Raw genomic sequence first — 115,343 nt, 5'->3', positions numbered from 1 at the left:
AGAGGTGAAATAAAATGGATCAATCGTTAGAAAAACAAGGCTTTTGGATGTCTGAATGGGCTTTTCCTATCTTTGTTGCTTGCTTATGCTCTGGAATATTTGCTGGTACACATATGTATTATGTGCATCATGTAGGGGCGTTTAATGATATTGCTATCGTAGCTATGCTAGAGGCAGGTATGAAAGGCGGAAGCTATGGTGCTGCTGCTGCATTTGGAGCTAGCTTTTTGTTTGCCCGAGTTTTAGAAGGTCCGTTAGTTGGGATTTTGGACATCGGTGGTGCCCTGCAAACGGGAATTGGTATTGGAGTACCTGCGATGTTGCTCGGAGCAGGGATCGTTGCTCCAATAGAATCATTTCCGTTAGCGTTGGTAGTAGGTGCCGGTCTAGGTTTATTGATCGGGGTAATTATTATCTTAATTCGGCGCTATACAGTAGCTGGTTCCACCTCAACCTTTGGGGCAGATGTCATGATGGGTGCGGGTAATGCCGCCGGTCGTTATTTGGGACCTTTGATTGTTATCACAGCGATTATGGCATCTATACCAGTTGGAATTGGTGCAACAATTGGCGCCGCCTTGTTCTATGCGTTTAAAAAACCGATTGCAGGTGGAGCAATCATTGGTGCCATGATTATGGGAGGTATTTTTCCGATTCCAATGTAAAAAAGGAAGCTTTTGAATTTGCCTAACGAAAACTCCCACTACTCTAGTTTTTTCAAGTACGCTAGAAACAGAAAGGCTGAAGAAATTATGTCAATCTATCAACAGCTAGGTCTTCAAGCCGTCATTAATGCGAGTGGAAAGATGACGGCGCTAGGTGCAAGTGCTGTCCACCCCGAGGTGGCGCGTGCTATTTCAGATGCCTCGATGGATTATGTGGATATGCAGGAGCTGTTAACTGCGGTCGGGAAACGTATCGCACAAGCAACAGGTGCAGAAGGAGGCTGCCCAACGCTCGGGGCCTCGGCAGGTATAGCAATTGCTACAGCGGCTATTATTGCGGGAAGCAATCTGGCAAAGCTAGAGAAAATTCCATTTTTACAAGGTGTTCCAAATGAAGTGATTATACAGAAGGGGCATTCTGTTCATTTTGGTGGAGCTGTCCCACAAATGATGGCTTTAGGGGGAGCTCAAGTGATTGAGGTAGGCCATGCCAATTTGGTAGAGGCTGAACATATTGAAGGTGCTATTAGCGAGAAAACGGCCGCGCTCTTTTACATCAAATCTCACCATGCCGTACAGAAAGGGATGCAATCTCTACAGTCCATGCTAGAGATCGGGCGTCGACATCAGCTCCCAGTGATTGTGGATGCAGCTGCTGAAGAAGATTTGCACAAGTATGTTCAAATGGGGGTGGATTTGGTCATTTACAGTGGTGGTAAAGCCATAGAGGGACCAACCTCTGGTTTTATCTGTGGCAGACAGCACTTAATTGATGCGTGCCATGCACAATACAAGGGCGTAGGGCGTGCGATGAAGGTTGGTAAAGAGGCGTTGATTGGTTTAGTAGTGGCACTAGAACGTTACGCCAATAAGCGAGATACGGGTAAGGAGCAGAAGGAGCGAATGCAATCATTTTTGGAACAAATAAAAGACTTGCCAGGAGTCAAAGGGCGTATTGTTCAAGATGAAGCAGGTCGCGAAATCTATCGGGCACAACTAACCATTGATCCAGCCATAGCTGGTATGACGGCTATTGAGCTTACACAAAAATTGAAGGAAGGGAATCCCTCTATTTATACCAGGGATCATTATGCCAATGTAGGAATCATCAATATCGATCCGAGACCCTTGCTTCCCCAACAAGAAAATCAGATTGCTCTACGTCTACGTGAGATTTGGCAAGCATAAAAGGAGGACAATGATGGGTAGCAATGTAAAAGTACGCGTCAATTTATTAGCAAGAGATCCTGAGAATGCAAAAGATATCATGGAGATACTAAACGGACAGGTATTAGTTGGCATTATGGTAAAATCATTTCCAAGTGTCGAACTGGCGGTCGAAAAGGTAGAGGAGTATCAAAGAGCAGGTATTCCCGTATCAGTAGGCTTAGGGGCGGCTGACCCCACCCAGTGGAAAAAAGTAGCTGACGTGGCCAAGCTCACCATCCCACCGCATGTGAATCAAGTATTTCCAGCAGCTGGTTATACAATTGGACTATTGGAGGGGGAAGGTGCGACAAATACAGTCGTCAATGCGGTTATTACCCCAAGCGGTACCATAGGCAAGGTATATGTGACGACAGGACCTGAGAGTCAGAAGTATGAAGAAGCTATCTCATGTGAAGCAGCGGCAGCATTAATTGCGGACATGGGCATACCTTCCGTGAAATTTTATCCGTTAAATAATCGATTAGATGAACTGGCTGCCATGGTGAAGGCTGCTGTAGAAGCAGGTATTACGATTTTTGAGCCGACAGGTGGAATCACCGTCGAAAATATGGCTGAAACGGTGCGCGTTTGTATCGCAAATGGAGCTAGAGAAGTGATCCCACATATCTATACGTCCATAGTGGATAAAGCGACTGGTTTGACAAAAGTAGAAGATGTGCAAGCCTTAAAGATTTCATTGGCAGAGTGGTTGTAGGGTGTATTTGATTTCAATTTAGAAACGTAATTTCCAAATCATCCCCTTTGAGTAGACAGTGTGAAATCCCAATTCATGTTGGGAATAAACACTCTATTTGGAGGGGAATTTTTTATGGGAAATTTTAGATTATGGAAACAAAATGAAATGCCCAAGCGGATAGACGATCTGGAACCTGCTATTATTGCAGTAATGTTAACTTTATTTAGAGGTGGATACAATGAAGCGTATCACTATTTTAATAGCTGATGATGAGACAGAGATTGCAGAATTGATTGCGTTACATGTAAAAAAAGAGGGATACCATTATATTAAAGTGTCTGATGGGCAAGGAGCTATTCATGCAGTCCAAAATCATTCTATTGATCTAGCGATTTTAGATATTATGATGCCAAGGATGAATGGTTATGAAGTAACTAGGCTAATTCGAGAACAGTCTAACGACCATTGCTTTTACCAAGTCTCAGCGTTTAGAAAAGCTGATTGATGAATTATTCGAAATAACTAGAATGAACTACGGAATGCTTACAATTGAAAAAAACCAATCGATCTAAGTGAACTGCTCATACAATTAACAGAAGAACTATACCCTGCTTTTGAGAGAAAACAACTGACAGCTAGATTGAATGTAACTCCGCATCTGAATATCCGCATCTGAATATTTTTGGGGACGGAGAACTGCTGGCGCGAGTGTTTGAAAATCTTTTGACCAATGCAATTCGTTATGGAAGTGATGGTCAGTTTGTAGATATTACCTGTTATCTGGATGTAGAAGATGTGGTAGTGGAGGTTGTCAATTATGGAGATTGCATTCCTTTAGAAGAGCTGCCGCATATATTTGAAATGTTTTATACAGGTGACCAAGCACGAACCCATCAGGGAGGAAGCACAGGTCTGGGATTATTCATTGCGAAAAATATTGTGGAGCAGCATAGATGTGGATGAAAAAGTGGGGTTTTTTACTTGTCATCTTATTTTTGTTGTTGGGATATAAAACGATCCTACAGGATGCGGATTACACAAAAAAAGTAATATCGATCGTGAAAAATATGAGGTCACTTAGTGTCCTAATTCCTAAACTGTAATGAAACTGACAAGAAAATGGAGATGAAGAATCATTCGATGAATAAAAAAGGGAAGAGGTATAAATGACCACAAGAAACAAGTAGGGAGGTATATGATATGCGAAAAAAATGGTGGGCATTGCTACTTACAGGGGCACTTGTGATTGGAATAGGGAGCTAAGCGGTCTTTTCTGGTGAAAAGCAACAGGGCGTTTCCAGCACAATGGCAAAAGCTGAAAAAGGGGATTTGGAAAGTAAGATTCTAACTTCAGGGATCGTCAAAGTCAGAGATGAGTTCACGAAGTGGAGCGATTGGACGTAGGAGTGCGGATTGAAACGGGAATGGATGCTTGCGTCTTTGACAACAACATAGTGGTCGCTCTTACAAATAAGCCTTCTAAAAATAGGGAAAGGCTTATTTGGCTTGGCCAACTGAAAAATCCCATGGAATTATCTAATCAGGATGATGATGAAACATTAAAGATCATAGCTGTAAGGAGGGGAGCCGAACGACGTGCTCAAGATTGTAAAGATGCAGGGGGAGTTCCAGAAGTAAAAAATACTTTTCCTGGTATTGGATTTGATGTAAAATGTAAAATTCCACAATAATCAGTAAGAGGAAAAAAATGTTCTACCCTCTGTTGATTATAATCTTAGTTATTGGTTGCTTTGTTTTCTTGAGCCTTCTACATGTTAGAAACTACAAGTTTGCAGAAGTGCAATCACAAGATTGTAAAGAAGCTGGAGGCATTCCAGAAGTAAGAAATACTTGGGGTGGATTAGGATTTGTAATTACATGTAAAACAAAAGATTTAACATAAATACCATTTACCATAAAACGCGAATTTACAACGCTAAGGAGCTTTGGCCATAAAGTTAGCCGGTTTTCACCACTCTAAGGTGTAACCGGCTTTATTGCTATCTATTCTTGGTTCAATGGCCTCAATGATTCTAAGGTGGTAACTCCTTTTGAGTCAAAACGGTACTCGTCAAGAAAGTTGATATGTTCCCATCCTAATGGAGACATATTCTTTAATAAATCCTCTCGTAACGCGCTTTTACTTCGGGGTAGGTCCGTAGCTTTGCCTAAATAAACCGTATTCCAAACACTAATTGCATTAATCAGGATGTTCAAAGCACTTGCTCGCTGCAACTGATCCTGCAAAGCACGTTCTCTGAGTTCCCTATGTTTCCCAAAGAAAATGGCTCGTGCCAGTGCATTCATTGCTTCTTCTTTGTTTAACCCCCGTTGGATACGGCGCCGCATCGATTCGCTTGAGATGTAATATAGGATAAAGATTGTCTTTTCAATTCGTCCCATCTCTCGAAGTGCTTTGGCAACTTTGTTCTGGCGAGCATAGGAGCCAAGCTTACCCATAATGAGCGCACAGGGCACTTTACCCTCCCGAATAGAATGTCATTGGGGGTGCAATAGTGTCTGGAGAGCGAAATGCACAGATAAATGCCGTAGACCCTCCTAAGATCAGGGACCGGATGAGTTATTCCGGTCCTTTTTTCGTTCACTCAGTATGGGGGGGGATGTTTTCGTCAAAATGTTGTTGGCGGTACCTCTATAGGTAATGTAGAAAAATTCAACAGGTGGTAGGGACGAAAAACGTGTACACCGTTAATCAAAATACAAATCGAAGGCAAACTGTCGGCGTCTTGGACGTTGGCACGATCAACGCATTGCTTGGCACCAACCTCCCATCCACGGAAGTTTGGATGTATTCTGGCTTTATCAAGCATGTGAAGAAAAAGCATAAGGGGAACTTTGAGGCCTACCATCACCTGATCCCGGACATCATTGCTAACCCGGATTATGTTGGCCAGAATCCCACAGAGCCGGACAGCGTAGAGTTAAATCAAATGCGTTACGCCGGATCTGTTGCTGGCAATTAAGCTCGATCCTACTGGATACCTGTATCTTTCCAGCTTTTACGACTTGAAAAACGGCCCGTACAAGATTCAACAACAGCCATAGAAAAGGCAAAAGACCCTCAAAACGAGGGTCCCTTTTTCGTTGGGTAAATGGCAGGGCGGCGTATCCTGCATCTCTTTTAACCCAGAGGGCGCATGAGAAACCTTTCCCACCTCACCGCTTCAGGAGGGATTTCTAGGAGTCCTTTCAGTTCATCAGCAAGTCTTTTTTTGTATTCCTTTTTCTTGCTTTGCAATAAATTTCACCGCGGATTTATGGTAAATCAATTTGTAGTCCGAATTCTCGTTTTGCATCCTCTCCTGATACATACCTTCTTCACTATTTAACTGTTCTAATTCTTGTGTAGACAATGGTTCATGATCCGGATACACCATATCAATTTTTTCTCAATCTTTAGGTTTCTTTTTTGAGCGTTGAACAAGAAATTCTAAAAAATCAAATGCTGCTTTTTCATCTTGTTGATCAAGATGGTCTATCAATCTTATACAATTCTTCTTTACGAATAGCCATGTGTTAACCTACCTTCAGTATTGTTTCAAATGTCCGCTAACATATTGCTGGTTCTCTTACACTAAATAAAGTCAATGCAACTCATCTTATCCAAGCATTACAACAAAATGGAAAACCTACCATGTTAGGGCGAGCAATTGGGGAATCTGGACGAATTTTTAAGACACGTTATTTGCTTTTATACTTAAAAGATGAGAACTATCGTCGAAAAATTCTAACTCAGTTAAATAGAGGTGAAGCAAGACATAGTTTGGCCAGAGCTATATTCTATGGAAAGCGAGGCGAGCTTCATCATTCTTACCGAGCAGGCCAACCTAGTTTAATAGCTAGCTGTTTCAATTTTTAAAATATCTATAAATGAATTGTATGTACAACTATATAAAGTTTTTATATTACAACCTCTTTTATAGCCCGTCCCATATAAAATACCTAACATCGAAAAATTCTATTTTAATTTTTTATACTTGATTATATATTTTAAAAGTGTAACATATAATCAATGGATAATTTACCTATAAATGGAAGGTGGTATACAATGTTAACCGAATTACAAAAAAATTTTTTCTCCCGGTTACAGATATCTCCAAAAGAAGATGTAACCTTTGAAGATTTACATGGAATTCTTCTGCAAATGGGATATGTACTACCCTATGAAAATTTAGACGTTATGGACAAGAATATCCGAAAAATTTCTAGAGAGAATGTCCAAGAAAAATTACTATTAACCCATTGCGGAGGACTATGTTACGAGCTTAATTCCTTATTATATTATTTTTTAATTGATTGTGGATTTGATGTCTATCGAGTATCTGGTACGGTCTACGATTTAGGGGATGGTAAGTGGAAACCTGATGATGGGCATGTGATTATTATTTTAAATTATAATAATCAGAAATATATTATAGACGGGGGGTTTGCCTCACATCTTCCTTTATATCCAGTCCCATTTAGTGGGGAAGTCATCTCATCTCAAACAGGAAAATACCGTATTCGTAAACAAAATACTGAAAAAGGAACCTACCTACTAGAAATGAAAAAAGGAGAAAATGGGGAGAGCGCTCAATTCCTTGATTCTGAACCTACAAATACATGGCGCACTGGATATGCATTTACATTAGATGAAATAGATACAAATAAAGTAAATGTCATACAAAATATTATTGTAGAGCACCCAGAATCTCCTTTTAACAAAGGATGTATTATCTGTAAATTAATTGAAGATGGGCATGTTTCACTTACTAAACGAAGTTTTACAGAAACCAAAAAAGGCCAAAAAAGAAAACGAACCATAAATGAAGAAGAGTATCATCAGATTCTTACAGAAGTATTTAATATTGTTCCGAATAAATACCTCGATAAAACTTTAAAAAGAGGCTAGCTTAATCAAACTAACTCATATAAAATTTCTCTACCACTCTTATGCAGTATCACAAAAAACCAGGCTGTGGAGAAAACTTTCTCCACAGCCTCTTTTTATGTGTCAACACTGATAAAAAAGAGGAAAAGGAGAGATTTATTATGATAGGGGCATGAAAAAATCCTCGTGATAAACGTGTATCAGTTTCTGTAGAAGAGTTAGTTCCACCAGAACATTTTCTTCGTGCCGCATACTTTTTGTTTGTCCGTTCGCTCCTTTTTTAGCATGTTTTAAGAAGTTTCTATTTTTAATAATAAGTTTCTTAGTAGCCCCCCTGACGGGGGACCTATCGGTGGGCTGGTATTGAAGGGAATGTGGTTATGAACTGTATGGAAAAAAACTTTTGGAATGCAAATACGAGGGGGAAACAACTGCGGATAAAATGTTAGCTGATGAGCTTATTTTGATTTTGATATTGAAAACACAATGGAAAGTTAGTGATGCAATGGGGATGAATCAAAATAAAGAAATGTCCGAATATAGGGGATTCGGACGGTCGCTCTGATAATAACTAGCGTCCTTTCATATATAGGAGGGTGAAGAGGAAAATACATTACCTCTTTCCCTCCTATAATTAATTTTTATTTATAACTAACTCTATCAGCTTCATAGTATTGCACATCTAAAATTTTTTACATGTGTTGGCTTTATAGCGTACAACGGTCACATAATAAATATCCACTTTATCAGCAGAATCCCGAACCTTCCAATCCCATTACTAAAGGCCACCCTATCATGCTTTGTTAGCAATCGCTTCAAAGGTAATCATTTTTGTTGTTTTTGTTGGATATACACCAAACTGATAATCAGCAGAAATGATAATTTGATCAAATCCAATTTTCTCAAGAATCAATCTAAATTCTTCTACACCATACCAACGTAGGGGAAAACGTTCTAGCTCTGTTTCTATCAGAGTACCTTTTCGCCATTTCTCATACCTGCCATAAGAAATGCTATATTGATTAATATGATCTACTTCAACTAAGGTATCTTGATACGTGATTACATCAGCATTGTCACATGTCCACGCCCTTGTTGAGGTTGTACCAAAGGTAAACTCTGTTTGTAAAAATAGATCTACGATGAATTTCCCGCCGTTCTCCAAATTGTGATAGAAATTCTGTAAGGCTCTGATGGAGGATTCTCTTTCATAAAGCAATAAAAATGTGCCAGTAGGTACGATAATCGTTTCATACGAAGTAGGTGATAAATAGGTTTCCATATTTGCTTCAAAAAGGGTAGGAGATAAGCCTCTTTTTTGACAGTGATCCTGGCAGATTCGAAGCATTTCTGGTGAGCTATCGTAACCATCTACGTGTAGGCCACTTTCCAATAGTGGAATAAGTATCCGACCTGTACCTACAGCTGGTTCAAGGATTTTTCCTTTATTTGAGAGTAACCTTTCCTTATAAAATTCTACATCACCAAATGAACGACCAATTGGTTTATCCAAATCATATACTTCTGAAGATAAATGATTATAAAAACCCAGCATAGTAGTACCTCCTTACTTATCAGAATATTATATCACTTTCTTAGCTGAATGAAAAAGTCCGCTTGCCACATGAATTTTCATGTACAAACGGACCTCTTATTTTGAAAGGATAGCTAGTAAAAAAACCTATCCTTCTTTTGAAAATGTAAAGTTTCGTGCTATATATAAAATCGGTGTAGAAGCTGCCGAAACCACAAATTTAATCAGATAAGTCGTGATTAAAATGTGAAACCAAATATTCATAGGCAGTTCCCCTAGGAAAGCAATGGTGCAGAAGATTACGGTATCAACTAATTGGCTAATTAAAGTACTTCCGTTATTTCGAATCCACAATTGATTTCGTTTCGGACATATCTTCTTTAAAAAAGTATAAATACGCACATCTAAAAACTGGCTAATAAAGTATGATGTTAAACTAGCGATTGCCAGACGTGGTAAGAGACCAAAGATCATAGCTAACGCATCTTGTTTCGCCAGTTCGTCTGGATGGGGCACAAATTTCAAAGCCATCTGCATGATAATTGTTGTGGTGATTAGCGTAAAGAAGCCAAACCAGACGGCTTTTTTTGCCTGCTCTTGCCCATATTTCTCATTGAGTAGGTCACTACATAGATAAATGGTAGCATACATCGTATTTCCAAGCGTCATGGCAAAACCAAACAGCTCGACGATCTTCACCACTTGAATGTTGGCGAGCACGGTGGCAAATCCAATCCAAGCATACAAGCCTACTTTGCCAAAAAAACGATAGCATACTAAGAATAATATAAAATTGACCAGCACAAAGCCAATCCCAAACCATAAATTAAACATGTATCCTCCTAGTTTTGATAACGCGGGAGATCTCGAACCGCGAAGAGTGTATGAAGTTGTCACAACGATTCATTGTAACAAGCTTCACCCTGTGGTTCAATGCTTTTTTCCACATCAGTAGTTATTCTTTGATTGAGGGGTATCGTTTAACCAGCTTTCAAAGAAATTTTTTAGAGAAAAACAAACGAATACAAAAAGCGCTCTTCCTACCAAAACAAAGAAGAGCAGCAAATGGCTACCCCCTATATTTGAAATTGCTATAGAATCATATCAAAAACTCCATCGACCCATTCAGGATTCTCAGCTATATGATATTCTCGGCATAGATTATTGTGAACCTTCTTATATTCTACGATGATGCAATGTAACACATGGAGGATTTTAACTGAATCTCTACTACAGTCCCAGTTTGCAAGAAGAGTTAGTTGCCAGTTTTGCAAGTTACTCCTGCTTCCTTCCATTTTTGCCCAATCATCAAGAGTATTCGGCTGTGTTCCTGCCTCCATAAGCCATGCTGCCGCCACTAAGAAACGCAAGGTGTCGACGCATTGTAGGGCATAGTACATTTCTTCTCTCATTACCCTGCGGTAAGTTTCGTGAACATAAGCAAAAACTTGGATCGCGATATTTCAATGTCTTCGGTGGTCGGTGTATATAATAATTGCATGGACTGCTCCAGAATGTTCGTCATCATTCCATCCGTATCATGGATAATCCGTATATTTTGTAACCAGATGGAGGGCTGCATTTCTTCTGTTTGATAATAAAAGGAGTCCACCATTATAAAAGAACAAAAATGTGCAACACTGTAATTTGCTAACGGGTCATCCTCATAAAATAAAACGTTCCCCCAGTTTTTCGCTCGTTGCTTCTTGTTTGCCCGATACTCTTCAAAAAACTCATCTTTGACGATAATGGAAGATCAATGTCGGAATACAGATCGGTATTTTGGTTTCCAATTGAACCTCCATAAAATACGGACAGTATATTTGGATCGTTTAACAAATCCAGCTCTATTTTTTTCATGATGCTTTGACGGTGCTTGGGAAGCAGTAAGTCTCTTTGTTTATGCTTAGTTTCAAATCCCACACATAATGAAATCAGTCCTTTTTTAGTTTTGTGCTACCAATTAGGCTTTGTATTTCAGCCATATGTCAAGCGGAGACCATCCAAATCCGGTACAAGAAACATCCTTCCATTAGCCCCCAATCATGCTCACTTATAGGGAGCTCCTTTTTTCTTTTACCCATAAGTTTTTCCTATATGTAGATAGAGACCCCTGAAAGACGCTTGCCAACAGGTTCTTAGCAAAACAACCAATGTCGACCCATAATGTGTTCAAGCTGAACCGGAATTCCGAAAAAACGGGATAAAAGCTCGGGAACAAGCATGTCATTAGTCCGACCAGAATCAAAAATGCTCCCATCTTTGAGCAAGAGCGTATGCGTGAAACAAGGTAAGATCTCTTCAATATGATGGGTAACGTAGATAATGGTAGGGGCATTAGGTTGTTTAGTAAGTGTATCAACGTATTGTAATAATTGTTCGCAAGCTATGAAATCAAGACCTGTTGTAGGTTCATCTAAAATCAACAACCGCGGGGATGCCATTAGGGCACGAGCTAATAAAATGCGTTGTCGTTCACCCTGTGACAAAACCTGATAGGTACGGTGCTGTAAATGAGTACAACCAAATTGTTCTAATAAGGCCTTTGCCTGCTCTACTTCACCTTGAATCGTCGGTTCGTATAGGCTTAGAGAAGCGTGTTTACCAGATAATACAATATCTATGGCGGTATCACTTCCTCGTAGCTGTTGTTGCAGAGAACTACTAACAAGACCAATTTCTTTACGTAACTGCCGCAAGTCATAGGTACCAAATTTTTTTCCAAGAACCTCAATTTCTCCAGACGTAGGCCAAAGATAGCCGTTTAGGAGTTGTAGGATGGTAGATTTACCTGATCCATTTAAACCTAGTAGACACCAATGCTCTCCAGAATGAATGTCCCAGCTTATCTCTTTGAGAATAGGTGTATCGCCACGTTTCCAGCAGATCTTGTATAAGGTAAGGATTTGTTCAGCTTGCACGAACAGGCTCTCTCCTTTTTCGTCATTTTAAACATTGTACTAATTTTCTGTCTCATTTATTAATCTAGAAATGAAAGGACATGAGTGGAAAATCGTTTAATCATGCGTTTTGCAAAGAAGGATGCAAGGCAATAACACGAATAAAAATCATGTTTATATAAAAAATGTTCGGGTTTAATCTTGATTATTCAAAAAGTGATGTTATAATCAATAGGGTTTGTAATTTCCTAACATTTTCAAGGGGGCAACTTCTATGAATTATGATGTTATCATTGTCGGAGCTGGTCCAGCAGGAATTTTTACGGCTTATGAATTGATTCATAAAAAACCGGATTTACAGATCCTGTTGATTGAAAAAGGGCACAATATTTACTCGCGTCGCTGTCCCATCCTTGAGAAAAAAATCAGTAAATGTCCGCCTCCAGCAGGTCGAAAGGATTATAGTGGGTGTTTGCCAGCTTGCTCTATTACCAATGGATTTGGGGGAGCAGGGGCTTATTCAGATGGAAAATTCAACATCACGACAGAATTTGGCGGCTGGATGACTGATTATTTAGCACCTTCTGAAGTACTCGAACTGATAAAATATGTAGATGAAATAAACTTAAAACTCGGAGCAACACCCCATATTACTGATCCAACTACGGATGCGGTCCGTGATATAGAACGTAAGGGGCAAGCAGTTGGACTTAAACTATTACGTGCTAATGTTCGTCATTTAGGCACAGAGCAAAATTTAGAAATTTTGAAGAGGATCTACGAAGAGCTAGAACCACAAATGAAGATGATCTTCAAACAGGAAGTGGAAGATATCATTGTTGAGAAAACAGACAATGGGAAAGAAATTCGCGGGATTACCTGTAAAAAGGGTCAGGAGTATCGGGCAAATAAAATAGTTATTACTCCTGGCCGAGACGGTTCACAATGGTTCGGTGAGATATTGAAAAAGCAGGGCTTACGGTTGATTAACAATCAAGTAGATGTGGGAGTTCGCGTAGAAACCACCAACGTGGTGATGGAGGAAATCAATAAGCATCTATATGAAGGGAAATTTTTATTTAAGTCTTCTACGGATCAAATTGTGCGTAGTTTTTGTTCCAATCCAAGCGGTCATGTTGTCGTAGAGAATCACAGCGGGGTTATGGCGGCTAATGGTCACGCATATAAAGATGAGAAGCTTGGTTCGCCTAACACGAACTTTGCCTTGCTTGTGTCTCATGTATTTACTGAGCCATTTGATAAGCCGAACGAATACGCTAAAGAGGTATCACGACGTGCTAATGATCTATCCAACGGTTCGGTGATTGTACAACGCTTTGGTGATATAAAACGCGGTCGTCGTTCCACAGATAAGCGACTGAAAGAGGGATTTATTGAACCAACGTTAAAAGAAGCTGTTCCAGGTGATCTCGGATTAGTATTACCTTATAATACGATGAAAAGCCTAATTGAAATGGTGGAGGCACTTGATCATGTTACGCCAGGTATTGCCAGCGAACACACCCTGTTTTATGGAGTAGAAGCGAAATTCTATTCAGCACGCCCACATTTGAACCTCCACTTTGAAACGGAAATTATTGGTTTATACGCTGGTGGTGATGGAGCAGGTTTAACACGTGGACTCGCGCAGGCAGGGGCATGTGGAGTTCATATCGCTCGGGGAATTTTACGTCAGCTATCTTAAAATATGGAAGAATACAACTACATTTTGTCACAACAGTATGATTGTCAAGTCCATTTCTTGTGCTATAATGTTTTCAAATGGGTCACACCTCATTTACTTAATTAAATTTATAGTTTTAGGTGATGGAAGTTTGGTGTAAATCCAACGCGGTCCCGCCACTGTGATAGACTGTTTTTTAGTCTTAAGTCAGGTCTTTTACCTAAAAACTATTGAAAGGCTAACCATTTCGAGGCGAAGGTGGTTAGTCCATGTCTAGTGATGTTTCCCGCCTCGCTAGACTTTTTTAATGGAGAAAGGAGCGAATATGTTAAAAAAGGTTTGTCAAATCGCCTTACTTGTTGCACTTGCAATGGTAAGTGTAATAGGTTGTTCAAAAAATGAAGTAGCACAAAACACAGCAGCAGAAGAAAAGGTTGAAAACAAGGTCGTTGTACAGGGTTCAACTGATCAGGGTAAAACAAAAGATGCTGAAAAAACGATTCAATTCAAAGGGGATCAAACCTTGTATGAGTTGATGAAAACCAAATTTAAAGTGGAAGACGATAATGGATTTATTACGTCAATTGAAATTGAAAAACAAAATGGAGCAGAGAAAAAGTATAGGCTGTACGAAGTGAACGGAGCACCCACGGTGTTTTTAATTTCGGACTAGCACCACTTTTACTCCTTTGTTACACAAATTGACAAATCAACATTTTGATAAGTCTTGACAAACAGAACAGGCACAATGTAGTGCTTGACGAATCTTATCAAACCTTTGATGCAAAAGGTTTTTATACACAAAGACGTGTATAGTGTTTTTAAAAATAACAACCAATACATAGTTGACTATATGATAAATATAGTAGTACAGTATTGATAGAAAACAGAATACAGGTTACACAAAGACGTGTTACTTATGTAGATAGCAAAGAGGCTTTTAAAGGGAATATTCCCTTCTAAAAAGCCTCTTTTTTTATTTCAAATGGAGGTGTCAGCATGGATAAGGTAAGTTTTAAAACAGACATTTACATGGGACAAGGTGCTTTGAATCGTCTACAGGATCTGAAAGGGAAACGGATTTTTATTGTCACCGACCCTTTCATGGTTCAATCGGGAATGATTCAACAAGTCATTAACCAAATTGATGAAAGTAATAAGCACATGGTTTTTAGCGACATCGTTCCAGATCCACCAATCGAAGTTGTTGTGAGTGGGATGAAAGCACTCAGTGAGTTTGAAACTGATACGATTGTTGCACTTGGAGGAGGCTCCGCTATTGATGCCGCGAAAGCAATGAAATATTTTACGAAACAAGTGTCCGCACAACAAGATATTCCTTTCATTGCTATTCCGACAACAAGTGGAACGGGTTCAGAAGTAACCGCATTTTCAGTCATAAGTGACCAACAAAAAAATATTAAGTATCCACTTGTGTCGAATGATATGACTCCTGAAGAAGCTATTTTAGACCCAGAGCTAGTAAAAAGTGTCCCTGATTTTATTACAGCCGATACGGGAATGGATGTTTTGACGCATGCCATCGAGGCGTTTGTGTCTACAAAAGCAAATGATATTTCTGATGCTCTTGCGGAAAAGGCGATGAAGCTTGTCTTTGAATATTTAGTAAGAGCATACAAGGATGGTAATGATTTAGAAGCACGTGAAAAAATGCACAATGCTTCATGCCTTGCAGGAATGGCCTTTAATGTTACATCACTAGGCCTCAATCACGGAATTGCCCATGTAGCTGGAGCTAAGTTCCACATTCCTCATGGCCGCATGAATTCCTTACTGCTTCCACATGTCATCGAATTCAATGCGAATTGTGGAACAGGGTATGGCGAAGTTGAAAATCAAAAAACAGCTAAGAGATACGCTGCTATTGCAAAAAGCTTAGGTCTACCAGCAAGCAATACGAGAAGTGGGGTACGTAGCTTAATTAATGCGATCAAGCAATTACAAAAACAATTAAAAATGCCAACAAATTTGCGGGATTGTGGTATCGAGTATAAGCTGCTAGAAGAAATGAGAAATGCGATTGCAGAAGGGGCGCTAAAGGATGGATGTACAATAACAAATCCACGTGTGCCAACGGAAGAAGACGTTATTGGAATTTTGAACAAAATGTTTCAGTAGCGAATATTTTGTCGAAATTCGTCTAATGAAGTATTGACATCGTTTACAAGTTCAAATATAGTGAAATTAACACAATGACGTGTTAAGAATTTTAATTGAGAGCGAAGAGGCTCCTTAAAAATTGCCATGTGTATTTTTTAAGGGGCCTTTATGTGTTTTTAAAGTTTTTTCAAGCAGATGGGATGAGGTTTATGAGCCAAAACAATGAGAAACAACGTGTTATTCAAGAGTATGTACCGGGTAAACAGGTCACACTAGCTCATATCATAGCTAATCCGAATCCAGATATTTATAAAAAGCTAGGATTAAGTAGTGATACGAAGGATGCAATTGGTATTTTAACCATTACCCCAAGTGAAGCATCGATTATCGCTGCTGATATAGCAACGAAAGCTGCTGGCGTACTTATTGGTTTTGTGGATCGTTTCAGTGGATCAGTGGTGGTTACAGGCGATGTATCCTCTGTGGAGTCCGCATTAAATGAAGTGTTGCTTGGCTTACAAGATATTTTAGGATTTTCAGCTACGAAGATAACGAGAACGTAGTTATGAAGAAAATCATTTTAACAGGAAATACAGGATGTGGTAAGACCACTTTATGCCAGCGACTTCACGGACATGTGATCGCCTATAAGAAAACACAAGCCATTGAAACTTTCGACCAAGCCATTGATACACCTGGGGAATGTATAGAAAATAGAGGTTTATATAGAATGTTGCTTGTGACAAGTGTCGATGCGGATGTCATTGGCCTTGTGCAAGATTGCACAAACGAGGATTGTTATTTTCCACCCTCTTTTGGCTGTGTATTTGCGAAACCAGTTATTGGTATCATCACAAAAGTAGACATTGCCAAAAATGCGGAGGACGTGAGAAAAGCTAGGGAATACTTACTAGCAGCGGGTGCTTCGCAAATTTTCGAGATCTCCTCTACTGAAAACATAGGTATAGAAGAGCTACAGAACTACTTAAATGATGATGAATAAGATTTGAGAAGTATTTATTTTTCTTAGACAATGAGGTGTGGTACCCATGAATGGAAAAATTGTAGTAGTCGATGACGAGCCTATTACAAGAATGGATATTCGTGAGATTTTAAAAGAAGCGAACTACAATGTAGTAGGGGAAGCTTCAGACGGTTTTGAGGCCATTGAGTTATGTAAAAAGCATTTGCCTGATCTAGTGATTATGGATATTCAGATGCCTATCCTAGATGGATTAAAAGCGGGAAAAAGAATCCTTTCGGAGCAATTAGCTGGTGGCGTCGTTCTGTTGACAGCCTTTAGTGATAAAGAAAGTATTGAAAAGGCTTCTAGTATTGGTGCTTTGGGTTATCTAGTGAAACCACTTGATGAAAAATCTTTCATACCAATGGTTGAAGTTACCATCGCCAAAGGAAAAGAATTTCGTAAGCTAGAAAAAAACTATACAAAGGTCTCTCAAAAGCTAGAGGAACGAATTGCAATTGAGAAGGCAAAAGGGATTTTGATGAAAGAAAATGGTTTTTCTGAAGAAGAAGCGTATCAGACCATTCGTAAATTGAGTATGGATAAAAGATGTCCTATGATTGAAATCGCTACCACAATCGTGATCTCTTATGATTAGAGAAACCATTACGCAGTTGTGTAAAAAACATACTCATTTATCAGACGCTGAGATTCAGAAAATCATTGAAGTAGCCCATTCTAATGAATTATTTGATTTGCAGGAGGGAAGGGACCTTTTTATTGATGTCCTTTCGAAACTGACAAACGAAGCTATTGTTGTCTACCATCAAACTCATGGGATAGCGCAATCTTTGTATCAATGTCCTGTTGTTGGCGAAGTTGCTTTAAGGGAAAATGAGCCTGGTGTACTCCGGACGTTAGAAACAGGAGTTATGTCAGTAGGACTTGTTGCAAAAACCCAAGAGAACCAATTGGTTCGACAAACGGTATATCCAATTCATCTAGATGGAAAAGTCATTGCTGTACTTATCTATGAAAAAGATGTAAGTGAAAACATCAATGCTAATTTTAAAGTAACCAAAAACGATTCCCAATACGAAGATATAGCATCTACCGTAACAGCTATGATCAGATTTAATGAATCCGTTATCAATCAGCTTGATGACGCTATATTAATCTTTGATAAAGATGGTTTTTTAAAACTGAAGAATAGCAAAGCGGATAGACAATATAAAAATTTGGGGTATTTAGAAGATATACAGGGTCTACATTACGATAACCTGTCTTTAGATCAAACTTTGTTTGTAGAAGTAATGAGGGAATTTGACGAGACAAACCTAAGTCAATTCCAGAAAGATGTACATGTTGCTAAGTATTTCTTTCAAGTAAAAAGATTGTTGATTGATGAGCGTGACTTGCGTTTAGTCGTTATTTTACATGACGTAACGGAAATTAAAGATAAAGAAGCTGAAATTATCTCAAAATCTGTGGCTATCCGTGAGATTCATCATCGTGTTAAAAATAATTTGCAAACGGTAGCTTCCTTACTGCGTATCCAATCTAGACAATGTGAAAGTGAAGAAGCAAAGAAATGTCTGAATGAGAGTGTAAGCAGAGTACTAGCTATCGCTGCCACTCACGAGCTACTCTCTACACAAATAGAAGCTAACGTAGATTTACTTGAAGTTATCGAGCTAATCGCAGCTAATATTCAACGTTGCTTTGTTAATTGTAAGAAGATAGATATACGTATAGAAGCTAATCAAAAAATTTGTATAGATAGTAATCGCACAGTTGCTATAGCGCTTATTATCAATGAGTTGCTACAGAACTGCTACGAACATGCCTTCTCTGATCGGGAGGAGGGAATTGTAAGGGTTTCCTTGTGTGTAGAAGGAAAGCTTGCAACCATTGAAGTGGTGGATAATGGAAAAGGTTTCTGTGTCGATAAATGTTCACAAGAAAGCCTAGGTTTATCTATTGTCACAAGCTATGTTAAGGATAAACTAAAGGGGAGCATGAAAATTGCTTCTACCGAAAATGGAACATCTGTTACTTTTTCTTTCAAAATATAATATTGATACTACAAAGACGTAGTATGAAATAAGCAAAGAGGCTTAAGGTTATATATTCTCAGTTGATGGGGATGTATGTAACTTTAAGCCTCTTTTCTTTTTTCTACTAGCTATAAGGGGGTGACAAAATGAAAGAGGAATTGCTAAGCGTAGGTATCGATATGGGAACATCAACAACCCAAATTGTGTTTTCTAAGCTGTATATTCAAAACTTAGCCTCAACGTTTTCTGTTCCACGTATCGTCATCACCAATAAAGAAGTGATATACCGAAGTGATATTTGCTTCACGCCATTGCTCTCTGCTAACAGAATTGATGTTCAACAAATTAAGGTATTTGTGCAGGAGCAGTATGAAAAAGCTGGCATAAAAAAAGAAGAGATTCAAACTGGCGCCGTTATTATTACCGGCGAAACGGCACGAAAAGAGAATGCGAATGAGGTATTACTTACCTTGAGTGGCTTTGCTGGAGATTTCGTTGTTGCAACAGCTGGTCCTGATCTTGAAAGTATTATTGCTGCAAAAGGAGCAGGGGCACATACGTATTCGAAGGAACATTCCACTTCAATTGTCAACATTGACATTGGTGGCGGTACTAGTAATTTAGCGGTATTTAGCCACGGAGAATCACAAGATACGGGTTGTTTAGATATTGGTGGGCGATTGATCAAGGTAGATCCCGTGACTCATGAAATCATCTATATCGCACCTAAAATCAACATGTTGATTCAAAAAAGAGGATACGACATACAGCTAGGACAAACCGCTACAGCAGAGAAGTTGCAACCAATCATCCAAGAAATGGTTTGGCTTTTAGAAGAAAGTGTAGGTCTAAAAGAAAAAAGCGATTTTTATGAAACGATTCTCACTCATAGAGGATTAAAACTTGACAAACCGATTTCATGCATTTCCTTTTCGGGTGGCGTAGCCGATTATATCTATCAGCATGAAGAGAAGGATGTGTTTCATTACGGAGATATCGGCATCTTGTTAGGAAGAGCTATTGCTACCTCTCCACTTATGACACAAATGAAAGTCTTTCATTCTGTAGAGACAATTCGTGCAACAGTTGTTGGTGCTGGTTCTCATACTACTGAAATAAGTGGTAGTACGATCACTTATACAGAGGAAACGTTCCCGATTAAAAACGTACCGATTCTAAAAGTAGCTATAACGGACGAATCAGGAGACGAAGAGAAACTAGCACAGGCCATTCGCGAAAAATTAGAGTGGTTCAAAGTAGATAATGATTTACAAAAAGTAGCGATTGCCATTGAAGGGAAAAAGAATCCTAGCTTCCCCGAAATTCAGATATACGCTAAAGGAATACACAAGGGGATGGCTGAGCTACTTGAAAGAGAGTATCCATTCATAGTGATTGTTCACCATGACATGGCGAAGGTACTAGGACAAACCCTATATGCACTACTGAACTACAAAAAAGATGTTGTGTGCATCGACAGTATTCAGGTAGACAATGGTGATTACATTGACATTGGGAAACCAATTGCCAATGGAAAAGTATTACCCGTAGTGATCAAAACACTCGTATTCAACTAAGAGATGTACAAATGAGAGGAGGAGCTTTTGTGATCTTAAAGACGAAATTATTTGGTCGGATGTATCAATTTTCATCCATTATCGAAGTCCTAGCAAAAGCGAATGAAGTAAAATCTGGGGATACATTAGCCGGTGTTGCTGCTACTTCAGCTGAAGAACGCGTTGCTGCTAAGGTTGTTCTAGCTCAACTAACATTAGCTGATTTACGTAACAACCCTGTAGTTCCTTATGAGAAGGATGAAGTAACACGCATCATCCAAGATCAAGTGAACGAAAAAATTTACGCTGAAATTAAAAACTGGACAGTTGAAGAATTGCGCGAGTGGATTCTAAACGAGAACACAAAAGAGTCTGATATCAAACGCATTTCCAGAGGTCTAACTTCTGAAATGATCGCAGCAGTAGCAAAAATCATGTCCAACCTTGACTTGATTTACGGAGCAAAAAAAATCCGCATTACTGCTCATGCAAACACAACAATTGGTCATGCAGGTACGCTATCTGCTCGTTTACAGCCTAACCATCCAACCGATGATCCAGACGGTATTACAGCTTCCTTAATGGAAGGTTTAACTTACGGTATTGGTGATGCGGTACTTGGTTTGAACCCAGTAGATGATTCCACTGAAAGCGTTGCGCGTGTCTTAAAAAGATTTGAAGAGTTTAAGCAAAAATGGGAAATTCCTACACAAACTTGTGTATTAGCTCACGTAACTACACAAATGGATGCTATCCGTCAAGGAGCTCCTACAGATTTGATTTTCCAATCCATTGCTGGTTCTGAAAAAGGAAACGAGGCATTTGGTTTTAATGCTGCGACGATTGCTGAAGCTCAACATTTAGCTTTGCATGAAGGTACAGCTACTGGTCCAAACGTAATGTATTTTGAAACAGGACAAGGTTCCGAATTGTCTTCTGAAGCTCATCATGGAGTGGACCAAGTAACAATGGAAGCACGTTGCTATGGTTTTGCTAAGAAGTTTAGTCCATTCCTTGTGAACACAGTTGTTGGCTTTATCGGACCTGAATATCTCTACAACTCTAAGCAAGTTATTCGAGCAGGTCTTGAAGATCACTTCATGGGTAAATTAACAGGTATTCCAATGGGATGCGATGCTTGTTACACCAACCATATGAAAGCAGATCAAAATGATATTGAAAACTTAGCTGTATTATTGTCAGCTGCTGGATGTAACTTCTTCATGGGTATCCCTCATGGTGACGACGTAATGTTGAACTATCAAACAACAGGATACCACGATACAGCTACATTACGTGAGCTGTTAGGCTTGACTCCAATTAAAGAATTCGAACAATGGATGGAAAAAATGGGCTTCATTGAAAATGGAAAACTTACGAAAAAAGCCGGAGACGCTTCTGTGTTCTTAAAGTAAAGAAAGGAGGAAACAACAGTGAACGAAAAAGAACTAAAATCCATGATTGAAAGCATTCTATCTCAAATGATGGACAGCCCTAAAGAGGCAGTAGCTACACAAGAAATGGTATCACAAGAAATGGTTACTCAAGCAATCGCAGCAAGTGGTCAACAACATCAAGAGGAATCTATGATTAGTGATGAATTCTTGGACGACATCACAGAAGTTGACATTAAAGCACAGCTTTTGATTCCAGACCCTGAAGATAAAGAAGGGTATCTGAAAATGAAAGAAAAAACCCCTGCTCGTCTTGGGATTTGGAGAGCAGGCCCACGTTATAAAACATCTACATCCTTACGTTTTCGTGCGGACCATGCGGCAGCACAGGATGCGGTATTCTCCTACGTACCTGAAGAATTTGTAAAAGAAATGAATTTGGTATCGATTGAAACGCTTTGCAAAGACAAAGATGAATATATCACTCGACCAGATTTAGGTCGTCAGCTATCTCCAGAAACCATCCAATATGTAAAGCAGAACACAACGCAATTTGCGAAAGTTCAATTGGTTGTTGGGGACGGATTAAGCTCTGCTGCAATTGAGGCTAACCTACGTGACATTCTACCATCCATTACGCAAGGTTTAAAAATGTATGGAATCGAAATCGGTAATATTTTATTCGTAAAACATTGCCGTGTACCTTCCATGGATGTCATCGGTGAAATTACAGGAGCAGATGTTGTATGTCTTCTAGTAGGGGAAAGACCTGGTCTAGTAACAGCAGAATCAATGAGTGCTTACGTTGCTTATAAGCCAACAGTTGGTATGCCAGAAGCAAAAAGAACAGTTATCTCCAATATTCACCAAGGTGGTACACCAGCAGTAGAAGCTGGGGCTCATATTGCAGAGCTAATCAAAACCATGATTGATAAAAAAGCTTCAGGTATCGATTTGAAAATGTAGGAAAGGGAGGAAGTCTGATGAGAAACGAGCCTATTTACGCAACAGTATTAGGAACTAAGCTGATCTCTAACGTGAGTCCTGATATGGCTGAGAAGCTAGAACTAAAACCACATCACAAAAGTTTGGGAATCATCACAGCTGATATTGATGATGTGACATATACCGCATTAGACGAAGCAACCAAATCAGCTGATGTAGATGTTGTTTATGCAAAAAGTATGTATGCGGGATCAGCTAATGCATCTACAAAACTAGCTGGTGAGGTAATTGGGATCATTGCAGGTCCAAGCCCAGCAGAAGTGAAAAGTGGACTTAGTGCTGCTATCAGCTATATCGAAGACTCAGCACATTTCGTAGGTGCCAATGACGATAATTCGATTACGTATTTCGCACATTGTGTCTCCCGTACAGGTAGCTATTTGTCTCAAGTAGCTAATATAAATGAGGGCGAAGCAATTGCCTATTTGATTGCACCTCCTCTCGAAGCAATGTACGCACTTGATGCAGCTTTAAAAGCAGCAGATGTGAGCATTGGAGCTTTCTTTGGACCTCCATCTGAAACCAACTTTGGTGGTGCCTTATTAACTGGTAGTCAATCTGCATGCAGAGCAGCATGTGATGCATTTGCAGCAGCCGTTCAATTTGTGGCTGACAACCCTACCAGTTACTAAGGGATAATCCATGAAAAATCAAGCATTAGGACTTGTTGAGACGAAAGGACTCTTGGGAGCAATGGAAGCTGCTGACGCTGCTCTCAAAGCCGCAAATGTTACATTCATTGGTTTTGAAAGATTAAAAAAAGATGGTTTGGTGACAGTCAAGGTAACAGGTGATGTTGGAGCAGTACAAGCTGCCGTTGAAGCAGGAAGTGCTGCTGCTAGACAACTAAACTGTCTCTTCAATAGTCATGTCATTGCAAGGCTACATGAAGAAACAGCTAAAATTGTCACTGTTGATTTACCAAAAGAAACACCAAAAAAAACGCCTAAAGAATTACCTGCAAAAAACATCCAAAGCACTCCTCTTGAAGTAATTACAGAAAAGAAAAAGCCAGAGGCAGCACCGGTTGTTGATCACGTAGAAGAAGTCTCTGTTCAACTAACTGAAAACGCTCAAGAGGGAACACAGGATGAAAATGATGTGGTAATTCAAGAGCAACAACTAGAAGAAGCTACCTCCCTTGTTTCTTCTGGTAAAAAGAAAGAAAAACGACTAGAAGATATGAAACTAGCGGAGTTAAGAAAAATAGCTTACAAGTTAAAATTAACAACCATTTCGAAAGTGCAAGTAAAGTATGCAAAAAAAGATCAGCTTATTAAAGCGATCGCACAACATGAGGGAGAGAAGGAGTAAAAAATGGAAGTTCTAGACAAAGACCTAATGTCCATTCAAGAGGTACGTACTTTAATCAAAAAAGCAAAAGAAGCTCAAGTCAAACTAGCTTCCATGACACAAGCACAAATTGATTCCATTGTTAAAGCGATGGCAGATGCTGCTTATGAGAATCGTGAGAAGTTAGCTAAAATGGCAAACGAAGAAACAGGCTTTGGTCGTTGGCAAGATAAGATTGTCAAAAACGCATTTGCTTCTAAGCATGTTTATGAAGAGATTAAAGACCTTAAAACCGTTGGTATCTTGAATGAAGATAAAGAGAATAAAACAATGGAAGTTGGTGTACCTGTAGGTGTTGTAGCTGGTCTAATCCCATCAACAAATCCTACTTCCACTGTTATCTATAAAGCAATCATCTCTCTTAAATCGGGAAATAGTATTGTATTTTCCCCACATCCAAATGCACTACGTTGTATCTTAGAAACAGTAAAAATCATTAGTGAAGCTGCTAAAAAAGCAGGTTGCCCAGATGGTGCTATTGCTTGCATGACTGTACCAACTATCCAAGGTACAGATCAATTGATGAAACACAAAGATACAGCTATGATTTTGGCTACTGGTGGTACAGCTATGGTAAAAGCAGCTTACTCCTCTGGTACACCAGCAATCGGTGTAGGACCTGGTAATGGACCAGCATTTATTGAAAGAAGTGCTAACATTCCATTAGCAGTAAAACGTATCCTTGATTCTAAAACGTTTGATAACGGAACCATTTGCGCTTCTGAACAATCCGTTGTTGTAGAAAGAGACAACAAAGCTGCAATTGTTGAGGAGTTCAAAAAACAAGGCGCTTACTTCCTTTCCAAAGAAGAGAGCCAAAAACTAGGAAAATTCATTATGCGTGCAAATGGCACAATGAATCCTCAAATCGTAGGAAAAAGTGTTCAGCACATCGCGAAATTAGCTGACCTACAAGTTCCAGAATCAACACGAGTTCTAATCGCTGAAGAAACAGAAGTTGGAAGCAAGGTTCCATACTCTCGTGAAAAATTGGCTCCAATCCTTGCTTTCTACACAGAAGACAACTGGAGAACTGCATTAGATCGTTGCGTTGAGATTTTAAATAACGAAGGTGCTGGACACACAATGATGGTTCATACGAACAATGAAGCTATCGTTCGTGAATTCGCTTTGAAACAGCCTGTATCCCGTATCCTTGTTAATACACCAGGTACTTTAGGCGGTATTGGTGCAAGTACTGCTCTATTCCCAGCGTTAACATTGGGTTGTGGAGCGGTTGGAGGAAGCTCAACTTCCGATAACGTTGGCCCACTAAACCTACTTAACATTCGTCGTGTAGCTTACGGCTTGAAAGAATTAGAAGATATTGTAGAAACAAGAGCAACTGAAGTAAAAGAACCTACTCTTGAAGCTACTAATAAAGAAGAATTGATCAGCTTAATTGTAAAACGCATTTTAGCTGAAATGTAAGATCCAGTTACGCTATAAACTTGGCTAGTTCAAGTTTACTTATATACATGATGTGTTGCACATCAGATGTACTATTTCAAAAATCATAAAAACATTCTAGGAGGAATTTTATTATGGCAAACGCAAACGCATTGGGAATGGTAGAAACTAAAGGTCTAGTTGGAGCTATTGAAGCAGCAGATGCAATGGTAAAAGCAGCAAACGTTACATTGATTGGTAAAGAACAAATCGGTGCAGGTCTAGTAACAGTTATGGTACGTGGAGATGTAGGTGCGGTTAAAGCAGCAACAGACGCTGGAGCAGCAGCAGCAGAACGCGTTGGAGAATTACTATCTGTACATGTAATTCCAAGACCACATACTGAAGTAGATGCAATCTTGCCAAAAACTGCACAATAATTATAGTCGGATGGATGCAAATTTTTGCATCCATCTCCCTATCTACCATATTGGGGTCAGGTAAGCTTCTTAGCTAACAATTGTGAGAAGCTTTTCCGACGAGGGATGTGAACATATGGCTCTTATCACAGAAAACGATTTGCGAAAACACTTTAAAAATCAAGATGCAAAAGATACTAAGATTTATGAAGTGAAAAAGGGCGTCATTCTCACGCCTTCTGCTAAAAGTTTTTTAACAGATCATCAGATAGAGCTACGCTACTTTGATGAGAACGCAACTCAACAAAAAAGTGCTCATGTGCCAACAACGGAACTTTCAACTAAACCATCCATTCGCTATGAAACAATCTATGGTGGATATCTTGAAAGTAAACCAGAGCATATGACTCATTTATATGGAAATCTCCTTGTCTATAAAGACCATCCTCGCATCATTTTTCGTGGAAAACTAGATTCATTAGAAGCTAAGATTCTCCAAGCTCAAATTACTGGAGTAAAAGCAGGGCTACCAAAGCTGGCAGCTGATTTGGAAGAAGTACTTCTATTTGTACGAAATATTTTGCGCTGTGAAGTTCTCGGTGAGAGGCTGACTAATATCCAATTGTTAGATATGACATCTGATGAAATAAGAGAACAATCTCATCATCCTAAGAAATATTTCGGGTTAGATCATTTTAAGCCGAGCTATGAAATGGGTGAGATGGTTGTTGCCTTAAATTCATTGCGTACTTTCACGAGAGAAACGGAATTGTTGGCTTATCAAGCATTTAAACAAGAGCATGGAAGTGTGGAACGTGAAGACATTATTCAAGCATTGAATCGTCTATCCTCCTTATTTTGGATATTAATGTTTCGCGTTCGTCTAGATAAATACAAAGCTTGAGGAGAGAACTATGAAAAACGATCTGATTGAAAGCATTGTAGATGAAGTAGTAAAACGTGTTAATGAAGAGATGTGTGTTCCTATTGAAGCATCTGGGAAACATGTTCACTTGAGCAGAGCTGACATTGACACTTTGTTTGGCCCAGGCTATGAGCTGACAAAGATGAAAGATTTGTCTCAGCCTGGACAATATGCTTGCAAGGAACGGGTTACGCTAATTGGTCCTAAAGGTGCTTTGCATAATGTAGTTGTACTTGGACCTGAACGTAAAGAGACGCAAGTAGAGATCGCTTTAACAGATTCTGTTGCACTAGGTGTAAAAGGGATTATCAAAGAGAGCGGACAGCTAGAAGGAACACCAGGAATTGTAATTGCCTCAGCTACTAATATGGTTCAATTGCAAAAAGGATTAATCGTCGCAAAACGCCATATTCATATGACTCCTGAAGATGCGGCAAAACATAATGTTGCCAACGGTGAAACGGTTCAAGTTAAGGTATTCAGCAGTCGACCATTGATTTTCGATGATGTAATGATTCGTGTAAGTCCTTCTTATGCAACATTCATGCATATTGACTATGATGAAGCGAATGCGTGTGGATTTACGAAAGGTACTATGGGGAAAATTTTGAAGAAAAGTACCTAGGAGTGTGAAAAAATGAACATAGAAGCTTTAGTCGAAGCGGTTACAAAAGAGGTATATAAAAAGCTCCAAGGTATGAAGCTTTTGCAGGAACAGCCAATCAAGCGGCAAAAAGCAATCATTATGGACAACCAAGCACACCCTGAAATTGAAGCACAAATCGAGTCACGCTACGATTTTCAATATTACGATGAGCAGACGAAAGATTGCGATCTCGTTATCATCCCGACTATTTGCATTCAGCTACTAGGGAATCTGGCAAATAGCATCAGTGCGGGAAGTCGTGAACGTTTTATTTTAACCATGCTTTTAAAAGGTAAAAAAGTAGTCGCTTTAGAAAATTCCATGGTTTATAAAAAATATAAACAGACGGCAAACCCGGTGTTGTATAAGCAATACGAGGAGTTTGAAGAGAGAATCAAGAGTTTTGGTATTCAAATGGTTCAAGTATCTGACTTACTCAATACTGATAGCAAAGAACACAAACCAGAGGTTGCAAGTGCTAAGCAAGAGAGCGAGATTGAACGAGAAGAAGTTCGTCAGGAAGTTATTTCTAAAAAGCTGATTACAGAATCTGATTTGAAGAAATTTCATCTGCGCCAAGTGAATCAAATCATCGTGAGCAAAAACAGTATTATTACACCACTTGCAAAAGATTATATCAAAATGCAGCAGATTCAAGTACGGAGAAAATAACGGGGTGAACGTATGATTGTTGGAGAAGTTGTCGGCAGTCTTTGGGCTACGAGAAAAGATGAAAAGCTAAATGGGTTAACGTTTCTAGTAGTTAAACCGCATTCATATGATGAAAATACTTCAAAGGAATGCTTTGTTGCGGCTGATCATGCCGGAGCGGGTATAGGTGACACCGTTCTTGTAACGAAAGGCAGTGCAGCAAGAAGCTCCATGAAAGATCAGAACGTACCCATTGATGCAGTTATTGTGGGTATTGTAGATTCTCTGGAGATGAACAATGAGTAGTTCCATTGGCATTCTTGAATTAAGAAGTATAAGTAAAGGATATGAGACGGCTGACTTCATGCTAAAAAAATCCACCGTGGATATCCATCATATGCGTTCCATTTGCCCGGGTAAATTTCTAATCATTGTTAGTGGTGATACTGCAAATGTACAAGAGTCCATGGAGACCGCAAAACAGGCCTCAAAGGATTTTCTTGTGAGTGAGTTTTTTCTAAATGGTGTTCATAACGACATCGTTAATGGTTTGAAAAAAAGCTACTCAACTGAGCCTATAAATGCCATTGGAATTTTCGAAACATCCAACGTCTCATCTGGTATTTACGCGATAAACCTTGCCTTAAAAGGTGCCCATATCTTCTTGAAAAGAATCAACCTAGGTATGGGTATCGGCGGCAAGCTCGTCGCTGTCATTACTGGAAGTGTAAGCGATGTTGAACAAGCGATGGATATAGCTGTTACGTCTATCGATCAAAAGCGAATCGTTCATTATACCGTTATGCCATCACCAAGTGAAGAGATCAAAAAACAGTTTCGGTAAGAGCGGAGGAAGTATGTATGGGAATAAATGAAATCATTATTTACCTAATGGTCATTTTTATGGTTTTGGGTGCGATTGATAAGTGTATTGGGAATAAATTTGGCTTAAGTCAACAATTCGAAGAGGGTATTATGGCAATGGGTTCCTTAACGCTAGCCATGGTAGGTATTATCTCTTTGTCTCCTGTATTAGCCAAAGTGCTTAGTCCTATTGTTGTACCTTTATTTGATGCACTAGGAGCAGACCCAGCAATGTTTGCTACTACGATTTTAGCAAATGATATGGGTGGCTTTGCATTAGCGCAAGAACTAGCGAAAGATCCAGAAGCAGGAATGTTTGCAGGGGTTATTTTAGGTGCTATGTTAGGGCCAACGATCGTTTTTACGATTCCAGTTGCTCTAGGTATTATTCGTAAAGAAGATCACAAGTTCTTAGCAACAGGTGTTCTAGCAGGAATTATTACAATTCCGATTGGTTGTATTGCTGGTGGACTAGTTGCTGGTTATTCAATTGGCATGATTTTAACCAATCTAGTGCCAATTCTCATTTTTGCGGCTCTTATTGTACTAGGATTAGTGAAATTCCCGAATGGAATGATCAAAGGCTTTACGATCTTTGGCCAATTCATCGTTATTGTGGCAACGCTTGCATTAGCAGCTGGCATCATTGAACAACTCGTGGGTCTGACTATTATTCCAGGACTAGCTCCTATCTCAGAAGGTATTCAGATTGTTGGAGACATTTCCATTGTCTTAGCAGGAGCGTTCTGTATGGTATTTGTTATTACAAAGGTGTTTAAGAAGCCATTGCTTAAATTGGGTAAAGTACTTGGAATGAACGAAGTTGCTGCAGCAGGTATGGTTGCTACTCTTGCTAATAACATTCCGATGTTTGGAATGATGAAAGATATGGATGATAGAGGTAAAATTATTAACGTTGCCTTCGCTGTATCAGCAGGATTTGTTCTTGGTGACCATTTAGGATTCACAGCAGGTGTTGCAAAAGATATGATCTTCCCGATGATTGTTGGTAAATTAGTCGGTGGTATTACAGCAATCTTTGTAGCCATCTTCATTTCTAAAAAAATGATTGAGGGAAAAAAAGATAAAGATAATAAAACGGAGGTTGCGTAAAATGGAAAAATTAGACATCAAAGCCATTGAAGAAATTGTCCGTAAAATCATTACTGAAAAAGTAGGGGCTACTACAACACAAGCTCCTGAAGAATTCCCAAAACATCGGGATAGTAGCGGTGTTACCTCTATACCTTTACAAACTGTGCGTGTAGCAGAAACAGATCGTTTAGATACTGGCAATAAAGAAGATATTGTTTATTGCAAAGATCTATTTTCATTAGAAGAAAGCCCACGTCTAGGTTGTGGAATTATGGAAATGAAAGAGACAACCTTTGACTGGACTCTTAACTATGATGAGATCGATTATGTTATAGAAGGTTACTTAGAGATTATCATTGATGGTCGCAAAGTTAGTGCAAAAGCAGGAGAGATTATTTTGATTCCTAAAGGAACAAAAATCCAATTCTCTGTACCTGAATTTGCTCGCTTTATGTATGTAACGTATCCAGCAGATTGGGCAACTCAAAAATAATCGGATACGTGAAATACACATTAATAACGTTAATAAAAATGATATAACGTTGATAATTAGGTTGTCGAGGATACTCGACGGCCTTTTGTTTGTTTCAAATAAGCAAATAGCGGAAATATCATATAAAATCAAAGTTTAGTAAATAATAAAACAATAAAGTAAATTATAAAACCATCCGATCTATTCTTCTATTCGTTATAATTTATAGTGTAACAACTTGGTTATACTACTAATAGACAAGGGGGGGTATTATAGTGAGCTTTAGTCGAAAGAATATCATCTCGTTAAGCATCGCACTAGCTGTACTTGTTATTATTCTGTTACTCCCAACACCAGAAAATTTACCACTTGCTGGTCAAAGAACCCTAGCTATCCTAGCATTTGCCGTTATTTTATGGGTTACGGAAGCGGTTACATATCCAGTGAGTGCGGCTTTAATTGTTGGGCTTATTGCTGTTTTAATCGGATACTCACCAACAGTTGAAGACCCAAATGTCCTGTACACAACTAAGAAAGCGCTTACTATGGCGCTGGGAGGCTTTAGCAATTCAGCCGTAGCGTTAGTTGCGGGGGCATTGTTCCTAGCTGTAGCGATGGAAATCACTGGCTTGCATAAGCGTATCGCACTATTGGTACTATCAAAAGTAGGATCAAAATCAAATAATATCGTACTTGGTACCATTCTTGTAAGTATTGTTCTTGCTCTGTTTGTTCCGAGTGCAACAGCACGAGCAGGTGCCATTATTCCAATCTTAATGGGTATGGTTGCTGCTTTTGGTCTAGAGAAGAATAGCCGTCTTTCTGCCTTGCTGATGATTACAACTGTCCAATCCATTTCGATCTGGAACATTGGGATTAAAACGGCTGCAGCTCAGAATATGGTCGCTCTGGGTTTTATGGAAACCGCTTTCAATTACCATATTTCTTGGGGGCAATGGTTCATCTATGCAGCACCTTGGGCAGTTATCATGTCTGTCATTCTCTACTTTGTTATGACGAAATTAATTAAACCGGAGCTTAGTGAAATACCAAATGGCCGAGAGTTAATTAAAAAACAATTGGCCGAGCTAGGTAAGCTGACTTCAAAAGAATGGCGTTTAATGATAGTTTCCTTACTACTCTTGTTCCTTTGGTCTACAGAGGGAGTCTTGCATACGTTAGATTCCACTACAATTACACTTGTGGCAGTTGCCGTCCTTTTATGCCCTGGCATTGGGGTGTATACTTGGAAGCAAGTAGAGCAAAAAGTAGGATGGGGAACGCTAATTGTATTTGCGGTTGGAATGTCCTTAGGGAACCTTTTATTAAAAACAGAGGGTGCTCAATGGATTTCCAAAGGTATGTTTGAATCAATGGGTTTAACTGCCATGCCAGTGATTACTGTTATTATCATATTGACATTATTTAACATTTTGATACACCTAGGATTTGCTAGTGCAACCAGTTTGGCATCTGCATTTATTCCAATTGTTATCGCATTGGTAACTGCAATGGAGCCTACGTTTAACAAGCCTGGTATGGTCTTAATTCAGCAATTTGTTATTAGTTTTGGATTCCTATTACCAGTAAGTGCACCGCAAAATATGCTTGCTTACGGCACAGGTTCCTTTACAACCAGAGACTTTGTTAAGTCGGGTGTACCTCTTACCATAGCGGGCTTTATTCTCATAATTGCATTTAGTATGACTTATTGGCAGTGGATGGGTTTACTTTAGGACGCAAAAGGTTTAAATTGTTTAATGGGATTGATCTCCTTCTATTTGAAACCGCTTCGATTAGGTATTTTCATCCAAATAGAAGTTTAATGGAAATAAAAGGAGATCAACAAACCTCAATTTCGTGCAGGTCATGATCACAACAAGACTGTAGGAGGGTTACAAATGAGTATGAATAACAAACTGCCAGCTAGCCCTTGGGCAGAATTTTATGGACCGAATCTTGGTTATGTGTTTGAGCAATATGAGATCTATATGGAAAATCCGGAAGAAGTACCTGCAGACTTACGAAAATTGTTTGATAATTGGGGATCGCCGGTCCTTCCAGAAGATGGTCTTCATAGTCAGGTAACAACACCTGAAAGCTCCGCACCAAGGACGTTGCCATTTGCAAAAATGAAGAAATTCGTTGCTGCTCTTCAGTTGGCAGATACAATCCGTGGGTTTGGACACTTAGGTGCTAATCTCTATCCTTTGGAAGCTCAGATTCCACAAGCGGATATGTTGCATTTGGATCAATATGGTTTGACCGAGGCTGATCTTCGAGATATTCCAGCTGAGTTCATTTGCAACCAACAGCCGGGTCGTTTCGCGAATGGATGGGAAGCGATCCAGTATTTAAAAGAGACGTACACAAGCAATATTGCCTTTGAATTTCAACATGTGGATGAAGCAGAAGAAAAAGCATGGATTCAAAGCATGATTGAGTCTGGCGAAGTAACTAAGGAACTCTCTTTGCAGAAAAAGACTGATCTTTTAAAAAGATTGAATGAGGTAGAAGGTTTTGAAAAGTTTCTACACAAGCAATTTGTAGGAGCAAAACGCTTTTCCGTAGAAGGTTTGGATGTCCTAGTTCCTGTCATTGATGAGATTGTGGATCACTCGGTTCAAGCGGGAACACATGATGTAACCATCTCTATGGCGCATCGCGGGCGTTTAAATGTATTAACTCACGTACTGGGCAAACCTTACGAAGATATTTTTAGTCAATTCCAGCATTCGCCAAAAGAAAAGCTGGACAAGGCCCAGGAAGCTAATGTCGGCTGGACAGGTGATGTAAAGTATCACTTTGGGGCGGTTAAAGAGATTAAGAATGGCGACAAGACAACACGTATCACAATGGCGCACAATCCAAGTCACTTGGAAGTGTCAGGGTCTATCGTAGAAGGCTATACGAGAGCAGCTCAAGATGATCGCTCTCAAGCAGGCTATCCAAGACAAGATGTAAAGAAAGCTATTTCTATCCTTGTTCACGGTGATGCTGCTTTTCCAGGACAAGGTGTAGTTGCTGAAACTCTTAACTACTCTGGCATCAAGGGCTATAAAACGGGCGGAACAGTACACATCATCGCTAACAACCGTGTGGGTTTCACCACGGAAAGCGAAGATTCAAGATCTACTCGATATGCGAGCGATATCGCCAAAGGGTACGGAATTCCAATCATTCATGTGAATGCGGATGATCCTGAAGCATGCATAGCTGCCGCAAAATTAGCCTTCCAATATCGTAGCAAATTTTACAAGGATGTACTGATTGACCTGATCGGCTACAGACGTCTTGGACATAACGAAATGGATGAACCAATGGCAACAAACCCGATGACCTACATCGTGGTTCGGAAACATCCAACGATAACTCAAATCTACAAAGATCGTTTGATCGAAAGAAAAGAACTGTCCAAAGAGCAAGTAGACGCGATAGAAGAAGCTGTCAAACAGACATTTATGAAAGCTTATGAGAAAGTAAACAAAGCACATGACGACTCTGGATTGATTCCTGATCTACCAGATGCGGTCAAAATTGGTTATCCAAACGTAAAAACCTCTGTTGATTTGAAAAAATTAGTAGAGATTAACGCGGATTTATTAAAATGGCCTGAAGGTTTCCATGTCTTTGATAAACTAGAAAAAATCTTATCCCGCCGTCAGCAAGTCTTCACGGATAACGGGAAGATTGATTGGGCACATGCAGAAGCTCTAGCATTCTCCACTATATTAGGAGACGGAACACCTATTCGTCTAAGCGGTCAGGATTCTGAGCGTGGTACGTTCTCTCACCGCAACATAGTATTACATGATTCTCAGACGGGCGAAACGTATTCTCCATTGCATGGTTTGCCATCTGCGAAAGCTTCTTTTGAGGTGCGCAACAGTCCATTGTCTGAATACGCCGTACTCGGATTTGAATATGGCTATAATGTTTTTGCTCCAGAAACGCTTGTACTATGGGAAGCACAATTCGGGGATTTTGCAAACACGGCTCAAGTAATATTTGACCAATATATTTCAGCTGGTCGTGCAAAATGGGGCCAGAAATCAGGTCTTGTGATGCTACTGCCACATGGATATGAAGGTCAGGGACCAGAGCACTCCAGTGCGAGACTTGAACGTTTCTTACAGCTTTCTGCGGAAAACAACTGGACAGTAGCTAATCTTTCTTCTTCTGCTCAGTATTTCCATATTTTAAGAAGACAGGCTGCCATGTTAAACAAAGACGAAGTAAGACCATTGGTGATTATGTCACCGAAGAGCTTGCTACGTAATCCTTCTGCGGGATCATCTATTGATGAATTTACTAAAGGGGAGTTTGCAACGGTTATTGAGCAGCCAGGTTTAGGACAAAAACCTGAAGCAGTAGAGCGCTTAGTATTCTGCACAGGAAGAATGGCTGTTGATTTGTCCGACCAAGTAGCGGACGTCGGAAAATTTAATTGGTTGCAAATTGTTCGAGTTGAGGAACTATACCCGTTCCCAACAGAAAAAATCAACGAGCTAATTGGCAAATACAAAAACCTGCGTGAAATTATTTGGACGCAGGAAGAACCAAGAAACATGGGAGCATGGACTTTTGTAGAACCACGTTTAAAAGCACTAGCACCAAAAGGAGTAAATGTATCCTACAACGGACGTATGAGACGCTCTAGTCCGTCGGAAGGAGATCCAGTTGCTCATAAAAAAGAACAACAACGTATTCTTGCACAAAGTGTTACTAGAAACTTGGTAAGGGTGTGATAGAGATGGCAGAGGTAAAAGTACCAGAATTAGCAGAATCCATTTCAGAGGGAACAGTAGGTAAGTGGCTTAAACAGCAAGGTGAGGCAGTAGCCATGGGGGATATCCTACTTGAATTGGAAACCGATAAAGTAAACGTAGAAATTATCGCTGAAAATGAAGGTGTGTTAACGCAAGTATTAAAAGAAGAGGGTGACACCGTTAAAGTGGGTGAAACCATTGCAGTTATTGATGAAGCTGGAACAGCATCAACACCAAAAGCGGAAAGCAAACCTGCGCCAACTTCACAACCTGCACCAGAAGTAAAAGCACAACCAGCTGTTACTCAAGAGGAAGAAAGTAAACAGTCTGTAGTAGCTTCTCCAGCGGCTAGAAAGCATGCTAGAGAACGCGGAATTGACCTAAATGAAATTACTACAATGGATCCGTTAGGTCGCGTTCGCAAACATGATGTTTCTACTTTTGATCCAAGCCAGCAAGTAGCTACACCAAAACAAGCAGCCCCTGCTCCAAAAGCGGCGCCACAAGCCGAAGAGGTTAACCCTGCTAAACCAGTTGAGCGTCAAAGAATGTCTCGCCGCCGTCAGACGATCGCAAAACGCTTAGTAGAGGTACAACAATCAGCAGCGATGCTAACTACTTTTAACGAAGTAGATATGACCGCGATTATGGCTCTACGTAACAAACGTAAAGATGCGTTTGAGAAGAAAAATAATGTAAAGCTTGGCTTTATGTCCTTCTTTACAAAAGCAGTTATTGGTGCGTTGAAAAAATTCCCGCTCCTAAATGCTGAAATTCAAGGCGATGAAATCGTATTGAAGAAGTTCTATGATATTGGTATCGCTGTATCTGCACCAGAAGGCTTGGTTGTTCCAGTTGTTCGCGATGCAGATCGCATGAGCTTTGCTGAAATTGAAAAAGGAATTGGTGATTTAGCTGTAAAAGCAAGAGACAACAAGCTAGCTTTGTCTGACTTGCAAGGTGGAACGTTCACTATCACAAACGGTGGCGTATTCGGTTCGCTATTGTCCACACCAATTCTAAATGCTCCACAGGTAGGTATACTGGGTATGCACACAATCCAGACGCGTCCAGTAGCGATTGATCAAGAACGTATGGAAAACAGACCGATGATGTATATCGCGCTTTCCTACGACCACAGAATCGTTGACGGTCGGGAAGCAGTAGGATTCTTAGTAACAGTGAAAAACCTATTGGAAGACCCAGAATCTCTATTGCTAGAAGGCTAATATTCACGTATGAATACGGTCTGCCTCTTCTTTGCCTGAGCGCGGTGAAGCAAGTAGGAGGGAGGGGCAGACCTTTTTATAAAAGTAGTACAAGATAGTTGAATTACAATGGTTCCTACCAGGTAACAGGAGGATAATCGATGAACATTCATGAGTATCAAGGAAAAGAGGTTCTGCGACAATATGGGGTTGCGGTTCCAAACGGGAAAGTAGCTTTCACTGTTGAAGAGGCCGTAGAAGCAGCAAAAGAACTAGGTACGAAAGTATGCGTTGTAAAAGCTCAAATCCACGCAGGTGGACGTGGTAAAGCTGGTGGTGTAAAAGTAGCTAAGTCGCTAGATGAAGTAAAAGCATACGCAAGCGAAATTCTGGGCAAAACGTTGGTAACTCATCAAACTGGTCCAGAAGGTAAAGAAGTAAAACGCCTTTTAATTGAAGAAGGTTGCGATATTAAAAAAGAATATTATTTAGGTCTAGTTTTAGATAGAGCTACTTCCCGCGTGGTATTGATGGGCTCCGAGGAAGGCGGCACTGAGATCGAAGAGGTAGCAGCTGCAACACCTGAAAAAATCTTTAAGGAATATATTGATCCGGTAGTTGGCTTAACGCCATTCCAAGCTAGACGCTTAGCATTTAACATCAATATTCCTACAGAGCTTATCAATAAAGCCGCAGCGTTTATGACAGCTTTGTACACTGCTTTTGTTGAGAAAGATTGCTCAATCGCTGAAATCAATCCGTTAGTCGTAACAGGCGATGGGAACGTAATGGCATTGGATGCAAAACTGAATTTTGATTCCAATGCATTATACCGCCATAAAGACATTATGGAATACAGAGATTTGGAAGAAGAAGATCCAAAAGAGATTGAAGCATCTAAATATGATTTAAGCTACATTTCCCTAGATGGTAACATCGGTTGCATGGTAAATGGCGCAGGTCTAGCAATGGCTACAATGGATATTATCAAACACTTTGGTGGAGACCCTGCCAACTTCCTAGATGTAGGGGGCGGTGCTACTGCTGAGAAAGTAACGGAAGCCTTTAAAATCATTTTGTCTGATAAAAATGTAAAAGGAATTTTCGTTAATATCTTTGGTGGAATTATGAAGTGCGACATTATTGCTACTGGTGTAGTTGAGGCAGCGAAACAATTAAGCCTTGAAGTACCATTGGTTGTTCGTCTTGAAGGTACAAATGTTGATTTGGGCAAACAGATTCTAACAGACTCTGGTTTAAACATTACCTCTGCTGACTCAATGGCAGACGGCGCTCAAAAGATTGTATCACTCGTGGGTTAATGGTTAGGGGGAAAAAATAAGTGAGCGTATTTATTAATAAAGATACAAAGGTAATTGTCCAAGGTATTACGGGTTCAACAGCTTTGTTCCATACAAAACAAATGTTGGAATACGGCACAAAAATCGTAGGTGGAGTAACTCCTGGTAAAGGTGGTACAGAGGTAGAAGGCGTGCCAGTATTCAACACCTTGTCAGAAGCAATTGAGAGCACTGGTGCAACGGCTTCCGTTATTTATGTACCAGCTCGCTTTGCGGCAGATGCGATTCTAGAAGCGGTTGACGCTGAGTTAGATTTGGTTATTTGCATCACTGAGCATATCCCAGTTCTCGATATGGTAAAAGTAAAACGCTACATGGAAGGCAAGAAAACTCGCCTAGTAGGTCCAAACTGCCCGGGTGTTATTACTCCAGATGAGTGCAAAATCGGTATCATGCCTGGTTACATTCATAAAAAAGGCCATGTTGGAATTGTGTCCCGCTCTGGTACTTTAACTTATGAAGCGGTACACCAATTAACAGTTGAAGGTATCGGCCAATCAACAGCAGTAGGTATTGGTGGAGACCCGGTAAATGGAACAAACTTTATTGATGTGCTGAAAGCATTTAATGAAGACCCTGAAACGTATGCGATCATTATGATCGGTGAGATCGGTGGTACGGCTGAAGAGGAAGCGGCTCTTTGGGTAAAAGAGCATGCAACGAAACCAGTAGTAGGCTTCATCGGTGGACGTACAGCGCCTCCAGGAAAACGCATGGGACATGCTGGTGCTATTATCTCTGGTGGTAAAGGGACAGCAGATGAAAAAATCCGTGTAATGAACGAGTGCGGTATTAAAGTAGCAGAGACTCCTGCAGTAATGGGTGAGCTATTAATTTCCGTATTAAAAGAAAAAGGCCTGTATGACAAGTGCAAAACTCACTAATCGTACCAAGCTAAGCTGGTAGAGTAGAGTTTAAAAAAGGGTAGAGCGAGCAGATGAAGGCTAGGCTCTATCCTTTTTTATTTGGTGTCAAAAACATTGATCCATACAATGTTTTCGCTTTTTAGAGTAAAGGATGATAAAGTTGGGCTTCTAATTTGGGTTTCCCCTAAAAATTAAGGGTTAGCAGCTCCTTAGGAAAGGTAGTTAATACTTCGACTCCGTTTTCTGTCACTAGTACATCGTCCTCAATACGAACCCCACCTATGCATGGATTATAGATTCCTGGTTCGATAGTAAAAACCATCCCCTCCTGAAGGACGCCCTGCGCTTTACTGTGAACTGAGGGATATTCATGAATTTCTAAGCCAATACCATGACCTACACGATTAATAAAATATTCTCCGTATCCTTTGTTTTCAATGATGTCACGGGCTGCGAGATCAACACTAGCGATAGGAGTATGAGGACGAACGGTTTCAATGGCCTGAAGATTAGCCTGTAGGACAGTGTCATACATATCTTCAAGTACATGATTTATTTTTCCAACAGCAAACGTTCTTGTCAGATCAGAGACATATCCACTCACAAAAACCCCAGCATCGATTAGTAGTAGTTCCCCTACTTGAATCGGCCGTTCTGTTGGATCTGCTACGGTATCGTTATCGCCCCGACTAGTTGGATCATCAGTATGAATCATGAAGCTTTGGAGAGGGTAGGAGATTCCCACATAAACAAAAAAATCCCCTTCCAGCGTTATAGCCAGAAGGAGTAAATTATTTTACTTCATTTGTTTGTTCAATTCATTTTTCCATTCATGAAGAGTAGATTCAATCAATCCTTTAACTTCCTCATCGGTTACTTTAATTTTTTTTCGATCCATACTAGCGACAAAGTACTTAACAGCCTCATTATATTTCTCTGAACCTTTTAAATGAACAAAAGCTTGCTCAACATATTGCACAGCACGTAATGCATGTTCTTTTTTAATTTTACCTTTTAGAAACTTAACTAAATAAAAAATAGCCCATGTTCCTACTGCTAACAGTAGAAGATGAGCTACATCTAATACGATTTGACCTAATAAAATACTCATTTTATCATACTCCTTTTTACATTATTGCTTTCTTATTTAACTTCTTTTAGAACGTATTCAACTGCTCGGTCAATAAAAGTAATTACCTCGGCACGAGTAGCAGGTTGATCTGGATGCAAATTACCTTTCTCATCTCCTAGTACAATGCCTTTCTCATACAAACGATCAGCGGGATCAGAAACCCATTTCATCTTTTCAGGAATGTCTTTAAAGTATTTTGACATGATATATACCACCTTTTCTTTTGTAATAGTTGTTGTATTTTTAGAAGTATCACCGTGTAATGCTTTTCCAACTTTCTCTTTAAACAAAGTCCACTCATCAGGATTGTTTACAAACCATCTATGACAATCCTTCCAGCCAACAACTTCCTTATGTAGCCAAAGATCATTTTCAGTTAGGTTATAACGTTTCAATAACTGCACACAAAATTCTAAAAGAGGATTGATAAGCTTCAGAAGTCATCTTCCCACTCATATCTATATGGTTACATTCAATACCAATCGTGCAGTTGTTCGGATATGTACTTAAACGTTTCAAAGCAGAATCAGTGTATGTTTTTGATCCTACGTGATATGCTATTTCATTTTCAGGAATACACCTCAAAATATCTCCATTTAAATCAATAATGTAGTGAGCTGATCCATAATTTGTTTTTCCAAATTTACGATTCTCAAAAAATCCCCATGTATTGATTGCCTTTTGCATGGGTGCAGCTACCCAGTGAATGACAATTCCTTTGATCGTTTTCACTTTCACACGAGGTCTGGAGTAGTCGTTAGGGGTAAGTAGTTTTTCAATTATTTTCAAATATAATCGCCTCCAGTTATTGCAAAAAGTTCACAGCAGATGCATTCAATCCGAGTAATACACAGAGGATGATACCGATCAGCATAATTAACTTATTAGTGGTTTCTTGATACCATTTCTTTTCATCATTACCTTGAGACACTTTTGTTTCTGAAGACTTAGATTCTCGAATGAGCCTAATTTCTTCACGCTGCTGACGCATCTCTTCACGTTGTTGGTCAGCAATAGTAGTTAGCTTGGTAATGTTTTCAGTCATAGTCACAATGGCATCATTAAAAAGCTTCTCACTTTGTTTAATACTCAAGTTAATATCTCGGATATCTTCTTTTGTCTCTTCTTTGAATGAATTGAGTTCTCTGTGTAGATTCTCAATTTTCACTTCTAAAACTTGATTACTGGACATGGTAACAGTTCCTTTCAACGTAGAGTTATATGCAACTTGTACATATTGACTAGCCCCCTTTCCATCGAATAGGAGTAGATTTGTGAGGTTTTGAGTCTATAATTTGAAAACCACCTTTCTTGTTTTAAAAAATAAATAAAATTATTTAATCTAATATTTTTTATTGTTATTTACAAAAAAATACAATAAAGTTAGGATTAAGTTAAAATCAATAAAGGAATCAATGAAATTATTTATAAATTATGGAAGGGGAATAACTTAAAATGGCTGAAAGTTTAACTTTCACAACGTTGGGGGAACTGATAAAAGGAAAACGAATAAATTTAGGTTTGAGTTTGTCAGAAGTATCTAGGAAAATTGGGGTTAGTAAAGGGATACTATCTAAGATTGAATCGGGTGAAACAAAACGCCCTGAACTAAGGAACCTTAAATTAATTGCAGATGGGTTACAGATTCCTTATGACGATGTAATTGAACTTTATATAGAGATTGAGCATAGAAATAGCATTTTTGAGGATTTTCTTTGGGAAGCGATTGACATTTCTAGTCCCTCTATGATTGAAAAAGTGGCGTTAAAGTTCCTTGAAGATTCAAAAAAAGATACCTTCGAATCATTAGAGGGTATATTTGCAATTGCTAATACTATTACAAACAATGATGCTAGATTAGCACTTTACAATACTATAATTAAATATGCGAGAGTACATGGTGTACCAATGTATATAGCTAAAGGGTTATATCAAAAATACCTTATAGAGAGAGAGGACTTAAAACGGTTGGAGGAATCGTTTAAAGTAGGAGAAGAAGGTTTGCATTATATTGATTTTCTATCTGACGGTGAGAAAATAACGTTCTATTTCAGAATGTCACTACATGCTCATAACATTAAGAAATACTTTGAATGTATTGAACTATGTGAGGCTGGGATTCCTTTAGAAGAAAAAGATACAGAGCTAAAGGCTAGAGCATACTTAGCAATGATTAATTCATATTCTGAGCTACATAGCTATGACAATGTTGAAAGTCATCTGGAGGTCTTTAGGGAATTTGAGCATGATTTTGTCCCAGAATCAACTATGATAACACAAGCAGTCACCAAAGCTAAGAAAAAAGAGTTTGACATAGCATTACCAATGTTGGAACAATATATGCTTGAATTAAGTAAAGTCAATAAGATACATGTAGTAAATGAACTACTGGGAATATATTCTCATTTGAACACCACAGATTCAATAAATGAAATAATCAGCAAGGAAGAAGACTTATTACCAGATAATCCGCATACACCTTATAAAGTGGCATCGCTTGCAAGATACTATCGGCAAAAAGGCGCTTACCAAATAAATAAAGGACTTCTTGATGAAGGTATGGACAGTTACATTAACAGTTTAACAGCATACGGTGAAATAAACGCACTTACAGAGATAATGGAATGTTTGCAAGAGATTTTCACCCACTTCTCCAAAACATCAAGACCAATTGATTTGCAATATGTAAAAAAGTTAGAAAAAGCGTATAATGAAATAAGAGGGAAAAATTAACAGTGGAAGGAGGATTACAATGAGAAAGAAATACGCTCTAATGGTATTATCTCTAAGTTTAATCGCAAATATTTTCGTTTTATCAGTGGATGAAATAAAGCCCTCAGAAAATCAGGTATTTTTCAGTGTGAGTGCAAATAATGCTGATCCTGGTCACTAATTCATTCTAAGATTTTTCAAGGCGCTGTTAATTAGCGTCTTTTTTTTGTGGAAATTTTGTGATTTTTTGTCGAAATTTGAAGAACGTTTCATATTCACGTTTTTTGAAGGCGAACATGCATCTTTTGGTAAAATAATCCACAGGAGGAAAAAAGGAGGATTTGAAATTGTTTTTATAATTCAAAAGGGACGTTCCCTAGTCGGCATACTAACTGGAACGCCCCAGCTTGAATAACAAAAATTGTTATTCGGATTTATTGTATCACTTAAATAAAGGAAAGAGAAATGGAAAATTTCAAATCAAAAGATGATCTACAGAAGCTTATAGAAATCCTCCGCCAAGAATTAGCACAATTGTATTTCAAAAAAGGCTCGTTAGTACACCCAGCCGTACTACAAATGAGCCAACAACTAGATGAATACATCGTTATCTTTCAGAAGCTTAGACGTTAGTTTGTCGATATGAATAGCTGTACGGAAAACTTTATGAAACCCAGTAGGGGTATAATTATTATAGCCGTTTTTCAGCTATTCATTGAGACGACTAGGGGAAATTACAACATGTTTATTTGGGACAATTCACTTGGGTACTTTCTGTCAAGAGCCATCTGCAAACAAGACTAGTGATAAGCGATGCTGGCAAAAAAATATTACTCAAGTTTGTTTTACCACTCGCATACAGAATATGAAAACAGAAAATTCTCAACTAGAACATGATTTACAGAAACATTTTGATCTGCTACGTCAAGGATTAGAGATGTTGTATTACAAAGAAGGCTCATTTTTACATCCAGAAGTATTGCAGATGACCCAACAATTAGATGAGAACATCGTTGCATTTCAAAAAAACAATAATTAAATTCAAGAAAAGCATTTTTGCTAGGTTAAAAAGATAAGTGCATTCCAAACCTTTTACTTCTTGTAATACCATTTTTTGTTGTAATATAATTAAAATGGAGGTTTTTAAATGTTTAAAAAAGTATTGCCTGTAATGTTTACTCTTTCTTTGATAGCTACGGGAGTTGTATCTGCGAATGAGCCGACTCAATCACAAAGTCACACAAAACTTCCGCAAGTACAATCTAATGCCACGTATTATTACTGGAAAATAATCGGTACTGAGAACCTTGGCAAAGTGACAAAAGGTGATTGGATAGTGGACTATATCGGCTATCCAGCAAAAGGTGCAGGAGAGGTGGATTCATTTTCTATTTCTACTTCTTACTCTCACTCAGTAAGTGGATCAATTCAAGTTGGGAATGATATTATATCAGCTACTGTTGGATATGAAATAGGGGACGAGGTACAACTAACAGTACAGAAGGCATCAAGACCGCTTGCTAAAGGAGAATATGTTAAAGCTAGTTACAGAAAAACTTATCTACGTACGCTTATAGATCAACAACAGTATTTCTATGATTTAGGGAACACATATCCTCAAAACAAATATGCAAAGGGTTATGCAGACGAGGCAATTAAGCCTGAAATTAAACTAGATTATTATAAAACGAATGCATCACTTACACCAGAAGAGGAAAAACCTTACTTTACCGAAATTTTTGAGTACGTTAATGGAGAGTATGTAAAAGTTTCTGAACAAACCCATTAATGGTACACTTTGGAGGGTGCATATGAAGACAACAGGATTAATTATAACTTCGTTAGGACTGATTGGACTCTCGCTAGTATTAGGAATAGCAAAGTTAACCATGTATGTTGACAAAATGATTGGTAGTTACCACCCAGATTGGACAAAATATTTAGAAATGGGCACGATACTTCCTGTAATTATTGTCTTAGTTATAGGAATTGTTTGCTTATTTATTAAACAAAAATGAACATTATGAATTAAGGGCAATGAGCTATTATTTGCCTTGGAAATGTCTTTTGTATTTAATTGAATCTCCCCCATGGGGCGGCTCATTCTAAACACTGTGATGTAAGACCGCTAAAGCTTCTCAGGCTCGTAGGCGGTCTTACTTTTTTCATTTATTAAATCTCATCCTACAAAATAAATACATAGCCAGCATCTGAATCATATTTTAAATTCCTCACAGTAATCCTCGCATGTATGTCGCTAATTCTTCTTACCCTTACTGTAATACTAGCTGGAATTTTTACATCCCGATATCCTCTAACTTTGATTTCTGCATTTAAAAATCCTGAATTAACCTGAATGCTACAAGGGAAATCTCTTACATGTCGGACAAACATTTGACTAGAGAAAAACTTCCTTGATGGAATAACAATCGAGCCACTAAGTTTATTATTTCTCGTTGTCGAACAGTCAATGAACTTGTAAGATCACGATTTCTATCCTTCTTCTCGATACTGAAGGTAGATGGCAAATTCTTTACATAAGCAACTTTAATATTTGCACGTAGTTGTTTAAAACGTTCTTTTTTCTCAATGCTTAGATTGGAGAATAACCCTTTATGTTTTGCTACACGTACAGTCAATGAAGCATCTAGATGCCCCATACGTGGCTTTTTCTCAATTGCCATAGAGCTTAGTAAAGATGTGTCTTCTAAACGTCTTACAGTAAGTTCAGCAGGAACTGTAGCGTCTCTGGCTTTCTTCACAATAGACATGAAAGCAGACATTGTATTGTTTCGCTTGCCTACCACATCCATTGAGCAGCTTAATTCGGTATCTACTGATTTTCTTAAGATAGATACCTGTGCAGCTAAGTCTTTTGCTTTGTATTTGCTGTTTACATTGATGGAAGCTGTTAGGGTATCCTCACCGTTTGCACGTATAGACAAAGTTGCTGGTAGTTTGCCTAAAGCTAAACTGGATATGAGCTTATAAAATCCTACTTCTAATATAGGGGGAGTGGATGATTCTCTAGTCTGCAATTGAATAGTTGATTGCTCATTTTGTTCCTCTGCAAATAAAAAAACACCATGATTGGGTGTTTTACCTTCATACCATTCTTTAACTAAAGAGAAGACATCAATTTCAATATATCCATCAGCATGAGTAATGTACTTTTCAGTTATCTTTCTGCCTTGAGGTGGTTGATTGCTCCATGTAACATCATGTTCTCGCCAATCATCGAGAATTTCAAACAAAGCAAGATTAATGGGCGATTCTAAGTATCCACAGTAAAGCTTTAACTTAGCTCGTTTTAATTCTTTTCCTTTGGGTAGCTTAGATAAATCAAACCCAACCAATCCACGGAATCGCTCCGAATTAGTCCTACCAATTAACATGCTAGGGTCTGACCCATAGCTAAGAGTAGGGATGCCCTCACGAATTGTACTATCTTTAATGGAAGCCAACTCATGAACTTCTAATGGTCGCTTCGATAGTTTCAAAGCGACCTGTCATTTTGTTTTTAGGAGTAATTGTAATAAAGGCTGGAAAATGATTTAAATAGGGATACTTATAGAAGCAGGAATGGTAGGCTGCCTAAACCCCCATACAGAAAACGTCTCCTTCATAGTATTGTTCAAATATAATCACACCTTCTCATTGTATTGAGAATTAACATTCAGAGGCAGGTTCATCTTCTGCATTGATTTCTATAGTGTTGGTGGATTCAATAACGATATCTTCAGAATTAAGTGTGGTTTGGAATTTATAAGGGAGTGAAATAGAGGTCAGTAAAGCCTGTGGCTGGATATACTTGTTTTCCATTCAACTTAACATTAAATCTAATTCTGTCATTTTCCTCATCTCCAAAAGTCAAGTGTTTTCCCAATTAGATCGCCGATAATACAGTTTCTAAAAGAAAAATGAGTGATGGAGTTAAGCCGGTAATAGATATACGAAATAAAGAAGCGTTAGCAGTATTTAAAGAATGCGATTACTTACAAGTTCAAATTTATGAAGAACAGATCATTGTAGAAGGGTATCAGCAAGCGAAAGAAAGTATTGTAACTAAGGTTGGTAATAAAATAAAAAAGACTTTTGGGCGTAAAAGTAAAATAATAGATATTACAAGTATATAAATGAAGGTTTCTTTCATAAAGTAAAAGAGAGTTTAAAAAACCTTTCGATACCTCTTCAAATAGGATCTTTATTTAGTGGTGCTGGCATTATGGATTTAGTTTTTAAGCAAGCAGGGTTTGATATTGTATTTGCCTTAGAAGAGAACGCTGACGCTGTAAAAACATATCGTTATAATCATGGGGATCATGTCGTACATGCTTGGGACTATCGTTGGTTCTTCCTTTGCAGAACGTTGTTTTGAATCCATTTAAATCACCCTCCTACTAGTGGATACCCTTTCTATCTTGTATTCTAGGTTTCTCTATTTTTAAAATCTGTCCAGTTGGGATAGAATTTAATCTAACATAGGATACTGGTGAAGCTTATCCTTAACAATTGGATTACTTCTTAGCAAGCCTTTTAAGCTTGCTAAGAAGTAATCCACTATGTGAAAACCGTACCTTCATTTTATCAATTTTGATTTGGTCATAGATTCGATTCGTTCTATGATATAGAAGGAAAGTCTCTTTTGCTTTCTCTCTTTATTCTATAAACTAATGTTCAGCCAATAATATTGTACTCCAAGGTAATAAAGGGGGCGGTCATGGATACATAATGGTTAATACTCTGGGAATGCATCTTTATCGATACATAGCTTTTCTATACTCAGCTAAAATTTTCGGCCAAATCTCAGTAAGGGTTTTCTGATAGGCAAAGTTTTTAATCGCGTAATCACGTCCAGTCTTTGCGATTCGAATCCGTTCATCTTCATGCGTTAGATAATACTTAATTTTCTCTACTGTCTCTTCGGGAGAACTGGAGACTACACAATTTACTTCAGGAATAAGGTTGATACGAACTGCTGGGGTATCAGAAGTAAGTAAAAAACCTCCTGATGACAAGACATCAAAAGTGCGATTGCTCAATTGATCGTTACAGCTTTGTAAACTAATGGAGATTTTTGCAGAATTATAAACCTTTGGTGTTTCAATATAGGGTAAAATACCATGTAGCATTTCAGGAGGTATTATTTTATTATGGTGAAGATGAACATTTTCCCATCTTTTTCCCCAGATTCTAGTATGAAAAGGCTGCTCGAAAAGAGGAATTATAAGATCAGAAATACTCTTATGTCTAACTTCACTTTGACCAAAATGCCCGTTTGCAATTAAAGCGACATCACATTGATAATTTAGATTAATTGGTACAGGTTTGTGAAAAGCGGGATTACAGCCTACATTAAAGAACGTAGCAGGTATCCCTAAATTAAGATAATTTCGTATGCAAGTAGTACTTCTTGTTAAAACATAATTAGGTTCAATCGTTTTAACATATAAAAGTGACCATTTTTGATGGTGTAGCCAATCTTCTTCAGCAAAATAAACATGAAAAATATTATGTTTTTGGAGAATTTCTTTAACTAAAGGGAACTTTCCTTCATTGTGGAATGACACATGCCAGATATCCCATCCCATACTAAATGCCATATCTGGATGAAATGTATTAATTGCTTGTTCCAGTGTGTCTTCATTAAAATTTTCTAAATAAATGATTTCGTGACCTAGCTTTTCAAGCGCATTTCCAATTGAATAGCGAAAAATATCAAATGATAGTATAGCTAAAATTTTCATGATGTAACTCCTCATCATAAAATTATATGGAGCAATAAGTCCATTCATACGAAAAAAACTCCTATACAGGACTGGTAAGATGGCTTTTGAATTTGTTACAGGATATGTTTTTTGAAGAAAAAATGATTGGGTGATTTAGCTGGAATAGAAAGAATGGTTTGAAAATGGGGATAAAGGTAATGATACTTCATAAAAAAGTTTTTGCTATAGTAGTTTTATTTCTTAATGGAGTAAACATTTTCATAATCATATCATTGTAATCAAAAAGAGAATTTTTAAAATGATTTGAATTACATATTGGCGAACAAGCAGGACTGATATACAACACACTTGCCGATTATGATCTATTTCAGTATGACAATAACATCAAACCGGATTATGCAAATGCTACTGTTGTAGTGTATTGGGATGAAGAAGAACAAGAATGGTTGTCATGATATGATGAAGAGAGACTGGAATTGATGATATTAACGAATATTTTGAGCAGAACGAGTCCTAAAACAACGAAAACCTGCATATCTCCCATATAGGAAATAAGTGCAGGTTATATCAATAGTCTATACGTTATATAACAGAAATATACTACAAGTGATGATTTTACAAATGAAATATCACTTATGAAGTAAAATAAACAATGATAGAGGAGTGATATTTATGTTAGGTGTTAAATCATGTTCTATAGTGCTTGGTCTAATAACAGCAGCAGTATTTAATCCACTAAATGTTTCAACTCAGAATCAGTATTCAACGTTCGTCTATTAGATAGTCAATGTTATTCCATCGAATATATGTATTAATCAAATAGTGCAATCTTAAAAGGATTCAAAGGTGCTTAGTTCTTTTTTGTTTAAGTCATAATCAATTATAATTATATTTATTAGACTGCTTATAAAAACAGGTAATAGATATGCATGGAAAACTCTATCATCCATCCATTTATAGATATGAATCAACGATTCATAATGAGTTAAATCGAGAATTTGAACAGGAAGAAGAAAGAGCCGTTGTTGTTAGTGATTTAACATACGTAAGAGTCAATCAGAAGTGGAATTATGTATGTTTATTTGTCGATCTCTTCAATCGAGAAATCATTGGGTATAGTGCTGGTCCAGACAAAGATGCACAATTAGTCTATCGAGCATTGTCTTCTATCCCCGGCAATTTAGAACATATCAATCTTTTCCATACAGATCGAGGAAACGAGTTCAAGAACAAATTAATTGATGCAGCATTAGAGACATTTAAAATCAAACGATCGCTACGTGTAAAAGGATGCCCATACGATAACGCAGTCGCAGAGGCAACCTTTAAAATTTTTAAGATCGAGTTTGTCAAAGGACGTCATTTTAATTGTTTAAAAGAATTGGAACTGGAATTAATGGATTATATCTATTGGTACAATCTTATTAGAATACATGGGACCCTTGGTTACAAGAGCCCTATTCAATATAAACTTGAACGCCTTAAAAAAGCTGTCTATTTTAGCGTTGACAGTCCAGTTTCAATATCTATGAATTATTAATCAGAGCTAATCGGGCAAGAGGTATTGAAATATCATTTAATGATGTGGTAAAACTGTTTCTTCAATTACTGGAATGACTTTAACTTTAACCTTAACCAATGTAATAAAGGAAAGTCACATCATTGATGACTGGAACTGGATAAGAAAGTATCAAATGAAAGAGAAACAAAGAGTGTCTTTATTAGTGCACAACCCTCTGGTATTAGGTGTGTTTTGCAAACTTCCTCATGAGACTTGGATTGAGGAGGGTATTTCGTTAGGTACCGTACATAAATTTAATATTGGATATTTTATAAGGGAAGATCGAATATCAATACCTCATTATGATATAGATGGAAATTAATTGGAATCCGTGGCAGGTCAATGTTAGACATCTTCGCAAAATAATCAAGCTTGTTTCAAAATAATGCATTTCTTATTTGATTCATATAATATTTCACTCTACAATAAAAGAACATTCGTTCGATCTGGGATAATGATAGATGAGTTTGTTCCATATTAGGACGGAGTGATGTTCATGTTTTCATTTTTTCAGTATAATTGGCAGGTTAGAGATGAATGGTTAGAGTGGTGTAAGCACTTACTACAGAAGAGCTGTTGATGAATCGGATTGGGGAAGTTGACAATATTCTGTATACTCTTTTGCATATTATTGATGTCGAATATAGTTGGATTTGTGCCATCCAAGGAACACGAGATTCATCATATTGGTCAACTATCTGTCTGGGCGAGAGAATTACATAGAAAACCAGTTTCTGCAAGTTTTCTTGGGCGGGAATACCTAGATTAGGAGTTTAACCAAGTATTATTCTAGTTTATCTAGTTTATTGACCATATGCATCGTGGGGGAAAGGGGACGAATGGACCTTTTTGATGTGAGCTATTGTTTGTTTACAATAGATCTCACCATCAAAAAGGTGTGAAGACAGATAGCTGAAAAAATGGTAAAAAAGTAAATGCGTCAGAGTTTTCGCTTATCATCCATGTTCTAAGCATTGATTCTTTGGCTATATACGAACTCAAGCATTCGTATCATGTAACGTCCATAGCTGTTCGTCAAATTTTCCATAACGAGAAATGGTTAGCGCTTTGATTAAAGCATGTCCTTTTAACAAAATTTCCTCAAATTCCTGTTCTGGATCGGATAGACTTACAATGGCACCTCCTACACCTATTGTTGTAGATTGTGGGGACATCACAATCGTTCGTATGACAACGTTGAGGTCAATCGTTCCGTTTAATCCGAGAAATCCAATGGCTCCAGAATAGATGCCACGAGCATCCGTTTCTAATTCATCGATGAATTTCATCGTTCGTAATTTAGGAGCTCCAGTCATTGAACCTCCTGGAAAAGCAGCACGTATGCAATCGATAGCTGATAATTCAGGTCTGAGTGTCCCCTGAATGGTAGATACCATCTGGTGTACGGTTTGATAGGATTCAATAGCCATTAATTTGGGTACACAAACACTTCCAGTTTCACATACTAGCCCTAAATCATTACGCAGAAGGTCGACAATCATGAGATTTTCGGCTCTGTCCTTTTCACTGCTACGTAATTGTTCTTTAAGGCGCATATCCTCCTCAGGATCAGAACTACGACCTATTGTGCCCTTTATAGGCTTGGTTTCAACCAATCGATTTTGATCGATTTTTAGAAATCGCTCTGGAGATGAGCATAAGACACTTAGGTCATTAAACTTGAAAAAGGCGGAGTAAGGAGCTGGATTAATCTCGCGTAGAATTCGATAGGTCAATACTGGATCAAAATTCTCTTGAGTTCGAATTCTATTTGTTAGACAAATTTCATATGTTTCTCCGTCTAAAATATATTGCTTGCATGCTTGTATGTGATCTACATATTGTGAGTGTGATTGACTCAACTGAAACGAAAGTGGTTGGTTGCCATCTGTATTTGGGATTTCTAAAGCTGGTTGCAGTGGAAGGTTTTTTAGCTTTTGTTCCATATTTTCAAACCACTGATCAGCTGAAGCGGGTTCATCAGATGGCACAATACTAACCAAATAGATACATTTTTCCTGATGATCAAAAGCAATCATGCGATCGGAATAAATAAACATTGCGTCAGGGGTTGTCGCAGTGTGGTGTATCTTAGCGCCACATTCTGCTTTTAATTCATAGCCAAAGTAACCGACGAATCCCCCATTAAAATCAAAAGGCAATTCAGCAGATTCTTGTTGCATAGTGTATAGCTCACGGTCTAAATAATCCAAAATACTCTCAGTGATTTTAGCTTGTCCTGTGGAATGCTTAATTTTGATCTGTTTTGTCGCTGTTTCATAGGAAATCACTTGGCTTAGTGGACCATCGTTTGTTCCCATAAATGAAAAACGTGACAAATTTGATTCTACACGACTGCTATCCAGCCAGTACGTATATGCTTCTGTTGAGAATAAATGAAGAAATACTCTTTCTGGTTCTACATACATCGTTATTTTTCGGCTGATAACCTTGACAGTTGGCAATGTATCTGTCTTTTTGCGAGATATCCCCTGAGGGACAACTGAATGAAGTGGAATGTTAGACAAAATACACATCTCCTTATATATGTTAATACGTAATTATTGTTTCTCTAAAATGGTCTCCCTTAGATAGTTACATAAAAATGATACCTATTGCAAAATTAATTTTTGAGAAGTCTAAAAGACTTGTGAGTGGATCAAGGGAAATCTGGATGGAATTACTTATCTTAAGATGATTTATTGATCGTCGATTTTCGCTTATTATTGATACAGCATGCTACTTGAAAACAAAGATTATCGAAATAACAATTCCAGTGTGATGCGAGCATGGCTTTCTGCAATGGAAAGGAGTAAAGACTTTGAAGACTTTATTAATTGACAACTATGATTCCTATACGTTCAACCTTTATCAACTTTTCGCGTCTACAAGTGGAGTGTTACCAACAGTCGTTCGAAACGATCAATTTACATGGTCGGAATTACAGAACCTGTCGTTTGATAACATTGTCATTTCACCTGGACCAGGAACTCCTACAAATGAAAAGGATTTTGGGGTTTGCCGAGAGGTCTTGCGTGAAGCCGAAGTCCCAATTTTTGGGGTTTGTTTGGGGCATCAGGGGATTGGTCATATATTTGGTGCCAAAGTAACTCATGCACCAGAGGCGATGCATGGGAGATTGAGCAAAATTTGGCATAATGAGTCGCCGATGTTTAGAGGAATCCCACAAGGTTTTCAAGTGGTTCGGTATCACTCACTTATGGTTGAGGATAGGCTCCCTGATTGTCTTGAGAAAACAGCGTGGACAAGTGATGGCATCATTATGGGATTGCGTCATAAAGAACGGCCCATTTGGGGAGTACAGTTTCATCCAGAGTCGATTTGTACTGAATTTGGCCAACAATTAGTTGAAAACTTTACAGAGCTGACCAGAAACTATCAGTTTTCAGAAAAAGTGCAAATAGAGAGCTCTGCAAATCAACATTTACATTCGAAATGTCTAGTCATTTAATTCGAACATAAGAGACTTGAATAATGTAGATTCCCCTTCCAGATAGCGTGAGTTTAGGAGCGCATTGGAGGGGATTTTTTATTTTTTCTATTCGGGTAGCTTTCCATTGAAGTGATTTTTCCTGACTTGTTTAATTAGCTAGCCAAATGTATATCATTTTCATTTTTTTGTACATTTCCATACGAGAGGATATCTTCCTTGTAGAATTGATTGGAATAATATCATTTGACAACTTTAATTTACAGATGTAATATTTAAACCAAGAATTACTATTACATCTGTAAATATAAAAGGATAGGTGATTTATGACTAACATACCCAAAATCTCAGAAGCTGAATGGGAAATTATGAAGATCATCTGGAAGGACAATCCGATCACAGCTGAGAATATCATTCATGCTTTACCCAAAGACATCATGTGGACCGAGCAAACAGTTCGTACGTTTTTAAATCGATTACTGAAGAAGGAGGCCATTGGCTATGAAAGATCAGGAAGAAGCTATGAATACTATCCTCTTATTTCTGAAAAAGAGAGCCGAAGAGCAGAAAGCGAGTCTTTTTTAAAGCGAGTCTTTAGTGGTGCGGCAGGTATGATGGTTACCAATTTTTTAGAAGAAGCCCATCTATCGGAAAAAGAGATTGATGACCTACAAAAATTATTGCAGGACAAGCAGAAAAAAAACCACGAGAGAGGCGATAAATGCTAGTGGATAGAAAGAATCTGCTAGACTTTCTCAAAGAAGGTAATAAACATGAATATGCTAAATGAGATTTTTCTCTGGATAGTCGAGTCTTCAGTAGGTGCGAGTGCTGTGGCGTTATTCGTGCTACTTATAAAGAAGCTGTTTACACATCGTTTGAGTCCTCGTATTCATTATGCACTCTGGCTGATCGTGGTAATACGTCTGCTGGTTCCTGCTTTTCCTAGTAGCTCAATTAGTATCTTTACAGCTTTAGAAGTCAGTTCGAATTATGTGTTAAAGGGCTTGGGATTCATTTCAAATCACCAGGATAGGATATTCGGACAAGCCGTGGAAAGCTACCCGCAAGGTGAACATCAAGTAAACCGTGAGCTACTGAGAAATGATCAACCTGGATTTGCTCAACCTGAAGCTACAACAACAGCTACCCAAGGTGCAGAGGGTCATCAGCTGCAAAATGATGAAAGTACTGAATCTAGTAATCGTATGTATACACTATGGATAACAATATTATCAATTGTGTGGTTAGTAGGCTTCACTGTCATGCTCTACCTGCTGTATGGATACAAGCACAACATGAAACAAAAAAATCGTTTTCTTACAAAAGTTACAGATTCAAAATTATTATCCATCATGGATCAATGCCAAAAAAAATTTGGCATAGACAAATCAATTCCCATTTATACAGGTGATACCGTAAAAAGTCCGTATATCGTAGGACAGCTTCGCCCATGGGTATATTGTCCTCGGGAGGTATGCAGAGGGATGAGCGATTCAGAGCTCACTCATATCCTGTCTCATGAGCTTGCCCATTATAAGCGAAAAGATATCCTGTGGAATACGTTAGGAATGCTTGCTCTCGCAATTCATTGGATGAATCCCTTGGTTTGGATTTGTATGAATAAAATGAGGGCCGACATGGAGCTTGCTTGCGATGCCTATGTCTTGGAGGTAATTGGAGAGGAAGAGACGGAAGCTTATGGGATGACAATTATCAGTTTTTTAAAACGATTTTCTGTCAATCGAGAGCGTCCCCATCTTCTTTATTTTTCTAAGTCTAGCAAAAAGGGTTTAATAGAGAGGAGAATTCGAATGATTAGCATATTTAAAAAAGGATCGTACAAGCTGTCGGCAGTTGCAATAGTATGTGGGGTTGTGATAAGTGCTGTGACGCTTACCAATGCATCTGGGTCGGTAGCAGAGGTTCGTTCTGCCGATAAATTAAGAAATGAACATATTCTATTTGATCCGTACTCATTCAAGATTGATACGCAAGAGGAAGCAAGGATAGACGGTTTTGCAGATAGTAATAGATTGCAAAAAGCGGAACAGAGAGCTAGTTTTAGGTTTAAGGTTCCTGAATATATACCTGAAAATAATGAATTTTATGGTATTAGTATAAGAATTAATCCAAAGGAATTGCTTTCAGCTCAGAGGGGCACAGAAACAACTCACAAGGATATAAACAAAGTAAGCGTACGTTATAATGGAAGCGGTATACTCAATTTATCGGCAAATAATGCGGGTTTAGGGATTGAATCAGCTTACGCGAAAATTAAAGAAGATTATAGTCGAGTAGAGAAGGAGAAATTATTTGTTAATGGGTTAGAGGTAACAAAAGTTATCGTTTCACCACTGTATGAAAATTATAAAAAATATTATTTCATATGGTTAGATAATGACAACATACAGTACCAACTAGAATTATCAGAAAAAAACCAAGAACAAGTAGAAAAAATAATAACCTCGATGAAATATCCTGATCAAGCCTTATATGATCGGTATGTTAATAATAATGATCTTATCATACCCATTTATGATAAGGATGATTTTATAGAGGCTCAAAAACTACTTGAATTCACCCCTAAATTGCCAATGAAACTATCAAACAAGTGGATAGCAGAAGAGGCATACGTGACGAAAAAAATAAATTTCAGCTTTCCAGAGAATGAGGCAGAACGAGAATATAGAGTACTCAGTATGAGATTTGCTAGTACGGATAAGCAGAAAACAGATGGGATTTCAGGGTTTTCCTTCAACCAAATCAGGGATAGAAAAATGTTTATGGATATGAAAAAGAACGGGCATGCTCCTTTCGAGCGAATAGATGGAAAGAAATTTGTTGTCAAAGTAACACCAGTAACCATAGAAGGAAGGGAAATACTAAAAACAGAACCATATAAAATTGATGAGGAAATGAGTTCTACAAGAGAGCCAGATATCACCTCTTATTTTTGGCTCGAAAATGACATATGCTACAAAGTATCCTTTACAGAAAATGGAGATAGTCAACAGAAGGTGATAGCTTCTCTAATCAAAGAAAAAATGGTTGATGTAAATAAGCTAGAATCAATGAAATAATTGTTGGAACAAAGGGATGGAGTCAGTCAGAAGAATTTGGACTCTATCCCTTTTGCTTACATAAAAATATTGAAAAAATCTGAAAACTAATTATAATAAAAACTGAGAGGTGATTCAGGTGTCAGAAATGGAGCGACAACTAGGGCAAACAGCCACGATACACATGACAAAAAAAGGGCTAGAGACTAGACAAAAATTGTTGACAGCAGCTGAGCAGGTATTTGGTGCAAGTGGATACTATGAAGCGTCCATCGTTATGATTACACAAGAGGCCCAAGTAGCTCAAGGCACTTTTTATAATTACTTTCCTTCCAAAAAAGCAATTTATGAAGAGCTAATCAGACAACTAAGCCGTGATTTGCGTTCCAAAATCAAGATTGAGGTGACTACAGCCCATTCCCATGAAGAAGCTTTGCGTCTTGGATTCCAAGCATTTTTTCGTTGGGTAAAAGAACATCGGAACCTATATGGGATTGTACAACAAGCAGTGTTAGTAGATGAGGCGTTGTATCGCTGGTACTACGATAAGCTAGCGAGTGGATTTATCAAAAGCTTGACTGCTGCCATGGAAGAGAAGGCTTTTCGCTCACTAGATAAGGAGACGTTAGCTTATTGTCTGATGTCAATTGGACAGTTTTTAGGCATGAGATGGGTTTATTGGGAAAATCAGGAGGTACCAGTGGAAGTATTTGAAACAGCGATGAGCTTTATTCTGCAAGGTATGGGGAAAAAAGATGAGAACACGTAAATAGTAAAGGAGGATGTCTATGCATGGGATTGCTTACTGGATTGACCAGCGAGCACAGAATACTCCTAATCGAATAGCCATCATTACAGAAGAGCAACAGCTTACCTTTAAGGAGATGGGGCAAAAGGTGAATCAGTTCGCTCGATTTCTGCAACAGGAATGTCAGGTTGCCGCTGGAGATCGGGTTGGAATTTTATCACAAAATAGCACGTCCTATGTTTTATTGTTGTTTGCCATTGCTAAGCTAGGCGGTATTGCGGTTCCGCTCAATACACGATTGACCGCGAGTGAGCTTTCTTATCAGATAGAGGACAGTGGGACCACTGTGTTGTTTACGCAACATGAATTTCAACCTGTAGTCAAGCAACTGGGAATGGACGGTCATTTGAAACAAATTATTTGTATGGATCAAAAAGAACAGTTTCTATCTGAAGAAACGTTAGAATTAGCAACCAATGTTATTGAATCTAATTTTGAAAACGCTATCAAAAAGGTATCAACTGAACCACTCGTTCATAAAAAGATAGATGCTAATGCTCCTTATCTAATCTGCTACACCTCTGGTACTACAGGCCGTCCAAAAGGAGCAGTATTAACCCAAGAAAATATGTTCTGGAATGCGATTCATAATCTGACCTCCCTAGATATTACATCAAGTGATCGCTCTATTATATTGCTTCCCTTATTTCATATAGGAGGAATTGGGCTGTTTGCTTTTCCAACGTTGTTTGCGGGAGGTAGCATTGTTATTTTGGGTAGATTTAATCCAGACAAAACCTTAGAGATGATTCAACAGTATCAAGTGACAATCGTTATGGGAGTCCCGGCTATCCATGATGCGCTTAGAAGAAGTACATTGTTTTCCACTACAGACCTGAGCTGTGTCCGTTGGTTTTATAACGGAGGTGCTCCTTGCCCACATGAGCTGATTTTGTATTATCAAGACCGTGGTCTTCCTTTTGGACAGGGCTTTGGTCTAACGGAGACATCACCCACTGTTTGTATGCTTTCAGCTGAGGATGCATCGCATAAGGTTGGTTCCATTGGTAAACCTGTCCTCTTTTGTGAAGTTCGGTTGGTGGATGAATATGATCAGGAGGTGGCTAACGGAGAAGTAGGAGAGCTGGTAATTAAAGGTCCCCATGTGATGAAAGAGTACTGGAATTTACCAAATGAGACAGCAAAGGCAATACGAAATGGTTGGTTTTATACAGGTGATTTAGCAAGAAAGGATGAAGATGGTTTCTTCTACATTGCTGGCCGTCGTAAGGAAATGATTATTTCTGGTGGCGAGAATATTTATCCTTTAGAGGTAGAGCAAGCGATTGGCTCATTGCCGGAGGTAGTTGAAGTGGCTGTGGTTGGAGTAGCGGATGAGAAATGGGGGGAGGTAGCGAAGGCTTTTGTAGTTGTAAAAGAAGGTGCTACGCTTACCGAGGAAATGCTCCAACAAGCGTGCCTACAGATAATAGCTAAATATAAAATGCCTAAATATTTCGTTTTTTTATCAGAATTGCCTCGGAATGCGACAGGAAAAATCAATAAAACAGCTCTACAAAAGATAGAAACGATTCATTGATGAGGAAGGTGGATGAAACAATGAGTTATAAGATCGGACAGAGTGCCTCTTTTAGCCGAACCATTACCGAAACAGATTTTGTGATGTTTGCCGGATTAAGTGGGGATTATAATCCCATCCATGTTGATAAGGAATATGCAAGTGATACTCGGTTTGGACAGAGAATTTCCCATGGACTACTCACAGCCAGCTTATTATCCCGTTTACTAGGAATGCATTTGCCAGGTGTAGGTTCTGTCTATAAAGATCAGACCTTACAGTTTAAGGCCCCTGTTTTTATTGGAGATACCATCACAGCAACTGCTACTGTGCAAGAGTTCAATGAAGAACGAAGAAGTTTGACTTTAGTAACAGAATGCACGAATCAGCACGGCAAAGTAGTCCTTACTGGAATAGCTACCATGGTTGTGCCAAGAGAAGGGGAGAAGGTATGAATAGACAGCAAAGTGAGCTGACGAACATTTCAATCGGAATTGAGGCGACTGGTGTTTACTTCCCTCCTCACGTAGAAACAGCAGACCTCCTAGCCGAAAAAACGGGTATTCCGGCATCGGTTATTATTGAAAAGTTTGGACTTTATGAAAAGCATGTGGCAGATGACACGCTTCATGTAACTGATCTGGCGGTAGCAGCTGCAAAATCGTTTGTGGGAAAGAAAATTCGTCCAGAAGAGCTTGATGTCATTATCTATTTTGGTAGTCCGCACAAGGATTATTACGTGTGGTCGTGTGCAGCTAAAATTCAGCATGAGCTAGGTGCTACAAACGCGTATGCCTTTGAAATTATGAATGTAAGCTCCTGCTTTCCTATCGCATTAAAAGTGGCAAAGGATATGTTAACGGCTGATAACAGTATTCACAATATTCTGTTGATTGCTGGATGCAAAGAATCAACCATCATAGATTACGACAATCCACGATCTCGGTTCATGTTTAACTTCGCTGATGGTGGAACTGCTGCATTAGTTACACGTGGAGCTACTAAAAGTCGAATTTTGCAATCTGCTATTATCACAGACGGATCATTCCACGATGATGTCAAAGTACCCGGAGGTGGTAGTAAAAACCCTGCCAGCCACGATACGGTAGAGGAGCGACTCCATTATATTGACGTCACCAACCCTTCCAGTATGAAGGAGCGTCTTGATCCCGTCTCCGTTCCTACTTTTATCAAGGTAATAGAGATAGCGCTTCAAAAGAGTGGGAAAACCACGAAGGACATTAAACTGCTCTTGCCGTTGCATACCAAGCGTTCTATGTTTCGAGAATTATTACAACGTCTAGGCTTATCTGAGGAGCAGGCGATTTATTTGGATCATCATGGACATATGTCATCATTAGACCCATGTATTGGTTTTCACTTTGCACAGGAGCAGCATCAGTTACATAAAGGAGATATTGTAGTAGCAGTGAGTGCTGGTACAGGTTATACCTGGGCAGCTACCATTCTTGAATGGTTGGGAGAGGATTCATAATATGAAAAGCCTGGAAAATCGTATATTTTTCCATAAGCAACCAAGAAATCAAAAGCTGTTCACGACCAAACTACTCGCAATAATCTGTTCAGTAGCTCTATTTTTGCTAGTAGGCTCACCTGTTGCTGCTTCGAGCTTTACATATTCTGAAGCTTGGGGAAATCACGCAGATGATTCTTCGATGTTTCGAACCCCAGTCGCTATGGCGAAGGATCATTCTGGCAATTTATATATGGCTGATATGGGAAATCATCGGATTGTGAAAATGAATAAGTCTGGTAAGGTTTTAGAAACCTTTGGGAGTCTTGGAGACAAATCAGGGGAGTTCAACATGCCATTTGGAGTCGCTATTGATAAGTTGGGTAATATTCTAGTAGCAGACACAGGTAATTACCGGATACAAAAATTTGATAGTCAATTCCACTTTTTGAAAAGCTGGGGGACTCGTGGCAAAGGGGAAGGCGAGTTTGGATTTCCACGCGAGCTAGCGGTTGACAGCAAAAATAATTATTATGTTACTGATGAATACAATCATCGTGTACAAAAGTTTGATCAAGATGGTACGTATTTACTAACGATTGGAACCTATGGGAAAGGGCAAGGAGAGCTTGCCCTCCCACAAGGAATTGCAATTAGCCCGACTGATGAGGTATACATTGCTGACACGTTCAACAACCGAATACAGGTGTTCACAGATAAAGGGAAGTTCGAAAGACAGGTTGGAAGAGGTGAATCTGGTATCGGTCCCTATCAGTTTAATTTTCCTAGAGGCATTAATTTTGAGCCCTCCTCGGGTGCATTTTTCGTGGCAGATACTTTTAACAATCGTATAATGAAATTTGATCAGCAGGATCGTTTTCTGTATACCGCGGGGCTATTTCCGATTTTAGTCTATCCCAATCAGGTCCTACCAGATGGGAATGGATCATTTTATGTAACAGACACAGGTAATAACCGAATTGTTGTCTATAAAGATGCTACGCTGAGTGCTGTGCTAGTAGATCGTTTTATCGGAGAGGCACGTGGTGACAAAAAGCAATATGCTGGTCCATTTGATGTAGAGATTGACAAGAGTGGCAATATCTTTGTTGCCGATTCATTTAATCATAGGATTTTAAAGTATAACGCTAGTGGGACTTTGGTGGGGAAATGGGGAAGCAATCTGGGAAATGGTGGCCCTATTGCTTATGGCAGTTTGCCTGGCCAATTTATTGTTCCACGTCAGATCGCCATAGATGCTTACGGATTTGTATACGTTGCTGACTCTGTGAATCATCGCATTCAGAAATTTACCAACTCAGGTATTTTTGTAGCTACCTATGGTTCGATGGGGTATCTCAGTGGCTTTTTTCAATTTCCAGCAGGTGTAGCAGTTGATAGTAAAGGAAATATCTTTGTAGCTGATACAGTGAATCATCGGATTCAAAAATTTAATCCATTTTTTATTTATATGACAGAATGGGGTGAAAAAGGGACAAAAGACGGCCAGTTTAATCAGCCAATGCAACTTGCCATCGACTCAAAAGATAATGTATATGTGGTAGATCGTAATAATCATCGTATTCAGAAATTTGATAATAGCGGACGCTTTCTCACCAAATGGGGTACAAACGGTGGAGCAGGTTCAACAGATCCGTTGGAGAATTGGAAGGAAGGAAAGGGAGATTTATTCCTGCCAATCGGTATTGCCATTGATAAGCAGGATCGTGTTTATGTAACGGATACCTCGAACAATCGAATGGAACTATACGATCAAGAGGGAAGATTTCTTGAGGAGTGGGGCCAGTTTAGTGGAGTAGACGGTGATTTTTTCTCTCCCCAGGGATTAGGGATTGATTCGTCAGGAGCCCTTTGGATTGCGGATGGACTGTTGCAACGTATTCAAAAATTTGTCCCATCCAAGTAAGTAAAAAGTAGACCTCTATTATGAATTTTGATTTATCGGTTGAATATACTTCAAATACCTGATAGAGAGGAGAAACAGTTATTATGAGTCGTATAAATATGCAAAAGCTACAAGATAAAGTAGTGATCGTAACAGGAGGCGCCAACGGAATAGGCAAAGAGACCGTTAAGCTATTTTTAGCAGAAGGTGCTAAGGTGGCCATCGCTGATTACAATCAAAGTGCAGGAATCACTTTATTGGAAGAGTGCCAGCAGGCTGGTTTTGAACATGTTAGATACGTACAGGTGGATGTTTCAGACATAGCAAGTGTAGAGCAAATGGTACAAAATGTAATCGAAGCATTTTCAACAGTGGACATTCTGATTAACAATGCCGGTATTACACAAGATGCTATGCTAGCGAAAATGACGGTAGAACAATGGCAACGGGTGATCGATGTTAACTTAAACGGAGTCTTCTATTGTACAAAAGCGGTCATTCCACATCTCATCGAGAAAGGTGCTGGAAAAATCATTAACACATCATCCATCGTAGGGCATGCAGGTAATATTGGCCAAACCAATTATGCAGCATCCAAAGCAGGAGTAATTGGCATGACCAAAACCTTTGGTATGGTATTGTTAATGCTCCGACAAAAGATAACTTCCCATATAAACAAAAAAATCCCCTTCCAGCGTTATAGCCAGAAGGGGTAAATTATTTTACTTCATTTGTTTGTTCAATTCATTTTTCCATTCATGAAGAGTAGATTCAATCAATCCTTTAACTTCCTCATCGGTTACTTTAATTTTTTTTCGATCCATACTAGCGACAAAGTACTTAACAGCCTCATTATATGGAGCAAGTTAATTATGCGATGATGGTAAGCGCAGGATTGATTGATGAAAGAATAACAACCGGATTGCAACCGTATCAAATAGCAACAAGTATCAATTTTGAAAATACAATGGTGGTATAACGGAGGGAAACAAGAAATGGGATTAGTTGTTGCAATATTCTTTTTTATAGGATCTCAATTATTTAATAAATAAGTGTATTTTGGAAAGGTTTAACAACTGATATAATAGTCTATGAATCTAGTACATAATTGAGTTTAGTTTGTAGAAATGGGGATACCTGAGTGATACTAGTCAAATTAAAAGATGAAACTGTTTACGAAAATGATGAACCGATATAACTTTTGTTGATTAAAGAAGGTAGTGGCATTTTTCTTATTGTACTAACGGGCAGAAGTAGCTCAATATCTGGAGTGTGATAATCATGAAACAAAAACTAAAGGTGATTTCAATTGCTGCTGTATCTGGTGGAGGAAAGACCACGGTAACAAAATCATTGATTAATAAGTTAGATAAAACTAAGGCTCTGTATTTTGATGACTACGACTTTGAAGGTCCAGAGGACATTTGTGAATGGGTCGAGAAAGGAGCAGATTATAATGAATGGAACTTGCTCCCATTGATTAAAGATATTCAGCTACTTCTTAAAGACGAGTCACTGAAATATATAGTCCTTGATTATCCATTTGCATATTTGAACAATGAAGTGCGTGATTATATTGATATGGCTATTTATATTGATACCCCTTTGGATATGGCTATGGCTAGACGACTCCTAAGAGATTACAAAGAGAATCCAATTGAAGATATACGGAATGATTTAACAGACTATTTAGTAAGCGGAAGGCCGGCTTATTTGGAAATGGAAAGGTCAGTTAAACCCAGTTCAGACGTTATCATTGAGGGTTATTTACATACGTCCTCCATTGTGGATCGAATAATAGAAGAAGTAACAATTAGGTTATCTTGACTAACTAACGGGGCTTTAGTTGAAGAAGGAGCCAAAAATAATCAAACTTTTTTAAAATACTGTATATAACTGGAGTAGTGCTTGAAAGCAACTTTCGTCAACCGTAATTATTACACTTAATTAAACTGACCGTTAGTTCAAACTTCTCATCTAAGTTGTCAATCTGATAGTAAAGAGGGCTTTCCACCAATTCTCCTTGGATCACGAAAATCTGCTCACAGAACATAAATAAATGTGTTACACCATAAAAAATTTCGAGTAAATCAATACTTCTAACGATTTTGTTGACATTTAATAAAAAATATTGCTCCAGTTCAAAATATAGCTGCGATAATAAATGATAAAGAGATAAAAATCGAATTGGACAACTTAAATGGGGACTGATTCCCTCTTGGTCAAAAGATGAGAAAACGGCTTATAAAATGATTAACGCTAAAGCGGAAACAATCAGAGAAAAACCATCATTTAAGAATTTGTTTATTAGAAAACGGTGCATAATCCCTGCTGATGGGTTTTACGAGTGGAAGCGGATCGGCAATGATAAACAGCCAATGAGAATCATGATGCGAGATGAAGGTGTATTTTCATTGGCTGGATTATACGATACTTGGATAAATCCAGATGGAATAAGAATAAATACATGCACAATTATTACTACTAAGCCTAATACTTTAATGGCTTACATACATGATCGAATGCCAGTAATAATCAAGAGAGAAGATGAACCATTGTGGCTAAACAGAAATGTACAAGATGGTGATTTATTAGAGACATTACTACTACCATTTGATGAAGAACAAATGAAAGCATATGCTGTGTCTAAAATGGTAGGTAAAGTTAAAAATGATCTTTATAAAGACCTAACTTTATAGAATCGATTAAAATAAGCTGCTTAACATATTGTACATGACTAATACGTTAAGTAGCTTATTTTCTTAAATAGGGATATGTAAGTAGAATACATTCTTTTGCGTTTTACAGAATATTACATTTGGCTTATAATCGTGTAATGAGAACAAAGAAGAGGGAGCTATATTAATTAGCTACGGAAATTGGTACCGGCATATCGGCTTATATTTATGGGGAGCGATGGTGCGGCTAATCAGAGGCGTTATGCAAAAGAAGATAATAGTTGGTTGAATCTATCACGCTCCTCCAAAAAAGGGCAATGGCCGCTGTATTGGAATGGAACTAATCGCGAATTTTTAATCAGCTTATTTGTTTCCTGAGCTTGGGTAAACGGAACGACTTTATCATGAATTCCATGAATAATTAATGTGGGCACATCGATCTGTCCAAGGTCGTTGTAAACATTCTCGTCTCTTAGCGTGACCATAATGGCGGAAGTCGACCAATTCGCAGCTTGTAAACCCATTAGAAAGAACCATTCGGATTTCGGTTCAGAAATGTACTGAAAGAAAAAAATCCCCGTTTGGTTTTGCAGCATTTTCGGACGGTCATTGTTTGTTTCTTCGATGATTTTATTCGTAAATTCTTTTGGAACGCTTGATGGAGACGCAGCGTCGATCAGGACGAGTTTAGATACCCCGTACCCTTTGTAACGAGCCATATAACGAATCGAGATCGCGCCTCCGGTAGAGTGTCCTGCCAGTGTTATGTTTCTTAGCTGTAACGCTTCGATGACCATACGAAGATCACCTGCTAATCTGTCAAAACCGTAACCGTCGAATGGCTTATCCGAATTGCCGTATCCTCTCCAGTCCATTCCGATACAACGATATCCGAGCTTAGGAAGGAAATTGAACTGATATTCGAACTGGTTATGATTTAGCGGCCATCCATGAATAAAAAGTATCGTTTTATTTCCCTTCGGATTGATGTCCTCTATAAATACTTTTACGCCCGGTTCCACAGTAACGAAGTATCCCAAGTGTATCACCTCAATTTTAAAAAATGTACTTCCCCATTAAGATATTCGCCCTAGGCAAGGTGAATGCCTAATTTCGGCGTCAAATTCGGTTGAAATTATTGAGTGGATAGCTTTTGAAAACAACCCTGTCATTCGAACAAATGTGATAAATTTAATGGGACAGGAAACCCTTGCAGAAATGAACAGAATGGTGAATTGAAGACCAAAACGTTGTTGAACTATGGAAGTAGATTAATTCACTTTTATAAAAAACATGGTTTTGAAGTTGAGCTATTAGGCGGTTGGAAAGATTAAATGGGTTAACAATACGTATATTAAATAAAAGATGGTTTTTATTAAAAGGGAGAGAAATTGAATAATGATAGCCAGATTAGAGAATATGCTGTTATTTTTAGAAAAGCCATTCAGTCAATGCCAATGAGTGAATTTCCCAAATCATCATATTTCGATAAATTTCCTAGAGGCTGCTGTGGAGATACAAGTAAACTCTTTTCAAAATTTTTATCTTCAAAGGGTATCGAGACTTTTTATGTATGGGGCATGAGAAATGGATATAGTCATGCTTGGGTGGAGTATGAGGAAATAATTATGATTTGACTGCTGATCAATTCGAAGAAGTACATGAAGAAGTTATAGTCACCAAGAATAGAGATTGGCACTCACAGTTTATAATACAAAACAAAGTGGCTCATGATTTTGAAGAATTTAATGATTATAACGCAAATAGGCTGGGTGAAATCTATAATAATATCCTAAATAAGTTTATGAAGAATTGAAAGGAAGATGATATATGATAGCAATTTATACACGTACTGCAACACACGACACTGAGGCAGTACAGCGGCAAATTTCAAAATGTATGGATGAAGTAGGAGCGACCATATATTTCCTATTAACTGAAAAAGATCCAGAATTACCTTCCCATTTCTACAACTTTCGAAGGAATTAAAAATCCCCTCTCAATGAGAGGGGCATCGTAACAAATAGACTTCTATGTAATCGGAGATTCACTTAACACAGTATCAGTAAGAATAGTAAATCCAGCCTTCATAGGTAACAAAGCATGTAATTGAAGGGGAAGTTTGGGTACCATAGTTGGTGCAGACTGGTCCAGGTTTAGCTTTTAAATTTCCAGCATAACCTTTTCCATTATCGTAAGGAATCTCAGATGGAATCTGTCTCTCGGTTTTTAAATTTTTATACTCTTTTACTATAGTTTCAAATTTTTTGTCTACATCAGCTGCAAATGAGCTCGAAGAAATTGAAAGTAAAGCAATTACAACAGCAAGAATTAAATAACCTTTTTTTAGCATGTGTTAATACCTCTCTTTATTAGAATATACTAACAATATAAGTTATAAATAAGAAAATGTCAACAATTCAAACAATTGGGAATTATTAAGATCCCTATCCTGCGAAAAAGGAAAAAGCTTATTGCCGCTAGAATTAATGTTGCAAGTGCCACCATAAGTGGATAGGAATTGGAAAAACGAGAGCCAAATTTTGAAACATTGATATTACTTTCAAGACTATATGGGATGTCAATTGACCAATTGTTAGAGTGCAATACGACTGATGACGTTTCATTTAGTGTTGAAAGTGAGCCATGGATTTTCGAGATATTAGCAGCGAACCAAGAAAAGAAAAATCCTATAAAAAAGATATGGGAAACAATTAGAGATTTATAAATAAGATGAAAGGAGAGTTTGATCGGGGGAAAGAAATGATAAAATTTTTATCGGAAACAATTAAGAGAGTGGGAGTATTCACTATTGCATTCCTAATAGTTGGGTGGTTTTTACAAGATATAGAGGAATACGGTTTCTATACTTGCTTAATAATTACGTCTTTACTAACGTACTTTTTATTTGACAGAAAAAAATGGTCGCTAGGCTTAAATAGTAGCAACTTAATTTGCTGTTGCTAACGGATTTACGGGAGGATTCCTGTCTATTATTTGTGTATTTTTCATTGTTTTATTTTTTGAAGGGCATAAAATAAATGGGTTTTCTTTTGATGCAAAAGCATTATTTGTATGGACGGTTTACTGTATTATTTCAGCTTTAGGAGAAGAAATTGTAGCCAGAGGATGTATTTATGGTTTTTTGAAATACAAATTTGGTGCAATAGCATCAGCAATAGTTAGTTCTGGGTTATTTGCAATATTTCATCTGTTTAGATCGGGTATCAATGTTTTTGTCATAATTACCTTGTTTTTAGCTGGACTGATGTATTCATACATGAGAGAAAAATCAGGAGCAATTTGGCTTTCATTTGGTTTCCATTTCTCATGGAATTACATCTCTGGAATTATGGGAATATGGCGAGATAAAACTATCGTTTTAAAAACGGATATATCTCAATATTCTTTGATAAACGGAGGAGTGTATGGTATCGAAGGAAGTATTTTTACTTTGATACTTTATCTCTCTATTGTTGTTATATTTGTTAAATATGTACAACCAAATCATTTAAGAGTACAAATAAAAAGGTAATTTCATTCTAGAAAGAAAGATGCTATGAAAGCTAATAGTTGGACAGTATTCTTTATGCTTAAGCCTTATACAACATTACATACAACTGTACTTACATCTAGTGTAAATATTGATGAAAACATAATTATTAAATTGGCTAAAGAAAAAATCGAAGAGGAAATTGGATTAGATGTGTTTGAACTAGCTGAGAAACTAGGGAAGAATGAGAGTTTTGGTACGGGGTGGATAGCTATAGAAGATAATCAAGAAGCAACTGAGAAAGAAATTGAAGCAATTGGTACTATCCATGAAGTTAATGGGCAATGAAGCAAATGAGAGATATTTTCTTCAACAAAAGGAGGAGTAAAGTTTATGTTAGAGCTAATGCAAGTTATAACTTATTCCAACGATAAAGAGAAAGTTCTTGAAAAAGAACCTCTACCTAAAATAGTTTTTAATGGTGTAATGGAAGTTGCTAAATATCTTTATTTAGAAGAAGAGCTTGATTTAAAACATTGCATAGATGAACATCTGGTTTCAGAAGATTGGTTTGAACATGGAGATGATTTTTTTAATGAAACTGGCTATAAATATACCAAACACTACTATTTCATTAACAACTTCCAAGAAATAAAGGATATTAGTTTGAAAGCAGCAATGGAAATAGTGGATGCATTATACTTAGTAGAAGAACACACTCACACAATAAGGAAAGAGGTTAATGAAGTTGGAAAGAGATTTGCAAATGATGCGTATTTAGATAACATTAAGTATTCAATGGATATTATTAAAGTTAAGAAGAATGTCCTTTTGCGATATGGTTATTCTCAAACTCAAATGATAGAAATGATAAGGCATTTACATCACAGAAATTATCATTTTGCGGATAAACAATGAAATTGGTATTTTAACTAATATGGATTTGGAGGAATAAATATGGCAAAGAATACTACAGAAGATTTCATAAAGTCTATAGAGCAAAAAGCATTTATTATCCAAGAAGGAGGAGACGAGTTTAGATTTAGAAATTACATATCAGCAGCCGATATATTTTTTGACAAACATCAAAAGTACACAACAGATAGAGAGTTTTTCTTGAAATTCATAGCGGACAAAGTGATAAGTCCAAACGAAGATGAAGACATATTTCAAAGATTAAGTTTACTACAAGATAAAAATTTAATAGAACTAGGGCATCTGTATGTTAATGGAAATACAAAGTTTAAAGGTCATTTTGAAGAAATAAATGATCAAGATGATTTTTTCATACGGTTTAAACTAGCATTGGAAAGCTATAAAAAGGAAGAAAATGATTTACATAATCAAAAAAATCTAGGGGTTCAGAGATTGAAAGGGCTGGATACTATTACAAAACTTGCACAGCAAGTATCTAGTCCCTATTCAAGTATTCGTTATCTAAATGTTGTTTATCCTGAAATGCACCTATTAAAGCATATAAGTCAACATGAAAAGACATTTAATGATTTTTCAAGAGTGCTGTCTCTCGGTAAAAATATTAATGATACATTATATTATGGGTCATTGGCTACCAAAGCAATGCAAGAGCAAATTAAAATTCCAAATGTAGAATTGCGAAAATTACCTGATTTAAATAAGGTTTTCAATATCACAAAAGTTGCTTTAGAAGCATTTAAGTCAAGTAGTGAGATAAGTAGAGCAACTTCATTGAGATATAATTTTGATATTTACAATAGTATAAAAAACAACTTGGATTATTTAGTAGAAAATAGCAGGATAAATAATACTATTTTGGAAACAGCGAAAATATCTGCTTTTAGTTTATCATCTTTAGAAACATATGTTCATCATTTTAGATCATATCTTAATTTTTATGATTTTGATGAAACTAGCCTCCCTGAAAAGGAGCTATTACACTCAGCTTTAGATGCTGAATTGCAAGATTCAGGATTCTTTGAGTCTAATTTATCTGCAGAAGAGAAGTTAGATGCATTAGACCAAAAATTGCAAAGTCCTACTGAAAGACCAGAATGGGTAAATCAAGTTTTATTATGGCTTGCAATTCATGTTGTTAATTTTTTTATACTCTTAATAATTAGCAGTTCTATTTCTGGCAGCTTTAGTGTACCAGTTCCATCAATAGATTCTGCTATGTTTATTACTTTACTATGGCAAAAGTCTTTTAGATATTCAAAAAAAGACAAGCTAGAAGTAAAAGAAAATCCATGGCATCGTTCAAAGACGATTGCTTATCTTGAAAAGGAGCAAGAAGTTATTTTCATGAGAAAAAGAAAAGATTGGTCTTATGTTGATTTTAAATACAATAACGAAAGAAAAAAGGGATGGGTTCTATCAAGATATATAGAAAGACAGTAGAATCAACATATTGAAGAAGGGAGGGGAGGTTATTGCAGAGAACTTTGATAATAAATAAACATGTTTTTCAATTTAAAGGTAAGAAATATTTCTTTGATGTTGCTCACGACTTTACTAGAATATATCTAAACGTATTCCAAAAAGGTGTTCCTGTCATCTGCGAAAGGTTTTCCCCTCTTTTCAATCAAATAATGAACATTCTGTCTGAGCGGTACTCCTCATCCTTATCTAAATCATTAAACACTGAAGAACAGCTAATAAGTGAACGAGTTAGAAGAGAATATAAAATCGACTTTGACACTAGCGGTATTGAGAATGAAATTGATTTGTTTGCTCGGGAAGATTTTAGATGTTATTCAGACATCAATGTGGCTAAAAGAATTTATAGTTATATTAAGTATCATCATCCCGATGCAATTTTCATTGAATATGATGGATATTTTTTTGTTTCAAGGAATGTTAAAGGTCATGAGGGAATAAAGAAAAGATTGCTACTATACGGAGATGAAATGCGAACGAAATTGAAAGAACTGGAAAAGATAATTGATAAATTGAGTTATGCTATTTTGGATTAATAAAATGGGGATTTTAAGAGGAGAAAACACCGGAGGAAGATCACAGCGTTTCCACTGAATATAATTTAATGATTGATTTAATTAGACAGAAATATAACGAGATTTAATAGCAAGCAAATCTCATAAGATAAATGATTAAGGGTGGTACGATGAAACAGTTAACTGATTGGGCAATACTTACACTTTATTTTGTATATGTTTGGTTGGCTCTATTAATTACTTTGTTTATTAGTAGATTTTCAATTGATAGTTTCGAAACAATCTTTACAATAGTCTTTAGCATTGGAGCATCTGTGTTGTGCTTTTTTCTGGTATTTAATGTAACTATACTATTTATTAGTAAAAGAAATTGGAAAATGCCTGATAAGAACAGCTTTTATAATCCACTTTCCAAGAACGTAGAATTACATTTAGGTAGTTCAGGAAATATTCGATCTGCATTATTAGTAATAAATAGAGCAAGAGAACTTAAAATGAATGTATATTTTGTTTCTGATCATATCGACAGTGAATCATTAATAAAAATTGCAAATAAGTATGGTTTTAAAATTGAAATTAGAAAGGCAACATTTGTTCAAAAATTAATGTATATACCGAAAACTAAATTTTACAAAGTACTTAAAAAAGCAAAATCTAGAAATTATGAATGTATTGAATGTAAAATTTTAATTAGAGAAGATAAGATAGTTAAAAAAGAAAATTTTAAAGGTGTGATTAGAAATTTTTAAGGAGATGAATTTCAGATAGGAACACTAGAAAAAGCAATTGTTATAGCCACTAAAGCACATGCTGGTCAAGTTGATAAAGGTGGTAATCCGTACATACTGCATCCGTTAAGAGTGATGCTAAAAATGAGCACTGAAGAAGAAATGATTGATGCTGTATTTGCTTTAACAAGACAAGACGGTGAAACTTATATGGACTTTATTAAGCGTGCAAAACGTAACCCGATTGCAAAGGAAGTAAAAATGGGAGATATAGAAGATAACTGCGATTTGACACGTATATCTAATCCAACTGACCAAGATTACAGTAGAATTAAGCGGTATAAGAAAGCAATTAAGGAATTAATGTCTTCATGAACGTTCATATTCAATTTTTGGTAGACTGGAGTTTAAATAAAAATGTTACTTTAAGACAGGGGAAATAAGATGAAGGTTCCGAAGTACATAAGAGAAGCTATTATCAAAAACGCTAAAGCGAACGAAGTAGCAATGCAAACCGATCGAATTGTACGTGATTGGCTAGAAAAGAAAAAAATCTATAATGATTCGGTTATTGATATGTATATAGATAATTGTGATATAGGGAATGATCCCGATGGATTTATTAAATTCTTAGAAAGTGATTCATTTGAAAAAGGAAACGATAATCGTTATTGAGAATGAACATTTAAAAAGTAAAATATGGTAGCGTGATAACTAATAGTGATAAGGAGAAGAATGTTATATGCACTTCCTGTTAGAGTATTATATAGAAGGATCAGCGGACTAAAAGAAGTTTCTGAATACTATGAGGCAGTGCCAGAACATATTTGTGAATACTGTGCAGAATTGAAAGAGATAGAAAAAATTGAAGTGATACATTTTGTTACGAGATACATACTTAGAAAGAATTGATAAAATACTGTTTTTATTCGAACTTTAAACTGTAAAAATAACTTAATTAGGTAAGTTTGCACTTTACTAAAGAAAACGAGCCTAAATAATTGCTTTTAGGCTCGTTTAAAATAATAGAAAATTTGATTAGTATATCGAAGTCGTGAAATCAACCGGGATATACTGTTACATTACCTTTGACATTTCCTATAATTTTCAATCTATATCTTGAATCCTTGTCTAATTTGAAATACCAACCTGCTCCTCCATGAACGGGATTTGTTTCTCTTTTGACCTCAACAAAGCCCCCTCCTCTAAATCCCAAACTATCATACTCCATTAATAGTACATCATAAATTCTATTTGTATCATTAGTGTAAATTGTAGTATCTGTTCTAACTTCAATTTTGCTTTGATCTGTAATATCATAGGGAATTAAATAATAATCTTCAACAAAAAAACTAGCGCTCCACAATTCTTTTGCCTGCTGAGGCTGAATAGATTGCTCTTTCTTAATATTAGATTCTGCAATGGCAGTAGTCGTTAAACCAGAGTTGGTGTCTATATTTGTTTCGTCAGAAGTACCAGCAAATACAGGACTAGATAGCAATAATGATGAAGCAATAATACTAAGTGTTGATACTTTTAATTTATTGACCATTCAAGACGCTCCTTTTTTTGGTTTAAATGGAATATAATTACTATTTAAAATATACCTTAGATTATGGAAAAATCAAACATTATTTTATGGCTGTTGTTTTACATAGTAGTGGAGTATTTCTTTTATTGCCTTGTCCCCTTATTTTACTTATAATCATCAAAGTGAGGTGATTATAAAATGTCATTAATAGTTAAAATTTCCATTAAAGATGATAAGGGCAAAGAGGCTGAATTAGAGTTACAAGAAACTGACAGCCTTTCAAAATTGGTTATCGTGCAAAATGTGTTTAACATATTTGGTATTGATAAAGATATACTGGAAACAGTAAAAGAATTTGAAAAAATAGGTAAGGCTTATAGTCATTTCTTTGATAATATGAAACAAGAAGAAGAGCAGGTAGAAGAGAAACAAATTAATAAGGACTCGAGCAGGAGATTATTGCGACTACACTAGCTAACAGGGGTAGTCGTTTGATACATATGAGCAATTAATACTATAAGAAAAAAACAACATTATATTAATTAAAAAATAAAATTGAAATCGTATGATTGTTTATGATATAATAAAGATGTGGGAATTAACTGGTTGTGGAGGTGATTTTATGATTTATTCAGATTATCAGGAATTGCAAGTGTACCTTAGACATGAGATTAACATTAAACGAAAATCTCAAGGCTTAAAAATGAATAAATTAGCTGAACTACTCGGAATAGATAATGTAACCAATCTAACGAGGATTCTAAGACCCAGTGATTCAGTGGATAGAAAATTCAACGTAGAAATGATTGATTCCATTGCATCTATCCTACAACTTCCAGAAGGGCATTTTTATCCTTTGTTTTTAGGTGAGTTAAAAAGAAAAACAAAGAAGAGCGAAAGCGGCACTTTTATCGAAGGAAAAACAAAAGATTTTATTAAAAGATGCTTAGACCTGTCATTGTATGATATTGTGTCAGAATTGATTGAAGAAGTTATAAATGAAAAAAATACAAAAGTCATCTTTGATCTAGCAGAAGAAATTTTTTTTCATGCAGAAGAAAAGTACCCCTATGATCCAAGCACTGTAAGCTACAGCCAACCAGAATATGCCCATGCATTGTATTTATATCAGCTCATTTCAGAAAAAGAGAAGAGTTTTTCTCCGCAGTTAGCGGTTTGCTATCTAAGAATTTTTTATTTACTTAGATTCGATCCACAACAAGTACATGAACGATTTATACTAATGAAAAACTTTATTCGCTTTATGCCAGAGGATGAACAATTAGTTGCATATGAGCGAGTTTGCGCTTACTACAAGATGTATTTTAAGTGGGACAAGTTATATGAAGCAGCAGTTACTTTAGAGGAGTTAGCAAAAGAGAAGAACGAAGATAAGTTTGGTTTTGCATTAGTCTCTAAAGGGTTTGCTCTAAATGGGCTACAAAGATTTAATGAAGCTTTAAAGGTTATTAATGAATATAAAAACATTGATGGCTTTAAAGAGCAAGCAATGATAAATCATTTAATCACACACATACATCTTGGAGATATGACCAAGGCTGATGATCTTATTGAAATTGCACTGGAAAACCCTTCTCCAACTAGAGAATCTACACTTGCAATAGTTCTTGAAAAATATTCGGAAACAACTCAAATAGATCCTGCATTAAAATTAATTGAAAAATGTAATCAACGTTTAAACTTAGATAAGAATGATAAAACTCATCTAGCTTTTAAGATTATGAAGTTTAAAAGGGCAGAGGGGTTAATACATATACAAAATAAAGTATTCGAAAAAGGAATAAGTAGATTACTGGAAGCGGCAGAAATTGCAATTAATCTAAATGTAACTCTTGAGTTTGGTGAGTTAGTCGCTTTATTGAGTAAAAATATTGAACATGCAAATGAGAATCATAAGAAATTATTATATAAATTATATAATAACAATGAAAGGAGGTGATCATTAATGAAAAAACTATTACTTTCAATGCTTACAGTATTATGCCTTGTTTCATTGGCATCAGTAGTAAGTGCAGATGCAGGAGAACGCCCAGTAGCACGAATGGACGCAGGAGAACGACCATAGAAGTAAGTACATAATTACCTTAAAACCTCTCAATAACTTCTGAGAGGTTTTTTTATTTAAGAAATTGTCGAATTATGTCGTAACAATTCCATTTTGTATATATTTTAATTCTTTTGGATATGTGTTTAAATGTAAATAGTAATAAAAAAATAGAAATATCCGTTAAAACAGTATATAAATTAAAAATTAACTAACTGCTGTATGTAATTAGGAGATTCCAGACTAATATCAAGGGGAGAAGGTATTCGATGTTGATTTTTCTAGAAAATCATATAAATAAAATAATATATGCAAATGGAATTTTCTCTTTTGAAATTGATAATTCTAGCTTTGACTTCTGTGGCTCAATAACAAATCAATATATCACAGTAGGAACCACAAGCGGAACAGATATTAGGTTAGATGTGACTAAGGCTACTGTAGTGGGAAAGGAAGTGTTTGATGAAATAACACATTTCGAGATACATATGAATGTTCGCATAAAGTTAGGAAAAGAAGAAGAGCTTGAGGGCGTAAAGCCAGCCTTCTGTGCTGAGATGATGCTTTCATATTTAAATCTAGACTGTGAATTCATTGAATTAGAATTTGGAAAAGAATCCTATGTTTTTAAAGTGTTAGAATCAGATATTAACTGGATTAATTGACTCCTATAATAAGGAGTCTTTTTTGTTGTCATTATACATTGCTAAACTGTATAATAGAAAATAAAAACGATTATAATTAAATTTATATATTATTTCCGAAAGAGGATGATCGAGTGCAAATTGGTGTGACTAGAGAAATGGTTGAAGAGGTATTGGCTCAAGCCATAGCAGAAATTAAGACTAGCAAAAAAAATGTATACTCTTTTAAAAAACTTCTATCGTTACATGGCATAGGTTTAGCTGACTCTCAGCGCATCATAAATGGTAAGACTCCTTTGAATCAAGTAGAAAATAGCATACTGTGTTTATTTCTTATCTATATAAAAGCTTTTATCAAGGAAGATAGTGAATTAAAAATAAAAGTAGAAGCACAAAATTACTTTACTTCAAATGAGATTAATGAAGTAAAATTAATGGAGATCGTTTCTGAAAGTATTGAGAATGAAAGTTTGCTACCTTATACGTTTACAGAAGCGAAACAATTCGAACTTGATGATTACGATACCTTTATTACCGAGAAGCAAATTTATGAATTAGTGGAAGGGAATATCATACAGTACAATTTTGATACGCAAAGAGAGGCAAAAATAATTAGAACAAGCAGTTCCCCTACAGGTATTATTAAAGTTCCAAAACTTAATGAAGAAGCAGTGAAGGAAATAACTAAATTGATTTTAGCAGGGAAATTAGTTAGAACGAATATAACATTAAATGCAAGATTAAACTCATCTGATTCTGGACAAGAGTTGCTCTTTAATCAGAAAGATAAGACCTTAACTGTAACTGAGGGAACCAAATTAGATTGTTTGGATGGGTTTCATAGGTTAACAGCTTTAGTTAATGCTCTTAAAGTAAACCCTGATATTAAGATGACATTTGGTTTAAGAATTGTTAATTATAGTACAAAGAAGGCTCAAATCTTATTTTCTCAAATAAATACTTTTACCAGTCAGAGCGCCTCAAGATTAGCAGAGATGCGTCAAAGTTTTTCTTCTTATGTTGTTAAGCAGCTTAGAGAGGAAAGTGTAATAGGAGACAAAATATCTTCAAGTGACTCGCTTTCATTTGATCAATTAGTAACTTTCAATGTTCTAGACTCAGCTATAGATGAAAATTTTCATCCAACAAATATTATTGAGGCTAAAAATGTCGTAGATATATTAAAAGAGACGTTTGATTCTATTGCAATGAAATACCCTAATGAATTCATTGTCGAAGTAGATAATTCTAAGAAAGAAACTGTTGTAAATCAAAACCAAATGTTTAATGTTTATGTGATGCTAGCCAAAAAATTAAATGATTTAGATTTACCATTAAGTGATATAACAAAAGTTTTGAGTAAATTTGATTTTTCACGTAGCAATCCACTTTGGCAAGATGCAGGTATTCTAGACCAAAATAAAAATATAACTCCAAAATCTAAGAGAAAGATACTTAACTTGTTTAAAAAATTAAACATTGAAGAGGAGATAAAAAATGTCTAATTTAAAGTATGAGGATGGTTTTTTCAATGAAGAGTATAAAAAAGCTTTTTTAGACAAGTACTCAGATAATATTAGAACATATGAGTTGTATGCTGGAATTTTGAAAGCAAGTAAAGATGTTGAAGAAGAGAAGGGGAAAGAATTAGGAAATTTTAATACAAGTGATTTAGATGATTTATTCACTCACTTTAACCCTGTTAGCATAATAGCTAGCAATGTCAACATAAGTATTGTTAAAACCTATATAAATTGGTTTATAGAGAATGGATACAGAGAAAATAATATTAACCCAGTAGTTATGTTAAAACATGTAGAAGGATATGCTAGGCAGTTCATAGATGAAAGTGTACAACAATATTATTCTAAGAAAACAATTGAAGAAATTGTTGATTATGCAGCAAATAAACAGGATGCTGTTATACCGTTAGCTTTATTCGAAGGTATGGCAGGGAAAGAAAATTGTGAGATAAGAAATTTAAAATACTACGAGGTAGATTTCGAGCGAAATATTACCTTGTTAACTGACTTAGATGGCAGTAAAAGAGAATTGATTGTTTCTGATAAATTAATCGAATTAATAAAAGCAGCCTATTTAGAAACAGAATATCTTAAGAACAACGGACAGGGGGTTCCAGAAACATCACGAAATCAAAAAGAAAGTATTGAATTGTTAGAAACGGGCTATATATTGAAGCCAGCTAATACTAGAGTTGTCCATGTTGATGCGGTGAAAAAACATGTTATTTCAAGACGTTTAAACGTAATAGGACAGCATTTTGGAATTCATAATTTCACCGCTCTAAAAATAACAAGATCGGGTATGATTTATATGGGGTATCAACTATATAAAAGAGACGGTAAATTAGAAGAAGAGCAATTAAATGAGATTTGTGAAAGGTTCAATATACAAAAAACGCCTTCAGCTAATAATTATGCTCAAATCCATCATAGGATTAGAGAGTACGTTAACTTGGATGTTATTAAAAAATTGTACGGAGAATAAGAGTAAAACCCTCAGAATTTTGACTGAGGGTTTATTTGTTAGAATGAAGAATAAAAAATTACCAAAAGGTGTTTACAAATTTGGAAGAAAGATATAAAATGAAAATAAATAATCTTATAAATAATGAAGTTGATTGTAAGAAGTGATCTATAAAAAGGAGATTAAAAAATGACCTCAAAGAGTCTTGCATAAGAAAAAATATCTTATTAATTAAAAATTAATTATCTCATTAAAATTATGTTTAGCAATAAAATCTGGCTTTCATTGGATGAAAGAGAGGTGAGTAAATGCTACCCGAAAATGTAAAACAAGAACTTGAAAGTGCCTTTGAGTATATAGAAGCTGCATATGATTTGTTACATGGACAAGATGACTGTTACGATCCAAAGCAAACAATTTTTGATTTCATATATGAATTTGATGAGAGCAAGGACACTGTTAGAGGTAAGATTAATGTTCTTTACCGAGCTTTGTTGGTATTAAGCACAGAATACAAAGCTGATCCTGCTGATGACAAGAGTTGGAGGGAATATTATGACTAATGCTGAAAAACAACGTGCAATTGCATTAGGTGAGCAACTTGGAATAGAAGTTACATTTGATAATAAAGAACCGGGTATTTTTATTGGGGATATCAAAATGAGCTTTGAGGAATTGTTTAAGGATTGGTTTGATGATTTAAACAAGGAGGGGAAAACTTGAATTATTATCAGGCAATCGAATTAATGAAAAATAAGAAAGCAGTAGAAAGTCTTGTTTCTTTTACAGTGTATGAAATGTCAAGTGAGGGTTTATTAGCAGAAGGTATTTTAGTTCCATTTGAATATTTGACTCCTGAAGAAGCGAATGGGGAATGGCGTGAAGTCGATGTAATTGAGAGCGAGGAGGATTATAATAATCTATCGAGTGAACAAAAGGAACAGATGCTTGTGGATGTTATGAAACATTATCAGTTCGTTAATGAGTATAAGAGTGACATGCATTAATTTTTAAAGAAGGGATATGAGGTGTGCATTAGTTATAAGATAAAACATGAATTTCATCGACTATAAAGGAGGTGCTTTTTGTACTTGGATATTTGGCTCACGAGTGATACACATTTTGATCACTCAAGCATTATTGAGTATGAGCAGCGACCATTTAAAAACAAGATTGAGATGACAAGTATTCTTATTGATAACTGGAACAGTGTAGTTAAACCAAATGATTTGATTTTTCATCTTGGAGACGTGTTTTTTTGTAATGCTAAAAGAATGGAGGAAATCGCCAACCAACTTAACGGTAGAAAGATTTTAATCCGTGGTAATCATGATAAAAGATATACTAATACAAAATTTAAGAAACTAGGGTTTGACGTTTACAACTATTATTTCATTAACAAAATGTTACTTAGTCACTATCCGCAATCTGAAACCCCGTTAAGAGTTGCAATCAAAAGTACTGATTTAACCGGAAATGTTCATGGTCATGTACATTCCAAAATTGATAATTTAGATCAGAATATCTATAAATGTGTGGATCTGAGTCAATATCTTGGACACAAAAAAGTTAAGTGCTAGGATACGTTTCTCAGCAAATCTTCTACTGCTTGTGGTGTTTTGTAGCCTAAACCTCCATGTATCCGTTTGCGATTGTACCAGCCTTCTAGATATGTAAAAAGCGCAAGCTTTGCTGACTTATAATCTATGTACGTCACATGGTTTACTTCTTCTTTTTTCAGTATGGCATGAAATAACTCCGTGCAGGCATTATCATAGGGGCACCCCTTTTTGCTACATAAGTGAATGATGTGGTATTCCTCAACACGCTGTGCGAAATCTTGACTTGTGTACTGTGTACCTAAATCGGTATGAAGCACTAAACCCTTTGCGGGTTTTTGAGTGACGTATGCATTTTCTAACGCATGTAAAACTAACCCTACTGTCATATTCTGAGAAAAAGAGTATCCAACAATTTTCTTTGAATGTAGATCATGAACGGATGCCAAATAGCACCATCCATCTCGAAGAGTATGGATATAGGTAATATCTGCTACCCATTTCTCGTTAATAGATGTTGTTGTAAAGTCTTGATCTAGTATATTAGGTCTTTCTATTACTCTATCTTTACTAGATTGCGGGCGGAATTTCTTCCTTGTAATTGATCGAATGTCTGCCTTTTTCATAAGTCGCTGAGTTCTTTTCAAACTAATAGAAACACCTTTACTTCTTAGCAGAAAGTGAATTTTTGGAGCACCATAACGTCCCTTACTTTCCAGGTGAATTTGCATGATTCTTTTCGTAATCTGCTGGTTTTCATTTTCACGAGGGGAAGCTTCTTTCTTATAGGAGTAGTAAGTGCTCCTTGGTATATTTAGTACCTCACACATAATCTGGATAGGATGCTTTTCTTTATTCGTCTCAATGAATTGGTTTAACTCAGCTACGTCTATTTTTTCGCGAATATGGACATAGCCTTTTTTAGAATTTCATTTTCCTGCTTTAATCGGAGCATTTCTTTCTGTATAGCAACAACTTCTTTAGGTGTTATGGCTTGTTCTCCTTCTCCGAAAGAAGTAAATTCTTTCACCCATTTATAAATGGTTACTTCTGAAACGCCATATTCGCTAGATAAACTCTTTACCTTTTGACCAGAATGATTAAGTTCTACAATCGTTCTCTTAAAATCTTCGTTATATTTCTTGTTCATACTTTTCATCCGTACTCATCTCCTCTACGTTCGTTGTAAGAACTTAACTAAGAGGTGTCCATGAAACTACTCCAATAGCTATATTTATTTAACTATTATAAGAATTGACAATAATGACTAAACAAAGTAATATTTTATAAATAAAGCATTTTCTGATAAATACGGAAAATGCATAAATGATCTATCAAAAAAGGAGAGAAAGTAATGTTTAAGTGGTCAAAATTATTATTATCATGTCTGGCAGTAGTTTTATGTGTGGGTTTATTTTCACAAACAACATTCACTCAAGAAACAACTACTCCAGATGATTTTGACTTGAAGTTGGATAAGGCTCTGGCTGCCGATTCGGAGGAGCAGGAAGATGAAAAATCGAGCCCTGACAAAGTGCAGGCGAATGTTCGTGGTCTTATAAAGTTAATTGATCTTGTTTTTAAAAGGAATAATACCGCGAAAAAAGTAGTGGCAACAAAGGAAAAAATCCCAACGAAATTATCTGGACATGCTATGGATGAAGCATTTATTGATGGTATTACTAGTAAAATGATTGATAAAATACTGTCTGGAAAGTCATCTGGGGCATTTAAATTACAAACATACAGAGATATTTCAGGGGCTCGTGTTATTGTTGATCCAAACAGTAAAATTGTTATAATCATGGATTCAAAGAAAAATAAAATTATTACTGTGTATAAGGACTCTGGGAAATCAATTAAAAACAGGCCAGCGGACGGAAGATGGTCGCCAATTAATTGGTTTTTCGAATAATAGCAGTGTAGTGTAGAATACAAAATATTTCAAGAAGGTCGGTTATATGAAAATTGTCTTAAAAGATACAATGCATGACGGAAATTTTATTGAATTTTCAATTCTCTATCATATGAAAGAAGAAGATGAAGGTTCAAGGCTTGTGCTTAGAACATATACTGATAATCGATTGGAAAAGGAACTTGAGTTTGGATGGACAAATCTTGTCCTCAATCTCTTTATAAAAGCGCTCAAACAATTTCCTCTCGAAGAATATGATGGTTACTTCTCACATTTTGAGAAACACCTTGAGTTTTCTTGGGAATATGACCCTTCATCTGAAAAATTTAATCTGGTCTTTGATCTATTAACTGATGATGAGTATACGTTTTCAGTGAGGACAACTCAAAAATGTATCCAAGAATTTGGAGAAGTATTTGAAAACGGAATAAAGACGGCTCCTAGCACAGAAAATTATAATGCTAATAAGGAATAAGGAATAAGAAATAAGAAATAAGAAGAATGATAATAATCGCCCATAAAAGATTCTTTTATAGGGTAAATTATAAAATAAAAATATGTATTCACAAAGATGATATTGTGTGGTGTTATTAGTTTTATAAGAGAGGTGATTGAGTGGGATAGAGTTGAACAAGAGTCCTCCTGAAGTTTATTAAAAAATAAAAAATTAAAAAACAGAAGGGAATATATGGTTAATTATGTGACTGTTTATATAAAGTAAAAATAAATAATAAAGAGATAAAGTAAATGATTAAAATGAAAAAAACTAATATTTTTGAAGTGGTCGTCATACCTGAAAAGCCTTGGCTGAGAGAAAGAGGTGAGGAAGAGGAGTATAAAAAGGCTGAAGAATTAAAAGCGAGTATTATGCGACATGTTGATGATATTGGAGAAATTTATATAAACGCCAAATGCGTGTATGAAAATGAAAGAGGAGGTGAATTTAATACACTTTATGATGCCCTTGCTAATCAGTACTACTACATTGATGAGTGTTATGAATATCAGTATATCCTTCCTAATGCTGGTTTAGGGATAAGGGAGTGCGCTTTTAGTTTTAGAGAGTTAATTGAAACGGCATACAGACATCCATGGCAATTTGAACTAATAGAGTCGAGCATAGAATTAACACAAGATAAAAAAATGTTTTTACAAAAGGTAATCGAAGTTGGCTTAAAGGATGCAAGCAAATAAAAGTATATTTTACTGAAAAGGGTTGTGCTAATGGATCAGGAAACAAAAGATATAACAGCAATGTTTCTCTTCATAATTCTAATTTTTGCATGAGGTGAATTAGGTATACAAGGTGCTTGCTTGATATTTGGGATACCTCCATTTAGTTATTTGCAAAGTGTTGCAATTTTTACAGCAATAATCTTCTTTTTAGCTATGTCATTGACGTTTTCATGTCCCAAATAAAGAGGGGCGACTATTTTTGTCGCCCGTGTGTTCTAATCTTTGAAATAGTAAAATATATAGTCACAATTTACACTTTGATAGTAGTAACGTTGCCAATTATCTACATTTAAATAAACATATGTTTTTCCATCTTTATATTCTCTAGTTAAGTAGCCAATATTTCTATCCACTGTCCATTCCCAAAACCCTCGATATTCCCAAGAGTCAGGATGAACTTTAACGAGCATTTGACTGCCAGTAATTTTGACATTCACAGATCCTCCATCCCAATTTACTCGTTGTTTCTGAATTTTAGAATTATAAACATTAGCTGCATCTACTTTAGATGCAAGTAGGAATGGGGACAGTAATGCTAAGGAAAAAATTGATAACATAAATGCAATAATTTTTTGTTTAGCTAACATGATACACTCTCCTTTTTTTGTATATTACGCTTAATAATACACTGGATAATTTTAGATTATGCATAAAATAAATTAATTTCAAAAAAATATACATAAAAAGTAATAAAAGAAGGAATTGATTAGGGGGATGGACGATTGAAATTAGTAGACATCGTATTAAAGGATGGTACGAAGCTAAGTAATTGTAGTATTTACGATGAAGGTGTTAATGGTGAAGCGTCTATACAAAACGAGGATGAACTTTAGACAAACAAAACTAGTAGTTCGTACTCTAGGTAGAGATATCTACGGAGATAGATATTTTTTGGAAGCAAGTTACTATAAGGATATAAGAGATGAATATTCGTATTTGACTAAGGTAATTAGACGTAGCAATTGTAAATATAAAGAATATGTTGAAAAGGTTTTAGAATACATAAGAGAGTTTAAAGGATTTGAGAATTTCCATGTAAAAGGGAAAACAAGATAAAATGCAAAAAAGAGAAAGGTACATGAACTATACAAATAGTCTAAGTGAGGCTACACACTGGAAAGCTACTTTTGATTCTAATTGGAAATGTAAAGAAACTTTATCTGGTGTGACATTAGAAAAGGTATATGAATTAAAAAGAGGACAAGAAGAAGAGTTGTATGTTATTGATGATAAAGGTGATTTAAGTACAATTTTTCTTTGTCACAATGGAGAATTAGTTACGATAAAAAATTTATATGGAAGCGAGTCAGGTGCATGACTGAGTATTATGTCAAAAAGCATCCAGAATTGAATGAGGTTGTTGATAAACACAATCTTAAGTTTGACTTGGACAGTTGGGGTATGGGGGTAAAAGTTTTTTATGAGGGTGAAGAAATCGGATATTGGTTTCAGAGTTTAAACGGAATTAGTATGCAGTACACAATAGAATTTGGACTTCATAATGATTTTCATGAAAGTTTTACACTATTAAGCGAAGGTATTGATTACAGAATTAATACGTGCTTAACCAAATGAAAAGTTGATTTCATTACGTTAAGTTATAAAAAAACAGAGGTACTTCTAAAGATGGAAGTACCTCAATGATCTATTTCAAATGGTCAATTGTAGTTATTAGCTCTTTCTCGCTTATAGAAGGAAGTGTTTCTGTTTCGAAAACATTTGTGTATTCGTTATTTTCTTGAGCGTTCAGGCTGTTTGCTTCATTTAGCTTGAACAATTGGTTTGGAGTGTTTGGAATTAGAACGTTCTTTTTAAGTTCCTCGTCATACTCACCATTTAAGAAGAGTAGATAGTTTCCCTGCTCAATTTCTTGATTTTTCTCATCTACAATATTTACCACGGAACTCCCAGCGTCAAATCCAATTAATCTATATAGTTCGATCGTGTTGCCCTCGTCAATCTTTTGAGATGTGAGGTTATTATATACTTTATTGACCTCCACTTCATAAACGTAAAAGATAAGATTGCCTACTTTCTCTTGTTTATACTTTTGAGGGACTGATCCATTAACAATTACTTTTGAGTCTTTAACAATTTCTTCAGTGTTTTTGAATGTTTTCGATAAAGCTTGGCTATGTGAAGGTGTAGGGCTTAGTTCTTTGTATGCCAAAGCAGAACCAACTCCTATAACTAAGGCAGACGCAATAATTAGACCATAAATCTTTTTCACACTGTATCTCTCCTAACTAGGAAATTTATTTATACAGGTATCCAAAAAGAGATGATTTAGTTCCAAGTCAAATGGCAGGATATATTGTAGATAGAAATGATAATGCTATTTCATTCTATGATAATAGATTCCTTGACTTTAAATTACTATAAATTTACAAAATAGTTGAGATGTGTGTGATTGGATGGTATAAATGGTTATAAATTACAAATTATTAGGAGGAATAATAGTGAAAAAAGGCGTTTTGTGTAGTTTATTGGCTTCAATGCTACTTATTAGTAGTGCGTTTACATCAAACATACAAGCAAAAGAGGTATTAGATAGTGAGGTAGTTGCTGAAAAGCTTGCTATCCAACAAAATGTACCTAAAGTTATTGAATATTTGACTGTCCACGAAAAAGAGAATTACTCAGGATTATATCAAGACAGTGATGAGATAGTGATACTGTTCAAGAAGACACCAAATGATACATTAAGAAGAGAAATTAAAGATATGCTTGGTAAAGGTGTTAAATTGACATTCAAGGAATCGGAATATTCCGAAGGTGAGATAAATAGGTATGTAGAAGTTCTTTATGAGAACATAGACAAAGAAAAAAGTGGTGTCTTATCAATTTCTACCAGCATTAAGGATCAGAAAATTCAAATTGGTCTTGCAGAAGAAAGTGGTAAACCAAAGTTATTAAGCAATGAGACACAAATTAGTATGTTAGCAGAAAATCACAATATTCCTCAAGAGTTATTACGTTTTGAGACACAAAAGAGTCCTGAGCCTTTAGTAGATAGAGCCTCAATAAAGGTTAGACCAGTAAATGCTGGAGTAATGATTAATTTTGAGGGGAAAGGTTTTTGCACAAATGGTTATTCTGCTAAAGACTCTTCTGGCAACCATTACTTAGTATCGGCTGGACATTGTTCTGACGAGATTGGTCAAACAGTGAATCAAAGTTATAAGAACGACAATAAAATTGGGAAAGTTTATGAAAATGCATTTTCTTATGGCACAAAAGCAGATGCACTTTCTATTAAGGTAAAATCATCTATGACAACCCCGTGGATATATACAACCAACAGAGTAAACGATTATAATATAGTAGGTCAACAGATAGCTGACTGGGAAGGTATGGAGATTTGCACATCTTTAGGAAATACAGATAAAGAACTGTGTGGTTGGGTCAAAAGTACAAATTGGTCAGGATTTGTTGGAGGCTTAACTTGGTTAAAGAACCAAAAAACGCTCTCTATAGATGTTGCTGATGTGGGAGACAGTGGTTCCCCAGTGTTTACGTTTGGGGCAAAGAAAAATGTAGCAATCTATGGTATTATCTCTGCAACCGATGGTAAGGTAACAGTCATGTCTCATGTAAAAAACATTAATTCAGAATTGGGGATTAAACCAATACTTGGAAAAGAACAATAAGACATTCGGGTCTTACATGTTTGAAATATGGTGTAAGACCCGATTAAATAAGGAGTAGATTGGGATGATATATTTACTAACTTTTATATATATCATAATAGGAAAAGTCATCCTGTTCGCATATTTCGATCCCAAATTTTTTGGTTATACAATTCAATACTATCTCAGCACTAGTATTTTCTATTTACTTTTATTAGGATTTATAATCATTTCAATAAGGAGTATATTGAGTAGAAAAGTAGATAATGGTCGTATAAATACTTTTTTGTCCCTAGCTATCTTTGTTGGTTTCTGCTGCTTGGCTTTATATATAGGTAAATATATTGTTGAAAACCATATGGCACATCTACTTTGAAACAATATTATTAGTCATTAGGACTATTAGTGGACAAATGACTAATAATATAATATAAAAAATAAAAATATGTATTTACATGGTATTTGATATATGGTAATATTATCTCTAGAAAGAGGTGATTAATTGGGATAGAGTTGAATAAAAGCCCTCCAAGCAAACGATTATATAAATTAAAAAATAAAAATAAAAGGAGTAATATCACATATGGCAGAAAAGAAAGGTTTAGGGTTGCCACAAACAAGAGGAATATTTAAATTGCGTGGAATCGCTACAGGAATGAAGCGAAAGAATGCTTTAAAAAAAGGAACTACTAAAACAAATCAAAATAGAAATGTACTTTCTATTGGGGTAACAACAGCACCAGAATCAACAGTATATGTTTCCATAGAAGGTATGGAAAAAGATAAAGCATACTTTGGGAAGAAGTCAGAAGAAGAAGGTAAAAAAGGAGAAACAATTGAAGTACCTTGGGCTAAACGGTTTGAGAAACAACCAGAAGGGTTTAAGCTATTTGGAGTTACAGTTGGAATTGAAAAGGATGAAAAAGGAAGTAATATAGTTGAGACTCTTACAGAGTTTGATGCTACAGCAAAGCTATTTAAAGGATTGGAAGATGGCGAGAGCGTCTTTGTTTATGGTGAAATTGAATATTCATCGTATATGCAAAAAGATGAATTGGGTAGAAATAAAAAATTTATTATAAAAAACATGTACAAAACTACGGATGTTATCAACTTTGATTCAGATGACTTTGAGGAAAAAAATGATTTCAAGCAACGTATGATTTATATGGGAATTGAGAAAATACAAGACAAAAATGATCCAAGGTATCAAGTTAATGCGAAAATCGTTACTTATCAGACTGTAGAAGATGCAGATTTTATTATTCAAGATAAATCGTTAGCAAATCAATTTAAAGCTCATCTAAAACCTTATCATGCTATTGATATTTGGGGGAATATTTACAACAAAGTTGATACGGAAGAAGTTAATGACTCATCAAGTGCCGTATGGGGACAAGAAGACAGCTTTAAGAAAACAAACAATAATTATATTCGTGAACTTGTTATAAATGGAGCAGATCCTAAATCAATTGACAAAGATACATATTCAGAAGAAATAATTGAAAAAGCGATTGGAGCTATGAAAACCTTTGGGGAGGACGTATCATCTTCCGACTGGGGGACTGGAGGAAGTATTGACATTAAAGATGAAGACATTCCTTGATAATCAATTAAAAATAAATTATAAGATAATATACATAAAACAAATAATACATAGATGAGGTGCATTAATTGGCGAAAGCAAAACGAGGTAGTGTTATTAAAAAGGGACTTAAATTCTTTCTATATGGAAAACAGGGAACTTGGAAATCTTCATTTGCACTTGATTTTATGAAAATGAAGAATGAAGACGGTCGCCCTTTGCGTGTAGGTTATATTGATTGTGAAACTGGAAGTATTGATAATTATTTAGGGGATATGTCTGATCAAGGAATTGATCTTAATAACCTACTTTTGGTTTATACGACTTCATATGTTGAAGTTGAAGAATGGGCTACTAAAATGATGAATGATGAAGATTTGTTTGTTGAAAATGATGACGGAGAATTAGAGGTTGCTCTTGATGCAGAGGGGAATCCTTTTAGAGCAGATGTAATTGTGGTAGATGGAATTACCATTATTAGCGATAATGTTAAGTTTGCTGCAATTGGAGTATCTGAAAAGCGTGCAAAATTTAAAGCTATAACTCAAGTCAAAAGTGCAACTGAACAATTTGTAGCTGAGGCAACAGCAGGACTAGAGTTTAAAGATTATGACAAAATTAAAATGAAAGGGAAAAATTTATTACGATCTTTGATTACTGGGACTGACAAGTATGTATGTGTAACAGCAAGAGAAAAAGTAAAAAAAGAAATGCGAAAAAATGTAGATGGAAAGATGCAATTAGTAGAGGTAGGAGTAGTACCTGACACTTGGGATGGAGCGGAATACGAATTTTATACAGTCCTTCATCATTATGAATATGAAGACGGGACAATTAAAGCTCAAATTGACAGAAAAGACCGTACAAAGGTATTTGTCCAGAATGAAATTCTAGACAATCCAACACCGCTATATTGGCAATCAGTAATTGATGATAACAAAGGAAAAAAATCAAATGTAGTAAAAGAATCGATTGAGTCTAGTATTAGTAAGGATGAAAATTTAATTAGCAGCGGTATTAGTGGTCTAAACAGTAATGAAAAAGAAGTAGAAATTACAGCCTTAGAAACTGTTGAAGATTATTACAATGTAATTGATAAGCATATTAAGAGTTTGTCTGACCAGAAGAAAAAGGCACTTCGCCCAAAAGTACAAAAAGCAAACTTACCAATGGATTATAAGTCGATTGAGGACATTGAGAAATTGAAACAATTTTTAAAAGTCATAACAGAGTAGCTAGGGGAGATAATTCTCTCCTTCTTCTCTATACCAAGAGGTGTTTGAAGGTGTTTTTTAAGTGTAACTATTGTGATCCTTCTGTTAAAAGAGGAGAAAAATCTATTAAGTCAATTGATTCTAAGAAAGACGATTTTTTGCAGGATCAAAGAGGAAAGTATTATCATACAAATTGCTATAGAGAGTACCTTAGTTTAAAGAAAAAGAAAAAAGATGATGAGATTGAAATAATTATTCAAAGCATAAAAGATTCTCAACTGGAGAAAAATCAAATTCAACAAAATAAGAGAGATTTTTACAAATAAATTAAAGGCTATTATGACACCGATTTGCCAGCATATTTTTGTATAAAAATTAGTTCTATTGTTAGTGGAAAGCATGAGCAGATTCATTCTCCTGTAGGTTATGATATTTTGTTAGATATTTACAAACATATGGAAAGGTACTTAAGTAAGAATGCAACCAAGAAGAGTTTTAACTCTATTAGCTCAAGAATGAATTATGACTTAGCTGTAATTATTAGCAATTTAGGGGACTACAAAAGGTTTAAAAATAAACAAAATGAAGACATGAAGTTCTCTAAAAAGATTGAGGAAGATATTAAAAAAGATCGCATAAATAGAGAAAGAATTAAAAGGGTTCAACAGAAAGAGGAGAAGGATACCTTTAATATAATGGACATTATGGATGACTTGCTGATTTAGGGGGTGTTAAGGATTAATCAACTGCAACGAGATATTTACGATTTAACTAGTGAAGCGTTATTTGTAGGTGCATTATTTGCAAAACCAATATTATATGTTGATTATGCAGAGCTAATTAAATCTAAGTATGATTTCTATAACGAAGATACGAAATTTCTTTATGACATGCTAGAACTGTGTTATAAAACTTTTTCTCAGGATGTAACCGAAACGAAAATAAATATTTTCATGCAACAAGAGAAAGAAAGACATTCTCGCTATAGGAGAATTGGTGGATGGAAGACAATAGAAAAGCAGATTGTTTTGTCTGATCCAGATGATATCAAAAATTATTTTGACACTGTAAAAAAATATTCCCTTGTAAGAGAATTTGAGAAAAAAGGCTTTCCTATTAAAAAAGTATTGCAGCATCCAAAATTCCCTCAAATGAAAGCAGAAGATATAGTAAGATCAATGAGGTTTAACGTAGACAATATAAACACTGTAATTGGTGGGGGCAAAAGCTCAGTCGTCTTAGGAAGTAAATTTAAAAACAAGTTGGTAAAATGGCGTGAAGCTCCTGATTTTGGGGCAGAGTTACCATTTCCTTATTGGAGTCAGCTTTTTAGAGGGCTACGTAAAAAGAAGTTATTAATAGATGGGATGCTCTCAAATGAGGGGAAAAGTAGAAGAATGGCTAAAGTAGTAAATTACTTTGGAGTACTTAATCAAATACCTGTTCTTGTTCTTGTAAATGAACAAGATGAAGATGAATGGTATGGAATGCAAGCACGTGAAGATATCCCAAAGTTACTTGAGACAATAGATAAGCTGGAAGTGTATAGAGATAGATATGAAGCTTATTGCGATGGGTACAAGCAAGGTCAGTATGACATACAGATGGATAATCTCAATGGCGAATAGAAGCATTTCTTACTATTAGGTATATCAATACATAGGAGTGACAGTAGAAAAGGGGACGGAGACAACCGAAAAGACCTTTACTAAACAGGGTGCAGATCAGACAAAACGAGAACTGATGGGTGGATTTAAGCTTGGGGATAAAGTCTGGTTTGTCAGAAGGGAATGTAAACCGATACCTTGCGATATGTGTTCAGGGAAGGGAGAGCTAAGGGCTAAGGCTATTGAAGTACCTGAATCTTTCAAGATAAATTGTCCTAATTGTAAGGGGTACGGAGAGAAATCAAATTATGAGTACAGTGTAGCACAAGGGATCATCCGAGAGATCAAGATACACACTTGGGCATGGGAAAAATGCTTTGAAAGTACATTCTACATTGAACCAACGAGCTATAGAGCAAATGATTCTGTGGAAAGCAAGCACAGTAAGATATTCCATACCGAGGAAGAGTGCCAAAAAGCGATCAATGTTATTTTAAATCCCCCAAAGCCAGCAGAAAGTGATTTAACACAAGCTCAAATGCTGTGCCGTGTCATTGAAACTAGCTAAGTAGATCAACGACACGGCACAAGATAATAAGACGATTTTTGTATAATACCCTTTGATAGGGCGTAACAAAAGAAGGAGGGATAAAAAACTTAGATAGTTGGATGAAAAAAGTAAGTTAACACATTGTGCAATTAGTCAAAAACAAGGTAGTCATCAAAACTTTCTCCATCCAGCGTAAAGAATAGTTTATACCACCCAAATTTTTTATCATTAAAGACGATTGGGATGTAGGAGACAACATAATCAAATCCATATGAGATTGCCTCATAGGTTGCATTCTCATCCCATTTATCTATGTACAATGCTACTTCCTTCAGTGCTACAGTTAAATTTTCTGGTTTATAGTTATCGCCAAATAAAGATTTTAATCCTATGGCATCTTCACTTTGGAAGTTCCGAAAACATCTCCAAAATCCATTTATTGATCTGGTTTCGACATCATGCTCAAGGCACCATTGCTTCAAAAAGCCACTATTCATTAGATCACATCCTTAAATTGTTTAACTGTAATTTACCACAATAGTTGTCAAGGGAAATAGCCTTGAATAAGGAGGTAACACAATGACCGAACAACAAAAATTCGAAACGCTGGACATATGTAAAATGTGCCTAAATACAGAGCTAGTAAACAGCGAGAAGTTATGCAGAGAGTGTGCTAGAGAACTGGAATAGTTAGGGAGGCAAATATGACCGACCAACAAATAATTGTAACACTGGCAACTAAGGTAATGGGATGGGAGCTTTTAGCCAACGATGGGCTTGGATGGACGTGTCAGAGACCTGATGGGGTGTTTGTTTATGAATGGAGTTGGAATCCACTCGAAAACCTAGCTGATGCCTTTCAAGTGATGGATAAGCTATTTATTGCATTGATACCTCAAGCTGGCAATCCACCAGAAGATATGAAGTATTTGGCTGTCTTTGATGATAGTCCGATTGGTCCGAAGATTGAAGTATTTGCAAAAACTGCTCAAGAAGCCATATGCAAAGTTGCTATGGAGTGGGTTGCTTAACACTACGGTAATGCAAAATAGTCATTTGCAAATAACAAAGAAGTGTCCCAAAGGACACCCTAATTGAACAGCATTATTTATGATCTTGAAAGTGCATAGATTTCAACCAAAAAGTTTGCTTGTGCACCCTTGGGATTCCCAATGTAAAGAGAGCGAGTAGAAACAACATCTGTGATTTTTTCGCTAACTACTCCAGTAAGATGAGTAGGATCATTACCACCACTAACATCTTGACTGACAGCAAAACTAATTTGATTAGGATTGGAAACTCCACTTATTACCCATTGAAAATTAATTGTGTTTGGCGGAAGGACTTCCGTACCAATATTTGAGCTAGAACGATGCGATTGACCAGGCAGCGGGGAAGGAGCGGAATAAATAGCGCCGATAAACGTTGACTTAAGTTCACTCATGAAAAAACACCCTCTCAGAAAAGTAACTACATGATGATCTTATTTCAAGAAAATGGTAAATATACAATCGATTTTAAACAACTTACTAGAAGTACGGGGGTTGGATCAATGCCTGAACCTCCACATGAATGCATTTATACACATGTAGCTATAGACCTTGAAGATTAAAAAAATGTGTGGAGGTGTTCTATTGAAGGACTATCATCCAAGCTATCCTCAAGAGAGCTTCGTTTGTGGAAGTATATTAACTTTCAGAAAGAGGGATGAAAAAGGAATATCACTGATTACTGGTACAGTGCTTAGTAACAACAAATGGACGCAAGATGGCAGACCATATATAGAAGTGAAATTCAATCAGAAGATTTATAAGTACATTACAAATTGGGATATGATGAAAGATTGATTTTATCACATACAAAATAAATATTTGAAAAGTCGAACATTCCAAAGTAACAGTGTTATACTTAAGTTACGTTATAATACAGGAATGGGCTGATTAGTTGTTTAGAATTGTAAATGCTTTTGCTTATGATAAGAACGGTGATCCGATTGACAATATCAAGCGTGTTATTGTTAAACCAAACAACAATGATTCAGGAGCGAAAGTAAAAGTAGTTATTAAAGCCAACTCTGAAATTCGAAATATTATTAATAATAGTGTGAGTGAAAACAAAACACCTATTTTAAACCGGATTATCGGCAATTTAGAAGGATTAAATAAAAGAGTTGAGTTAAGAAATGTGCATCTTATAATCGACCGTCAACTTCCCTCTGAGTCAGGCTTGTCTGATGAATTAATGATGCTTAGGGGTGTGGCAGATAAACATTCATTCGTAGATTAATCTATGAATGAATAATAAAGTAAAAATATAAAATAAAAAGATCGTAACGAAAGAAGGAAAAATAAATTCAATTGTAAGTAACGAAGAAGCCATAGAACTTTTAAATACAACTAGAAGTAATGTATTCAGAGAATGGAGAAAGACCAGATGTTTTGATTAAAGATGATGAATAATTTCGAGAAGTTTGTAATGCATTAAGCCATATCAGAAACAGTTATAAAAGATTTATGACAAAAAACAACATGATAGAGATATTGGCTATTGCAGCAAATACATATGGGCTTGGATATTACGATTTTGAAAAGGGCTTTTTGATTAATAAAGCTGTACATAATGAAATTGTAGTTTTAAAAGTAAGGAGAGAGACGTATGAAGATTATAACCAGTAAAAATAGTCGTTTCATAGTTGGGATGACAGGGAAAGCTAAAGAAATCAATGACTACTTTAAACTAATTAAAAATAAAAAAGGGGAATTAAATTATAGATGATGATTGTTAGACCATATGTGCTTACATGGGAAAATATTAAAGAAGAAAGTTTAGAAGCGGTCATTACAATTCCAAGGTACTCTCAAATTCTATCGTTTGAAACAAGCGATCGAGAGTTAATTGTAAATGTACTTATTGACAATGAACAAAAGGAGTTTCATACAGTTCCAATTAAGCTAGTTCAGAGCGGAATAGATGTGAGCGATCTTTACGATTCAAAACTTATATTTAATCATACAGTTCGATTTAACAATAAGTCATACCATATTTTTTGCAACGAATATATCTAAGACACAATAGAAGGGGGCGCTATGCTAACACAGCTTTTAACTATGTCGTTGCTTTTGCAATTATATGGAGGTGTAGTTGATAAAGCATTAATTGCAAATAGCGAGAAACAAGCTAAGAGCCAAGAGGTATATGCAGCGACTGAAAAAGTACATACATATAAGCAATACGACATTCCATTGTCAAATGACTTACAGAAATACATATATAATCAAGCGGAAAAGTATGATCTGAGCTATGAATTAATGCTTGCCATCGCACATACAGAATCAACATTTAGACCAGATGTTGTCTCATATGATGGATCTAGTGTAGGACTGTTTCAAATCAACACAAGAAACACAATTAATTGGCTAGGAGAAAGCGTTGGACTTGATAAACCAAATGCAAAGAACCCATATCATTCAGCTAAAATGGCAAGTTGGTATGTAAATTACTTAAAGGAAAAGTATCTTAGCGAAGGATATAAAAAAGATACCGTTATCAAAAGAGTGCTGATTGGTTACAGGTATGGAGTAGGGAAAAGTGCAAAATATGTAAGACAAAATGGACTACACCATAAATACATAGAAAAAGTATTAGTATATAAAAACAAACTTGAAAGTGGGGAACTAGATGCAAAATAAAAAATTTGAGGAAATGGGTACAGAGATTGGGAAGCTTACAGACTTAAAACAAGAAGCATATGGGAATAGCGTAGATAAGTCATTTGAACTGATGAAAATTTTCCTTAAAGAATATAAAAGTGACGATGATACCTACACAATCCCAGAAGTTCTTTTAAAACACTTATTGCTACAGGTTCGGATGATCGATAAACAAAATAGAATTTTCTCCAATCCAAAAGGGGATAAAATGGGGGAATCTCCTTATCAAGATTTAGTTGGCTATAGTCTGCTTGGGACGGACATGACTCTTTAAAAATATCAATAAGAGTGAAAATTTTCTTTGGTGTATCTTTTCCAAGAGATTTGTGAGGGATGTATAGAGCGCAAGAGATTTACAATGTCTCTTCTCCCTTTATAATGGAGCATTCCAAAGATATCTTGAGTGGCTAATATAACATCGTTTGAATTAAAGTATCGAGCATAATATCTCATTGCTTTATCTGAGGAAAACTTACTGTTAAATTCACTCTTTGGTATCAGCACGATTGGAAAAGATACACCACAATGTGTAATCACAGTTGCTTTAAACGTCATATTCTCACCTCATGAGATGATTTATTTAAAGTTTACTTCTAACCCTTATTTTATTGTTTAAGAAGAGGAAATATTCAGGATAAAATGGTGGAAGCTGCATTTAGGAGGGATACTTATTTTGAATTTGTTCAATATGTTTAAAAGAAAGTCTAAGCCCGAAATAAACTTAGAACAAATGTGTCAATTGGTGCGTAGCCATAGTGAGATTGTAATGGAGTGGAGTTAATATAGTTTCATGGACACATCTTAGTTAAGTTCTTACAATGAACGTAGAGGAGATGATACGGATGAAACAAAAAAGTACGAACAAGAAATACAACGATGATTTTAAGAGAACGATTGTAGAACTTTATCATTCCGGTCAAAAGGGAAAGAGTTTAACTAGCGAATATGTAATTTATCTTTCAAGTGAAGAAAAGCCAAAAGATATGAATAATTCATATGGATATTGGGAAGGAAAAACATATACTTTTGGAGGGATACTTATACCAGTAACAGGGGATCGCATTAATGGTAATACGAAAAGATATAAGTCAAAGCAAAGAGCAAAAAATATGGCTGAAAAACTTGGTGATAGATGTGGTTATGTTTTGTCTTGGGTGGTTGATGAAATTTAATACATTTTGAATTTTGAAGGAAAGTAAATATGTTTAAAGTGTACTTAGTGATAGAAGTGTATAAAGATGGTATAACAGGATTTACGTTTAATGAGTTCAAGTATAAAAAAGATGCTGTGGGATATTTGAAAGAGTTTGAAATCCAGTTGATGAAGTTAGCTCAGAACCATACCAAAATCATACTTGATAAAGATTGTGATCAAGATGAAGTTCAACCAGAAGAAGAACCTGAAGCCGAAGGAAATGTCATTTACTTTACTGGCTATAAAGAAGTTGTAGAAGACTTAGAATCTAAAACTGAAGCTGAAAAGAATTTTGAATTAAGGGAGAAATTTCTTGAGGAAAGAAAAAAAGAAAAACCTCAAGTCAATCAAATAACAGAACTAAATAAGAATAACTTTCTAAAAAATAGTCGTAAGCGTTGGTGGGAATTTAGTGAATAAAAAATTATAGCAGTTGGCGACTGCAAACCACTCGGAAGGATAATGAGCAATTGTTTCTACTAATAGGGAGCTATCTAATTACTGTGCTCTTAGCATATTACTCTATAAGATATCTTCGAATACATAAATTTATTTTCGAATCAAAAATTGTAAACCTTGCTGATCTGATAATGTACCTTATTTTTATATTTTGTCCGTTTGTAAATCTATACACAATAGCAGATGCATTATTTACGTTAATTTTGAACCTGCTTTCAAATATTAAACTAAATAAAAAATAACTTTCATTGGAGGAGGTAGGGCTATTTGCTTAATATTGAACAATTGATAGACCTTGAAAAACTAGTAGAAGAAAAAATTTCATTAAACAGAGAGATAAATCAAAAATATGGAATGACCGAGATTGGAAAATACACTCAAAAGCAAAGAGGATTAGATATTTTAAAATATGAAAAATTAAAAATTGCATTAAATGACTTAATAGGAGAAGTCAATGGACGATAACGAGTTAGAATACAAAAAGCATAAGCTTGAAGTGATTTTTTGGTTACTATTTTGGTCATTGATTATTGGTGGATGTACAGCTACAGCTATTTGGGGACGTTAAAAAAGGAGACATAAAATGAAGAAGTTGTTGGGTATCGTGATGTTTATTGGTGGAATAATATTAGGCGTTTATGTGGGTGGTTGGCTATGCTTCATAGGTGGTATTGCAGGGCTAGTTGATAATGTATCCGATGCAATAAATGGTAATGGGATTAATGGTTTATCAGTAGCTATTAATGTAGTGAAAATTGCAGTTGCTGGCTTTGCAGGATGGATCAGCGCAGTTGCATTAATATTCCTAAGCCTAATGATTTTAAGAAAATGATAGTAGGGGCTGAGTAGAAATGTGGATGGTCTATGATCGAATGGAAGGGTTGATTAGTATAACTGATGACGAACAAGAAGCACTCCGTGACTATGAAAAGCAGAAAGAAGACAATAAAAAATATGTTCAAAACGATGGAGAATTCCAAGGAGATGAAAGAGTAATTTTAGCTCTGATCAAAAAAGACTTCTTCTGTGACGACACGAGAAAGCCAGAAATTATTTACGATGGGGACGATAATGAGGTATTAACAGAGGATACTTATTGGGAATGGGAAGAGATTATATATTGATGGGATGATTGTTTTACATAGGAGATAAGTATATGAAAACTATAAAATTTATAGAAAAGTATCATCGTAAAGTAAGTTTTGCAATGAATATATCAATCTTTGGCTATTCAGTATCTTGTTATATAAACGAACTCTACAAAGTAGCCTATGAAATGTTGGTATTAGCAATTATTTTTATGGCGTTCGATCTATTAAACTATAAGCTTACAAAGGATTGAAAGAGTTTTTATCAGATAAAACCAAAAGACCCCCTGTAATAGACAACAGGGGGAGAGTGGAATATATTTTTATTTTAGTATTGATAATACATCCAACCAGAATTTGTCCAATTACAACCATCGGAAAAGCAGTCGGTACCAACGCCTCTCTTTAATGTACCTATATAACCATGTCCATCATCATAAGAAATTTCATCAGGCGCTTCAAAAACAGTATATTTTTTTGTGATACTTGCCCAATAGCTATCACTAGCTGTGGTGTTACTAAGCTGACTTTCATTAGCAAATGCTACGGAAACGGAAAATGCCGAAACAACAACTAGAGCGAAAGCAATTATAGATTTTTTAAACATAAAAACACCTCCGAAAATGTATTATTTTGTAATAATCAGATAATAGAACATTATGTATTTAGTGTCAAATAATGTAAGTATAAGGGCAAGAATATATTATAGTGAAAGAAGCAGTAATTTTAATAGAGTAGAAAAGTCAAGCAAATCAGAGAAAAAATGAAACTGAAACAACCAGTTGCCCAATCTTATTTTTTTGTCATTTGTCAAAGGATCAACATGGTGCAATTAGAAATACAATTGATAACTTGAAAGTATTAGAGTTATAAAATAAGAAGCTAAAGGAGATTCATTGTGTACCAATGCCCAGAATGCAAGGAAAAACTTGTATGGCTCACAGATCAAGACAACGGAGGCATTATAAGTAATGAGTACTACTGTAATAAATGTAATATTGAAGTTATTAAGTATAGAGAGTTAATAGCAAAAGATTAATGATAAAATAAAAACTCTGCATCTTTTAAATGATGCAGAGTAATTTTACAAAATATATATTAATTAGCGCAAGGTAACTGTTTGAGCGACGTTTTCTCCAATCCAATCCTCATTATGGAATATCCATTCTCTTGAATCGTATTTAACTGTAAAGGATGTTGGGAACCAACCAGACTTATATCCTGAACCATCTGAATAGACTGTAATGGATCTGATTTCACCAAGATGTCTACTGGCAGATATATAATAGGTGTCATTATCGCCCGGTTCAAAATCATCATAACCGGGTAAATCCAAGAGTACTCTAGGTGAAGTACCATCTGAACCGTTCAATGTTAAATAGATGTTCGAATTAGTTCCTGCATCCTTGACGTCAGCAGTTTTTATCGTAACAGCATAATTATAGGAAGCAGCCACATCGACTTGAGGATTTACACTAACTTTGTGATTACTGTTGGAATTCTGAGAAATGTCACTAGCATAAACACTTTGACCAGCAAATAAAAGAGCTACTGCCATCATTGTAGATAGAGCGAAACGTTTCATAAAAACCCTCTCCTTTATTAATGGTATTTTATGGATCAATTAAATTATACTTCCATTTTATGGATTTTGCAGTTATCAGGAATGTTTAAGCAATTTTTTAGGGTATTTGTGTTTAACGACAAAGCAGGTAATTTCAAAACTCATATAATAAAATCAAGAATTTATTAGCGATGACAAATTGGTATTAAGAATAAAAATAAACAAGGAAGTTGGGTTGATAAGTATGCTAAGGTCTTTTGAAGATGACATATTAATTAAAGGCGAAGTAACTCAAATGCCAACAGAAAAGTATAAAAAAATGAGAGACGCTTTGTTTGCTATATCGATATTGGGTTTTGCTAAAACAGGGGATTATGAACTAGATTGCGATGAAGCAGTTGATACGTTTAAGATAGCTAAAAATTGTGCTAGAGATGCTTTGGGGATGAAACAACTTTAAACAACCCGAGAGAACTGACAAGCTCCCTCTTTCTATAAACAACAAGTCAGAAAGGAAACATAATGTTAAAAGGATTTAAGGAAATAGTAGATACACTTGATAAAAGAGATAAGGCTAATGCTTTAAAAACTATGGAAACTCTCTCAAAAGAAAAGGTTGAAATAAAAGAATTGAATAAAACGTATTGGGTGTCGGAATGGTCTTGGACTCCGATTTCAGATGGAATACGTTCCTATCAACAACATTTAAGACAAATTAAAGATTTTGGGGAACTGATTACATATTATACTGGAACAAACTATAGAGTATATTTTCCTTGGGATGTTTATGAGACAAAAGAAGAGTGTGATGAAGCATGTAGATTAAAGAATAGCTTTGGTTACGATTGGCACATTGCTTACTATGAATTTATTAAGCAACATACAACGGATTAAATGAAAAGTGAGTTTTATTTAGGAGGATCAATTGATTTACATCTTTTATGGAGTTGCACTTATTTTCTTATCTCTTATCATATGTTGGCGTTTATCTCAGCAAATTGATGATCATGAACTCAATAGAACAGAAATAGAAATTTATATGCTCACTTTAGCAACATTACTAGCAAAAGATGGTTCCAGTGTGTTGTTTAACTACTTGAAGTTTTAAAGGAAGAAATTAAAATATATGAGTCTATTTTACATAAAAAGGAGAGTGCGGATGACACTACAAGAATTTATTAATATGATGATTACGGCCATCGATATATACCATCACCGACATAATTTGTACCAATGATTGACAAGATATTTACCACTGAATGACAGCATATTTACCGCCTGTATAATTAGTGAAACAACCAAATGGTACGACGCTTTTTATATAGAGCTGTTTGATTAAAATAAAGATTAACCGTTTATAAAAAAGATGAATCGGAATTTTGACTGAATTACTTTAAAATCAACAGCTCAAAACAGGTAGGTGGAATACAAGATTGACGTTTGACAAATCACTTGATAATATATTAGACATCTAACATATTGGTGGGTGATTTTTTGTCTTTATATGAACAAGTTAAGCGAATTAATGAAGCTGAATATACAATAAACCGTTTGATATATAAACATTATAAGCAATTTTTAAATTGCAGCATCACAACACAACAAGCGGTTGTATTAGATATTGTGTACTTAGAAAAACGTATTACGGTCGGTGAAATTGCGATTGAAATGAATATTAGTTCTAGCGCAGTTAGCCAATTAATTGCGAAATTAGAAAAGATCCAATATATCAAACGAGAAATTAATCTACAAAATCGACGTGAAGTATTTATATCGTTAGATAAAAATGGATTGGAGTATTTTTCGAAGCAAGTTTATGTAGAGCAGCAAATCGCAGATAAAATTTACAGCAAGCTTTCATCAAATGAGGTAAACGAATTAGAACGCATTGTTGAAAAATTAAAGGAAATTGCTATGAAGGAATTATAAAAATTTCTTCATAGCAAATATGTTAGATAACTAATTTATTTAGGGGGTTAACAAGTGAAAGATTTACTTAAAAATATCGCGTTTAACGGTGCGGTGTATTATGAAAAAAATGGACAAATCAAGCAGTATTATCATGGTTATCAAGAACTCGAAAAGAAGCACCTTATTAACAAAAATACGCAATTTAATCTGGCATCATTAAGTAAAATGTTTACAGCGGTAATGACGTTCCAGCTAATCGAAAAAGGACAACTACAGTTAGAAGATAAAATTAAAAGTTGGTTTAACGTACCGCATTTTACAGAAGTAACAGTTGCACAATTACTTACACACACATCTGGTATTCCAGAATATATCACAGAAGATTTAACAATGAGAGTTGAAACATTTATCGAAGTGGTGCTACCACAATATGCGCCAAAAGAGCATTGGTCTTATAGCAATACAAATTATGTTTTGCTTGCAAAAATTATTGAGGAAGTGAGCGGCTTATCGTATGAAACATATTTACAACAATATATTGCGGAACCATTAAATCTTATCTATACAACAACACAACCTACAAAACAATGGGAAGCACAAGGTCAAACGTATGATTATGAAGAGCGCCAATATAGAGAAGCAATTGAGGACCAATATTTACACAACAGTGAAAAATATAATAATGGCTATGGTGATGGTGGTATTTATGCAACAGTGACAGAGGTGGCAAAGTTTTTAAAAGCACTTTGGCAAGGTCAGTACATTAGCAAAGAGACTGTGAAATTTATGTTAACACCAACAGAATACGCTGAGCATTATAGTCATGGTTTTATCATTCAAGATGAGTGGGTAGGTCATACAGGTGGATGGATTGGTTGCTCAGCACAAGCATTTATTAATAGATCAACAAAAGAAGTGATTGTGTTAGCGACGAATCAAGAAGTATTTCCGCAATATGAACAAGAAATTATGAATTGCTTATTGGGAATTCAGTATGCTGTAGAAACACCAAAACATGTAGTAATTTTACCGGTCACTAATAAAGATGATATTACGGGTCGGTATGAATTAGCAGATGGGCTTGGCACAAGATTTACGATTGAGAAGGGTGCACAATTTATGATTTCATTTGAACATCAGCTGTCTGTGCCACTTTTTAAAATAGATGAGTCGTATTATTGGGTACGGAATACGATGAGTTATGTAGATGTTGCGAATCATTTATTTATGGATGAAGGTGTTGAAGTACCTTATCAAAAAGTCGATTGATATAGTCAGGAAAGTTATACTTGTATGAAAAAAAAGAACATGTGCAAGAGCATTTAAACAATTTTAACAACATCGGTACTTTATTCCATTTGCTTTGTTTCAGAAATCGTTATTCTTTAATCAATTGTAAAGAACCATTTCGATCAATCTTTTTTCAAAATGGCTTCTTTTATTTACCGTAAAATGCAGGTTTCTACGATATTTTTGATCAAACCATATTTTATACCAACTATAGGAGGCATTTTTTTATGATCCATTATCGAAAGATATTGGAATTACATGATGAGGGGATCAGTTTAAGAGGTATTGCCGCAAGTACTGGAAATTCCCGTCAGAAAGTGACTGAGGTCATTCAATTAGCTGGCGTGAACGTCATGGTTTAGGCAGCGAGGTCTGATATATGGCTATTTTGACAAGGAGAGGCTTATCCAAAATGGAAGAATATTATTATTGGAGTGCAAATAGAACATGGAGTCCTTTTTCCCTAGAATTAAAGGAAAAACTATTTGAAATATACGGGGGAGAGCCTTTTCTATACACATGGACTGAACAGGATATCCATGAAGGAGCAAGAAAAATCATAAAAGAGTACTTCAAGGTTTAAACTCACACTTAAAATACACAAAACCCCTTCTCTAACTACTTACAAATAGTGAACTTGAGAAGGGGTTATTGGTAATGTCGCTGGCACATCGTGGTAAAGCATTTGTCAAAGACTGGTACAAAAGATGGCAGAGGTGGTAAATTGTCATGACCGTAATCATATGAAGAAAAATGAATTAATCAGTACTGGACTATATAAAGGGCTAAAGAACTAGGCAGGAAGGGGATAACGGTGAATGCAGTTGCCCCTGGCTTTATTGAAACATCAATGGCTTTAAAGGTACCTGAGAAGGTACTATCAAATTTGATTTCTCAGATACCGTTACATCGTCTAGGGCAGCCATCTGATATTGCGAAAGCGTATCTTTTTTTAGCTTCAGACGATGCGGACTACGTAAACGGTACTGTGTTAGAAGTTAATGGCGGGTTGTCTATTTAAAACACGTTATTATGAAGAGCGCTGATCTCAAAATGATTGGCGTTTTTTATTAACAAAGTTTAAAAATTACTTTCTTGGATAAAAAAATGCTGGATGAAAAATTTTATTCATTGAATATAAGAGAGGGTTATTTGGATGATATTCTTTAAATTCAATAACGGCCCATTTTTTCATAATAATAAAATAATTACCTTTTTTTGAAAGAGTTAATATAGTAAATTTTGGATTTTGGTCTTATAGACATTGTTGGAAAGTTTAGGTATATTAAAAATATGGAAAATTATTTTCAATTATATCCTTTAATAGTAAACTTTATATGAAAAAGTAATTTTTTGTCCCTTAAGAATTAAAAAATGTTTACATTTTGTTTTGAATTTACTCATAATTCACTTTATAGTGATTTAATCATCACATAAAGCAGCTAGAATATTTATTTTGGATGATTACGCACAAATCGTCGCATTAAGGCAATATGAATATCAAAGGGAGAGGTAATTTTAATGTTAGTAAAACTAGACGAGTTACACTCATTTATTGGTGATACGCCTCTTTTACAATTGAAAAACGATACCATTAATCTTTATACCAAACTCGAATTTCAGAATTATAGTGGAAGTGTGAAAGTTCGGCCAGCTTACTACATATTAAAATCTGCAATTGAGAGAGGCGAAATAACCCCTAATACCACTGTAATAGAATCAACTTCTGGAAATTTTGGCATTGCATTGGCATTGTTATGTAAAAAATTAGAAATCCCTTTCATTCCTATTATTGATAGCAATATTAATGAGGTATATGAAAAGATTCTACGTGTAACTGCTACAAATGTGATCAAAGTAACCGAGCGAGATGAGACAGGTGGTTATTTGTTAAATCGAATTAAAAAGGTAAATGAACTTCTGACTACGATCAAAGATTCATTTTGGACAAACCAGTATGCAAACCGGGATAGCTTTCTTTCCCATTATCATGGATTAGGCAAGGAAATTGCAGATGCCTTTGAACATCTAGATTATGTGTTTATCGGTGTTAGCTCATGTGGAACCATTGCTGGAATATCTCGCAGATTGAAAGAAAAGTTTCCATCTATTAAGGTTATAGCAGTGGATACAGAGGGTTCGGTTATATTTGGGGATAGTCCTAAAAAACGCTTTATTCCGGGGATTGGTTCTAGCATGGTTCCAGAAATACTCAAGGAGGCTATTATCGACGAGGTAATTCATGTACCTGAGTATCGAGCAATCCAAGGTTGTCACGAAATGCTAGAAAAACATGCTTTATTTGTTGGTGGCTCATCAGGAAGCTCTTATTATGCTATAAAGCATTATTTTGCCGACAAGACATTTCATACGTCACCGAATGTAGTCTTTATTTGTCCTGATAGCGGTTTATCTTATGTGGATACAATCTATAACAAAGATTGGGTGGAAAAATTCTGCATAAATCCAGTAGAAACGATTTAAATCATCATATAAACGTTTACATAATGCACTGTTTTTGGCTGATATTTATTACTAAAAAACCAAAATATGTAATGGGTGAGTGATGAATACATGAGAGATTTAGCATTTGTGTTTTCTGGACAGGGATCACAATATGTCAATATGGGAAAAGCGTTATGCGATCAGTACGCCATTGCTAGAAGAACCTTTGAAGAGGCTGAACAGATAGTAGGATTTAATTTACTCAAACTATGTATAAAAGGTGATCTTGAGGAGCTGACCAAAACCGCTAATGCTCAGCCAGCCATTCTAGCTACAAGTATTGCCCTTTGGCGTGTTTACATGCAGGAGATAGGTGTCAAACCTCGTTTCGTCGCTGGACACAGCTTAGGTGAATATTCTGCACTTGTTTGCGCTGGAGCGATGAAATTTTCACAGGCAGTACGTTTAGTCCACAAACGAGGGTTATTTATGCAGGACATTACTATTCAAGGAACTGGAGCAATGGCATCTGTTTCTGGAATAGACAGGTCTGAGATTGAAAAGGTTTGTCTAGAATATTCAGATGAGACGAACTTTGCGCATCTTTCTAATATTAATTCTTCACGTCAAATCGTTATTTCTGGTCATCGCCAAGCGATTGAAAAGGTAGCAAAAATACTTGAAGGGATGGGAGCTACAGTAATATTCTTGCGTGTTAGTGCTCCATTTCATAGTCCACTGATGCAATCAGTTGCTACCTCTCTACAGGCGGAGCTTCAAAAAAATAGGTACCAGCCCATGCGTTATGCGGTGGTTGCTAATGTCAATGGACAACCTTACACAAGCAGTGAACAAATTGTAGAAAACTTAACCAAACAAGTGACAGCACCGGTCCAATGGCTTGCCACTATGCAGTTTTTTTACCAAGAGGGCATTCGAAAAGTGATCGAGTTTGGGCCTAATAAGGTCTTGCGTAATTTAATGAAAAAAGAGTATCCAGATGTACTTTCCTATGCTTACGATGTAGCACAGGATGTTGCTGGTGTAAAAGAAATAATGGGTTTCCCGAAGGACCATCAACCATTTGTTCCTAGTGTAATTACAAAATGTCTTGCTATTGCGGTTGCGACTCCAAATCGAAATTTGGACGCTGATGAGTATCAAAAAGGCATGATTGAGCCCTATCGGCGGATACAAAAGATGCAATATGAGCTAGAAGAGGCAGGTGCAGAACCGACCATAAAACAAATGCGTGAAGCCCTTGATATGCTTACATCGGTATTTTTAACCAAGAAAACCTCAACTGATGAACAGAAAAAACGCTTTGATGAGATTTTAGAAGAAACCGGGACGGGCTATCTGCTTCCAGATCTACAGGATTACCGATTTGAAAATTGATTTTACCGTCACTTTACTAAGGATGACGGAAAAGGAGCTTTTCACTTGGAAAAAAAACCTGAAGTAACTAAAATTTATCCGCTGACTCCCTTACAAGAAGGTATTTTATTTCACTCCATTGTACATAACGATTCGGGAGCCTATTTTCAGAGCTTGACTTTTTCAATTGAAGGTAACGTAGATATTGATATTTTTTTAAAAAGCGTCAATGTATTAATTGAACGTCATGATATTTTACGTACAGCTTTTGTATATGAAAAAGTAAAAAAGCCGATGCAACTGGTGCTTAAAAAACGGGAATTAACTAGCATTCATTTTGAGGATATTTCCAGTTTGAGCGAACAGGAGGTTTATGTACAAGGTTATTTAAAAAAGGATAAGACACGAGGATTTCATTTGGCTAAAGAAGTCCTTATTCGTATTGCTATTTTTCAGACATCGACAGAGTGTTATAAAGTGGTTTGGAGCTATCATCATTTAATTATGGATGGTTGGTCACTTGGTATTATGTTTAATGAATTTTTACAAATTTATGATTCTTTTGCTTTTCATAAAAAGCTAAAGCTTGAACCGGTTCATTCCTATCAGCAATTTATACAATGGCTAGAAAAGCAGGATAACGAGCAGGCGAAGGAATATTGGGAAGGTTATCTAAAAGGATACGATCAATTGGCGATGGTGCCAAGTTTGATCAATAAAATGAATGTGAATGGTTATGAGGCAAAAGAGGCGGAATTTGAGATCAATTTTGAAAAAACGCAACAGCTTAATAAGGTTGCGCGGCAGAATAATGCTACATTGAGCACGGTATGGGAAGCAATATGGGGATTGGTTCTCCAGCGATATAACAATGTAGATGATGTCGTGTTTGGATCTGTGGTCTCCGGTCGAAATGCCGAGGTAGCAGGAATTAACCAGATGGTCGGATTGTTTATTAATACAGTTCCGGTACGTATCAGAACCGATCGAGTAGAAACGTTTGCACAGCTTGTTCAAATGGCTCAAGAAAGCTCAACTAAGGCAAAAATGTATGATTTTTTTCCACTTTATGAGATGCCAGTAGGAACAAAGATGAGTCAAGGACTCATTGACCATGTCTCCATTTTTCAAAAGTCACCAATAGATATGAATGAGTCAAGTAACGATTCAGGCACTAGAGGGCTTGGTCAAACGATAACCCATGTTGAGTTATTGGAACAAACCAACTATGACTTTAGCATCATGGTCATCACCGGGGAGTCGTTGATCATTCGAATGGGCTACAATTCCAAAATACATAGTTACCAATACATCAAAAGAATCTTTGGTCATATTCAGGAATTGATAGAACAAATCATTGCTAATCCAGAAATCAAGCTTAGCCAACTTAAGATTACGACTCTAGCAGAAGAGATTGAACTACTTGAGCAATTCAATGACACTCGTCTTCTATATGATCGTAGCAAGACCATTCACGAATTAATTGCTATACAAGCTAAAAAAACACCTGATCAGATAGCGGTAGTATGTGAAGGAGCTCAGCTTACATATCGTGAACTGGATGAACAAGCGAAAAGGGTCGCTAGCTGTTTAATCGATAAAGGAGTGTCTCCCAACACAATTGTTGGGTTAATGACCGAACGTTCATTGGAAATGATGATCGGCTTACTTGCGATTCTTAAAGCCGGTGGGGCATATTTACCAATTGATCCGACATATCCTGAGGAGCGTGTGAAATACATGCTCATAGACAGTGGCGCTAAGTTGGTACTTACCCAACGCCACTTAGTCTCTGATATCCAAATGGGGCAAGAATACATCTATCTAGAAGAAGCGTTAGCTTATGAAGAAGAGTCTTTGTGGAAAGAAAATGCTACTACGTCAGAAGATTTAGCGTACGTGATTTACACTTCCGGTTCAACAGGGCAACCAAAAGGAGTAATGATTCCCCATAGAGCCGTTCATAATTTTATTCAAGGAATTACTGAGAAACTTACTTATACTGCGGGAAAAACAATCCTAGCTCTTACTACCATTTCCTTTGATATTTTTGTAGTAGAAACCTTAGTACCACTTTCTCAAGGAATGCGTGTAGTTATTGCAACAGAAGCCCAGCAACGTGACCCGAAATTGTTGAATGAGCTGATCAAGGTAACAAATATCAATTCTTTACAAATCACACCCTCTAGACTGCAATTACTTTTATACAGTGAGGCAGATTGTTTTAGCCAATTGGAACAAATCATGATAGGAGGAGAAGCACTTCTACCGTCCCTATTAGCTCAGCTTAAAGAACGTACACAAGCCTGCATATTTAATATGTATGGTCCTACAGAAACGACCATTTGGTCATTAATACAGGACTTGACTAGTGCAACTACTATTACAATTGGAAAACCAATAGCCAATACACAAGTTTATATTCTCAATAAACACAATAGCTTACAGCCAATAGGGATAACAGGTGAATTGTGTATAGCAGGTGACGGATTATCCAAAGGTTATCTGAATCAAGAAATACAAACTGCGGAAAAGTTTGTTTCGAATCCATTTCAGACAGAGAGCTTCATATATCGCACTGGAGATTTAGCAAGATGGCTTCCAGACGGAACGATTGAGTTCAAAGGTAGAATAGATCATCAAATTAAGATAAGGGGCTTCCGAGTTGAGCTTGGTGAAATTGAGAATTGTTTATTAAAACACCCAGCAGTTAACGAAGCAGTGGTAGTGGTGGAGAAGATTGGTGATTCACAGAATCTCTGCGCTTATTACGTGGCGGAACATAACGTGAATACTCATGAACTTCGTCAGTTACTTAGCCAAGAATTACCTGAATACATGGTTCCTGCACACTTTGTTTCCCTAAAGGAACTTCCGCTTACAGCTAACGGTAAGATCGATCGCAAGCGATTATGTAAACCGATCGAAAGTATACGATCAAATGAAATGATCATTCAACCTCCTAATACGGATGTTGAGCGAGAGTTAATGGAAATATGGAAAAATGTGTTGAACCGTGATGTCATTGGTTTACATGATAGCTTTTTCGATTTAGGCGGGAATTCAATTCTATTAGTACAGATGCATGCCCAAGTAGATAAAAAGTATATCGGAAAAATAGATATTGGAGATGTTTTTTCCTACTCTACGATTGCAAAGCTAGCCAGCTATATTGAATCGAGGACAGAGGACAATATACCATTGATCGAAATTCCAGCCATACTGTTTCCTCCAGAATATTTTGATGGAAACGAAGTTAAAAAAACGAGTACCCGATTCACTTTTGCTTTTCAAGATGATATGGTTGCTGGCTTAAATATGGTAGCAGATCGGTACAGTGTAGATATAGCTGATATTTTACTTGCGATGAATCTTTATTTTTATTCTGAAATCTGCGAATTGACTGATGTCACTATTCAGTGGCAGATAACAGACAATAGAACCATTCCTATTAACGTAAACATGAACAACATTGAAGATTTTGGCGAATTATTTAGACAGGTAAGAGGAGCCCGAATACAGCCAAATACCCTTGAGATATATTCTATTCAAACATTAGAAAATAGCTTTATAAGAAAAACGAGTAAACAAGTATGGCCGTTATTTACCGAATACTTTTCTCAATCAAATGAATTCAATCGCTTGTTTGATATTATATTTGCATTGCAAATCGAGTCAACGACGGTCGCTTTTGAATGTCGATATGATCAAAAGAAATTAAACCATGGAAAAGTGGAAGAACTAATTTATGGGTATCTCAAGCTACTTTCTCTCATGCTAGAAAATGAGAATAATTCAACTATCTAATCGGGATGGAAAAGAGGGGAGATAAGTGAAGAAGAAATTACTAGATTTAACTGGGATAAATTTGACACAAAAAGATGAACGCACGATTGTTCAGATGAAAAGCGTGAAAAAGAATGACATTGCAATAATCGGAGTTTCTGGACGCTTTGGAGAAACGCAGAATGTAGATGAGTTTTGGGAGGCTTTGCGTAACGGTAGTGATTGTATTCGTACGATCCCTGAGTCACGACAGAAGGATATCGATCGGTTTATTAACCATGTGCAACCACATATGCAAAAACGGTATTTACATGCTGCCTATTTAGAAGAAATTGATCAGTTTGATTACCAATTATTTTCAATTTCACCTAAAGAAGCCAGTTTAATGGATCCTAATCAACGCCTTTTTTTAGAAACAGCATGGTCAGCAATTGAAGATGCTGGCTATGGTGGACAAAAAATTATGGGAACCAGAACAGGAGTGTTTGTTGGTTATAGCGCTGATTCAGACTCAGGGGAGGATTATAAGCAATATATCAAAAATGTTGCTCCATCTCTGTCTGGAGCAGCGGTTCCCGGTAACATTAAGTCTATCATCGCTAGCAGAATTGCTTACACGCTCGATTTGCATGGGCCAAGTATGGTAATTGACACAGCTTGTTCATCTTCTTTGGTTGCTGTTCATTTGGCGTGTCAGGCGATAAATAATGGTGAGTGTGATATGGCTCTTGCAGGAGGAGTCAAAATTATCATGCTTCCCTTAGGTGAAGACTCTGATTCAGGAATCGGTATTTCTTCACGAGACGGACGAGCCAAAACCTTTGACAATCGATCAGATGGAACGGGTTTTGGTGAGGGTGTTGGCGTTGTAATGTTAAAAGCTCTTGATCAAGCCATACATGATAAGGACCATATTTATGCTGTGGTCAAAGGAAGTGCTTTCAACCAAGATGGTCATTCAATTGGAATAACTGCTCCTAACTCACTAGCACAGGAAGATGTGATTGTTAGGGCTTGGCAAAATGCAGAAATAGAACCAGGGACAATTCAATATATTGAGGCTCATGGAACCGGGACATCTCTAGGTGATCCAATTGAAATTAAGGGAATCCAGCGAGCTTTTGAAAAGTATACGAATCAAAAACAGTTTTGCGGTATCGGCTCGCTAAAGACTAACTTTGGACATCTCGACCATGCAGCTGGAATTGCCGGTTTTATCAAAAGTATATTGGCGCTAAAACATAAGGAAATTCCACCTACAGTGAATTTCCAATATCCCAATCAAAAAATCTCCTTCGACCACTCACCTGTCTATGTTAATGATTGTCTAAGAGAATGGGAATCTAATGGGCATCCGCGGCGTTGTGGAATCAGTTCATTTGGATTGAGTGGTACGAACTGCCATATCATTTTGGAAGAAGCACCAGAACCTAAGTTGCGTACTCAACTACAAGATCAAACATCAAAGCCGTACATCTTATCATTGTCAGCAAAAACAGAGGACGGATTGCTTCAGCTAATAAATGATTACCTTCAGTTTATTAGTAAAAATGAGAATGTAAGTATAGCTGATCTTGCGTATACGTCTAACACAGGTAGAGGACATTATGAGTCTCGATTGGCACTAGTAGCATGTAACTGTAAGGATTTGATGGAACAACTTTACTTATGTAAAAAAGAGGGAATTGGTACGAACGAACGAATGGGTTGTTATACGAATTCATTTAAAGTAATTAATGAGCAGAAACCTATCCGTAGTGAAAAAGAGATAACGGAAGCTGATATTAGACAGTTGACTGAGCAGGCCAATTCTTTAATTAGCCAGCTCGTAATGGTAGAGCCTTCGGAAGTGCTACTTCAGCAATTGTGCCAATTATACGTCAGTGGAGCTGAAATAGATTGGGAAAGGCTGATGCAGAAAGAACAAGTTCACAGGATAAGTCTTCCCGTATACCCATTTAATCGAAAGCGTTGCTGGGTGGAGCCGGAAGCTGAAAATTCTTACCCAATCATAAAAAAATCATTAAAAGAACTTGATCTACCCCTACTTGATCGATTAGAAGCAGATTCGATTGAAACTATTATTTATGCAACAGATTTTAATGTGGACAAGCACTGGGTACTACATGAACATATCGTCAATGATAAATTTGTTGTACCTGGAACCACTTATCTCGAAATGCTACTTGAGGCTTGTTATCAACAAATACCAACTAGACAAGTTCAAGTAGAGAATCTTGTTTTTCTTGCTCCATTAATTTGTGAACGTGGTGAGTCTCATGAGGTCCAGACCATTTTAAAAGAAAATGGACAATCCTATGACTTTATTATTGCAAGTCGATACAACGGAGAATGGGTGAGACACGCTCAAGGGACAGTAGCATTTGGCGTACATTATGATGCATCAATGATAAAGCTTGAAGAAATAAAAAACAGATGTGACATTGAGCGCAATGAATTCATTCAATACGAGGAGGATTTCTCTGGATCTGGGGCTATCATTACAGGCCCTCGTTGGAATAATGTGCAGCATACTTATATCGGTAATGGTGAAGTACTTGCTTATTTTAGTCTTCCAGAACGTTATGAAGCAGATAAAGGTTTGTATCATTTTCATCCTTCCTTGATGGACAATGCTGTTAACTTAGCCATTAACACAGTAAGTCAGGATTTTTATCTGCCGTTTACATACCGTATATGTAAGGTTTACAGCACAATGCCCAACAGATTTTACAGTCATCTCAGATTAAAGTCTGATCAGTCTGACAATAAGGAAATCATTAATTTTGATGTGACGTTGGTAAATGAAGAAGGCGTCGTATTTGCAGAAATAGAAGATTATGCGATTAAACGTGTACATCAAATGGACTTGGGAGTAAACAAAGCAAATAAATCTCCCTTTTATTACGGGATAAAATGGATTGAAAAAGAGATAAATCCTAGAGAAGAAAGTTCCAAAGATCTGGGAACTGTCCTTATCTTTAAAGATGAGACAAGCATTGGTGAGCAGATGATTCAGGCATTTGATTCCATTGGCAGGCCGTGGATTCAGGTTGAAATGGGAGCAGAATTTAAAGAGGTTGACCAACGTACCTATAAAATAAATGGTCTTCAAACGGACTATACCACCTTGATTGGGTTACTGAAAGAAAGAGGTATTACTCAAATCATACACTTGCTATCTGTTATGGAAAAGCAGGATGTCAATGATCTAACGGACTTGGAAGAAACGCAGAAGAGAGGGTATGAGAGTCTCGTCCGTCTGACGAAAGCATTATTAGAACACAACATTCATGAGGAGATAGAGATATTGCTTGTGGCTCCTTATGTATACGAATTGAATGAACAGCAGGAATATATTCATCCACATTACGCTACCATGTTTGGATTGGGAAAGGTGGTAAGTCAAGAGTATCCTCATGTATTGTGTAGAGCGTTAGATATTGACAAATTTACTTCAGGGGATACCATCCTTGCCGAGCTAGGAAGAAAAGACAAGGATTATCTGGTGGTGCACCGTAATAATCAAAGATTTGTGGAGGAATTTTACGAATGTAACCTAGACGATGTTGCTACTGATTCTATCGGAATTCGTGAAAATGGAGTTTATGTAATTACAGGTGGTCTTGGTGCAATTGGACTTGAAATGGCTAATTATCTTGCTTCCCAGGCCTCTGTCAATCTTGTATTGATTAATCGATCTTCATTACCAAGCAAAGAGCTTTGGGGACAAGTAGAACAACAAACCCAGCCCAAATTATATCGACAAATCACAGCAATCCGTAAGATAGAATCGCTGGGAAGTAATGTTACGGTAGTAAGCGCCGATATTAGTGATCAGGATGAGTTGCAAGCTGTACTTACCCAAGTCCGATCACAATTTACTACCATCAATGGCATTATCCATAGTGCTGGTGTAGCTGGTGAGGGATTTATCCTACGCAAAGAGGAAGTTAGCAGTCAACCTGTTTTATCTCCAAAAGTAAGGGGTACCTGGTTATTACACCATCTGACTAAAGATCATCAGCTTGATTTCATGGTACTGTTTTCATCAATTAACTCACTTTACGGTGGAGTTGGACAAGGGGACTATACTGCTGCCAATGCTTACCTAGATGCATTTACCTCATTGCGCAATCGCCATACAGGGAAGACATTGACCATCAATTGGGCTGCATGGAAAGAAGTAGGGATGGCTGTGGAATACGGAGCTAATCACGATTTAGGATTCTTTAAGTCCTTGTCAACTCAAAATGCCATCCAAGCATTTCAGCAAGTTTTGCATAAACGGATGAAAAGAGTAACGATAGCAGAAATCAATTATGATAATACCCTTGATCATATGGATACTCTTACATTTAATCTAGAAAAACCTATTATATCCAAATTGACAAAAATGAGTAGGTTAAAAGAAATAAAACAAGGAGCGGTAACGTCCCAAGCATTACCAGACATTATGGTGGCGGGGCGTAATGCTGGTGAGAGTTATTCTGTAAATGAGCGATTATTGGCTCAGGTATTTTGTTTGGAATTAGGACTTGATGAAATAAATATCTACGATGATTTCTTTAGTCTCGGGGGAGATTCTATTATTGCCGTCAAGATCGTAAATTCAATT

The 115,343-nt window shown here is 36.5% G+C and carries 126 protein-coding genes, 9 pseudogenes and 1 riboswitch (2 of these 136 only partly in view); of the genes and pseudogenes, 112 read left to right on the top strand and 23 right to left on the bottom strand.

What is annotated here, in order from left to right:
• The 7 genes and pseudogenes from ACQV1I_RS14910 to ACQV1I_RS14880 all read left to right on the top strand — a co-directional run.
• Positions 1-13, top strand: partial view of a DUF4311 domain-containing protein gene (locus ACQV1I_RS14910; RefSeq protein WP_018670654.1) — the final stretch only. The gene continues 776 nt to the left of window position 1, outside the view; 13 of the gene's 789 nt are visible here — the last part of the coding sequence; its start codon lies off the left edge, out of view; the stop codon is at positions 11-13.
• Position 14: 1 nt separating this feature from the next.
• Positions 15-665: a DUF4310 family protein gene (locus ACQV1I_RS14905; RefSeq protein ID WP_094699756.1), complete on the top strand. Its 651-nt coding sequence runs from the start codon at positions 15-17 to the stop codon at positions 663-665.
• A gap of 87 nt (positions 666-752) precedes the next feature.
• On the top strand, positions 753-1,853 hold the full coding sequence (locus ACQV1I_RS14900) for a DgaE family pyridoxal phosphate-dependent ammonia lyase (RefSeq protein WP_116335195.1): 1,101 nt from the start codon (positions 753-755) through the stop codon (positions 1,851-1,853).
• A 13-nt stretch (positions 1,854-1,866) separates the two neighbouring features.
• Positions 1,867-2,589 (top strand): KDGP aldolase, encoded by a 723-nt coding sequence (locus ACQV1I_RS14895; RefSeq protein ID WP_116335188.1) that lies wholly within the window; start codon positions 1,867-1,869, stop codon positions 2,587-2,589.
• A 220-nt stretch (positions 2,590-2,809) separates the two neighbouring features.
• Positions 2,810-3,031, top strand: a pseudogene (locus ACQV1I_RS14890) (response regulator); the annotation flags it as partial.
• 1 nt (position 3,032) lies between these two features.
• A pseudogene (locus ACQV1I_RS14885) lies at positions 3,033-3,534 on the top strand (sensor histidine kinase); the annotation flags it as partial.
• 422 nt (positions 3,535-3,956) lie between these two features.
• Positions 3,957-4,262, top strand: a complete 306-nt coding sequence (locus ACQV1I_RS14880; protein WP_141213036.1) for a hypothetical protein — start codon at positions 3,957-3,959, stop codon at positions 4,260-4,262.
• A 313-nt stretch (positions 4,263-4,575) separates the two neighbouring features.
• Here ACQV1I_RS14880 and ACQV1I_RS14875 read toward each other — a convergent pair.
• Positions 4,576-5,070: pseudogene (locus ACQV1I_RS14875) on the bottom strand (Tn3 family transposase); the annotation flags it as partial.
• 200 nt (positions 5,071-5,270) lie between these two features.
• Here ACQV1I_RS14875 and ACQV1I_RS14870 point away from each other — a divergent pair.
• From ACQV1I_RS14870 to ACQV1I_RS14860, 3 genes and pseudogenes are all read left to right on the top strand, one after another.
• Positions 5,271-5,555, top strand: a complete 285-nt coding sequence (locus ACQV1I_RS14870; protein ID WP_116335186.1) for a hypothetical protein — start codon at positions 5,271-5,273, stop codon at positions 5,553-5,555.
• A 593-nt stretch (positions 5,556-6,148) separates the two neighbouring features.
• A pseudogene (locus ACQV1I_RS14865) lies at positions 6,149-6,418 on the top strand (Tn3 family transposase); the annotation flags it as partial.
• Positions 6,419-6,640: 222 nt separating this feature from the next.
• The gene (locus ACQV1I_RS14860; RefSeq protein ID WP_116335185.1) at positions 6,641-7,483 is read left to right on the top strand and encodes an arylamine N-acetyltransferase family protein; all 843 of its coding nucleotides are present in this window, start codon (positions 6,641-6,643) and stop codon (positions 7,481-7,483) included.
• A gap of 772 nt (positions 7,484-8,255) precedes the next feature.
• Here the strand turns inward: ACQV1I_RS14860 and ACQV1I_RS14855 are convergent.
• The 4 genes from ACQV1I_RS14855 to ACQV1I_RS14840 form a co-directional block, all read right to left on the bottom strand.
• Positions 8,256-9,017, bottom strand: a complete 762-nt coding sequence (locus tag ACQV1I_RS14855) for a class I SAM-dependent methyltransferase (protein ID WP_116335184.1) — start codon at positions 9,015-9,017, stop codon at positions 8,256-8,258.
• A gap of 126 nt (positions 9,018-9,143) precedes the next feature.
• Entirely contained in the window at positions 9,144-9,830 is a 687-nt protein-coding gene (locus ACQV1I_RS14850) for a queuosine precursor transporter (RefSeq protein WP_094699762.1), read from the bottom strand.
• Between the two features lie 257 nt (positions 9,831-10,087).
• Positions 10,088-10,408 carry a hypothetical protein gene (locus tag ACQV1I_RS14845; RefSeq protein ID WP_438769459.1) on the bottom strand — a complete coding sequence of 107 codons (321 nt, stop codon included), beginning with the start codon at positions 10,406-10,408 and terminating at the stop codon, positions 10,088-10,090.
• Positions 10,409-11,134: 726 nt separating this feature from the next.
• The gene (locus ACQV1I_RS14840; RefSeq protein ID WP_116335183.1) at positions 11,135-11,917 is read right to left on the bottom strand and encodes an ABC transporter ATP-binding protein; all 783 of its coding nucleotides are present in this window, start codon (positions 11,915-11,917) and stop codon (positions 11,135-11,137) included.
• A gap of 253 nt (positions 11,918-12,170) precedes the next feature.
• Between ACQV1I_RS14840 and ACQV1I_RS14835 the strand changes: the two genes are divergently transcribed.
• From ACQV1I_RS14835 to sucD, 26 genes are all read left to right on the top strand, one after another.
• A complete protein-coding gene (locus tag ACQV1I_RS14835; protein WP_094699765.1) occupies positions 12,171-13,601 on the top strand; it encodes an NAD(P)/FAD-dependent oxidoreductase in 1,431 nt (476 codons plus the stop codon).
• Between the two features lie 97 nt (positions 13,602-13,698).
• Positions 13,699-13,851, top strand: a riboswitch (adenosylcobalamin (AdoCbl) riboswitch).
• 54 nt (positions 13,852-13,905) lie between these two features.
• Positions 13,906-14,253: a DUF4430 domain-containing protein gene (locus tag ACQV1I_RS14830; protein ID WP_116335182.1), complete on the top strand. Its 348-nt coding sequence runs from the start codon at positions 13,906-13,908 to the stop codon at positions 14,251-14,253.
• Positions 14,254-14,579: 326 nt separating this feature from the next.
• Positions 14,580-15,719, top strand: coding sequence for a 1-propanol dehydrogenase PduQ (locus ACQV1I_RS14825; RefSeq protein ID WP_116335181.1), 1,140 nt, complete (start codon positions 14,580-14,582; stop codon positions 15,717-15,719).
• 191 nt (positions 15,720-15,910) lie between these two features.
• On the top strand, positions 15,911-16,264 hold the full coding sequence (locus ACQV1I_RS14820) for a BMC domain-containing protein (RefSeq protein ID WP_026315076.1): 354 nt from the start codon (positions 15,911-15,913) through the stop codon (positions 16,262-16,264).
• A gap of 2 nt (positions 16,265-16,266) precedes the next feature.
• Positions 16,267-16,704 carry a EutP/PduV family microcompartment system protein gene (locus tag ACQV1I_RS14815; protein ID WP_018670681.1) on the top strand — a complete coding sequence of 146 codons (438 nt, stop codon included), beginning with the start codon at positions 16,267-16,269 and terminating at the stop codon, positions 16,702-16,704.
• 46 nt (positions 16,705-16,750) lie between these two features.
• On the top strand, positions 16,751-17,323 hold the full coding sequence (locus ACQV1I_RS14810; RefSeq protein ID WP_003336170.1) for an ANTAR domain-containing response regulator: 573 nt from the start codon (positions 16,751-16,753) through the stop codon (positions 17,321-17,323).
• Positions 17,319-18,740, top strand: a complete 1,422-nt coding sequence (locus tag ACQV1I_RS14805) for a sensor histidine kinase (RefSeq protein WP_026315077.1) — start codon at positions 17,319-17,321, stop codon at positions 18,738-18,740. Before ACQV1I_RS14810 ends, ACQV1I_RS14805 begins: the two co-directional genes overlap by 5 nt.
• A gap of 128 nt (positions 18,741-18,868) precedes the next feature.
• Positions 18,869-20,299 (top strand): ethanolamine ammonia-lyase reactivating factor EutA, encoded by a 1,431-nt coding sequence (gene eutA / locus ACQV1I_RS14800; RefSeq protein WP_094699768.1) that lies wholly within the window; start codon positions 18,869-18,871, stop codon positions 20,297-20,299.
• 29 nt (positions 20,300-20,328) lie between these two features.
• Positions 20,329-21,693 (top strand): ethanolamine ammonia-lyase subunit EutB, encoded by a 1,365-nt coding sequence (locus ACQV1I_RS14795; RefSeq protein WP_094699769.1) that lies wholly within the window; start codon positions 20,329-20,331, stop codon positions 21,691-21,693.
• A 171-nt stretch (positions 21,694-21,864) separates the two neighbouring features.
• Positions 21,865-22,638 carry an ethanolamine ammonia-lyase subunit EutC gene (gene eutC, locus ACQV1I_RS14790; protein ID WP_373413118.1) on the top strand — a complete coding sequence of 258 codons (774 nt, stop codon included), beginning with the start codon at positions 21,865-21,867 and terminating at the stop codon, positions 22,636-22,638.
• Positions 22,639-22,655: 17 nt separating this feature from the next.
• Positions 22,656-23,309 (top strand): ethanolamine utilization microcompartment protein EutL, encoded by a 654-nt coding sequence (gene eutL, locus ACQV1I_RS14785; RefSeq protein ID WP_094699771.1) that lies wholly within the window; start codon positions 22,656-22,658, stop codon positions 23,307-23,309.
• A gap of 10 nt (positions 23,310-23,319) precedes the next feature.
• The gene (locus ACQV1I_RS14780) at positions 23,320-23,991 is read left to right on the top strand and encodes a BMC domain-containing protein (RefSeq protein ID WP_094699772.1); all 672 of its coding nucleotides are present in this window, start codon (positions 23,320-23,322) and stop codon (positions 23,989-23,991) included.
• A gap of 3 nt (positions 23,992-23,994) precedes the next feature.
• Entirely contained in the window at positions 23,995-25,461 is a 1,467-nt protein-coding gene (locus ACQV1I_RS14775) for an acetaldehyde dehydrogenase (acetylating) (protein ID WP_094699773.1), read from the top strand.
• 113 nt (positions 25,462-25,574) lie between these two features.
• Positions 25,575-25,859 (top strand): propanediol utilization microcompartment protein PduA, encoded by a 285-nt coding sequence (gene pduA / locus ACQV1I_RS14770; RefSeq protein WP_094699774.1) that lies wholly within the window; start codon positions 25,575-25,577, stop codon positions 25,857-25,859.
• Between the two features lie 115 nt (positions 25,860-25,974).
• A complete protein-coding gene (locus ACQV1I_RS14765; protein WP_094699775.1) occupies positions 25,975-26,742 on the top strand; it encodes a cobalamin adenosyltransferase in 768 nt (255 codons plus the stop codon).
• A 10-nt stretch (positions 26,743-26,752) separates the two neighbouring features.
• The gene (gene eutD, locus ACQV1I_RS14760) at positions 26,753-27,388 is read left to right on the top strand and encodes an ethanolamine utilization phosphate acetyltransferase EutD (protein ID WP_116335180.1); all 636 of its coding nucleotides are present in this window, start codon (positions 26,753-26,755) and stop codon (positions 27,386-27,388) included.
• 12 nt (positions 27,389-27,400) lie between these two features.
• Positions 27,401-28,081 carry a TIGR02536 family ethanolamine utilization protein gene (locus ACQV1I_RS14755; RefSeq protein WP_094699777.1) on the top strand — a complete coding sequence of 227 codons (681 nt, stop codon included), beginning with the start codon at positions 27,401-27,403 and terminating at the stop codon, positions 28,079-28,081.
• 12 nt (positions 28,082-28,093) lie between these two features.
• Complete coding sequence (locus ACQV1I_RS14750; protein WP_018670692.1) at positions 28,094-28,366, top strand: EutN/CcmL family microcompartment protein; 273 nt, start codon at positions 28,094-28,096, stop codon at positions 28,364-28,366.
• On the top strand, positions 28,359-28,904 hold the full coding sequence (locus ACQV1I_RS14745) for a BMC domain-containing protein (RefSeq protein ID WP_116335179.1): 546 nt from the start codon (positions 28,359-28,361) through the stop codon (positions 28,902-28,904). Before ACQV1I_RS14750 ends, ACQV1I_RS14745 begins: the two co-directional genes overlap by 8 nt.
• A 17-nt stretch (positions 28,905-28,921) precedes the next feature.
• Positions 28,922-30,037 carry an ethanolamine utilization protein EutH gene (gene eutH / locus ACQV1I_RS14740; protein WP_094699778.1) on the top strand — a complete coding sequence of 372 codons (1,116 nt, stop codon included), beginning with the start codon at positions 28,922-28,924 and terminating at the stop codon, positions 30,035-30,037.
• 1 nt (position 30,038) lies between these two features.
• Entirely contained in the window at positions 30,039-30,512 is a 474-nt protein-coding gene (locus ACQV1I_RS14735) for a cupin domain-containing protein (protein WP_094699779.1), read from the top strand.
• Between the two features lie 254 nt (positions 30,513-30,766).
• Positions 30,767-32,227 carry a DASS family sodium-coupled anion symporter gene (locus tag ACQV1I_RS14730; protein ID WP_116335178.1) on the top strand — a complete coding sequence of 487 codons (1,461 nt, stop codon included), beginning with the start codon at positions 30,767-30,769 and terminating at the stop codon, positions 32,225-32,227.
• A gap of 165 nt (positions 32,228-32,392) precedes the next feature.
• On the top strand, positions 32,393-35,239 hold the full coding sequence (locus tag ACQV1I_RS14725; protein WP_116335177.1) for a 2-oxoglutarate dehydrogenase E1 component: 2,847 nt from the start codon (positions 32,393-32,395) through the stop codon (positions 35,237-35,239).
• Between the two features lie 5 nt (positions 35,240-35,244).
• Positions 35,245-36,489 carry a 2-oxoglutarate dehydrogenase complex dihydrolipoyllysine-residue succinyltransferase gene (gene odhB / locus ACQV1I_RS14720; protein WP_116335176.1) on the top strand — a complete coding sequence of 415 codons (1,245 nt, stop codon included), beginning with the start codon at positions 35,245-35,247 and terminating at the stop codon, positions 36,487-36,489.
• A gap of 140 nt (positions 36,490-36,629) precedes the next feature.
• Entirely contained in the window at positions 36,630-37,790 is a 1,161-nt protein-coding gene (gene sucC, locus ACQV1I_RS14715; protein WP_094699783.1) for an ADP-forming succinate--CoA ligase subunit beta, read from the top strand.
• A 20-nt stretch (positions 37,791-37,810) separates the two neighbouring features.
• On the top strand, positions 37,811-38,713 hold the full coding sequence (sucD, locus tag ACQV1I_RS14710; protein WP_116335175.1) for a succinate--CoA ligase subunit alpha: 903 nt from the start codon (positions 37,811-37,813) through the stop codon (positions 38,711-38,713).
• Between the two features lie 166 nt (positions 38,714-38,879).
• On the opposite strand, the pseudogene ACQV1I_RS14705 reads toward sucD, so the two are convergent.
• The 5 genes and pseudogenes from ACQV1I_RS14705 to ACQV1I_RS14685 all read right to left on the bottom strand — a co-directional run.
• Positions 38,880-39,356: pseudogene (locus ACQV1I_RS14705) on the bottom strand (M24 family metallopeptidase); the annotation flags it as partial.
• A 135-nt stretch (positions 39,357-39,491) separates the two neighbouring features.
• Positions 39,492-39,806, bottom strand: a complete 315-nt coding sequence (locus tag ACQV1I_RS14700) for a phage holin, LLH family (RefSeq protein WP_116335174.1) — start codon at positions 39,804-39,806, stop codon at positions 39,492-39,494.
• 32 nt (positions 39,807-39,838) lie between these two features.
• Positions 39,839-40,222 carry an S-layer homology domain-containing protein gene (locus ACQV1I_RS14695; RefSeq protein ID WP_236645911.1) on the bottom strand — a complete coding sequence of 128 codons (384 nt, stop codon included), beginning with the start codon at positions 40,220-40,222 and terminating at the stop codon, positions 39,839-39,841.
• Positions 40,209-40,616 carry a peptidoglycan recognition protein family protein gene (locus tag ACQV1I_RS14690; protein WP_236645910.1) on the bottom strand — a complete coding sequence of 136 codons (408 nt, stop codon included), beginning with the start codon at positions 40,614-40,616 and terminating at the stop codon, positions 40,209-40,211. The genes ACQV1I_RS14695 and ACQV1I_RS14690 overlap by 14 nt, the downstream gene beginning before the upstream one ends.
• Positions 40,617-40,632: 16 nt before the next feature.
• Positions 40,633-41,019, bottom strand: a complete 387-nt coding sequence (locus tag ACQV1I_RS14685) for a hypothetical protein (protein WP_116335173.1) — start codon at positions 41,017-41,019, stop codon at positions 40,633-40,635.
• Positions 41,020-41,282: 263 nt separating this feature from the next.
• On the opposite strand from ACQV1I_RS14685, the gene ACQV1I_RS14680 reads away from it, so the two are divergent.
• The 6 genes from ACQV1I_RS14680 to ACQV1I_RS14655 all read left to right on the top strand — a co-directional run bounded on the left by ACQV1I_RS14680 (position 41,283) and on the right by ACQV1I_RS14655 (position 44,557).
• Positions 41,283-42,560 (top strand): helix-turn-helix domain-containing protein, encoded by a 1,278-nt coding sequence (locus tag ACQV1I_RS14680; RefSeq protein WP_116335172.1) that lies wholly within the window; start codon positions 41,283-41,285, stop codon positions 42,558-42,560.
• A gap of 19 nt (positions 42,561-42,579) precedes the next feature.
• A complete protein-coding gene (locus ACQV1I_RS14675) occupies positions 42,580-42,720 on the top strand; it encodes a hypothetical protein (RefSeq protein WP_161555128.1) in 141 nt (46 codons plus the stop codon).
• A gap of 284 nt (positions 42,721-43,004) precedes the next feature.
• A complete protein-coding gene (locus ACQV1I_RS14670; protein WP_116335171.1) occupies positions 43,005-43,172 on the top strand; it encodes an aspartyl-phosphate phosphatase Spo0E family protein in 168 nt (55 codons plus the stop codon).
• 232 nt (positions 43,173-43,404) lie between these two features.
• The gene (locus ACQV1I_RS14665) at positions 43,405-43,578 is read left to right on the top strand and encodes a Spo0E family sporulation regulatory protein-aspartic acid phosphatase (protein ID WP_094699800.1); all 174 of its coding nucleotides are present in this window, start codon (positions 43,405-43,407) and stop codon (positions 43,576-43,578) included.
• Positions 43,579-43,686: 108 nt separating this feature from the next.
• Entirely contained in the window at positions 43,687-44,328 is a 642-nt protein-coding gene (locus ACQV1I_RS14660) for a hypothetical protein (RefSeq protein ID WP_094699787.1), read from the top strand.
• A gap of 22 nt (positions 44,329-44,350) precedes the next feature.
• The gene (locus ACQV1I_RS14655; protein WP_094699788.1) at positions 44,351-44,557 is read left to right on the top strand and encodes a hypothetical protein; all 207 of its coding nucleotides are present in this window, start codon (positions 44,351-44,353) and stop codon (positions 44,555-44,557) included.
• A 357-nt stretch (positions 44,558-44,914) separates the two neighbouring features.
• Here ACQV1I_RS14655 and ACQV1I_RS14650 read toward each other — a convergent pair whose 3' ends face one another.
• Positions 44,915-46,039, bottom strand: coding sequence for a DNRLRE domain-containing protein (locus ACQV1I_RS14650; RefSeq protein WP_147304284.1), 1,125 nt, complete (start codon positions 46,037-46,039; stop codon positions 44,915-44,917).
• A 420-nt stretch (positions 46,040-46,459) separates the two neighbouring features.
• Between ACQV1I_RS14650 and ACQV1I_RS14645 the strand changes: the two genes are divergently transcribed.
• Together ACQV1I_RS14645 and ACQV1I_RS14640 are read left to right on the top strand one after the other, a co-directional pair.
• On the top strand, positions 46,460-46,675 hold the full coding sequence (locus ACQV1I_RS14645) for a hypothetical protein (protein ID WP_116335169.1): 216 nt from the start codon (positions 46,460-46,462) through the stop codon (positions 46,673-46,675).
• A complete protein-coding gene (locus ACQV1I_RS14640) occupies positions 46,672-46,917 on the top strand; it encodes a DNA cytosine methyltransferase (protein WP_328588866.1) in 246 nt (81 codons plus the stop codon). The genes ACQV1I_RS14645 and ACQV1I_RS14640 overlap by 4 nt, the downstream gene beginning before the upstream one ends.
• A gap of 379 nt (positions 46,918-47,296) precedes the next feature.
• On the opposite strand, the gene ACQV1I_RS14635 is transcribed toward ACQV1I_RS14640, so the two are convergent.
• Positions 47,297-48,334, bottom strand: a complete 1,038-nt coding sequence (locus ACQV1I_RS14635; protein ID WP_236645909.1) for a CgeB family protein — start codon at positions 48,332-48,334, stop codon at positions 47,297-47,299.
• A 248-nt stretch (positions 48,335-48,582) separates the two neighbouring features.
• Here ACQV1I_RS14635 and ACQV1I_RS14630 point away from each other — a divergent pair, with 248 nt between their 5' ends.
• From ACQV1I_RS14630 to ACQV1I_RS14620, 3 genes and pseudogenes are all read left to right on the top strand, one after another.
• Complete coding sequence (locus ACQV1I_RS14630) at positions 48,583-48,723, top strand: hypothetical protein (RefSeq protein ID WP_161555129.1); 141 nt, start codon at positions 48,583-48,585, stop codon at positions 48,721-48,723.
• A 509-nt stretch (positions 48,724-49,232) separates the two neighbouring features.
• Positions 49,233-49,808, top strand: a pseudogene (locus ACQV1I_RS14625) (IS3 family transposase); the annotation flags it as partial.
• A gap of 517 nt (positions 49,809-50,325) precedes the next feature.
• Positions 50,326-50,598 (top strand): annotated as a pseudogene (locus ACQV1I_RS14620) (DinB family protein).
• Between the two features lie 229 nt (positions 50,599-50,827).
• On the opposite strand, the gene pabB reads toward ACQV1I_RS14620, so the two are convergent.
• The gene (pabB, locus tag ACQV1I_RS14615) at positions 50,828-52,366 is read right to left on the bottom strand and encodes an aminodeoxychorismate synthase component I (protein WP_236645908.1); all 1,539 of its coding nucleotides are present in this window, start codon (positions 52,364-52,366) and stop codon (positions 50,828-50,830) included.
• A gap of 284 nt (positions 52,367-52,650) precedes the next feature.
• Here pabB and ACQV1I_RS14610 point away from each other — a divergent pair, with 284 nt between their 5' ends.
• The 12 genes and pseudogenes from ACQV1I_RS14610 to ACQV1I_RS14555 all read left to right on the top strand — a co-directional run bounded on the left by ACQV1I_RS14610 (position 52,651) and on the right by ACQV1I_RS14555 (position 64,748).
• Positions 52,651-53,301: an anthranilate synthase component II gene (locus ACQV1I_RS14610; protein WP_116335165.1), complete on the top strand. Its 651-nt coding sequence runs from the start codon at positions 52,651-52,653 to the stop codon at positions 53,299-53,301.
• Between the two features lie 305 nt (positions 53,302-53,606).
• A complete protein-coding gene (locus ACQV1I_RS14605) occupies positions 53,607-54,008 on the top strand; it encodes a BlaI/MecI/CopY family transcriptional regulator (protein WP_094699597.1) in 402 nt (133 codons plus the stop codon).
• A 45-nt stretch (positions 54,009-54,053) separates the two neighbouring features.
• Positions 54,054-56,363, top strand: a complete 2,310-nt coding sequence (locus ACQV1I_RS14600) for a M56 family metallopeptidase (protein ID WP_116335164.1) — start codon at positions 54,054-54,056, stop codon at positions 56,361-56,363.
• Positions 56,364-56,490: 127 nt separating this feature from the next.
• Entirely contained in the window at positions 56,491-57,111 is a 621-nt protein-coding gene (locus tag ACQV1I_RS14595; protein ID WP_116335193.1) for a TetR/AcrR family transcriptional regulator, read from the top strand.
• Positions 57,112-57,130: 19 nt separating this feature from the next.
• Positions 57,131-58,690 carry an o-succinylbenzoate--CoA ligase gene (locus ACQV1I_RS14590; RefSeq protein WP_116335163.1) on the top strand — a complete coding sequence of 520 codons (1,560 nt, stop codon included), beginning with the start codon at positions 57,131-57,133 and terminating at the stop codon, positions 58,688-58,690.
• Between the two features lie 20 nt (positions 58,691-58,710).
• A complete protein-coding gene (locus ACQV1I_RS14585; protein WP_116335162.1) occupies positions 58,711-59,124 on the top strand; it encodes a MaoC family dehydratase in 414 nt (137 codons plus the stop codon).
• A gap of 26 nt (positions 59,125-59,150) precedes the next feature.
• The gene (locus ACQV1I_RS14580) at positions 59,151-60,164 is read left to right on the top strand and encodes a 3-oxoacyl-ACP synthase (RefSeq protein ID WP_201747448.1); all 1,014 of its coding nucleotides are present in this window, start codon (positions 59,151-59,153) and stop codon (positions 60,162-60,164) included.
• 1 nt (position 60,165) lies between these two features.
• Positions 60,166-62,070: a 6-bladed beta-propeller gene (locus tag ACQV1I_RS14575; protein WP_116335160.1), complete on the top strand. Its 1,905-nt coding sequence runs from the start codon at positions 60,166-60,168 to the stop codon at positions 62,068-62,070.
• 83 nt (positions 62,071-62,153) lie between these two features.
• A pseudogene (locus ACQV1I_RS14570) lies at positions 62,154-62,690 on the top strand (SDR family NAD(P)-dependent oxidoreductase); the annotation flags it as partial.
• Positions 62,691-62,905: 215 nt separating this feature from the next.
• A complete protein-coding gene (locus tag ACQV1I_RS14565; RefSeq protein ID WP_268878086.1) occupies positions 62,906-63,028 on the top strand; it encodes a hypothetical protein in 123 nt (40 codons plus the stop codon).
• Positions 63,029-63,330: 302 nt separating this feature from the next.
• On the top strand, positions 63,331-63,876 hold the full coding sequence (locus tag ACQV1I_RS14560) for a hypothetical protein (protein WP_116335159.1): 546 nt from the start codon (positions 63,331-63,333) through the stop codon (positions 63,874-63,876).
• Between the two features lie 359 nt (positions 63,877-64,235).
• Positions 64,236-64,748, top strand: coding sequence for an SOS response-associated peptidase (locus ACQV1I_RS14555; protein WP_328588865.1), 513 nt, complete (start codon positions 64,236-64,238; stop codon positions 64,746-64,748).
• Positions 64,749-64,987: 239 nt separating this feature from the next.
• On the opposite strand, the gene ACQV1I_RS14550 is transcribed toward ACQV1I_RS14555, so the two are convergent.
• On the bottom strand, positions 64,988-65,767 hold the full coding sequence (locus ACQV1I_RS14550) for an alpha/beta fold hydrolase (RefSeq protein WP_116335158.1): 780 nt from the start codon (positions 65,765-65,767) through the stop codon (positions 64,988-64,990).
• Positions 65,768-66,118: 351 nt separating this feature from the next.
• On the opposite strand from ACQV1I_RS14550, the gene ACQV1I_RS14545 reads away from it, so the two are divergent.
• Complete coding sequence (locus ACQV1I_RS14545; RefSeq protein ID WP_201747446.1) at positions 66,119-66,364, top strand: transglutaminase domain-containing protein; 246 nt, start codon at positions 66,119-66,121, stop codon at positions 66,362-66,364.
• 425 nt (positions 66,365-66,789) lie between these two features.
• On the opposite strand, the gene ACQV1I_RS14540 is transcribed toward ACQV1I_RS14545, so the two are convergent.
• Positions 66,790-67,080: a hypothetical protein gene (locus tag ACQV1I_RS14540; RefSeq protein ID WP_116335156.1), complete on the bottom strand. Its 291-nt coding sequence runs from the start codon at positions 67,078-67,080 to the stop codon at positions 66,790-66,792.
• 168 nt (positions 67,081-67,248) lie between these two features.
• Here ACQV1I_RS14540 and ACQV1I_RS14535 point away from each other — a divergent pair, with 168 nt between their 5' ends.
• The 9 genes from ACQV1I_RS14535 to ACQV1I_RS14495 all read left to right on the top strand — a co-directional run bounded on the left by ACQV1I_RS14535 (position 67,249) and on the right by ACQV1I_RS14495 (position 72,553).
• Positions 67,249-67,455 (top strand): hypothetical protein, encoded by a 207-nt coding sequence (locus tag ACQV1I_RS14535; RefSeq protein ID WP_116335155.1) that lies wholly within the window; start codon positions 67,249-67,251, stop codon positions 67,453-67,455.
• A 258-nt stretch (positions 67,456-67,713) separates the two neighbouring features.
• Positions 67,714-68,262, top strand: coding sequence for a CPBP family intramembrane glutamic endopeptidase (locus ACQV1I_RS14530; protein ID WP_116335154.1), 549 nt, complete (start codon positions 67,714-67,716; stop codon positions 68,260-68,262).
• 24 nt (positions 68,263-68,286) lie between these two features.
• Complete coding sequence (locus ACQV1I_RS14525; protein WP_116335153.1) at positions 68,287-68,568, top strand: hypothetical protein; 282 nt, start codon at positions 68,287-68,289, stop codon at positions 68,566-68,568.
• 45 nt (positions 68,569-68,613) lie between these two features.
• Entirely contained in the window at positions 68,614-69,138 is a 525-nt protein-coding gene (locus ACQV1I_RS14520; RefSeq protein WP_116335152.1) for a hypothetical protein, read from the top strand.
• A 39-nt stretch (positions 69,139-69,177) separates the two neighbouring features.
• Positions 69,178-70,596: a hypothetical protein gene (locus ACQV1I_RS14515; RefSeq protein WP_116335151.1), complete on the top strand. Its 1,419-nt coding sequence runs from the start codon at positions 69,178-69,180 to the stop codon at positions 70,594-70,596.
• A 32-nt stretch (positions 70,597-70,628) separates the two neighbouring features.
• Entirely contained in the window at positions 70,629-71,171 is a 543-nt protein-coding gene (locus ACQV1I_RS14510; protein WP_116335150.1) for a hypothetical protein, read from the top strand.
• 149 nt (positions 71,172-71,320) lie between these two features.
• Complete coding sequence (locus tag ACQV1I_RS14505; RefSeq protein ID WP_116335149.1) at positions 71,321-71,899, top strand: hypothetical protein; 579 nt, start codon at positions 71,321-71,323, stop codon at positions 71,897-71,899.
• A gap of 123 nt (positions 71,900-72,022) precedes the next feature.
• On the top strand, positions 72,023-72,253 hold the full coding sequence (locus ACQV1I_RS14500) for a hypothetical protein (RefSeq protein WP_328588864.1): 231 nt from the start codon (positions 72,023-72,025) through the stop codon (positions 72,251-72,253).
• Positions 72,254-72,322: 69 nt separating this feature from the next.
• Positions 72,323-72,553 (top strand): hypothetical protein, encoded by a 231-nt coding sequence (locus ACQV1I_RS14495; RefSeq protein WP_116335147.1) that lies wholly within the window; start codon positions 72,323-72,325, stop codon positions 72,551-72,553.
• A gap of 385 nt (positions 72,554-72,938) precedes the next feature.
• Here ACQV1I_RS14495 and ACQV1I_RS14490 read toward each other — a convergent pair whose 3' ends face one another.
• The gene (locus ACQV1I_RS14490) at positions 72,939-73,430 is read right to left on the bottom strand and encodes a hypothetical protein (protein ID WP_116335146.1); all 492 of its coding nucleotides are present in this window, start codon (positions 73,428-73,430) and stop codon (positions 72,939-72,941) included.
• A gap of 177 nt (positions 73,431-73,607) precedes the next feature.
• On the opposite strand from ACQV1I_RS14490, the gene ACQV1I_RS14485 reads away from it, so the two are divergent.
• The 9 genes from ACQV1I_RS14485 to ACQV1I_RS14445 all read left to right on the top strand — a co-directional run bounded on the left by ACQV1I_RS14485 (position 73,608) and on the right by ACQV1I_RS14445 (position 80,185).
• Entirely contained in the window at positions 73,608-73,883 is a 276-nt protein-coding gene (locus ACQV1I_RS14485) for a hypothetical protein (RefSeq protein WP_236645906.1), read from the top strand.
• Between the two features lie 148 nt (positions 73,884-74,031).
• Positions 74,032-75,369 carry a hypothetical protein gene (locus tag ACQV1I_RS14480; protein WP_116335145.1) on the top strand — a complete coding sequence of 446 codons (1,338 nt, stop codon included), beginning with the start codon at positions 74,032-74,034 and terminating at the stop codon, positions 75,367-75,369.
• A gap of 374 nt (positions 75,370-75,743) precedes the next feature.
• A complete protein-coding gene (locus ACQV1I_RS14475) occupies positions 75,744-76,139 on the top strand; it encodes a hypothetical protein (RefSeq protein ID WP_116335144.1) in 396 nt (131 codons plus the stop codon).
• Positions 76,140-76,252: 113 nt separating this feature from the next.
• Positions 76,253-77,623: a DNA sulfur modification protein DndB gene (locus ACQV1I_RS14470; protein ID WP_116335143.1), complete on the top strand. Its 1,371-nt coding sequence runs from the start codon at positions 76,253-76,255 to the stop codon at positions 77,621-77,623.
• Complete coding sequence (locus tag ACQV1I_RS14465; protein WP_094702842.1) at positions 77,616-78,626, top strand: phage lytic cycle repressor MrpR family protein; 1,011 nt, start codon at positions 77,616-77,618, stop codon at positions 78,624-78,626. Before ACQV1I_RS14470 ends, ACQV1I_RS14465 begins: the two co-directional genes overlap by 8 nt.
• A gap of 287 nt (positions 78,627-78,913) precedes the next feature.
• The gene (locus ACQV1I_RS14460) at positions 78,914-79,168 is read left to right on the top strand and encodes a hypothetical protein (RefSeq protein WP_116335142.1); all 255 of its coding nucleotides are present in this window, start codon (positions 78,914-78,916) and stop codon (positions 79,166-79,168) included.
• Positions 79,161-79,328: a hypothetical protein gene (locus ACQV1I_RS14455; RefSeq protein ID WP_161555127.1), complete on the top strand. Its 168-nt coding sequence runs from the start codon at positions 79,161-79,163 to the stop codon at positions 79,326-79,328. Before ACQV1I_RS14460 ends, ACQV1I_RS14455 begins: the two co-directional genes overlap by 8 nt.
• The gene (locus ACQV1I_RS14450; protein ID WP_094702838.1) at positions 79,325-79,612 is read left to right on the top strand and encodes a hypothetical protein; all 288 of its coding nucleotides are present in this window, start codon (positions 79,325-79,327) and stop codon (positions 79,610-79,612) included. The genes ACQV1I_RS14455 and ACQV1I_RS14450 overlap by 4 nt, the downstream gene beginning before the upstream one ends.
• A gap of 84 nt (positions 79,613-79,696) precedes the next feature.
• A complete protein-coding gene (locus tag ACQV1I_RS14445; RefSeq protein ID WP_161555126.1) occupies positions 79,697-80,185 on the top strand; it encodes a metallophosphoesterase family protein in 489 nt (162 codons plus the stop codon).
• On the opposite strand, the gene ACQV1I_RS14440 is transcribed toward ACQV1I_RS14445, so the two are convergent.
• A protein-coding gene (locus ACQV1I_RS14440) for an IS3 family transposase (protein WP_438769971.1) occupies positions 80,182-81,314 on the bottom strand; the annotation gives its coding sequence in 2 pieces (ribosomal slippage) (positions 80,182-81,089 and positions 81,089-81,314; 1,134 coding nt in all). The two genes, ACQV1I_RS14445 and ACQV1I_RS14440, sit on opposite strands and share 4 nt — an antisense overlap.
• A 204-nt stretch (positions 81,315-81,518) precedes the next feature.
• On the opposite strand from ACQV1I_RS14440, the gene ACQV1I_RS14435 reads away from it, so the two are divergent.
• The 3 genes from ACQV1I_RS14435 (at position 81,519) to ACQV1I_RS14425 (ending at position 83,273) form a co-directional block, all read left to right on the top strand.
• Entirely contained in the window at positions 81,519-82,079 is a 561-nt protein-coding gene (locus tag ACQV1I_RS14435) for a hypothetical protein (RefSeq protein WP_116334011.1), read from the top strand.
• A 46-nt stretch (positions 82,080-82,125) separates the two neighbouring features.
• A complete protein-coding gene (locus tag ACQV1I_RS14430; protein ID WP_094702864.1) occupies positions 82,126-82,554 on the top strand; it encodes a hypothetical protein in 429 nt (142 codons plus the stop codon).
• A gap of 272 nt (positions 82,555-82,826) precedes the next feature.
• A complete protein-coding gene (locus ACQV1I_RS14425) occupies positions 82,827-83,273 on the top strand; it encodes a hypothetical protein (RefSeq protein ID WP_116334010.1) in 447 nt (148 codons plus the stop codon).
• Positions 83,274-83,530: 257 nt separating this feature from the next.
• Here ACQV1I_RS14425 and ACQV1I_RS14420 read toward each other — a convergent pair whose 3' ends face one another.
• The gene (locus tag ACQV1I_RS14420; RefSeq protein ID WP_094702858.1) at positions 83,531-83,902 is read right to left on the bottom strand and encodes a hypothetical protein; all 372 of its coding nucleotides are present in this window, start codon (positions 83,900-83,902) and stop codon (positions 83,531-83,533) included.
• Positions 83,903-84,393: 491 nt separating this feature from the next.
• Here ACQV1I_RS14420 and ACQV1I_RS14415 point away from each other — a divergent pair, with 491 nt between their 5' ends.
• Together ACQV1I_RS14415 and ACQV1I_RS14410 are read left to right on the top strand one after the other, a co-directional pair.
• Complete coding sequence (locus tag ACQV1I_RS14415) at positions 84,394-84,633, top strand: hypothetical protein (RefSeq protein ID WP_116334008.1); 240 nt, start codon at positions 84,394-84,396, stop codon at positions 84,631-84,633.
• Complete coding sequence (locus ACQV1I_RS14410) at positions 84,630-84,890, top strand: hypothetical protein (protein WP_116334007.1); 261 nt, start codon at positions 84,630-84,632, stop codon at positions 84,888-84,890. Before ACQV1I_RS14415 ends, ACQV1I_RS14410 begins: the two co-directional genes overlap by 4 nt.
• A 70-nt stretch (positions 84,891-84,960) precedes the next feature.
• Here ACQV1I_RS14410 and ACQV1I_RS14405 read toward each other — a convergent pair whose 3' ends face one another.
• A complete protein-coding gene (locus tag ACQV1I_RS14405; protein WP_116334006.1) occupies positions 84,961-85,545 on the bottom strand; it encodes a hypothetical protein in 585 nt (194 codons plus the stop codon).
• A 229-nt stretch (positions 85,546-85,774) separates the two neighbouring features.
• Here ACQV1I_RS14405 and ACQV1I_RS14400 point away from each other — a divergent pair, with 229 nt between their 5' ends.
• The 7 genes from ACQV1I_RS14400 (at position 85,775) to ACQV1I_RS14370 (ending at position 91,918) form a co-directional block, all read left to right on the top strand.
• Entirely contained in the window at positions 85,775-86,965 is a 1,191-nt protein-coding gene (locus tag ACQV1I_RS14400) for a S1 family peptidase (protein WP_116334005.1), read from the top strand.
• A gap of 562 nt (positions 86,966-87,527) precedes the next feature.
• Positions 87,528-88,550: a hypothetical protein gene (locus tag ACQV1I_RS14395; protein ID WP_438769443.1), complete on the top strand. Its 1,023-nt coding sequence runs from the start codon at positions 87,528-87,530 to the stop codon at positions 88,548-88,550.
• 68 nt (positions 88,551-88,618) lie between these two features.
• A complete protein-coding gene (locus tag ACQV1I_RS14390) occupies positions 88,619-89,764 on the top strand; it encodes a hypothetical protein (RefSeq protein ID WP_116334002.1) in 1,146 nt (381 codons plus the stop codon).
• A gap of 50 nt (positions 89,765-89,814) precedes the next feature.
• Complete coding sequence (locus tag ACQV1I_RS14385; RefSeq protein WP_116334001.1) at positions 89,815-90,069, top strand: hypothetical protein; 255 nt, start codon at positions 89,815-89,817, stop codon at positions 90,067-90,069.
• Between the two features lie 24 nt (positions 90,070-90,093).
• Complete coding sequence (locus ACQV1I_RS14380; RefSeq protein ID WP_147304257.1) at positions 90,094-90,468, top strand: hypothetical protein; 375 nt, start codon at positions 90,094-90,096, stop codon at positions 90,466-90,468.
• A gap of 3 nt (positions 90,469-90,471) precedes the next feature.
• Positions 90,472-91,371 (top strand): hypothetical protein, encoded by a 900-nt coding sequence (locus tag ACQV1I_RS14375; RefSeq protein ID WP_116333999.1) that lies wholly within the window; start codon positions 90,472-90,474, stop codon positions 91,369-91,371.
• Positions 91,372-91,408: 37 nt separating this feature from the next.
• On the top strand, positions 91,409-91,918 hold the full coding sequence (locus ACQV1I_RS14370) for a hypothetical protein (protein ID WP_116333998.1): 510 nt from the start codon (positions 91,409-91,411) through the stop codon (positions 91,916-91,918).
• 131 nt (positions 91,919-92,049) lie between these two features.
• On the opposite strand, the gene ACQV1I_RS14365 is transcribed toward ACQV1I_RS14370, so the two are convergent.
• Positions 92,050-92,397 (bottom strand): hypothetical protein, encoded by a 348-nt coding sequence (locus ACQV1I_RS14365; RefSeq protein ID WP_094702824.1) that lies wholly within the window; start codon positions 92,395-92,397, stop codon positions 92,050-92,052.
• Between the two features lie 207 nt (positions 92,398-92,604).
• Here ACQV1I_RS14365 and ACQV1I_RS14360 point away from each other — a divergent pair, with 207 nt between their 5' ends.
• Entirely contained in the window at positions 92,605-92,931 is a 327-nt protein-coding gene (locus ACQV1I_RS14360; RefSeq protein ID WP_094702822.1) for a BC1872 family protein, read from the top strand.
• A 77-nt stretch (positions 92,932-93,008) separates the two neighbouring features.
• Here the strand turns inward: ACQV1I_RS14360 and ACQV1I_RS14355 are convergent, their stop codons facing one another.
• Positions 93,009-93,344 carry a hypothetical protein gene (locus tag ACQV1I_RS14355; protein WP_094702820.1) on the bottom strand — a complete coding sequence of 112 codons (336 nt, stop codon included), beginning with the start codon at positions 93,342-93,344 and terminating at the stop codon, positions 93,009-93,011.
• A 190-nt stretch (positions 93,345-93,534) separates the two neighbouring features.
• On the opposite strand from ACQV1I_RS14355, the gene ACQV1I_RS14350 reads away from it, so the two are divergent.
• From ACQV1I_RS14350 to ACQV1I_RS14305, 10 genes are all read left to right on the top strand, one after another.
• Positions 93,535-93,747, top strand: coding sequence for a hypothetical protein (locus ACQV1I_RS14350; RefSeq protein ID WP_094702818.1), 213 nt, complete (start codon positions 93,535-93,537; stop codon positions 93,745-93,747).
• 97 nt (positions 93,748-93,844) lie between these two features.
• Positions 93,845-94,186: a hypothetical protein gene (locus tag ACQV1I_RS14345; RefSeq protein ID WP_104064772.1), complete on the top strand. Its 342-nt coding sequence runs from the start codon at positions 93,845-93,847 to the stop codon at positions 94,184-94,186.
• Between the two features lie 485 nt (positions 94,187-94,671).
• Positions 94,672-94,965 (top strand): hypothetical protein, encoded by a 294-nt coding sequence (locus tag ACQV1I_RS14340; RefSeq protein WP_094699960.1) that lies wholly within the window; start codon positions 94,672-94,674, stop codon positions 94,963-94,965.
• 21 nt (positions 94,966-94,986) lie between these two features.
• Entirely contained in the window at positions 94,987-95,589 is a 603-nt protein-coding gene (locus ACQV1I_RS14335) for a transglycosylase SLT domain-containing protein (RefSeq protein WP_094699961.1), read from the top strand.
• A complete protein-coding gene (locus tag ACQV1I_RS14330; RefSeq protein ID WP_116333997.1) occupies positions 95,579-95,884 on the top strand; it encodes a hypothetical protein in 306 nt (101 codons plus the stop codon). Before ACQV1I_RS14335 ends, ACQV1I_RS14330 begins: the two co-directional genes overlap by 11 nt.
• Positions 95,885-96,452: 568 nt before the next feature.
• Positions 96,453-96,782, top strand: a complete 330-nt coding sequence (locus tag ACQV1I_RS14325) for a hypothetical protein (RefSeq protein ID WP_116333995.1) — start codon at positions 96,453-96,455, stop codon at positions 96,780-96,782.
• Positions 96,783-96,811: 29 nt separating this feature from the next.
• Positions 96,812-97,225 carry a hypothetical protein gene (locus tag ACQV1I_RS14320; protein ID WP_116333994.1) on the top strand — a complete coding sequence of 138 codons (414 nt, stop codon included), beginning with the start codon at positions 96,812-96,814 and terminating at the stop codon, positions 97,223-97,225.
• 306 nt (positions 97,226-97,531) lie between these two features.
• Entirely contained in the window at positions 97,532-97,729 is a 198-nt protein-coding gene (locus ACQV1I_RS14315) for a hypothetical protein (protein WP_116333993.1), read from the top strand.
• 118 nt (positions 97,730-97,847) lie between these two features.
• Positions 97,848-98,096, top strand: a complete 249-nt coding sequence (locus ACQV1I_RS14310; protein ID WP_116333992.1) for a hypothetical protein — start codon at positions 97,848-97,850, stop codon at positions 98,094-98,096.
• A gap of 19 nt (positions 98,097-98,115) precedes the next feature.
• Positions 98,116-98,388: a hypothetical protein gene (locus ACQV1I_RS14305; protein ID WP_116333991.1), complete on the top strand. Its 273-nt coding sequence runs from the start codon at positions 98,116-98,118 to the stop codon at positions 98,386-98,388.
• Between the two features lie 292 nt (positions 98,389-98,680).
• Here the strand turns inward: ACQV1I_RS14305 and ACQV1I_RS14300 are convergent, their stop codons facing one another.
• Positions 98,681-98,959, bottom strand: coding sequence for a hypothetical protein (locus tag ACQV1I_RS14300; protein WP_116333989.1), 279 nt, complete (start codon positions 98,957-98,959; stop codon positions 98,681-98,683).
• Between the two features lie 495 nt (positions 98,960-99,454).
• Positions 99,455-99,937, bottom strand: coding sequence for a PLAT/LH2 domain-containing protein (locus ACQV1I_RS14295; protein WP_116333988.1), 483 nt, complete (start codon positions 99,935-99,937; stop codon positions 99,455-99,457).
• Positions 99,938-100,151: 214 nt separating this feature from the next.
• Between ACQV1I_RS14295 and ACQV1I_RS14290 the strand changes: the two genes are divergently transcribed.
• The 11 genes and pseudogenes from ACQV1I_RS14290 to ACQV1I_RS14240 all read left to right on the top strand — a co-directional run.
• A complete protein-coding gene (locus ACQV1I_RS14290) occupies positions 100,152-100,376 on the top strand; it encodes a hypothetical protein (RefSeq protein ID WP_141213045.1) in 225 nt (74 codons plus the stop codon).
• A 62-nt stretch (positions 100,377-100,438) separates the two neighbouring features.
• Positions 100,439-100,810 carry a hypothetical protein gene (locus ACQV1I_RS14285; RefSeq protein ID WP_116333987.1) on the top strand — a complete coding sequence of 124 codons (372 nt, stop codon included), beginning with the start codon at positions 100,439-100,441 and terminating at the stop codon, positions 100,808-100,810.
• A gap of 600 nt (positions 100,811-101,410) precedes the next feature.
• Positions 101,411-101,845 carry a MarR family winged helix-turn-helix transcriptional regulator gene (locus ACQV1I_RS14280; protein ID WP_176452368.1) on the top strand — a complete coding sequence of 145 codons (435 nt, stop codon included), beginning with the start codon at positions 101,411-101,413 and terminating at the stop codon, positions 101,843-101,845.
• 54 nt (positions 101,846-101,899) lie between these two features.
• A complete protein-coding gene (locus ACQV1I_RS14275; protein ID WP_094699978.1) occupies positions 101,900-103,096 on the top strand; it encodes a serine hydrolase domain-containing protein in 1,197 nt (398 codons plus the stop codon).
• Positions 103,097-103,344: 248 nt separating this feature from the next.
• Positions 103,345-103,479, top strand: a complete 135-nt coding sequence (locus tag ACQV1I_RS14270; protein ID WP_255193621.1) for a hypothetical protein — start codon at positions 103,345-103,347, stop codon at positions 103,477-103,479.
• 17 nt (positions 103,480-103,496) lie between these two features.
• Entirely contained in the window at positions 103,497-103,700 is a 204-nt protein-coding gene (locus ACQV1I_RS14265) for a hypothetical protein (RefSeq protein WP_094699979.1), read from the top strand.
• Positions 103,701-103,901: 201 nt separating this feature from the next.
• Positions 103,902-104,138, top strand: a pseudogene (locus tag ACQV1I_RS14260) (SDR family oxidoreductase); the annotation flags it as partial.
• Between the two features lie 500 nt (positions 104,139-104,638).
• Positions 104,639-105,601 (top strand): 2,3-diaminopropionate biosynthesis protein SbnA, encoded by a 963-nt coding sequence (gene sbnA / locus ACQV1I_RS14255; RefSeq protein WP_094699980.1) that lies wholly within the window; start codon positions 104,639-104,641, stop codon positions 105,599-105,601.
• Between the two features lie 90 nt (positions 105,602-105,691).
• Positions 105,692-106,960 carry an ACP S-malonyltransferase gene (fabD, locus tag ACQV1I_RS14250; protein ID WP_116333986.1) on the top strand — a complete coding sequence of 423 codons (1,269 nt, stop codon included), beginning with the start codon at positions 105,692-105,694 and terminating at the stop codon, positions 106,958-106,960.
• Positions 106,961-107,005: 45 nt separating this feature from the next.
• Positions 107,006-110,746: a non-ribosomal peptide synthetase gene (locus ACQV1I_RS14245; protein ID WP_116333985.1), complete on the top strand. Its 3,741-nt coding sequence runs from the start codon at positions 107,006-107,008 to the stop codon at positions 110,744-110,746.
• Positions 110,747-110,771: 25 nt separating this feature from the next.
• A protein-coding gene (locus tag ACQV1I_RS14240) for a type I polyketide synthase (RefSeq protein ID WP_116333984.1) crosses the window boundary here: on the top strand, positions 110,772-115,343 show its 5' portion. 1,494 nt of this gene lie beyond the right edge of the window; 4,572 of the gene's 6,066 nt are visible here — the first part of the coding sequence; the start codon lies at positions 110,772-110,774; its stop codon lies off the right edge, out of view.

The sequence above is a fragment of the Brevibacillus sp. JB24b genome (genome assembly GCF_051713385.1).
Taxonomy (GTDB): Bacteria; Bacillota; Bacilli; order Brevibacillales; family Brevibacillaceae; genus Brevibacillus_B; species Brevibacillus_B laterosporus.
Note: the sequence above shows the minus strand (reverse complement) of the source record. Positions and strands in the feature narration are given on the sequence as shown.

What these genes read in the sequence shown, in the direction of transcription:
- ACQV1I_RS14320 (WP_116333994.1), top strand. Translation starts at nt 96,812, where the DNA reads ATGTTTAAAGTGTACTTAGTGATAGAAGTGTATAAAGATGGTATAACA.
- ACQV1I_RS14330 (WP_116333997.1), top strand. Translation starts at nt 95,579, where the DNA reads ATGCAAAATAAAAAATTTGAGGAAATGGGTACAGAGATTGGGAAGCTT.
- ACQV1I_RS14420 (WP_094702858.1), bottom strand. Translation starts at nt 83,902, where the DNA reads ATGTTAGCTAAACAAAAAATTATTGCATTTATGTTATCAATTTTTTCC.
- ACQV1I_RS14340 (WP_094699960.1), top strand. Translation starts at nt 94,672, where the DNA reads ATGATGATTGTTAGACCATATGTGCTTACATGGGAAAATATTAAAGAA.
- ACQV1I_RS14515 (WP_116335151.1), top strand. Translation starts at nt 69,178, where the DNA reads ATGGCAAAGAATACTACAGAAGATTTCATAAAGTCTATAGAGCAAAAA.
- ACQV1I_RS14295 (WP_116333988.1), bottom strand. Translation starts at nt 99,937, where the DNA reads ATGAAACGTTTCGCTCTATCTACAATGATGGCAGTAGCTCTTTTATTT.
- eutA (WP_094699768.1), top strand. Translation starts at nt 18,869, where the DNA reads ATGAAAGAGGAATTGCTAAGCGTAGGTATCGATATGGGAACATCAACA.
- ACQV1I_RS14285 (WP_116333987.1), top strand. Translation starts at nt 100,439, where the DNA reads ATGTTAAAAGGATTTAAGGAAATAGTAGATACACTTGATAAAAGAGAT.
- ACQV1I_RS14670 (WP_116335171.1), top strand. Translation starts at nt 43,005, where the DNA reads ATGGAAAATTTCAAATCAAAAGATGATCTACAGAAGCTTATAGAAATC.
- ACQV1I_RS14560 (WP_116335159.1), top strand. Translation starts at nt 63,331, where the DNA reads ATGAAACAAAAACTAAAGGTGATTTCAATTGCTGCTGTATCTGGTGGA.
- ACQV1I_RS14575 (WP_116335160.1), top strand. Translation starts at nt 60,166, where the DNA reads ATGAAAAGCCTGGAAAATCGTATATTTTTCCATAAGCAACCAAGAAAT.
- ACQV1I_RS14600 (WP_116335164.1), top strand. Translation starts at nt 54,054, where the DNA reads ATGAATATGCTAAATGAGATTTTTCTCTGGATAGTCGAGTCTTCAGTA.
- ACQV1I_RS14365 (WP_094702824.1), bottom strand. Translation starts at nt 92,397, where the DNA reads ATGAATAGTGGCTTTTTGAAGCAATGGTGCCTTGAGCATGATGTCGAA.
- eutD (WP_116335180.1), top strand. Translation starts at nt 26,753, where the DNA reads ATGAAAAACGATCTGATTGAAAGCATTGTAGATGAAGTAGTAAAACGT.
- ACQV1I_RS14645 (WP_116335169.1), top strand. Translation starts at nt 46,460, where the DNA reads ATGAGTGATGGAGTTAAGCCGGTAATAGATATACGAAATAAAGAAGCG.
- ACQV1I_RS14765 (WP_094699775.1), top strand. Translation starts at nt 25,975, where the DNA reads ATGGCTCTTATCACAGAAAACGATTTGCGAAAACACTTTAAAAATCAA.
- ACQV1I_RS14475 (WP_116335144.1), top strand. Translation starts at nt 75,744, where the DNA reads ATGTTGATTTTTCTAGAAAATCATATAAATAAAATAATATATGCAAAT.
- ACQV1I_RS14725 (WP_116335177.1), top strand. Translation starts at nt 32,393, where the DNA reads ATGAGTATGAATAACAAACTGCCAGCTAGCCCTTGGGCAGAATTTTAT.
- ACQV1I_RS14780 (WP_094699772.1), top strand. Translation starts at nt 23,320, where the DNA reads ATGAAAAATCAAGCATTAGGACTTGTTGAGACGAAAGGACTCTTGGGA.
- ACQV1I_RS14825 (WP_116335181.1), top strand. Translation starts at nt 14,580, where the DNA reads ATGGATAAGGTAAGTTTTAAAACAGACATTTACATGGGACAAGGTGCT.
- ACQV1I_RS14410 (WP_116334007.1), top strand. Translation starts at nt 84,630, where the DNA reads ATGACTGAGTATTATGTCAAAAAGCATCCAGAATTGAATGAGGTTGTT.
- ACQV1I_RS14735 (WP_094699779.1), top strand. Translation starts at nt 30,039, where the DNA reads ATGGAAAAATTAGACATCAAAGCCATTGAAGAAATTGTCCGTAAAATC.
- ACQV1I_RS14895 (WP_116335188.1), top strand. Translation starts at nt 1,867, where the DNA reads ATGGGTAGCAATGTAAAAGTACGCGTCAATTTATTAGCAAGAGATCCT.
- ACQV1I_RS14460 (WP_116335142.1), top strand. Translation starts at nt 78,914, where the DNA reads ATGCTACCCGAAAATGTAAAACAAGAACTTGAAAGTGCCTTTGAGTAT.
- pabB (WP_236645908.1), bottom strand. Translation starts at nt 52,366, where the DNA reads ATGTGTATTTTGTCTAACATTCCACTTCATTCAGTTGTCCCTCAGGGG.
- ACQV1I_RS14835 (WP_094699765.1), top strand. Translation starts at nt 12,171, where the DNA reads ATGAATTATGATGTTATCATTGTCGGAGCTGGTCCAGCAGGAATTTTT.
- eutC (WP_373413118.1), top strand. Translation starts at nt 21,865, where the DNA reads ATGATTAGTGATGAATTCTTGGACGACATCACAGAAGTTGACATTAAA.
- ACQV1I_RS14395 (WP_438769443.1), top strand. Translation starts at nt 87,528, where the DNA reads ATGGCAGAAAAGAAAGGTTTAGGGTTGCCACAAACAAGAGGAATATTT.
- ACQV1I_RS14525 (WP_116335153.1), top strand. Translation starts at nt 68,287, where the DNA reads ATGAAAGCTAATAGTTGGACAGTATTCTTTATGCTTAAGCCTTATACA.
- ACQV1I_RS14305 (WP_116333991.1), top strand. Translation starts at nt 98,116, where the DNA reads ATGTGGATGGTCTATGATCGAATGGAAGGGTTGATTAGTATAACTGAT.
- ACQV1I_RS14900 (WP_116335195.1), top strand. Translation starts at nt 753, where the DNA reads ATGTCAATCTATCAACAGCTAGGTCTTCAAGCCGTCATTAATGCGAGT.
- ACQV1I_RS14565 (WP_268878086.1), top strand. Translation starts at nt 62,906, where the DNA reads ATGGAGCAAGTTAATTATGCGATGATGGTAAGCGCAGGATTGATTGAT.
- ACQV1I_RS14830 (WP_116335182.1), top strand. Translation starts at nt 13,906, where the DNA reads ATGTTAAAAAAGGTTTGTCAAATCGCCTTACTTGTTGCACTTGCAATG.
- ACQV1I_RS14665 (WP_094699800.1), top strand. Translation starts at nt 43,405, where the DNA reads ATGAAAACAGAAAATTCTCAACTAGAACATGATTTACAGAAACATTTT.
- ACQV1I_RS14685 (WP_116335173.1), bottom strand. Translation starts at nt 41,019, where the DNA reads ATGTCCAGTAATCAAGTTTTAGAAGTGAAAATTGAGAATCTACACAGA.
- ACQV1I_RS14755 (WP_094699777.1), top strand. Translation starts at nt 27,401, where the DNA reads ATGAACATAGAAGCTTTAGTCGAAGCGGTTACAAAAGAGGTATATAAA.
- ACQV1I_RS14480 (WP_116335145.1), top strand. Translation starts at nt 74,032, where the DNA reads ATGATTTATTCAGATTATCAGGAATTGCAAGTGTACCTTAGACATGAG.
- ACQV1I_RS14605 (WP_094699597.1), top strand. Translation starts at nt 53,607, where the DNA reads ATGACTAACATACCCAAAATCTCAGAAGCTGAATGGGAAATTATGAAG.
- ACQV1I_RS14310 (WP_116333992.1), top strand. Translation starts at nt 97,848, where the DNA reads ATGAAGAAGTTGTTGGGTATCGTGATGTTTATTGGTGGAATAATATTA.
- ACQV1I_RS14750 (WP_018670692.1), top strand. Translation starts at nt 28,094, where the DNA reads ATGATTGTTGGAGAAGTTGTCGGCAGTCTTTGGGCTACGAGAAAAGAT.
- ACQV1I_RS14680 (WP_116335172.1), top strand. Translation starts at nt 41,283, where the DNA reads ATGGCTGAAAGTTTAACTTTCACAACGTTGGGGGAACTGATAAAAGGA.
- ACQV1I_RS14590 (WP_116335163.1), top strand. Translation starts at nt 57,131, where the DNA reads ATGCATGGGATTGCTTACTGGATTGACCAGCGAGCACAGAATACTCCT.
- fabD (WP_116333986.1), top strand. Translation starts at nt 105,692, where the DNA reads ATGAGAGATTTAGCATTTGTGTTTTCTGGACAGGGATCACAATATGTC.
- ACQV1I_RS14700 (WP_116335174.1), bottom strand. Translation starts at nt 39,806, where the DNA reads ATGAGTATTTTATTAGGTCAAATCGTATTAGATGTAGCTCATCTTCTA.
- ACQV1I_RS14505 (WP_116335149.1), top strand. Translation starts at nt 71,321, where the DNA reads ATGAAACAGTTAACTGATTGGGCAATACTTACACTTTATTTTGTATAT.
- ACQV1I_RS14850 (WP_094699762.1), bottom strand. Translation starts at nt 9,830, where the DNA reads ATGTTTAATTTATGGTTTGGGATTGGCTTTGTGCTGGTCAATTTTATA.
- ACQV1I_RS14270 (WP_255193621.1), top strand. Translation starts at nt 103,345, where the DNA reads ATGATCCATTATCGAAAGATATTGGAATTACATGATGAGGGGATCAGT.
- ACQV1I_RS14500 (WP_328588864.1), top strand. Translation starts at nt 72,023, where the DNA reads ATGAGCACTGAAGAAGAAATGATTGATGCTGTATTTGCTTTAACAAGA.
- ACQV1I_RS14435 (WP_116334011.1), top strand. Translation starts at nt 81,519, where the DNA reads ATGTTTAAGTGGTCAAAATTATTATTATCATGTCTGGCAGTAGTTTTA.
- ACQV1I_RS14465 (WP_094702842.1), top strand. Translation starts at nt 77,616, where the DNA reads ATGTCTAATTTAAAGTATGAGGATGGTTTTTTCAATGAAGAGTATAAA.
- sucC (WP_094699783.1), top strand. Translation starts at nt 36,630, where the DNA reads ATGAACATTCATGAGTATCAAGGAAAAGAGGTTCTGCGACAATATGGG.
- ACQV1I_RS14855 (WP_116335184.1), bottom strand. Translation starts at nt 9,017, where the DNA reads ATGCTGGGTTTTTATAATCATTTATCTTCAGAAGTATATGATTTGGAT.
- ACQV1I_RS14425 (WP_116334010.1), top strand. Translation starts at nt 82,827, where the DNA reads ATGATTAAAATGAAAAAAACTAATATTTTTGAAGTGGTCGTCATACCT.
- pduA (WP_094699774.1), top strand. Translation starts at nt 25,575, where the DNA reads ATGGCAAACGCAAACGCATTGGGAATGGTAGAAACTAAAGGTCTAGTT.
- ACQV1I_RS14810 (WP_003336170.1), top strand. Translation starts at nt 16,751, where the DNA reads ATGAATGGAAAAATTGTAGTAGTCGATGACGAGCCTATTACAAGAATG.
- ACQV1I_RS14635 (WP_236645909.1), bottom strand. Translation starts at nt 48,334, where the DNA reads ATGAATGGACTTATTGCTCCATATAATTTTATGATGAGGAGTTACATC.
- ACQV1I_RS14655 (WP_094699788.1), top strand. Translation starts at nt 44,351, where the DNA reads ATGAAGACAACAGGATTAATTATAACTTCGTTAGGACTGATTGGACTC.
- ACQV1I_RS14845 (WP_438769459.1), bottom strand. Translation starts at nt 10,408, where the DNA reads ATGAGAGAAGAAATGTACTATGCCCTACAATGCGTCGACACCTTGCGT.
- ACQV1I_RS14485 (WP_236645906.1), top strand. Translation starts at nt 73,608, where the DNA reads ATGTCATTAATAGTTAAAATTTCCATTAAAGATGATAAGGGCAAAGAG.
- ACQV1I_RS14495 (WP_116335147.1), top strand. Translation starts at nt 72,323, where the DNA reads ATGAAGGTTCCGAAGTACATAAGAGAAGCTATTATCAAAAACGCTAAA.
- eutL (WP_094699771.1), top strand. Translation starts at nt 22,656, where the DNA reads ATGAGAAACGAGCCTATTTACGCAACAGTATTAGGAACTAAGCTGATC.
- ACQV1I_RS14595 (WP_116335193.1), top strand. Translation starts at nt 56,491, where the DNA reads ATGGAGCGACAACTAGGGCAAACAGCCACGATACACATGACAAAAAAA.
- sbnA (WP_094699980.1), top strand. Translation starts at nt 104,639, where the DNA reads ATGTTAGTAAAACTAGACGAGTTACACTCATTTATTGGTGATACGCCT.
- odhB (WP_116335176.1), top strand. Translation starts at nt 35,245, where the DNA reads ATGGCAGAGGTAAAAGTACCAGAATTAGCAGAATCCATTTCAGAGGGA.
- ACQV1I_RS14325 (WP_116333995.1), top strand. Translation starts at nt 96,453, where the DNA reads ATGAAACAAAAAAGTACGAACAAGAAATACAACGATGATTTTAAGAGA.
- ACQV1I_RS14520 (WP_116335152.1), top strand. Translation starts at nt 68,614, where the DNA reads ATGTTAGAGCTAATGCAAGTTATAACTTATTCCAACGATAAAGAGAAA.
- ACQV1I_RS14300 (WP_116333989.1), bottom strand. Translation starts at nt 98,959, where the DNA reads ATGTTTAAAAAATCTATAATTGCTTTCGCTCTAGTTGTTGTTTCGGCA.
- ACQV1I_RS14660 (WP_094699787.1), top strand. Translation starts at nt 43,687, where the DNA reads ATGTTTAAAAAAGTATTGCCTGTAATGTTTACTCTTTCTTTGATAGCT.
- ACQV1I_RS14820 (WP_026315076.1), top strand. Translation starts at nt 15,911, where the DNA reads ATGAGCCAAAACAATGAGAAACAACGTGTTATTCAAGAGTATGTACCG.
- ACQV1I_RS14775 (WP_094699773.1), top strand. Translation starts at nt 23,995, where the DNA reads ATGGAAGTTCTAGACAAAGACCTAATGTCCATTCAAGAGGTACGTACT.
- ACQV1I_RS14430 (WP_094702864.1), top strand. Translation starts at nt 82,126, where the DNA reads ATGAAAATTGTCTTAAAAGATACAATGCATGACGGAAATTTTATTGAA.
- ACQV1I_RS14265 (WP_094699979.1), top strand. Translation starts at nt 103,497, where the DNA reads ATGGCTATTTTGACAAGGAGAGGCTTATCCAAAATGGAAGAATATTAT.
- ACQV1I_RS14355 (WP_094702820.1), bottom strand. Translation starts at nt 93,344, where the DNA reads ATGAGTGAACTTAAGTCAACGTTTATCGGCGCTATTTATTCCGCTCCT.
- ACQV1I_RS14675 (WP_161555128.1), top strand. Translation starts at nt 42,580, where the DNA reads ATGAGAAAGAAATACGCTCTAATGGTATTATCTCTAAGTTTAATCGCA.
- ACQV1I_RS14860 (WP_116335185.1), top strand. Translation starts at nt 6,641, where the DNA reads ATGTTAACCGAATTACAAAAAAATTTTTTCTCCCGGTTACAGATATCT.
- eutH (WP_094699778.1), top strand. Translation starts at nt 28,922, where the DNA reads ATGGGAATAAATGAAATCATTATTTACCTAATGGTCATTTTTATGGTT.
- ACQV1I_RS14455 (WP_161555127.1), top strand. Translation starts at nt 79,161, where the DNA reads ATGACTAATGCTGAAAAACAACGTGCAATTGCATTAGGTGAGCAACTT.
- ACQV1I_RS14585 (WP_116335162.1), top strand. Translation starts at nt 58,711, where the DNA reads ATGAGTTATAAGATCGGACAGAGTGCCTCTTTTAGCCGAACCATTACC.
- ACQV1I_RS14335 (WP_094699961.1), top strand. Translation starts at nt 94,987, where the DNA reads ATGCTAACACAGCTTTTAACTATGTCGTTGCTTTTGCAATTATATGGA.
- ACQV1I_RS14540 (WP_116335156.1), bottom strand. Translation starts at nt 67,080, where the DNA reads ATGCTAAAAAAAGGTTATTTAATTCTTGCTGTTGTAATTGCTTTACTT.
- ACQV1I_RS14815 (WP_018670681.1), top strand. Translation starts at nt 16,267, where the DNA reads ATGAAGAAAATCATTTTAACAGGAAATACAGGATGTGGTAAGACCACT.
- ACQV1I_RS14745 (WP_116335179.1), top strand. Translation starts at nt 28,359, where the DNA reads ATGAGTAGTTCCATTGGCATTCTTGAATTAAGAAGTATAAGTAAAGGA.
- ACQV1I_RS14490 (WP_116335146.1), bottom strand. Translation starts at nt 73,430, where the DNA reads ATGGTCAATAAATTAAAAGTATCAACACTTAGTATTATTGCTTCATCA.
- ACQV1I_RS14415 (WP_116334008.1), top strand. Translation starts at nt 84,394, where the DNA reads ATGAACTATACAAATAGTCTAAGTGAGGCTACACACTGGAAAGCTACT.
- ACQV1I_RS14905 (WP_094699756.1), top strand. Translation starts at nt 15, where the DNA reads ATGGATCAATCGTTAGAAAAACAAGGCTTTTGGATGTCTGAATGGGCT.
- ACQV1I_RS14360 (WP_094702822.1), top strand. Translation starts at nt 92,605, where the DNA reads ATGACCGACCAACAAATAATTGTAACACTGGCAACTAAGGTAATGGGA.